Here is a 115343-nt window from a genome sequence, read left to right on the forward strand (position 1 = left end):
AGAAAGAAGCGTTAGATGAGAAAACATGGTTGCAGCGGTTCACTCCGCGCGGAGCCAAGAGTATCTGGTCCAAAGTCAATAAAGAAAAAGCGGGACAGCTGATCACAAACGGGCGAATGAAGACTTCCGGATATAAGGCAATTGAAGAGGCCCAAAAGAACGGGAACTGGGATAAAGCCTACGAATCGCAAAGTATCGCCTCGCTGCCTGAGGACTTCACGATCGAGTTGGAGCGCAATGCCCAAGCTAAGGCGTTCTACGATACGCTTGATAGACAAAATAAATACGCAATCATATTTCGAATTCACAACGCCAAAAAAACAAGAAACCCGAGATAAGCGGATCCGGCAGTTCATCCAGATGCTTGAGAAAGGCGAAAAAATTTATCCTTCATCTCCTTAACATACCCAGCTCATCTAAGGAAGGAATGGCGAACGATGTCCAAAGCAGACCATATGCTGTCCATTCTGTGGCTACTCCGGTCGGGTAGACGAATAACCGCTAAGCAGCTCGCGAACGAGCTGGAGATCCATATTCGCACGGTATACCGATATATCGATTCGTTGTGCGCCAGCGGGGTCCCGATTATAGCCGACTCAGGGCCGAACGGAGGCTATCGGATACTCAATCAGTTCACGGAATCCCCCCTGATGTTCGATATGGAAGAGCAGAAGGCGCTAGTTCACGCTTCAACTTTCGCCCACGAGGCGGGTTACCCGTTCAAAGAAGAACTCAATCGGGCGATTAATAAGCTGAAGCGCTACACGAATGAAGAACAACTCGATCAAATCGAGCGCCATATGGAAGGCATCTCCATCATTAATCCGCCGATCGAAGAGAAGCAAAGGGATTGGCTTCGGATTTTGGAAGAGGCAGCTGCTTGGGGCAGATCAGTAGAGATGGTGTACGACAACGGCAAGCGGGAGACCCCCAGCATTCGTGAAGTCGACCCCTACGGCATTGTACATTGGAAAGGGAGTTGGTATGCCGTCGGGTATTGCAACCTTCGGAAGGCGATACGCAGCTTCAGGGTGGATCGCATTTCCCGAATCGCACCAGGCGATCGTTATTTTGAGCGGCCTTCCGAGTTCTCTGCAAAAGATTTTCTGCTGCTCAACTTACTTCCCGGCGCTTCGGATTCGGAATCTCTTATAACAGTAAAGATCCTGGGCTATGGGCAGGCGCTGGATCTCTTATGCCAGCATTGGCTATTCAGCCATACGCTTGTCGAACGTAATGAGGGACAGGCCTTATTCAGGCTTAGCCTGCCTTCATTGAAGTCCTATGTTCCTTACTTTCTTCTCCCTTACGGGAAATCGCTGGTCATTCTCGAACCGGACATGCTAATTGAAAGGCTTGTGGAAGTAAGCCGCGATATTGCGGCACATTACGAATCGACGCTATCGGTACGAATCCCAGAAAGCAAAGGATGAACGATATGAACAAATTCGCCATGTATGGAAAATTGATCACCCACCCGGGCCAGCGAGATGCGCTCGTGCAGACGATGCTGGAAGCGGCCGATCAGTTTGATTCTATGGAAGGCTACGAATTGTATATCATCAATGTGACGGAAAACGATCCGGACGTCGGTTGGATCACGGAACTTTGGAGAGACGCCAAAGCACATGCCGCTTCTCTTCAAAATGAGAATTTATTGGCATTGATCCAGAAATGCATGCCGTTGATTGTCGGCGCAGAACCGATAAAGCTGCGGCCGGTCGGCGGCAAAGGGATCTAAAGTCAGGTTCATGCAAAGAAGGGGTAGTTCCTGTCGAGGAGCGGCCCCTTCTTTTTTTCTTATTGCGGCCGAAAGAAAACCTGTACAGAAATACTGACCGTAACTGTCAGCGATTGCGAGATATGATTAGCGAGAAAGGAAAATCATGAACTTGGAGGGAAACAGGAATGTTTACCAAAATCGATGATTTCATAAAGGAGTTCGAAATGGAGTCCGCAATAACGGAACGGGTGCTAAATACGCTGACAGATGAATCGCTCACCCAAATTGTCTCGGACAATCAGAGGACCCTTGGAGAGATTGCTTGGCATCTCGTAAGCTCTATTCATTTTCTCACCTATCTGGGCTTATCCTTCGACGAGCCGTTGGCAGAGGAGGCCGCGCCTCTATCCGCGGCAAAGATTGCAAGTGAATATCGACGTATTGGAAAAGCTATGCTGCGTGCTATAGGAAGCCAATGGACGGATGAATCGCTTGGCCAGGTCGTTAACGTGGCCGGTGAAGATTGGCGGAATGGAGCTTCACTGCGGTTTACATTGCGACACGAAATTCACCACCGCGGCCAATTGACGGTATTGATGCGGCAAGCTGGTTTACGAGTCCCCCCTGTGTTGGGGCCCACTCGCGAAGACTGGATTGACAAAGGGATGAAACCGTATGCCTGAGCAAAATACTAAAATTCAATCAAGAAAGAAGGATCGTTCCATGTCTGCACGGTTTGATATTTATCAGGTGATGAAATTAGTGCCGCAAGGATTTAAGCTTCTAGGCGAGCTGGATGCGTATACTAAGTCGACTGATCTTGATCCAAAGCTTCGCGAACTGGTCAAATTCAGGGCATCGCAAATCAACGGCTGCGTATATTGCCTTTCTTATCACGCAGCCGATGCGCGAAAATTAGGGGAATCCGAAATGAGGCTTTATTGTCTCAGTGCATGGGAAGAAAGCCATCTTTACTCGGAAATGGAGAAGGCGGCATTAGAACTTACAGAGCATGTAACATTATTGCCCTCGCTTAAAGTGCCGGATCATGTGTATCAAAAGGTTAGGAAGTACTTTTCGGAAACTCAGTACATCAATCTAACGATGTTAATCATGATGATCAATAGTTGGAACCGGCTTTCGATTGCGATGGGATTCACTCCAGAAGCAGAATGAGTTAACCGGTATCCGGTTAGAGAAACGGAGAGGATTTCATTGACGAGAGAAGAAATGGAACAGGTCATTTATCGAATGTACGAAGCGTTCAATAGCAGAGATATAAACTCAGTAGATGATATTTTTACACAAGACTTTTACAGTCATCCCTTACAAGCTGGGCTTGAAGCCGTTAAAAAGACATGGGTTTCGATGTTCGAACGATTCCCGGATATTCGAGTGGTTGTCGAAGACCTGCTTGTTGAAGGCGAAAAAGCCGCAAGCCGCACTAGTATACGGGGAATAACCGCAGCAGATGCTGAAAAACAACCAATGATTCTTGAACTTATTCGAGTGGAAAGCCAACGGATTGCCGAAGTGTGGGGGCTTACGAATTTAGGAGAGGTTGTCGGGTCAAAGCGTAAGGATTAAACTAACGAATACGATAGCACAATAAACTATACCACGAGGCTGCCGCGTTTTGAACGGCGGCCTCGTTGCGCTAACGGGCAGTATAGTTGAAAAAGGAACTTAAATTTAAATCTCGAATATCTAATGTAATCGGATAGCTAAAAATTTGATGACAGACAGGAGTTAGATACAATGATAAAAGGTTTCGGAGGAATATTTTGGAGAACTAAGAATCTTGAAGTTATAAAAAAATGGTACAGTGAAGTGTTGAAGATTGAAATAGAAAATTGGAATGGGACTGTGATAAAACCCCAATTAGGAAATGAGACTATCTTTTCTTTCTTTACCGAGAATGACAGTTATTTTCCAACAGAACAACAAGTGATGTTAAATTTCCAAGTACATAATCTAAACGAGACTATTAAGCATCTTGAACATATTGGTGTACCTCTTGCAAAGAAAAAAGAGATTAGTGAATTTGGAAAGTTTATTTGGATTGAAGATCCTGAAGGTCGACTGGTCGAGCTTTGGGAGAAATAACGAGTTGTAATTCATTTGCTATTGAGCTAACTGCAGAACTACAATGAACATCATGAGAAGGCTGTCGATGCTATAGATCGGCAGCCTTCTCAGCTAACGGGCAGTCTTGCAAAATCAAAAAAGGATATTTTCAAGAGGAATGCGAAATATTTTATTTCATAATATTTTAAGAGAGGGAACAAAGAAATGATTACATTAGATTTAATGAATTCGACTGAATTCCAGGAGTATCTATATTCTGCAATTAAAAGCTATGCAGAAAGCAACGTCCAATCTGGTAACTGGAGCGAACAGGAATCTATCAGTAAGGCAACAGAACAATACGCACAACTTTTGCCGGATGGTGAGAAAACCGCTAATAATAAATTATTAACAATTCGTTCTGATGGCCAAGAGGTTGGGATGATTTGGCTGGCATTGAAACCAAACAATAAAGGGTATATCTACGATATAAAAATTAGGGAAGATTACCGAGGACGTGGATTTGGCAAGCAAGCTATGGAAGATATAGAAAAGATGGCAAGAGAATTTGGCATAAAGAGTATGGGACTTCACGTCTTTGCTCATAACAAAATAGCGCGTGGTTTATATGAAAAGTTAGGCTATAAAGAAACGAGCATCGTAATGGCAAAAGAATTATAAACTCATTTCATGTTCCACTAACGAGGAACGATACTTAAAAAGGGATCACGGCAACCGCTCAAGCCGTGATCCCTTTTTCTACTGAAGTAACCATTAAAATTGAAGGTATAGTTTATGCATTTTATTCTTTTAAAGAACAGATATGTATTTCTATAAATTACCAATATACATTACCTTCTTTGTTTTGCTATGTTTACATCAATACAAGGTAATTTGTAAATATGAGAGCAGGTTAGTTCATGAAAAAAAAGATATTATTTGTTATTGGATCCTTTTTACTGGGTGCTTGTATTTTGTACGTTTCAACAAATCAATCATTATCAGCAGAAGACCCTGTAAAAGCATTGCTAAACGATGATCAAAAGAAATTATTTGATTTTGAAAAGCAATATGATGTTGCTATGGAAAGCGAGATCAGCAGGATTTTCCCAAATAGAGAGTTCGAAACCTATGGGTACTATTATTTGAGTTCCGAAAATGCCGATAAAATCGAATACGTTTTTGTGTTGGAAATAGAAGATAACAAAACAAAAGAACTAATGACAACACTTCAAATATTATTTGGGGACAAAGGTGTTAGCTTCAAGAAAGCGAAGTACAAGATGAAGGACTTGAAACAGCTACAAATAAACCTTGCTGAAAAACTTAAGAATATTGATGGTTTTTCGTCGCACATTGATTTGAAGAGTGGAAAAGTAGTTGTTGAAGCTTATATGGAAGATTCTCAAAAAGTAGAGTTAATAACCACTTTTGGTGCAGATATGCTGGATGTCATAAACGAAGATCCCCAATCAAGTTATCACTTCCCGTCAGGCAGCAATACAAGGAGAGAAAATGGGGGTGACTTAGTGCAGAATCAAAAGAAAATGGAACAGATAAACTTCTATGAGTTTCTACCTCAATCAGGTAAGTGGACTTATAAACAACAGGTAGAAATTTACAACGAGTTTGCATTAGTTAAAAAACCCGGCGAGGAAGTAACAATGGCTGTTGGTCTAAGTGAAGAGAATAAAGTGAAACTTGATTCAAACATCATCCGATTTAAGTTAACCGAAAGAAATGCAGATGGAACATTCGTTAAACTCGTGGATGAACAACACGTACCTATAGTAAAAACGGGCTGGGACCCGAGGGTTACTGTAAAACTTCCGGAAAAAGAGGGAGCCCATTATTTCATTACAGGTGAGGTTATCGTTGGAGGCAATGTAGAGGATGTTGTCCTTAATTCATATGAAGTACCCATTCAACAAGTAAATGCTGAGATCAATTTAGATAAAGTCGCTTATCCGAGCAGTGGATCATTGACGTTTACAATGGTTAATTCAGGTCCAACTTCACTTTTTTACGGCTTAAACTATAAGATGGAACGAAACGAAAATAAAACTTGGGTTGAAGTTCCATTAAAAAGGAATCAAGCTATTTCTGCAATCGGATTGAATTTGCACGTTAGGGAAATTTGGGAACAAACAGTTACTTATAAAAATCTAAAGCCAGGCACTTACAGGATCAGTAAAGAAGTAGAAGGGAACGGAACTTCAATAGAGAAAGTGATTTACGCCGAGTTCAAAATTAAGGAATGAGTATTACCCAAAATTGAAACTTGAGCAACCATGTTTGTAATTTGGTTAGAACCATGGTTAAGTTATTTTGGAAAACGATAGGTCTGCAACGTATGTCAGCCGGTTAGAATAGGCTGCCTTTTTCAGCTAACGGGCAGAGTACATCAACAATAGGGGCTGGAAAAAAGAGGATTATTAGTGCTTTTCTCGAATAATAAAAGCCATTGACTCGAACTATAAAGAGGGCGATAGCATGAACTTACAGTCACTTTTCCTAGAACAGATCCTTGCACAGTCTTCCTTAGGTGGGCCATGCAAGCGATGTATGGCTTGTAGATACAATTTCCGGTGAATACGTTGTAAGATCATCGGGAGTGGATGAAAGTGTGGACGCTCCGTTTCTGTGGGTGTGTAGGAACTTATTCGGAATTGAATTAAGTCGCACATATGATATTGAAAGAATCAACCTTTTCTTACAGCAAACAACAACTAAAATCTGTGTACCTAAAGTACTTTCAAAGGGATTAATTGACGGAAGACAATTTGTAATTGTAGAAAAAGTGAAGGGCTCACCGCTCGACTTCTTAAATAAGCCGGCAGAGATGATGAAAGAATTTGGTAGATCCATTGGTGAAATTCATGCACGTGAATTTTATGAATGCGGTGCCCCGAACGGGAGCTTTCGATATTCCTTAAGGGATTTCCCTCAAAAACTTACAAACGCTATACGTAACCTGTCCTCACGATATTACTTGTCCAATGAAGCTGTTACCAAAATGACAGAGTATTACTGTTCATTAGCCTCTAAATTGCCCGTCCCCAAAAGTGCCTCATATATAATGTTGGATATGGATCCACGACAGTTTCTTGCAGACGAGGAGCTAGTGAGAGCAATAGTTGATACTGAAGCCTATGTACTAGGACCGCGAGAGTTCGAACTCTCGGCTTTGGAATGTTCCCTAGATCAATTCGGTGCGGATAACTTTATAACGGGATACAGTTCGGTACTACCTTTCCCTGACTTAGCACCCGTCCGTGATGTCTATCGGTTCATGTTCTACTTAATGGAAATAAAGGGCCCTTCTGTTGATTATGATAATTGGTCTTCATTCCCACATTACTTCAGCAAACTTGGTACGATAGCTGAATAAGAAAACGACAAGGCTGCCGAGGAAACGTTCGGCAGCCTTCATTACGCTATTGGGCAGGATAACGGAATGTAGCATGGAATAATTTGTATTAAGGGAGTATTCTATAAAGGGGGATTAACTTGAACCGACCAATACTAAGAGCAGAAGCAATAGTAATCCGTAAAGATGGATTAGCTGTATTAGTTCAATGTGATAAACAAGAATCATTTTATCGCTTTCCTGGTGGAGATGTTGAATTCGGAGAAACTGCTGCAGAAGCTATTAAAAGAGAATTAATTGAGGAGTTTGATTTACAATCGGATATTGGCTCACTTGCGTGTCTTAATGAAAGCATTGTTGAGTATGACGGCAAAAAGAGACATGATTGCACTATCTTACATTGGGGTTCAATTAATGATGCTCAAATTCATGAAAATTTAAATCATAACGAGCGAGAAGAAATAAAATTAACTTGGCGTACCTTCGAGCAATTGAAACAAAAACCGTTGTATCCAGAAGGTATATTGGATTTTCTTTTAGATAGAGTGGTAACAGTATCCCATTTAGTTATAAGAAAAAGCTATGATGAATAAAAGTGAGTCCTATCCTGGTTCAACTAACGGATAACGATAGTTGAATCAGAATATCGAAAGGGCTGCCGTGTGGCGGCCCTTTGCTACGATCGGTCATATAATTTGGGGGATTAACGCCATTGCACAAATGATATAATATGGAATTAATATTATTTTAAAGTTGGGGATGGAACAATGGACGGTATCATTAGGGAAGTTTATTCCCCAAGCAGAAACTATAAAGCGGTGATTATAAAAAGAGAAAAAGATGGATTGTATGAAAGTAAAATATATATGTGGTTTACTCATGACCAAGACATTCGAAAAATGTTGGATGAAGAAGGTTATTGGGGAATTGTATCTCATTATAAATCCTTATTTGATACAGAAACTAATGCTCTAAAAGTAGCAATAGAAGACCTACATTCGACTTCATGCGAGAAAATACCGAACTACGAATAAAATATCTGCTCTTATTCATTTGTTACTTACGGAAATACTTTCCGCTCAACTAACGGAAACGTTAGTTTAATGAAACAAGGAGCAGTATGCCGTGGCAGAACAGGCCATCATTCACATTGAGACCAGTTTTTCTTTTTTAAAATTATAAAAACCTTACGGGAATTCCGTAAGGCTTTCGAATGATAAAACAATTATAAGTTCAGCAAAAGATGCAACAGGGATAGGAGATAGGGGGTTACATGCACACTGGATTGCCAAGAAGATGGAATCAAACCATACTGGTGCCTTACTGGATAAACAATCCTAATAGAATGAGCCACAGCAAATGTCGAGTCACGTAATGGCTCACCTCATTTCACTTCCGGAACTTCGACGACGAACACTTCACGAATGCGGTTAAACGAGGCCTTCGGCTTCACCATAACCTTATAAGTGATACCGAATTCCCCTGGACGGATGGATGAGATGGTCCCCACTTCAATACCTTTGGGAAATACTTGTCCCAAGCTCGATGTAATGATGGTATCTCCGACTTTCATGTCACCCTCATGTTCCACCTTATTCATCACAAGCTCGCCGGTTTTGGAATCAAAGGATTCGATCATTCCGAAGGGCTGATTCTCATTGCCCTTCACTGTCACGGCGATCGCCTTGGAGTTGTTGTCGTTGTCCGTGATTTTGGTCAGCAATTGCACATTGGAATGGAAGCCGAACACTTTGCTCACTCGGCCAACCAACCCGTCAACGGTCATGACCGCCATATTCTCTTTGATGCCGGCTTTATCGCCTAAATTGATGGTAACCGTGCTGTTGTACGGATCTGGGTCGATGGTAACGACCTTGGCAATCCGGTACGTGTACACATTAGCCTGACGCTGACGCTCTGTGAAGCCAAGGTCTTCCATCAGCTGCCTGTTCTGCGATTCCAGCTCATTCAGGCGCTGCGTATCTCGCGCATACTGCGTCAAGGTCAGCTTCAGCTTCTTGTTTTCTTCATAAATGACACTGAGCTGCCGGATATCCTCAAAGAAACCCGCCACTTGCGCAGCGGGCTTATAGAAGAGTCCTTGCGTCCACGATACCGAGTCTTTGACAAACTTCTCCGGCCATGTCATCGGTACGCGTGGCCCCAGCGTTAATCCCATCAATATAAAGAAGCAGACTAGTCCGAACATCAGAAGAATCAGCCTCTTATTTCCCATGAATTTAAACAAAGTAAGCACCTTCTAACGAATTATCGTGTACTTCAACCCGACTTGTTCTTAAATAAATGAATGTTTTCGAGCGCGCGGCCTGTACCGATCGCCACGCAATCTAGCGGATTCTCGGCGACCAGAACCGGCAAGCCGGTTTCTCTGGCCAGCAAGCGATCCAGATTGCGAAGCAGACCGCCGCCTCCGGTCAACACAATGCCGCGATCCATAATATCAGCCTACAATTTAGGCGGACACTTCTCGAGCGTCCCCTTCACAACGTCAACGATCGCATTCACCGTATCCGTGAGGGATTCGGTAATTTCATCGGATGTGACACTCATCGTTTTGGGCAAACCGGAAACGAGGACGCGTCCGCGGATTTCCAGTGTTAGGGCTTGTCCATCGGAAAGGCCGAGCCGATTTCCATATTGAGCGTTTCAAACGTGCGTTCCCCTGAATATGAATAACATGGTTCAAGATGCTATTACATATTTCATAAATTTATTTTTCGTATAACGTAAAAATTATATTGTTAAAGCACGCTCACTGCAAAAGAAAACATGCTTTAATAGTCGTTGTTATGAAACTTTAGAGCGTTTTACCGAAGACTAAAATAATGAAATAAGATACTTTATTATGAAAATTATTGCTGTGATTCCAACTAGATGCAAGAGAAACTAGTTAAATGAGAATTTTTCTTTTCTCAAATTCATCTTAAACAACAGAAAGACAGTACACCAATTATTATTGTCAGCAATTCCTCTAACATTGTGATCTCCTCAAACTTAAGGATAAGGCTGAACACTTACTTGTGTCCAGTGGTATTTAATTGTCGGGTGAACAAGAACAGTATCTCATTCCCGACGGATTGCAGGAAAGTGGAGACATTAAAAGCTAACGGGCAGGACAATGCGGTAATAGTTGGTAATTTATGGTACAATAAAAGGAGATATATGGGGAAAGAGTTTATGTATTTGCGTGCCAATGTCTTAGGTATTGTTACTCGAAATTGTTCTGAAGGAAACTGCCACGCCAACTGAAACGGCAACCGCTAACCCACCCACAAAAGTATATCCATTAAAGAAGAAGGTGTTTGTATACTGGTTCAATAATGGAAAGCGGTACAGTTTAGATTCTGGATTATCCCAATCACCTAGAAGAATCATTTTTCCATTAATAAAAAGAATTTCACCATAAATCGCTGCAACAACGATGCAACAGCTACACAGAAGAATAGCCCACCTAACAGCAACTCTGCACTTGCTTGCCCAAGCATGTGTAATAGCGATTGTCAGCAAAAGTAAAGGTATATAGACAGATGCAGACAGTGTAACCGGAATGAGACCAAGATTTCCGTTACCAGAATGATGTCTTGTTGCCTCATTAGTAAAGATATCCACTCCATAGAAAAACGCTACACTTTTTGCTAGCAATAAGACCTCAGCGATATTTTTTCGTCTCATCAACTATATCCTCTATTCGTCGTAGTTTTCACTTATTTATTTAGACTAAGGAAACTGGAAAAAGGTTGCAAATGACAATAAGCATTGAACTATCGGCGAACGATAGCTCAATCATGACACGACGGCAGCCGGCCACCGATCGGCTGCCGTTGTCCGAGGGAAGTAACGGGCAGGTTATTTGAATAAATTTATGAAACATATTCCAATATGGCGCGTAGTCAGTGCAGCTGGGTTACAAGATAATAGGTCGCTTGAAGAGAAAACGAGCAGACCAATACAGGAGGTGCAACAACAAAATCTTGAAGAATCTGCTAAGGGCATCGTTACAGATTATTTTAATGCCATTATTAAGGAAGGTGACGCTGGTGGAGTAACCCCGTTAGTAGCTTTTTCATTGGGAAAAGTGGACATTTCAGATTCAGCAAATATCAAAGTATCGGTGGATTTGAAGTATAAAGATGATAATATGGAATTGCCTTCAGTAGATTATTCAGTTGTTCGAGTTGATGATAAGTATCAAGTACAGAAACAAGTTTGTATATTTGATGCAATTCCAGGTTCTCCTACAAAAGGCACAGCGTCTTGCAGCAAGATTTTTATTGAGCATGAAAATGGATTGATGACCGTTCCTGGTAGAAAATAACTAATGACATTCACTTTTAAAAACCACGCACGATAGTTGAAAAATGGCTGCTTCGGCAGCTATTTTATTTGCCCTACTAACGGGGCAGATTATTGAAATAGCTTGTGTATAAGAAAGTTATAAATGGAAACTTTTTACTTGTTCCCTTCGTCTTATTCTTTAGAACTGAATGTTGGGAGTGATGAGTATGAAAAAGTTTGTTTTAGGTCTAATTTGCGGCATTGGTTTAACCGCAACAACTGCTGTTTATGCGTCTGACATGATACAAGCGTACTTATTTCCAGTCAAGTACGAACTTAATGGTCAAACTAAACAATTAGATAGCAGTTATACCACATTAAATTATAATGGTCATGCTTATGTACCTGTTCGTTTTGTTGCCGAGAGTCTTGGAGTAGGTATAAGGTATATAGATAAAGATAAGGTTATTTCCATCATGAATGAACCTACAAACATCGACGAATTTGCAAAAAAGGTTTGGCTAATCCATTTTCGTTTGAATATAGGTTATGATCAAAAATATGTTAAAGAACTTATTGGTGAGCCAGTAGTAGAAAGAACAAATGAAGATAATCAGCAAGCAGCATGGAGATATGATTATATGGCAACTCAAGGATATCAATATGGCAATTTAAGTAATATTGATCTTGAGGGTCTCGGACAAGGAAAGATACGGGGACAATTATTGATTAATTGGTCTAACGAAGGCAAATTAGAAAAGATTGAATTCTGGTACACTAGTTCGGTTACTGATGTAGATAGGAAAACTTATTCATACCATCTTAATCAAGATGGTTCGACATCTGAATTCATGTATGAATAATCAACAGTATTGGAGCTGGAGGACCTTTAAATTTAAATGAAATCATTGATATTTTTAAAAACTGGGCTTGTTCAACTAACGGTGAACTATAAAAGGCAGTAGAGCGTGGTGGAAACTTGAGTTTAAGCTACCACTTTTTTCAACTGTATGTGAGTTTAACGCAACTATCAATGTATTTGCATCGTCTAAACATTTGGAATTATTTGTTATTTAAGCAGGAAGGAGTGATGATTTATGCTCATTGAAGAAGAGAACATTTTTTTTCCCGATGGTTACTTTTTGCTTTTTACTAAGTGAGGATGCTGAGAAGATCAGATATAGACATAGTGATATGGGGAGGGAAGTTCAATTGAAGCATAGGTGGTTTTTGCTCACAATAATAATTTTTTTAATGGTGGTAGGTTGCGACGTAAAGAATAATGATACGGCTACACAAGACGCATCTATAATAAAAGAGTCAAATCCAAATTTATTGGCTTCTACTGAACCCAATAATTCGGTTCAAATTGGTGAGACAAAAGAACAAGTTAGTGATATCTCAGCAATTATCAATAAACTCCTGGATGTGAATCATAAATACTCAGCTTTAGAAGGAAAGATCATAATAACATTTGAGGCTACTGGAGAAAAGGAACTAGTTGAACTTGTTATCGAACAGCCAAGCCGATTCTACGTGAAGCACATATTAGATTCGAAAACACCGGATCGATTTGAAGAGTCAATAAATGACGGAACAAATGTTCAAATTAAAGGATCTGATGGTGAAATAAGTCAATTATCTCCAGCAAATAATAGAGTACTTCTACCAATCGGTGGTGTAAACGAATTACTGAATCCAGGAATGTTTATTTACGATGCCATTAGTAATGGTCAAACCACGTTAAAGGGCGGAGAAAAGCTCCTTGATCGTGATTCTACAGTTATAGTTATAAACCGTAAAGTGGGGAAAGAGAAAGGGAATAAGCTAACTATTTGGTTTGATAACCAAGCTGGAATTATCCTGAAGATTGTTTCTTCAGATGGTGATAATCCTTTACAAACTATTGCTTTTGATCAGATAAAATTTACTGACAAAGCTAATGAAGAAAAATTTAAGAACATAAAGTAAAGAAACGTTGAGCTAACGAGGAACGATAGCACAATAATAATACAGGCTGCCGGCATATTTAGCAGCCTGTTCAAGTAACGGGCAGAATACTTACAATAAATTCCCACACGGATAAACAAAGGATTTTCTATTTTCCAGTCGAATAAAATTGCAACTAAGAAGAGGGCATGATTGCATGAAAGTAAAATTTGTAATACTTTTTTTTGTAATTCTAATTACTCTATAATCTATCGACAGCTTAGAGAGGAAACAATATGAATAAACTAATAAAATGGATTTTACCGATAGTTTTTGTATTTTTAACTGCTGGTTGTGGTGAGAAAGCGGTAGTTAATGAACAATTAGCTGAAAAGGTAAGTGAAAAACCAGTTAATCTTTTGAGATTGGACGACTTTAAACAAGTAATGCAAGAAGAAGGTACGCTTCTTTCATCAAAAGGAGAGGGGACTCACGAGATGTTTATTCTCTCGGGGGTAAAGCCTTCAATATTTACAACATCATTAATGTTCCATGAAGAAGTGAACCCAAAGAAAAACCTCTACGTTTATGAATTTAAATCAGATGAGGAACGGAAAATAGGACTCGAGGCTTTTGATCAAATTAAGGATATAGTCAAGTTCTCTGCTCAACCTCAGGTCACTTTTCAAAAGAATTTGGCGGTTATATATTGGAGCGATGCACAAGACTTAGAGCCTAATGATAATGTTGTAACCGATCCTGTTGGGGAAAGTGTCCTCTATGCAATGGATCGGTTGGGTGAACCTGTAATTGAAGGTTATATTGTTGATAAGAAAGCAGGAGAAATACTTGTTGTAAGTAGTTAAGCTGTTGATTACAGTCACGGCAAGGGTCAAGAGTTTTACAATGCAATCTGGTTCTCAAATGTTTCAGATACACTAGTCATTGGCGATAAAGTTAAAGTATGGGCTGAGCGTGGAAATTACACACTGCCTTACCCAGGCAGGGAAATTGCCCACAAAGTGATAGAACAAACTACGATTCGTCCTAAAGGAGCCGATCGTACAGAGGAATATATGCTACAAAGGGCACTTCAAGATGAAAAATTAAAGACGGACATGCACAAGATTATTGCAGTGAAATCTGTTAATTATAATGCGAAGGAAGACACGTGGTATTTACATTTTAAAGATACGATAATGCTAGAAGACTTTTACTTTAAGTTAGATGATAAATAAGAGTTTATGTTATCTCATTAAACTAACGAAGGAACGATAGCTCAAGGACACCAAGGCTGCCAGTAAGAACGGGCAGCCTGTTCAACTATCGGGCAGAAGAGCGTGGTGAAATATTCAAAAAAAAGGAGCTGCAAAAGCAGCTCGTAATTAAAGTATTTGTTTGGCTGATGAAATCTTTCGACCAGTCTCTGCATCAAAAACAGCATATTGAGAAAAAAGTTTTTAATTTACGTATTTGGCAGAAAAAAAGACGTACACTTGTCTTTTGGGATTATATCCAACACCGTCACCTACTCCAGATGTTGTATTCAATTGTTTAGGGACATTGGAGAACACTTTGTTAATATCCTTGTACAAAACCTTCTCCCTGAGTTTAAATACGGAATCTGGATATTCAGTATATTCACTACGATTCACTTGATGATAATAATCGTAAGCTCCAAGGAAATTTTTTTCCGCATTACTAGGATACTTTTCAAGTTCGTTCGCCTGAGCAAATGGCATCGTAAACGCTAGTATTAGAAAGCTCATTATTATTACTTTTTTTACCTTTCCACCTCCTGCCAATTATTATATCCAATGTTAGTTTCAGCATTCATGGGTAAGGTGTTTAAAATGTGCCCAAAAGTTTTTGGTATTTAACGGCAGCCGCGTTAAGCTAAGGGCAGAAGAACGCAATCAGTCAAAACTTTATTGAGGATGATTTTTAGAATGTCTACGAGTGACATTGATACTATCTTGGATACGCCAATCTTCACCAAATGCTTCAACTACAAAATGGTCGTGTATTGTATCGTCTTTATCATATTTCCAAACACAAATCCAATCAGTTTTGAAGCCTGATTCTTCACAAATGAGTTTTCGATTTACCCATTGTTGCGTTCCAGTTGGAACTCTCCACACTTTTATTTTCTTTGCATAAGAGGTTGTAACATGAATTTTCATTTCCCCGCTACCATCTGGAATATATGTCCAGTTACCTTCAGGAACAGGTGTGGTTTCAATTCTCATTAATGGTGACGCTTGTGCAAATGTTGTAAAAAAACAAAACAGGATAAGTAAGCTGAGTATCTTTCCAAACATGTAATTTTCACCCCCAAATAATATGCCCCATGACGATGTTTTTCTTCACAGCATTTTGCCTTGTCCAAAAGTTGAAAAAGGTATTACGCTAACGGTCAGACTAGTTTAACAATTTCCCGAAAAAGCTTTTGTAACTTTTGGCTAATAGATTTCGTTCATATATTAATACAGGAGGTGGGATTTAATGGGTAGATCGATTTTAATTTTGATCTTTTCAATGATGCTTATATGTGTAGGCTGCCAAAGCAAACAGCAGATAAACAATGACAAGTTGGTAGTTCTCAAACGCTCCGGAACAGAAAACAAACACGAAAAACACAAAGAGGTTACAGATAAGAATACAGTTCTAGCCATCAAATCGGTGTTAAAAAAAGGGGATTGGAAAAAATCGAAGATTAGCATGACTATACCGCCCGATTATAAAATTTATTTCGAACCTACTGATGGTAGTGAAGCATTATCTGTTTGGTATGATGTTTGGTTTACCAATGAATTCGCGGAAGTTTATATTGAGGCTCAAAATTTGTACAGAAAGCTTTCAGTAGAAGATTCTCTTGCACTCCGTGACGTAATTCAATAACAGGAGGAATTAAGCTAACGAGAAACGATAGTCAAACATCTAAAGGGCAGGTTAGTGGGAATTAATTTTGGAAAAAAGAGGATAAAATTAATACTCTGTGAATATTAAAAAATATCGCGTGTTCATGAGGGTTGCTAATGTTATTTTTTGCTTATTAAAATATCGTTGCAATATTTGGATAATCGAATCCTTGAGGAAAGGGTGAAAAATAATTTATAAGTTAAAACCAATTTTGATATTATTTCTTGTGTTGTCGGCTCTAACTGGATGTATAAGTTATAATTCATTAGAAAAAGCCATTCAAAGCAAGTGGAAATATCCAATAAAGATTCTATATGCCGATGAAAATAAACGCACGGTTATATTTTTGGACCAAAGTAAAGATAAAGATCCAGATCGTGATCAATATATATTTAATACTTTTAAAATGAAGAATAGCCAATATAGATACTCTACTGATAGAGAAGAATGTTGGACATTTACTGCTGATAATGGACTTACTCCTTTCTTATGTAGGTCGGTAAATACTGAAGAAGCAGGTAATGTTATTTGGGGAGCAATAAAGACAGATAAACATGTACAAAAAGTATTAGTTACTTATGCTGATAGAAGTAACCCTGATAATCAGATTGAAGTTGAGATACCTGTCGTAAATAACGTGTTTATCGGATATCCTAAGGATAACTTTTTCAATTCTGAAACGTCTCTATATAGAGAATGGAAAATAAAAGCTTCGGCAATCGATGATAAAGGTAATATTATTGCTACTTCTGGTAATTAAAAAAACACCAGTAAACTTATATGTCTAACCCTTTGTTCCGCTATCGGAAACAATAGTTCAATCACGACATGACGGCAGCTGACACACGATCGGCTGCCGTTGTCCGTTGAAGTAACGGGCAGGATATTTCCAATATGTGTTAATATAGATATGTTAGACTTCTGCTTTGAAAGAGGTAATCCTGATTGAAATATATCGAGGTAGGTATAGGAAATACATGGATTGTTAGAACGGAAACCGAGTTGGAGGATGGGTCTGAGGTTGAGCAAAAGGGTATTATAAAGCCTATTATTTTTTACTCCATCTATCTAAGATTATGGATTGGAAAATCGGTTTTCATTTGGGACTCCAAACAAGGATTCAAAAAAACGGCCAAACCACGAAAGGCATTTAAACTTATACTGGGGTTAACAAGTTTTCTACCCGATGATGAGGTCACGCCTGGTGGTTAACCTAACGGATAACGATAACATGGCTTAGTAAATTTGGTCGTAAAGATTAAGTTTTCTTGGGGGAGTTTGAATGCGTAAAGAGGGTATGGTTTCTTTGTGGGTCGGAAAAATGCCTGAACAAAAAAGGTTAGAAGAATATATAGAGATACCGTATCTTGAAGACGGCGAGAGCGATGAAATCATGCCATCCAAATTCGGCAAGGATTTTGATATTAACTACTACGATGAAGATTTTATTGAATGTACATTTTTTGATATTGAAACTTTGGATCTTCAGAACTTACTTAGCCAAAACTCATACTCAGAAGTAATCTCTTCAAGATTCATTGAGATTAATGGAGATGAAGTTAAGCATGAGGTAAATGTAGCAATTCTTCTTTATAATTTTGAGTATAGTGGTAGTGTGTCTGAGATTAAATATATGGACTATAGTCTTAAGTACTTAGGATCGACTAGTTACGATGAAAAAACTTCTTGAGATAATCAGTTACATCATTACGCTAACTGGGAACGCTAGTTGAGTAAATGTAACAAGAATGAAATCTTATTTTCATATGGCTTTAATGAATCAAGCCTATAATAAAACTCGACCCCCTTTAAAATATATATAATTAAGACCCACAGCCCGTTGCTGTGGGTCACTTTTTTGGTTATTGAAGTAAAGGGCAGGATTGCGTAGTCACTTCGCGAATACCTTAGATATATGGCGAATTTACGAAGCTCACGAAAAAGACGTTATGTGTAATACCCGTAAAAACTGAAAGGGTGAAATCAATGACGTTAGAAGAAAAATTATACAATGAATTAACTGCACAGAACAATTCTTTCTTAATTGGAATTAGAGGGGATATTACGTGGGAACATCAAAAATTCATAGATTTAATAGAATTAATGCGAGACTATATCTTAAAGACAGAAAATAATTCTATTATTGAACGTGAATTTTTAAAGGGTTATAGGTATTTATCTCGGTTCATACCCCAGTGGACAAGTCATGATAACTTCAGAAGGAATAATAATAATTTTTCTACTGATTACTATGAAACAGCGTATAAATTAATTAGTTTATTATATAACTGGTTTGTTAATGGAAGTGTATTTGAGACTATTCAACGGAACAAAAATGACTATGAAGAACACCTGAACAAACTAACTAGCTTAATCAAAGAAGACGGGTACAACTCATAACACCGTATTTTGCCCAGGCAATTCGAGGAAGTAGTGCCATTACGCTAACGGATACGATAGCAGCACAACAAATAACAGACTATCGGCAACTATAGAGCAGGCTGGGTGTAGACAAATCAGAAACGGGAGAGATAAGGAATATTGAAAAAAAGATTTTCAGTTGGCAAAGCGGAGTGGTCAGATACAAGAGAAGAACAGTATAGAAAAGATAGCCTAGAAATCGCTTTTGGATTTGGCGATACTTTGAAAACTAGTGATGGTACAGTTGTTTATATAATTAAAAAAGATGTTGAGATAGTGATTTCGAAACCCAATAAAGTGAAGACCTTTTGGTACGAGACATGGCTAAAGTTAAAAGAATTCTATGGAGTCTAACACGATTCAACTACCCTGAAAGTAGCCGATCACTATGCGAATTTTCATTAATCCGTGGTGCGCCGTGAGGGGCATGGATGGCTAACGGATAACGTTAGTTCAATAAAACTGCGAACCAGCGGTCAGTCTAGGACTTTATTTTTCAGTCCATGACTGTCGTTGGTTTTCTTTTGTAAATAGTCTGATAATTATTATCCGGATTCTGACGGTTGCAATTAAGAAATCCCGCATTGGATCAACAAATCCAGTCTAAAACTTTATTACGGACACTTATTTGTAGTTAAGCTTATGGGGCCGATTTATGTCCAAACAGTCTGATTCAAAGGTCTTTGAAGTGTGATTACCTACGCATTCATTCATGAAATTTAAGGAAAATTTTATAAATACCCCACTTTTTATTTAAACAGTTTTCCTTATCCTAATTGGACGAAGAGGTAAGGATGAAACTGAAATGAAGAAGTTTTTTGGGGTTATCCTCATTTTGCTGTAGTCGCATCGGAAGTGAATCTATCTATTTCAGCAGCATACGGAGCTGGTTAAGAATATAACGTTTGAGTGCTGGCTGATAATCGTTCCTATTATAGCCGTAAACCTCGAGCAAGCATAAAACTCAAAAGCGAGGATAAGAAAAATGAAACTAACGAAACTAATGAATCGCATTGTGCTGCCAGTACTGTTTGTCTTGTATATGCTTACTTTATTTAGAATCATTTTATTTAAGTTTGGCTCGATTGATACGGACTTTCTGTGGAAACGACTGCAGAAAAATCTTGAGAACCCTAACCCTGAATATAGTATGCACCGAATGCTGTATGGTAATTTTATTCCGCTTAAAACTATTTCCGTTACCGTTCTAACACCGTCAATACATGAAGTAATCAATTTGATCGGGAATATCTTGGTATTCATGCCGTATGGAATTTTTATTGTATTATTATCTAAAAGCAAAATGACTTCGCTTATTGGAGTATTTATCCAACCACTAGGATTGAGCTTACTTCTGGAATGCTTGCAGGTCTTTTTTTCCATCGGAAATTTTGATGTGGATGATCTGATCTTGAATAGCGTTGGAGGCCTACTAGGGTACGGTATTTTCAGGTTGTATGGCAAGTATGTAGGAATTAAACAATTGTAAGGCTCTTGTCTTAAACTACCATGAAAGAACTGATTTACTTTCATGCTCTGTGGTGCAGTGCAAGAGATGCATGGATGGCTAACGGGGAACGTTAGTTGAATATCAAGTACGCCTTCGAGGGCGGCTTTTTTTATATATCAGGCAGTTCAGCGGAGAATCTTTCCAGAGGTTTTTGAAGGATTTATGTGTTAACTTTAGTAAGTTGTTTAGTACAGAACGGAAAAGGGTGTCTGGTTGGTGTCTGATTATATAATTTTTGTTTTTATTGGTTTAAGTGTAGTGGTTGCACTATTGGAAAAAAAACATATTATCAACAAGGAGTTTTCCGGATTTGTTTATCCAATATTGTTGGGGTTTTATTTTGCTGCCGATGATATTATTTCTAACTCGCAACATTGGTCGAACACTTTTGATATCGTGAAACGAGTGTTTTTATGTTTGTACTTTATAATGCTTTTAATTCTACCACGAATACCAATTTCGAAAAAAATCAAAAGGTTACTTTGGATACTTTTCTGTATTTATCTGATTTGGTCGCTCTTTCATTCGGGGTGAATTGAAGTAACGAGGAACGGTAGTCAAGGAGGTTGCCGCGGGGTAACCTCCTTTTTGGGTTCATTAAAGTAACGGGCAGTAAAGTGGAAAATGATTCATGTATTCAGTCACAATGACTACATTCTAAAGTAAAAAAGTGGAATCGCCTAGCTCCCCCCACCAGAAAGAGGTACAAATGATGTTTACAAAGCGAAACGGGATACTTATTTTGTTTTTAACGAAGCTTTATTGAACAAACTAAGTTCTACTATTAAGGGGAGAGTATTGAATGCCAAGAGATGGAAACTTAAGATGGAGATATAGTAAGAAGTTATTCTTGTTTAATCTGATTGTAATACTCGGGGGCGTTATACTGACTGTAATCGGAAGTTACTTTTACCCCGACCTAAATAATTGGTATTTTAATACGCTTGTACTAGTTGTACCCATAGGTAGCATCGCCTATTGGGTGCATACAGCACGGCAATTTAGTGCTTCTTTTCGTGATAGATTTATTGCTTCCCTAACTGGAAGTAGTGTCTATTGGGCATTAACCGTGGGCTTTTTTATGTATGCTGTGCTTTGCCATAATTTCGCAGGTGCGGCAATCGGAGGTATACTTGGGGTAGTCATGGGGGTTGTTGCCGTACTTTGTATGCTTGTGGTTATCCTCGTAAAAAAGCGCTGTTGAGACCTAACCACTTAGTACATTGAACTACCCTGAAAGTAGCCGATCACTATGCGAATTTTCATTAATCCGTGGTGCGCCGTGAGGGGCATGGATGGCTAATGGGAAACGATAGTTGAACAAAACAAGGAGCAGATCTGCCGTTTGACAGCTGCTCCTTGTTTTTATTGAGCTAACTGGCAGCATAGCCTAATTCCACAAAGCCATCCCGAATTTAGTAATATAGGGTTATAAATTACATAAAACTACTCGTTCATTTTGAGGGGCATATCTCATGAAGAAGAAAAAGGGAATTAGGGATTTGATATATGTAAGTAATGAGCATCAGAATAATTGCTTTTATTCGTATGGAATTGAATTCAATGAATTTATGAATTGTGTTCATAATAGGCCGGAGAACCTTTTATTACTTAAACATAACTTTGATAATCCACAATGGAATCAACATTCTAGATTTGATTATGTTACGAAGGAAGAAATTAATGAACTGATAGAGGATTATGTTTATGGCTATGGAGATTTTTGTTGGGTAGATTTCTCTAACGAGGAAGAATTGGATGCATTAAGCAACATTCAAATTGCAGAGTTATTATTTTTTAGTCATCTTGCTAGGCCATTACATAGTTTGCCAATGTTGCGATTTGCCTATTATGCACATGATGACGGTTGGTTTAACAAGCTCTATGTCACACATCTACCTGATTATGAAATTCTTTTATCTAAAGTTATTGTTTATAAACTTCAAAAGTTAACTGGAAGGAAACTTGAGAATATCCCAAAGGAAATTTCATCAGTGCTTTTAGAATCCACCAGAGATGGATTATTCATTGATTTATCAAAAACTATAAATAATTCAATTGAATTAAAGATACCGATAGCCATTATTGGCCATTTTACGGATATGGACAAAGTTTACGAGTTTAGGGAAGAAGTAAGTGATTATAAGGTTTGTTTAGTATATTCTAAAAAGTTATGGAAGCTAATCAAGGAAGTCTAAATCTATCATAATGCAATCACTGCTGAGCCATGTTACTTTGATTTCCCTCTCATATGTTGAGATTTTCGTTCAGCTAACGGAAAACGATAGTTCAATGACTAAGATTTTGAAGGCTGCCGACAATAATTGGTCGGCAACCTTTTCAGTTAACAGCCCGTGGTGGCAATCAGATCTTACAGGATGGGGTCATCAATTTCATCAATTGGTTATGCTGAGCAAGATTCAGTTTTCGTATCCAGATCCTCTATCTATCATTTGAGAGCAAGGTGAGTTATTTAATAACTTTCATTGACTTCGCAATTTTTATTAATGCATCTTTAGATAAATTATGGGTTTCTAATTCAAGGTAGGTACCTGATTTAAGCCATTTTAAACGGCCACCTGTAGGTTCTTTTCCTACATATACTTCATACCAACCTTCACCTCCATTAATAACTACTTTCTCACCTCGTGGTTCAATTGTGAGTTTCCGTGCTTTTTGTATTTGTTGTACACCAAATACGTACGCCCCATTTGAATCAAAATAATTAATCATTACATCCTGAACTTTAGGCATACTTTTATTAATTTGATCAGGTACTTTTATCTCATAATTAGATGCTTTATCAAAATAGGATGGTATAAATAAATTGAAGGTAACATGTTTTTTTAATTCTTGAATCTTGGTGTCATCATGTATTGAAAATCCAAATATAGCTTGCGACAAAATACTGAAGCTTAAAGCGATTGATTTCAACATCCTAAATTCACCTTTCTAAAGTTTTTTATGAATATTATACCCCCGATGGTGGGGTATTATTGGACTTTATCAATCCAAATGCTCTTTATGTTCTCAACTTTTAGGTGTTCATATAACACTGTTCGGAGTAATTCTTTTATTAGCTTTTGAAGATTCTTCTGGATATGGATTTACTATTGGGTTAATTGGGCTTTTTACAGGCATGTTCAGTTCATTTAGAGAACCGCAAAGGGCTCAAAAAGAGAAAGTTGATTGAGCTAACGGATACTATAGTTGAATAAACATCAATGGACGAAGCTGCCGGCACGATCGGCAGCTTCGTTAAGTTAACGGGCAGATTTGCTCGGTGCCATAACTGCGTCATACCCAGCTCAGGGAAAAGCATCGAAGGTCGCTAATTCCTACATACAAAAACTTGAAAAAGCAACCCTGTCTCAAGATCAAGTAATACGTAAAGCACTACTCATAAATAAGGATATTTCAAGTGTAAACATACTTGGTATCAAAAATGTGATTTATAATGAAAAATCAGCGGTTTGGACTATCCAATACAAAAGTGCAATTATTACGGATGGTTCAATTGAAGAACATAGTGTACAAGTTCCAGATTACATTAAGCTCCCTCTGTGAACGATAGTTCAAATATGAAACTGGCCGCCGCGCAGAGCCTTCTTTCGCTAGACAATCACCACTAAAGAATCACAGAAAGAAAGCTAAACGCCGACGCAGTTAGCTCTTTTTCTGTGATTCTTCCAATTTTTCCGACAATTCACAAAAATGTTCCATTTCATTGATCTCGTATTGTAGGATGGAGGATAAACTAATAACAGGAGGGATCATTATGCGGACATTGTTTATATTATGCTTGATGCTAGTCGCTTTATCAGGCTGCTCAGAAAAAGTTGTTACCGATACTGACACAGTTCCGACTATTCAAAGAGTTCCGGTAAATGCGAATTATAAGATATATTACCATCGTTCCGATAACATGGATCGTGGGCATCATGATTATTATTACGAGGAGCTCGTAGTTGATCCAGCTTATTATATCAATCATGATGTAAAACGGGGAGACGTTGTATATTTAGAGAGCGTAAGAGAAAACAGTAAGCTCCCTGAGTTTGATATTTTAAGAGTTGTAGCGCTTCCAGGTGAACAGGTAAGCATTAATGCCGGTCAGTTATATATTAATGGCAAAAGACTTGATACGTTCTATGGAAAAGCACATCGTTTAGGTAACGATACCGAGGAATTAAAACAATTCATGAATAATGAACCAAACAACAGCAATGTGAAAAATGCCTTAGATTTCTTACAAAGCATAAATATAGATGAGATTAAGGTACCCAAAGACCACATATATCTAATTGGTGATGATTGGTTTCGAAGTGTAGACAGTCGGATGTTCGGTTCCACTGAAACGAATAAAATCAAGGGTAAAGTTCTCGGATATATAGAGAAACATAAATGGGAAGCTAGTCCCACCTTTGAAATGGCTTCAGAAGGGCAAAAGGAATCCAATAGACTTCGCGGGGAAATAGGTAAGTTAGCTATTGTTGATATTTCATTAACTGCAGGCAAACCTTATCAAAACTTTTGGTTCTTTTGGGGGAAGTCCGATGATTTACGGGGCGAATTCAAAGTGATCGCTGTAAAAAAGGGTGAAGAACAACGCAGGACTGTTTTTTTTGCGGGTGGCTTAAGCGGTACATTTAGATCCGCCGATGCATCTGTTCCGCCTTCGAATATGACCATTCCTACCCCAGGTTTATGGAGGTTGGAGGCATACATTGGGGATAGGTATTTTGGTAGTATTGTAGTTGATGTAAATTAAGCTTATACATTAACAAGTAGATATTTTTTTAATCCATCAACAAGCAGGAAGCTAAGGACGCTTACTCATTTTATTTCAAGTAACGGGAGCAGCAGCCCTTCACTCAACGGGCAGAATAGTTAAGTAAGGGACTTCCTTTATTTGTAAACGTATATGTATTATGATCACTTCGATTTAATCCAAAAATCAGAAAACTTAGAAATACACATCTAATTAGAGGAGGTGTGGTTATGAGGAAGATGCTAGGTATTGCAATTGCAGTCTCAGTAGTCGTCTGTCTTATAATAGGGACAATAATTGTTTTCAACAAACCGGATAATCCAACACATAAATTTCTACTCCCTAAAGAATATACGGGGTGGGTAGAAGTTATATTTGATCAACCTGAAAATCCTGCGTTGAAACAGGAAGGGAATTACATTGTTTATGAAGTCCCACCCTCTGGAAAAATTAAGACCTCAAGCAGAAACAATACAGGCTCTATGGTTTTATATTATATTGATAACAATGGAAAAAAAACAAAACTTCCTGAGACTGTGATAATGATACATGGTTTAGGAACTAGTTCTGGGGAAATAGGGAACGCGGATGGAACAACAACTAAAATACCAGAGAAACTTAGTTTTTTTGTTGGGACAGAAGAGCAATGGGAGCAAAGCCAACCTCATTAATTCTTTACGACCCACGGCACTTAGGCCCATACTTTCTAAGTGAATTTAAATAAAGTTAATCTTAATTGTCCATTTTTATACTAATGTAAATAAAAGAAGTAAATACGGTCGCTCGATAAAACGTCTGAATCATCTGGAATTTAAAGATAAGAAAAATATCATTTTCAAATTAAGCCTAACTTAAACATCGACCGAATATTCCTATAAAACAAACACTGCCCAACGAAAAAATGGCAGTGTTTGTTTTTTATTTTGAATGAAAAGCAGTCAGCTGGGGGCGGGAATGAGATAAAGTTCTAGTCACCCACATAACTAAAAATGTCCGGCGACACAAACATATGCGCATAATCGCTAATGAACTTGGTCCGTATAACGTGCTCGCTGCGCTAACGGGCAGTATAACGCGACGATAATGAGCAGCAAAACAAGCGACAATATAGCTCTACCCACCCCATATACTGTATAATCTTACAAATAGCTCAAGAAACGATATCTTTTTGGGGAGTTGATAATTATGGAGAAAATAATTTCACAAGCTCGTACATTTTTTTATGATCGAGGGTTTGATTGGTCAATATGCGGTGGTGGGGCAATTGATTTATTTCTTGGTAAAGAAACTCGAATTCATAAAGATCTAGATGTTGCTGCATTTTGGGAGGATAGAAATATAATCATTGAGTTAATGTTAAAATCGGGCTGGAAGGTATTCGAGGCATGTGGTGGAGGAATAGTTCACGAGTTGTTTGGAAAGCAAGAAATACCTTTTGAAAAACGTAATTTATTTTGCTTCACTGGAAATGAGAGCCGAGTTAAATTAGATCCTATTGGAGACGATAGGTATCGATTCGGTCTTGAAAAGCAGGAGCAAAATGGTTTTACATACGTAGAATTCCTTTTCAATAATCGTGATGATGGATATTTTTATTTACCTGGGAAAGCGAATGTTAGACGCCTACTAAATAAGGCCTTACTAGCATCAGATGATGTACCGTATTTAGCCCCCGAAGTAGTCCTTTTTTATAAATCAAGTTACTTAGATGGTTTTGATGTAACTGATCATATTCAGGACTTTAATCTGTCCTTAGCATTTTTAGATCTTGAGCAAAAACAATGGCTAAGGGAATCTCTTGAAAAGGAATACCCAAGTGGCCACGCTTGGTTACAAAGACTAGAACGATAGTTCAATCACAACACAACGGCAGTCGGCCCACGATCGGCTACCGTTATCCGTTGAAGTAACGGGCAGGATAGTTGGGAATTAATACCGAATAAACATATAAATATGGACATTAATGGGGGAGAAAAGGTTGCCAGAGAGCTCTTGTTTGGGGTGTCAATTAGCAAATAAAGAAATTGAAACAAATACAATTTATGAAAATGATTTATTGACTTGTATTCTAGATATCGCACCACTAAATGAAGGACATATACTAATACTGCCTAAACTACATTACCATGATGTTGATGACTTAGATGAAATTACTGCAAATGAAATTATGAAGACATCCAGATTGCTCGCAAGGTTATTAAAATCCCACTTCCAACCCGATGGGGTAACCATTCTTCAAAACAATGGGAAATTTAACGATTTAACGCACTATCATATGCATATCTTCCCGCGCTATGATTCCGATGGTTTTGCTTTGGTAGAACCATTAGACTCCACAAATGCAAAGGGACGTATAAAAGAAACCACTGCGAAGTTGGTTGAATTGATTAATAGGAGTATCTACGCTAACGGGAAACGATAGTTAAGGAGCTTGCCTCGCTACAGCTCTTTTTGTTTATTCAAGTAACAGGTAGCATAGTTGATTAGCTTACTTCCTCTTGACCATAACACTGAGGTAAGGGTTTATAATGAGATTATCTTGAGCAGAAATCTACTGGAAAGGAAATAAGATACGTTATGGATATTACTCCACAAGAAGAAAACATGATTAAGGCTCTACGTGAGGCTGCATTACCCCCTTTATTTGTGCTCATACGAATTAGAAATGATATTTCAAATGACACTGCAAATGTCGAAGAGAGCCGAAGAGATGACGTCGTTAAAACATTAGAAAAATACATCGGCCCACTATGGGAAGACTATCATGAGGGGAAGAATTCACAAGCCAAAGAAAGATCTTAACGAATTAATCTTAACTATGCAATGGCTGCAAACCCCAAACTCGCACCACTTAGATTGATATCATTACGAAGAACTATAGTTCAATAACGAAAGGGCTGCCATGTGGTAGCCCTTCATTACGCTAACAGGCAGTAATGTTGAATAAGGTAGTGTTTCTGATGGAATAATATTGGGAAAACATGGGCGGGCGGTAAGGTTATGCGAATACAATTTCTTTTAGCTGTTGCACTTCTTGTTTCGTTATTACAAGGTAACATCGCAAATGCAGCAACGTCGACTGACATAAAGATACAGGGGGCTCCTACCGAAAAGGTTCTTAAGGATTCACTATTTGCTTTGTTATACCCTTATGTGTCTGAAGCAGTTAATAACTACTATGGAAAAAGAAAACAATTTTGGAATGAAAAAATTATAGATATAAAGGAACAAGGAAGGTATCGCATCTTAGTTAAGGTACAGTTGGAAACATTTGAGCATTCCCATGGTCCCCCTTATGGTGAAGACCTAATTACCTTCAGGGTTGAACTAGGGAAGGCAACGGTTACAGATTACAACCATAAGGGAGACGAGTGGGAAACTAAAATCAGTACATTTAATAATTCAATGATTCAAGACGTTCAAAACACATTCGGTATAGATTTTGCTCCGTATAAGAAATATGAGTACGGACAGTTGCTCTTCACTTCGGAGAAACAAAAAGAACTCCAACCACTTGTGGATATTAATATAAAAATTGTTGAGCAGGTTCTCCAACAACCAGGAACAATTATAGGGGGATCTAAAAATGTAGTAAACCCATTTACATTTATCAAAGATGATTTTGGATACATAATGTACAAAAAGAGAGACGGAACAAACGTTTTACTAACAGTAAAGAAAGTAGATGGAACTTGGACATTTATCAAGCAAGTCAGTAAGCAAGGTAAGCCTATGAAGTCAGAACTTCTATGGTACATGTAACGAAGAGGTTCTTGTGTGGAGGGTGTGTAGATGGTTTCGTTCCTCAACTACCGGGCAGGATTACGTAATAAACGATACGTTAATTGCTCATCAAAATATGATAAAATTTGAAATATGTCAGACTTTAGATTCACGCTAAGGGGGCAGTATTGTGAATGTACCTGTTGTTTTGGACGGTGCGAATGTGTTAAAGTACGCTGTCAATGGCTCCAAAACGCCATTATCAATAATGATATTTGAAGTAGAGGACGGATCTCAAAAGGAAGTAGCCATAACTGCATTAGCAATAGCAAAATATGAAACTGGAGATAAATACTATCTATTTATGTGTGATAAGAATTGGGTAGTTTTAAATGATTTTGACCTTGATACCGTGGATGAGGCAATGCAATGTGCTTCAACAAGCTTTTCAATATAAAAAAGTGATTGGATTCAAATTAAAACGATAGTTCACACAACAAAAGAGAAGGTAGCTGACCAATAAAAGGTCGACTGCCTTCATTACGCTAACTGGGCAGTTATGCTCAATAAAAAACTGGAGAAGTTATGGAATGAGATGAAGTGCCAAACATTAGCAATGTACTTTATTAATGCTTGAATGATAAAGTAATATTGCTTTTGTGTTTTTATTTGCAACGATCCTTATTCTTTACTTTACTAGATGAGCAACTTAGAAGGGAATTCCTAAATGAAAACTTGTTCAAAAATTATGGCAACAGTTCTGTTGTCTGCCGCACTATTCTTCACTAACTTGAATACAACACAAGCATCCGCTATAACTTTTAACGATGTGTCCCCTAGCTTTTGGGGAAATTCAAATATCCAATGGGCTATTGAAAATAACATTGTAGATGGATACCCTGATAATTCATTTAAGCCGAATCAAAATGTTGAACAGGCAGAATTTATAGCTATGCTTATCCGCGCATACCAACCAAGCGATTATGATCCTACGTCAGAAACGGGAGAATGGTCAGCACCTTATATTAGATATGCCAATAAAATGGGATGGAAAGTTGTTACTCCTTCATCTTCAGGTGGGCATACGAGTCCTGTATATTTAAATAGGGGGATGGTGGCACAATATCTTGCAAACGCTACTGGTAAAAATTACAGTACATTTGCTTCCGTACAATACTTGCTTGATCTTGGACTATCAGAAGGCAAGACAGATAAGAGCATAAACGGATTCCAAAAAGGTGATGAGGTAACACGAACAGAAGCACTTACGTTTATTGAACGATTGAAAAAGCAATTGAACACATTGCAAGCAAGTCCTATGACCGAAGAAAATTATGACTGGATGAGAGACTTAGATGCCGAAGATATTAGTATTCAGGTAATGAACAAACAGTTACCAACAGACAGCGCGCCTGTTATCGTTCAGGGCACGGTGATGGTTCCGATTAGCACCGTCTCAGAATCACTCGGCGCGTCAGTCGAGTGGAATCAGCAGCAAACAACGGCTATCGTTTCGAAGTGGTCAAGGCATGTTACGATGACTATCGGGAAAGAAACAGCTTTTTTTGAGAATAATGCTGCGGGTGAGGCGTTCGACGTTTTATTTGTTGTTCCGATCAGAACGATCAATAACCGCGTATATGTACCTTTGCGGTTAGTTGCAGAGATGCTTGGCTACAACGTGGATTATCAAAACAATACGGTCTCGATCCAGTCGCCGTATGCAGGTCGGTACAATGAGAATTATTTCGCTCAGATCCTCTCAGGTGACTTGGAAAGAAGTAGATCCATCTTGACAGCTAATATGGGCGCATACGGTTTACGCAATTATGAGCACCCGCCGTTGAAAACGAACTACCCTGTTTCCAGCGAGGCATTCCTGTTTCCAGAGGGAGAGGCGCTGCGGTTTTTCATGATCGAAAACAATGAAACCATCACTTTTTTTGAATATAAGGATGATTTTTTTGTGGCAACTTGGCAGGCTCATGTCGAACAGGTGGAAGGTAACGTAATTCAACAATTGTTTGCGGATAAGCTTAAGGACCGCACAGGATCGACACCACAAATCAACAAGCCATTGCTCTATTTCTACATTGAACCTTACGGGTTTACGCTCCAGCGATCAGGCCGCGTGGATGTCGATGGAACGTATACAGAAACTGGATACCGAAATCAGCGCGATGATGTGGCGAATTCATTTGGAACGATTTCGCTCGTACTTCCGAATGAGGTGCGAAAGGAAATCGTAACAATACCACAAAGTTGATATCCCGCGGATTGGTTTTAATAGATGGCATGACTGAGTTTCATTTTAATGAAAAACGATAGTTGAATATGAATACCACAACAGGCTACCGCTGACTTATTTCGGTAGCCTGTTCCACTAACGGGCAGGATAGTTAGAAAAAGAAACGGATGTTTTCGATGTAAAAAAAAGGGTGGTATCATATACATAAATATACAATAAAAGGAGGAAGGTGTTTTAGTGGTGCCTTTTAATGAATCTTCAATGTTCGCTATGTTACCTACGGTCTTGTTAATTTTTTATGGGTTATTCAGTTTATTTGGAATATATAGTCTTTATTTATTCATCAAACTGGCTATTCGAGGAATTGCGGCACTAGATATTTATCTAGATGAAAAGAGAAATAAGCGTTTGTAACTATGTTAACGCAGAACTATAGTTGAACAAATGTAAAAAGGCTGCCGCGTGCAGCCTATTGTGCTAACGGGCAGTTTAGCGTGGTGGCAGCATGTGCTATTAGACAGTAGTTTATTTTAACGACTATCCATTAATAATGTGTGGGGAATAGTTTTGGGTTACGAGAAGAAATAGTAATTAATTTGAGGTATTCGTTTCTTGCCTAATAAGGGTAGCTTTGGTATCTGTTTTTATTTGTTCAGTTTAATGACAGACATTGGAATATATTGTAAGATGATTTGTGTAAACAGAAATTAGTAAATTATTTTTAAAGGAGGATGTAATGCGATTAATAGCGAGTGTTTTGTTTATATTGCTATTTTTAACTGGATGCACAATAGAGAAGCCCGATCCTGAAAACAAGGAATGGGAAATTAGTCCTTTGTTTAAATCAGGTACATATACCATGATTGGACAAGAAGGAAGATTGGGTTTTATCTATGATCACAGTGAAGTGACCCGTTTCTACCCGAACAAAAAACAAAAATATATGTGGCACTTTTGGGGGAAGGCTGAAGAACTTCAAGGTCCATTAAAAGTAACGGGCACAAGTAAAGATACAGGAGAACAAATCACAGTTCTTTCAGCAGCAACAATAGGTGAACCTAACAATGGGGCTGATGCACACATTCCATCAATAATGTCACTACCTTCTCCTGGTCTTTGGAGATTAGATGCTTATATTGGAGAAAAAATCTTTGGTAGTATTATTGTTCAAGTTCAGGAGCAGAAGAAAGAAGTAAACTCATAAATTTAAGATACTCGTTATTACGCTAGACATAAACAAGTTGTAAAACTGGCGGTGGCGTTGAACTAACGGGCAGTATAGCGCGGAAACACTCTTCACTTCGACATCCAAAATAAGGTAATATTGTAGAGTGATGAACAAACATATTTGACGACTTCACTGACAGTATGGACCAGAAGCACAGGCCGTTTCGTTAACACAATAGTTCAATTTGCAGACTAAGACATTATTACCATCTGAAGGGGAGTTTATTATGCTAAAGGGAATCCTTTCACTATTTGCCAATAAACATGTGTCTCATAAAAGTATGTCAAAAGTTTACTCAGTTGCAGTTTATAAAAGTCAGGTGGAAGAAAGGTTGTTATTTAACCCTTTGGCACAGCACACTTCAGGAGGAAGTGTTGCAACAAACAAAACGATTATCTTAACAAATGATTTTGAGCCTGGTATTTTAGGGGAAACTTTGAAACATGCATTGAAAATATCGGAAACTTTAGATAAATGGGATGGATCATTGAAAGATGATTTGATTCAGGGAGGGAAAGTTAAAAATCGTAGTCAATTTGTTAGAAAGTTTTCTCTAGTAAGTGTTACATATTTTGCCGATAAAGGCATTATTAAATTAACAGTAAATAAAAAATATAAATCATCTGGTTTCATAGCAGAGAGGAATGATCCTGTGTTTGAGCTTTCAGTAGAATCTACAGATGCAGATTTAGGTAATATGTTATTACAAGCTTTCGATTTGTGTATATGAAAAAATGTACAAAAGACCACGTTCAAATAACGGCGAACTATAACTTCAGTGTTAAATGCAAAAAGCAATAATTGTTAGTTACTTGACCGATAAAAGGAATAATTTGGAAGAATTAAATGAATTGTTATCTCAGGGATGGAAAGTAGTTAGTCAAAGTTCTATGGGTGGTGGAGGAGTGAATACGGTCCATTCCCTCGTAATACTAGAAAAATAGCTATTCAGCTCCCTCAGAGATGACGTTAGTCAACATGAACATTAACAGGCCGCCGCATATCAATAAGAAGGAGTGTGGAAAGTATGTTTCATGTAAAAGATATTTTATCCGATCAGTTATTAGCAAATGCTAATGACCCTAGTTGGTACCCACCATTTTCAGATGCAGTTGAAAATTTGTCAGAGGAAGTTGCGTTTTGGAAACCTAGTGAAGATAGTAATAGTATCGCTGAAATTGTGCAGCATTTACTTTATTGGAATGAAACTTGGCAAACCAGGTACCAAAAATCTCATGTCAATGCTGTGCCTTCCATAGGAAATAATAATAAAAGTTTTATAATCCCGAAAGATCAAAAATTCACTGACTTAAAAGAACGATTATTAGAGGTGCTTTTACAATGGCAAGATCTACTTACTGAAGAAAAAGTCGAAAGTGATGTAAATGGTTTCCCAGAGACTGCCAAGTGGTGGGAGATACTCGGAAATGTGTCAACTCATAATGCATATCACATTGGTCAAATCTGTTATATTCGGAAACTACAAAAGAGCTGGAAAGTAGATACAAACTAAGAAAAATTACCTAGCATAAATAGTGAAGGGGCTTGCAACGCGGCAGTTCCTCTTTTGTTCATTCAAGTAACGGGCAGAATAACGGAACTTACAATACTTGGAAGCGTATAATTATTAACACCATCGGTGGAGGTGGGGCATGACTAAACCAAAAATGGGACTAAGAATGGCATGGATTATTCCAAATATATTAATGTACATTTTTTTCTTGGGCCTTTCTTTGTTTGTATTTGCGAATTCAGAATTGCTAAATGATATCAATCGACTTGGAATATGGTTTGTTATCCTTATTTTATTGTTGTTAATTGCACTTTTCGGGTCTTACCGAATTTGGTATTGGATACAACAGGGGAAGTTGTAGATTCGATAAACACAACAATTTAGTTCTAGGGAGGAAACAACAACGATGTAAATAATTACAGGAGGAGATTTTTATGCTATGGATAGCGTTGGGAGGTTTAGGTTTGTTAATAAGTTTCGTTATCTCATGGAAACGCGAAGGAATTACACAAGCGATTCTAAATCTCATTAGCCTACTTAGCTTCCTTTTCGCATTTATTGACCCTTTTAATAACATTATTCGCGTTACTATATATCTTCCTGCCCTTATCTGTGCATTAGCATCTATTACTATTTCAATTATTTTATGGCGGAGATCCAGTACGCGAAGATAAATGACTTGAAGTTTATTTCTAACGAGAACGATAACAAATCATTTGAAGGGTTGCGGCGTGGCGCTCTTCATTCCGAGGGACGAACGATAGCTGAATAAAAGCACTGCGGCAGCCGGCCATGATGATCGGCTGCCGTTTCCACGCTAACGGGCAGTAGAGTTACAAAAATGTTGACAATTAGCACAAAAATGGTACTATATACCAGCTAGTGTTGACATATGAATCTGGGAGGTATGTGTATGCAAGAAGAACTGGTAATTGCGAACAAGCTTGCGTGGGAAACGAAAGCGTATCAGGCTTGGGTTCAAAAGTATGGAACACCAGAAGAACTTGCGGTAGAACTGAAGCTGAAACATAGGCATCACTTGCGTTACTGGCTAAAGTACATTGGTGATCCAGCAGGCAAGCGAGTTATTAATCTCCTTGGCTCACACGGTCGAAAGGCAATTTCTTTAGCATTGCTAGGTGCTGATGTTACGGTGGTGGACATATCTGAAGAAAATCGGTTGTACGCGATGCAGGCTGCTACTGCCACGGGTGTGGAAATCGACTATATCTGTTCTGACGTCTTGAATATCCCGAACGAAGAGACACTAGGCGAATTTGACATCGTGTTGATGGAGTTTGGAGTTTTGCATTATTTCACAGATCTCAGCTCTATTTTCTCTGTGGTTCGTCGCAGACTAGGGAAAAATGGTCGGTTTATCTTGACTGACTTCCACCCTTTCGCACGTGCATGGATGAACACATACAATTTAAAACAGCCAACTGGTAATTACTTTGACGATAGCATTAAGGAAGGAGAAGTTGCCTTTGCTAAGCTGCTACCTGAGGAGGAACGCTCTGGATTAGGTAAGACTTTAGTACGAAGTTGGACAGTCGGTGAGATTTTAACTGCAATTGGGACTATGGGGTTATTTATACGGACATTTGAAGAAATACCAAGTTCCACAGATCCGAGGTTTCCAGAGTTTTACACTCTAATTACAGATAAAATTGATATGGAATTATCCCCACTACATCCCTGAATATGGAAGACATCCATTGTTAAACTCCCTCGGTATGATTTGATTTTCTCACGCAAGCTCGTGTATTCGCAGGATTTCATCCTCTTTGATATCGGACGATAAAGGAAAGAGAGTTGAATTGATAGGGCCTAATCGTTAGAAGGCATGCGGGAACAGAGGTGGGGGTAACATCACCTAATTTTTACCATCTGTTGCACGTATTCTCCATATGGCCCTTAGCGATTTTCGCTCCCATGTCTCAACGGGTCTAAGCCCTCTCATTCCTTCGTCACATCTATCTAAGTGGTGGAGGTCGGTTTTTCTAACGGAACGGGTCAGTGCCCTTTTGCGTAACGTATCCCGATACTCCGTGCTTTCTTTGTCATCCTGCGAATACGCCAACTTGCGTTAGTAATGCATAGTTTTTAAGCTGCCAATGCAAAGACTTTCACTGGGTTGTATGCTTCTTCACTGCGTGCCAGGCCTACTAAAAGTCGAGCCAACTTTCCACATAACTTCATGATGGATTTCATTTTTTTTAGCTTTTTTACCTGAACATTATGTTGATGCAAAGCCTTGAATTCTTTGTTATTCATAACCATACACATCGTGATTAGGTAGAGGAAGTGTCGCAGGCGTGGTCGTCCTCGTTTACTGAGGGTCATCTGGCCCTTCCATTTCCCAGAGCTTGCCTCGGTCAGATTAAGGCCTGCGTGACGCAGCAATGTGTTTCCGTGGATATAACCGCTGAGATCACCTGACTCCCCTAAAACACCCGCTAAAGCAATCGCACTTATGCCAGTAATGGCTAGGATTTTGACCGCATAGGGGATTCGTTCAAGTACGGCTTTGGCCTCAGTTTCGATTCTCTGCAGCTGTGTGTTTGCTAAGTCATACTCCTCAAGAAGATGCTCAAGATGGAGTTTGTAAGCATATGTTGCCTGGGTAGACCCAACGCTCATTTTGGCAAGATCGATGAGCAACTTAGCTCTACGGACACCAGAGTGTCGTTTCATGGACTTTTTCCATCCCGCAATCACATCGTTAGGTTCTAGTCTAGATAGATCGGCGGGGAGAGGAAACAACCTAAGAGTCTCCAATGCACCTTTGCAAGTTAAGAGTTTAAAGACTTGTCTAAGCTCAGGAAACACAATGTCGACCCAGCGGTGAATTTGATTAACTGCACTTACAAGCCGCTTAATAACAGTCTCCCGATTTGCCATAAGGACTCGCAGCTCTTCGTATTCTGTGGAATGAAAACGGACAGGGGAATAGTAGCCGTTTTTCACCATGTCAGCAATGACAAGCGCATCCTTTTTGTCACTTTTAGATCGTGTATTGTCGCGGTTTTCTTTATTCCTTTTGACTAGGTGAGGATTTACGAGTACAGCCTCGATCTCGGTATCTTTAAACCAATGTGCAAGGGCAAGCCAGTAATGTCCTGTTGGCTCCATACCGACGATTACTTGGCTTAGCTTGTACGAAGCTAGCAAGTCTCGGATCCAGCGATCAAGTGATCGGAAGCCGACTTCATCATTACTAAATTCCAGTGGATTACCCAAAGCAATACCACGGAAATTAACAGCTCTAGCAACGTGGATCTCCTGAGCGATATCTACACCGACAACAAGGTGATTAGCGGTAATGTTTTCAATGAGTTGATTTTGTTTATCTTGTGCTTTAAACTTCATAGTAGAGCGACCTCCTGATGTGGGATTTTAAGGGCTGTAGACCCGTTACGTACTCCCATCGTACAGAGGCGCTCTTTTTTATGCAAACTCCAGATAATTCGTTCCACAGGAATTCTAACGGCGAACGTTAGCTCATAAAGACATGAAAGCAGCCGTCTAGAAGTGAAGTGTACCCCAATAGTTAGACACCATCTAACTATTGGAGGTGCAGTTCAGGATCGGCTGCCTTTTCTCAACTAAGGGCAGTTTAATTCAAGGGTTTATTCTAAAATATGGATAAAGATATAAAGGTTGGTGATCTTATGGAATTTCCTAATATTATTTACTTTTTGAATGAATACCGCGATATGATGCAAATGCCGTTTACTGAAAATATAAAGTTGTACAATAAGACTGAGGCTCAATCTACAAAGTTAGAACTAAAAAATGAAATACAAATACTCGAGGAGAAATTATTACTCGATGATTGGGAGATGGACAGATCTGTAGCCTTACTATGTGATAAATATAATAAGAAAAGCCTTATTAAAATAGTTCATTCACTAAAGAATGAAATTAAGTATTTAACTCACGAGAAACTATAGTTAAGGGGCTAGCTTAGACGCTGCTCCAGGCGATCTCAATAATCTCATTGAAACATTTGCTAACATATGGTATAAATTCCTAGTTGAATTTGAAGGGGGCTTACAAAATGAAAATTGGGATTGTTGGTGACTTTCGTCCAGAATATCCATCACAGATTGCTACTAACGATGCACTTATACATTCATCTAGGAAATTAGGAATTTTTATCGAATATGAGTGGATTCCTACAGCTACCAAAATTAAACAACTTTAATACCATCAATGAAACCTATCATGGTTTTTGGATAGGCCTCGAGTTCCCAGATTCCGTTGATGGGGTACTTAGCATTATTCAATTTGCATTTATTTATGAGACATTCACAGTTTTTTTGTTGTTATTCTTCATAAATAACTGTAAATGTTTCATAATTTGTTGTAGTTTTTGTTTCAAAAATAAAGATATGCAAGTAAATGCATGAATATACATCGATTAACTCTATGCTGAGTATCTGGGACTTCACCAGAGAAATGTTAAAGAGAGAAACAGGCATAACTATGGTGCTACCCTTAAACCAGTCAAAAGTGCAAAGCGACTAGAGGTTGTAGAGGAGTACATACCGCTTTATTAACAAACCTTTCCGTTAGAATTAAAGGGCATCAAATGATCAGTATCGAGCTTGAGTAATTGATGAAATGTCATAATAGAAAATGAAACGCCACTCATTCATAGAAAATGAGAAGTGGCGTTTCGTTTTTCCATTTACGGTGGGTATAGCAAATTCCAGGTTGAGTTAGACGCAATAAATAGAAATAATAATTTTTTATATAAATTAATAAGAAACATTGTTTTCTATTGATTTTATATGTGGGTGATGGGATTGTTATGAATTTACCCTTACATCAGTTTCATATTCTGTATAAAATCTACAAAAGCATTAATTAGTGATATTTGCAAAGATTCCTTTCGATAAATCATCCATGATTTACGCAAGATAGGCTCCCCGTAATTAGTCCTTAGTTGTATACGATGCAAGTGTTCATTATCTCCTAAGACGATGTTGGGAAGTATCGCGTAACCAAATCCGCTGGATACCATCTCTTTGCATGTTTCCATATGATCTACTTCCATTGTGACTGTCGGTGGTACTGAATACGTCTCCTTCCACCAATTATCAAATACATTTTCTAAGGACAAGTCCGTTTTATAACTGATTCTCGGTAATTTTGGCAGATCGTTTAATGAGATCTCTCTGTTCGATACAATCCAAATATTCTCTGTCATAATTAGATGTTTTTCTTCAGGCCAATTATAATTTCCTCGAATAAATCCGATATGGACATCCTGCTTATATACCGAATTTATTAATTCTGAGCTGCGGTTTGAAGTTACTTTAAACTCAACATCGGGGTATTCAGTATGGAAATTTTTTAACATTCCTGGGAGTTTGTAACGTCCTAGACTGCTTGCAGTACCGATTTTTAATGTGCCAGAGATTTTATTATCCATACTTAATAAATGCTCTTTTGTTTTTTGTAATTGCTGTAGAAGATCCTTTGCATATCTTACCAAATATTCACCTTGAGGCGTAAATTCTATACCTCTTCTTCCCCGGTGCATGATTTTGATCCCAAATTGCTTTTCTAATTGTTGAATGCGGTAACTTAAAGAAGGTTGAGATACGTATAAAAGCTCAGCAGTTTTTGTTAAATTTTGGTGTTCGAAAAGTGTTTGTAATAACATGCAGTCTCTTTCTTCCATAATAAAATCACTCATTTCATGAAATTAGGTTAGTTTAATTGTAAGCACAACTAGAGTTAGAAATCAAATAATTTTATCGATTATTATAAATTTAAACACTTTGTTTTATTCCATGGAACATGGTAATTTTATTTTACAGAGCCACAAATGGCTTTTAGCAAGCATCATCTTATTATAGCAATCCTAATTCAAGCGAGAAGAAAGTAGGGGGAGCAATGGCCTTAATACAGTTTTCTAATGTATCCAAACGGTTCGAACGTAATGGAGAGCAGTTTTGGGCATCACGCAACATTAATTTGACAGTTGACGAAGGCGAATTTCTTACCGTAATCGGTCCAAGCGGTTGTGGGAAGTCAACGGTTTTAAACATGTGTGCGGGAGTTATGAAGGCCGACGGCGGAACGATCACGTATCGTGGCAAGCAAGTAGATAGAATCAACACAAAAGTTGGCTACATGACTCAAAAAGATAATCTTCTTCCTTGGCGCAACGTTAAAAATAATATTGGGATCGGTTTAGAAATAAAGGGCATAAGTAAAAAAGAACGAGAGAAAATATGTGACCATTATATCGAAATGGTAGGTTTGAAAGGATTTGAAAAGCATTACCCCCAAGAACTTTCAGGAGGAATGCGGAAGAGGGCAAGTTTAGCGAAATTATTAGCATACAATCCAGAGACCCTATTGATGGATGAGCCATTTGGGGCATTGGACGCTCAGATGCGCTTGATTTTGCAAGATAAATTGTTGGAAATTTGGAAAGAAACCCAAAAAACAGTCATCTTTGTTACACACGATCTCGATGAAGCGGTGACTTTGGGTGATAGAGTAGCGGTATTTAGCAAACGTCCCGGAACCATTAAATTTGTTGAGAATATCAACATATCCAGGCCCAGAGATGTTGTGAATACACGCTTTTCAGACGAGTTTACGAAAGCGCATTCAAAGCTTTGGACTGCATTGAAAGATGAATTTGAAATGGAGGTGCTGAGATGAATGCTGGAAGAGTGTCAGATAGCCGAATTGGAGTTGAAATTCCACTTAGCAAATCATTAAAGCATAACAAACGTGTTGAATTTTTTAAGTTATCATTAATCCGCCTGGTACTATTAATTATATTTTTGGGAAGTTGGCAGTACGCATCTGGGAGATTCATTGATAAATTTTGGATTAGTACGCCACTCGATATCATGAAAGCGCTGCAAAAATGGATTGTCAATGGGGAGTTATTTTTCCATTTGGGAATAACTGCTGAGGAGACCCTGCTAGGTTTTTTCATCGGCGCTTTAAGCGGCGGTATCGTTGGTTTTTTTCTGGGGCGATGGACGTTTGGTGCCAAAATCTTCGAGCCATTCATTATGGCGTTATATAGTTTACCTAAAGTAGCCTTGGCCCCTTTATTTATTCTCTGGTTTGGCATCGGGATAGAGATGAAAATTATGTTGTCAGCAGTCACGGTATTCTTCTTAGTATTCATTAACACATTCGCAGGTGTGAGGGATGTAGATAACGATCAGTTAGAAAGCATCCGAATTATGGGAGCAACAGAAAGACAAATATTGTCCAAAGTCGTATTTCCTTCCGCATTGAACTGGATCATAGTCGGACTCAAATTATCTGTGCCCTATGCTTTACTTGGTGCAATTGTCGGAGAGATTACGGCTTCCAATAGGGGGATAGGCTACTTGATTCAGTATTCGGCAGGACAATTTAATACGGCAGGCACATTTGCAGCCTTGATCACTCTTATCATAGTTTCCAGCTTTTTAAATTATATTCTATCTTTATTTGAAAAGCGCTTTCTTCATTGGAAAACCCCGAGTCCGAATTAAAAAATCGAGTTCAAAGAAAGCAGGGATTAGAAATGAAAATAACGAAAAAGTTTGCATTTATGTTGATGTCTGGCATCTTATTGCTATCAGCTTGTGGAAATGCACCTTCCAAAACAAATTCGTTACCTAACAATACTCCAGTTTCCTCTTCTAGTCTTTCAACAAAAAAAGAAAAAGTGACATTAGTTCAATCCACCGCTGGCTTTTTATTCTCAGCTATTTATGTGGCTAAAGGAAAAGGCTTTTTCGAAGAAGAAGGACTTGATGTAGAGGTTACTATTGCAGGGGGGTCCCCTAAGGTCATTTCAGCGGTAGCGGGCGGGGGAGCGCAGATTGGTGCAACTGGACTCTCGGTAGTTATGGATGTTAACGGAAAAGGACAAAATATCCAGGCATTCGCTTCCCTAATCAATCAATACGCGTCCAATATCGTCATTCGCAAAGATGTAGCTGCAAAATTGGGTATTAATGAAAATTCACCCATCGATCAGAAGATCAAGGCTCTGAAAGGGCTTAGTATAGGAATTAATACGCCAGGAAGTGGTAATGACAAATTAGTGCGTTATTTACTAAAATCCCAGAATATAAATCCGGATAAAGATGTCAATCTGGTTCCACTCGGGAATGCAGAGGCTTTCTTTCCTGCATTTGCCAATAATCAAATTCAAGCGTTTTGTTTTTCATCTCCCACATCTGATACGGCTGCCTCTTCTGATATTGGGATGATGCTAATTAATTTGTCGAAGGGTGAAGTTAAAGAACTAGATGGATTTTCTCATAGTGTTCTCTTAGCTAAGCAAGACTTTATTGCTAAGAATCCTGAATTGGTACAAAAAATAACGAATGCGATTGGGAAGGCTTAGAAGTACATTGCTGAGGATAAAATGGGGGCTAAAGAAATTCTAAGGAAATCATTTAGCGACCTTGATGCAAAAGTATTTGATGTTGCGTTTGAAAACAACTATGGTGCCTTTGCAAAAAAAACTGCGATTACAAAAAAAGGATATGAGATGAATGTTACATTTGAAGGTATTGATATCCCCTTTGATAAAGTTGTAGTTAATAAATTTGCTGATGCAGTTAAATAAAACAGCCAAGGCTACCTAACTTAGCTTTTCCATGACCGATCACAGTTCAACAGAGTTCGGGTGATCGTATCCCGATTATCGGGCATCCTTAAAAGACCGCGTAGTAGGCGGTCTTTTAACTTTTGTAAATAAGAATTGAACTCATAAAGAATTTCTATTTTCAGGCACTGGCTTTATTGCCGGTATCTGTTGCTGGAATCTTTTATCTTTAAATGCGGCAATTCAAATGGTAAGAGCAGGTGCAAGGAAAAGGTTTTGCAGTGGTTGCCATTGAAGTAAGGAAGCTAGCATTGTAAATCCCAAAGTACTTCCGGGCAAATTCAGGAGATTATCCTTAAAATGACAGGTTTAGTCCGAAGTGTATCTGATGTTATGAGAAACAAAGTAAGTATAGAAGTAGAAAAGGGGATCCTGGTTACTGAGGAAGCGCGAGAAGCCTTTACCGAGATTAAATTAGGATCGATGGACTCCTTCCAACACGTGACAGCTGCATCCCAGGAGCAGATTGCCTCAATGGAGGAAATGAATTCTACTTCAATTGTTTTATTCAAAATGGCTGAGAATATGCATCATGTAGTAGAACGTTTTAAGTTAAAGTGATTCAATCTGCATTCTTTTTAGATTTCATAAATTTGGAATATTAGAGATTTAAAATTTCTATTAAATATGATAAAAAATACATATTTTTTTTATAACAATTCTGATGGTAAAGTTAAGTTGTTGCTCCGGGGTGAATGCTGAAGGCTTAGACTACAAATTATATGACACGATGGAGGAAAGAAAATTGAATATCATCCAAAATGAAAGCGGAAACAATATTTCAAGCCGTCTAGATCATCTACCGATTACAAGTATTCATAAAAAAGTTATAGCGGCACTGGCTATTGTTTATTTCTTTGAGTTTGCTGACCTAAATACATTTTCTTACGTTGCACCTGCATTAAAAAAACATTGGGGAATGTCCGTAAGCACGATTGGCATTGTTACATCTTGTTCTTTTTTGGGAATGTTTCTTGGTTCTGCATTCGGCGGATGGGTAGCCGATAGATTTGGGAGAAGAAATGCCATTATTACAAACACTGTCTTTTTCTCTATTCTTTCTTTACTAACAGCTTTTGCTTGGGATCCGGTTTCGCTAGGCGTCTTGCGGTTTTTAACAGGTATGGGAGCCTCAGCCGCTCTTGTAAACGCAAATACGTATATCAGTGAATTTTTCCCTTCTGCTTCCCGCGGCAAATACCAAGGCATAACGATTGCGGTGGGGTTACTCGGAATTCCTTTAACTGCTTGGGCTTCGAGTTATTTCGTTACTTTAGGACCGGATGGATGGAGGTACGTGTTCGCGTGGGGTGCGTTAGGGCTATTCTCAATTTTCTTTCTTCGTAAGCTTGTAGAAATACCCCGGTGGCACTTTGCCCGCGGAGATTTTACAAAAGCAGAAGCCATTATGCAGAGAATCGAGGATACTGTTCGCCTGGAAAAGGGGGAATTGCCTCCTATTACTGAAGTTATCCTTAAGCCAAAGGCACAATTGAAAACAGGTTCTCTTATCGAATTGTTTAAAGGGAAATACCTTGGCAGAACGTTGATTCTGACTTTAACGTGGATTTTCCAAACTATCGGTTTCTACGGATTTTCCTCCTGGGTCCCAACACTACTCGTACAGCACGGTATCGAATTGAACAAATCATTAGTTTACAGTTCATTAATTACGATTGGTGCACCGTTAGGCGCTTTAGTAGGCGCTTTTATTTCAGACCGTTTCGAACGAAAGTGGAATTTGGCTGTATCGTCCATAGTAATTGCAATTTGCGTCCTTTTATACGGAATGACTTTTAACCCTGTGTTTCTAATATCATTTGGATTTTTAGTTAATCTAGTGGAGAGAGTATTCTCTTCGAATTTATACACGTATACCTCCGAATTATACCCTACTGAGATAAGAGCTACAGGATATGGTTTTACTTATGGTATCGGCCGAGTTTCAAATGTTTTGGGACCAATCGTTATAAGTTATTTTATCATTCACTTAGGGAATATGAGTGTCTTTTCTTTAATCGCCGCCACTTGGATCGGTTCAGCCGTGGCACTTAGTTTCGGTCCTAAGACCAATAAACGTAATCTGGACGAGATCAACAGTGATGATCCGATAAAGGTTCAACAATCGTCAGTAACTGTGAAATAATTATAAAGACGATATAAAAGCGCTGCAGCAAGGTAGAGCTTTATATCGTCTTTTTTTGGGTCAGCCTAGCTCCAATTCGTTATTACTTTTATTTCCACATCAGGGTTTCTAAGATGAAATTACTTGAGAATACCGAGCAGCACATATTAAGTAATGTTTCCTTAAACTTAGAAATCAATATTTTTTATTGAATATTATAAAAAAACATTATTTTATTTATTTCTACTGTTCTAATACATTTAATTCTGTAAGTCAAAAGAATTATCAAACAGAAATGTTTTATTAAGGAGTGGTACGTGATGAACGATTTCGGACAAATGATAAAAATCCCGACAACCATCATGAGGGGAGGTACAAGCAAAGGTCTGATCTTACGAAAATACGATCTCCCTTCCAATCCGGACCAAAGGGATAAATTGATTTTGAGAATGTTCGGTAGTCCGGACAGCAGTCAAATCGATGGGTTGGGCGGGGGAACAAGTTTGACGAGTAAGCTAGCGATCGTAGGTCCGCCTTCGCGGCCCGGAGCACATATCGATTATACCTTTGGTCAAGTCAGTGTCGAAAACCATGTCATCGATTATAGAGTGACCTGTGGAAATTTAGTTACGGCAGTTGGACTTTATGCTGCTGAAGAAGGATTTGTCCCATTAACGGAACCTGTTACAGCGGTCCATATTTATAATACGAATATCGATAAAATCATTGTAGCCGAAATACCAGTAGCTAATGGACAAATCATCTATGATGGGGATTTCTCCATTGATGGTGTACCTGGCGTATCCTCGAAGATCATGCTGAACTTTTTGAATTCGGGAGGTACCTTTACAGGAAATACTTTACCAACAGGCAATGTTAAGGATACGGTTCAAATTGACGACGGCAGGAGATTTGAAGTTAGTATTGTTGATTGCGCCAATACGATTGTCATTGTCAGGGCTGAGGATGTAGGAGCCAAGGGGACGGAGTTGCAGCAAGAGGTTAATCAAAACACGGAACTGCTGAATACGTTAGAAAAAATAAGAGTGCAGGGCGGCATCCTCGCTGGGCTCATTAAACCGGGAGAGGTCGTTAAACCATCTACTCACGCCTTACCGAAGATCATCATGGTTACTGCTGCTACAGATTATGTAACCCTGACGAATAGAGAAATTAAACAGGGGGAAGTCGACATTATTTCTCGGTATATGACTATGGGTGCTTTGCATAAAGCACATGCAGTGAGCGGAGCTATGGCATTAGCAACTGCGTGTAAAATTCCGGGAACTCTTCCTTTCGAGATTGCACCCCCGAGATCCGGCGTAAGGATAGGACACCCATCAGGTACAATGTACGTCGAGACCAAAGTGGAGTACGAGGACTTAGAGTGGAATGTGGTCCGCGCCGCTTGTGGTAGGACCGCAAGAAGGCTAATGGACGGATACTCGTATGTACCTGCCTCTGTGTTAGGTGCTTAGAAGTAAAGGTGAACGATATGGTATTAAGAGTTGTCATCATCATCACAATAGGATTTCAAGTCATGTTGAATATCACCAGACCTGTTGTCACCTTATTTGCTTCCCATTTGGGCGCTAATACATTTGAAATTGGTATGGTAACAGCTTTTTACGCATTCTTTCCGCTATTTTTCGCCATTTATGCAGGTAAAATCTCCGATTATGTAGGCGATCGGTTACCAATTATTCTGGGCACAGTCGGTATGACGGTAGGGATGGCTTTCCCTTTTTGTTATCCGTCCATGTGGTCACTATACACATCCCAAGCCATAATAGGCGTTTCGCAGCTTTTTATAAATATTTCACTCCAAAACGTGCTAGGCAACGCTGCAACCCCCAAGAATCGAGATCAATATTTCAGCATATTTAGCATGGCGATGTCATTGGGTAGCGTCATAGGTCCGGTCGTTGGAGGATATCTGGTTGAACATTTTTCTTATACGTTTGCTTTTCTTGTTTCTATGTTCACTGGATTGATACCGATTGCGATTTCATTCTTTATACCTGTCATTATTAGAAAGAACGAACAATCGGATCATGCCTTTTCCGGTTCTATGAGTTTATTGAAAATACCAATTTTAAGGAAAGCTTTGGTTTCAAGTGCACTTGTTTTGTATTCTCGAGATATTTTCGTAGCATATTTTCCGTTGTTTGCTAAGCAACAGAATATTTTACCGAGTGTTATTGGATGGATTATAGCCATTCAGGGGATAAGTATGGTCGCAGTCCGGTTTTTCTTGCCTAAACTTATTATCATCTTTGGTCGGAACCGAATCTTATTAGCCTCCATCTTTACTGCAGGAATTTCATTTTTCCTGGTCCCATTTACAAGTCATTTTTATTTTTTCTGTGTGTTGAGCGCATTGATGGGTGCGGGTCTGGGGTGCGGTCAACCGCTTTCGATGACTACGACCTACAATGCTTCTCCAAAAATGAGAACAGGCGAAGTTCTAGGGCTCCGATTAGCGTCGAACCGGCTATCACAATTGATAGCCCCACTCTTTTTCGGTTTAGTAGGTTCGTCGGTTGGGCTTGTCTCAGTGTTTTATGTCAGCAGTGCACTGCTAATCGGTGGAGCGTATCTGACCAGATCCAACGCAGATGAACAGTGAGAGCAATTATCGGACTGAATTTGAAAGTTAATTTTTTGAGGGTAGGTAATTGGGATGAATAACTTTGGCGGTAAAAGTATTATTTTAAGATTGGAACTCTATACAGAGCAAATTAATTTCGGACAAGTCATAACAGTAATAAACGAAAATGGTGGAGATGTAATAGCTATTGATGTTATCCAAATGGGAGAAGATTCAACCATTCGTGATATCACAGTTACAGTCTCAGATCAAAAGCATATCGAACAAATTGTTATTGCTATCAAAAATTTAGTTGGCGTCCGACTAATTCATGTTTCTGATAGGACATTTCTTCTTCATTTGGGCGGGAAAATAGAAACAAAATTGAAAGTACCTATTCAAAATCGGGAAGATTTATCGCGTGTGTATACGCCTGACGTTGCACGGGTTTGCATGGCTATTCATGAAAAGCAAGAAAATGCTTATAACCTTACTATAAAAAGAAACACTGTTGCTGTTGTATCGGATGGAAGTGCTGTCCTGGGATTAGGTAACATTGGCCCATATTCGGCTATGCCTGTTATGGAAGGGAAATCTATGTTGTTTAAGCAGTTTGCCGATGTGGATTCTTTTCCAATTTGTTTAAATACACAGAATGTTGAAGAAATCATAGCTACTATTAAACATATATCGCCTGCATTCGGCGGCATTAACTTAGAGGACATATCCTCGCCCAGATGTTTTGAAATTGAAGAGAGGCTTCGAAACGAACTCGATATTCCTGTTTTTCACGACGATCAGCATGGAACAGCAGTTGTTTTATTTGCAGGACTTATCAATGCTCTAAAGATAGTTGGTAAATCAATAAGTGATGTGAAGGTCGTTGTTTGCGGTATTGGAGCTGCCGGAATAGCTTGCACCAAAATACTATTGGCAGCAGGCGTAAAGGAAATCATAGGCGTTGATCGGGAAGGCGCCCTTGTTGAAGGCGGTAAATTTGAAAATCCAATGTGGGAGTGGTATGCCAAACATACAAACCGCAATCTAAGTTTGGGTTCATTACATGATGTGATTGAAGGCGCTGATGTATTTATAGGGTTATCTCGCGGCGGAGTTTTAAAGAGAGAAGATGTACAAAAAATGGCGCTGCAACCCATTGTTTTTTGTATGGCTAATCCTACACCGGAAATTCTTCCCGAAGAAATAGAGGATATTGCCGCAGTAATTGCAACCGGTAGATCCGATTATCCAAATCAAATAAATAATGTATTATGTTTTCCTGGTATATTTCGAGGGGCGCTTGATTGCCGGGCAACAACGATTAACGAGGAAATGAAGCTTGCTGCCGCCCAGGCTATTGCATCAGTAATTCCCGATAAAGCTCTTAATAAGCTATATATTATTCCAAGTGTGTTTAACCAGGATGTAGTAAAACTCATAAGGGACAGCGTAATTAAAGCAGCTATTCAGACCGGAGTTGCCCGTAGAATTCCGAAAGAGTATGGAAAAGCATAACTGAAGGATGTGAATTCATTTGAATCAGAATTTATTATGTCTCCTTTGCAATCTTGCGGAAAAGCAAATCTCAGAAAAAATTTGTGATTGCTGCGCAGATGTATTGGAATTTGGGTATCCTTCTTTTCCGGCTTATGTACTTCAGGAGACCGGTGAATTGCATGAAGCTGAAAGAAACAAAAGTTTATTGATAATAAGTAATTATTAGTAATTAGACTCAAAGCTCATTTACTTTTTTCTTTTGGAAAAAATGGATATACATGAATATGTAAATGGTCTGTTGAAGCCTCAACAGGCTTTTTTTGTAGGCTTTTTGAACTTTCGTGAGTAGTAAAATTAAGTCGTTTGTTGTTCACTGCGTCAAGATGTTTTGAACAACAAACGATACACTGTAACTTTTGTCGAAAAAGTGTATGAATATTTATGCAAATACTGCATAAAAGCAGTATTTTCTATTGCAAATAATTTTGAAACAGAAGCGTAATCGGAATACGCCAAAAGGCAAATTCCAATTAATTATGAAACAAAAACAACGGAGCCACGCGGATTGCGAGCTCCGTATTATATGCGAAAACAATATACCTTTGTTAGGGATATGCGGTGGATTTCAATACATCATTATGGAATATGCAAGAAACAAAATGATGCTGGATAATGCTGGGCACGAAGAACGCGATCCACACGCAAATCAAATAGTTATTAGTAAACTGGCTTGCTCATTAGTCGGCCAAAAAGGTGAATTCATAGTAAAGAAAACCTCGAGAATCTTTGATATTTATCAAGTTGAAAATGTAATTGAACAGTTCAGATGTAACTATGGACTTAGTTCGGAATATGAAAAACAAATTCATGAAGCCGGATTAAGAATAGTCGGAACGGATTACATTGGCAACCCAAGAATTATTGAACTACCTGAGCATAAGTTCTTCATAGGCACGTTATTTGTTCCCCAATTAAGTTCCACTTCTAATTCAACACACTGCATCGTTGACCCTTTTATTACTAACTGTCTTATGTCAGCCAGAGAATTAAGCTAACGGAAACGATAGTGTAATAATCGCCTCATGTGTGGCAGTAGCAATAACGGCTGAGACGACTCCCTAAATCAAAAACGGAGCCCGCCGGCTAGGCTGTAAGCTCCGTTCCTGTATTATCCCGTTGAGGGGCAAGTGCCAAACGCGCTATCGTATAAAAAAATCGGCCCGATTCATAAATATTTCCTCAATCTTCTCCACTATGGGCCCGCTTTCCTCGGATTTGCGTTTCACCTCGATCCATTCCGGGTCTTGTCGAAACGCACCCCACAGCCGTTGCCGTTCCTCCATATCCTTATATTCCATCACGTAATACAACTTCGGAAGCCCCGTCTGATCGATCCAGAAATCGTACACCTTTATTTCCAACCGCTCGAAAATACTAAGTGTATGCTGGCTGAAACGTTGCAGAATCGCTTCCATTCTCCCCTCATGCATGGTATAAATGCGCAACTCGTAAAGCATGCCCATTCCCTCGCTTTCTGTAAATCGTAGAGTTTTTTCGTTGATCGTTGCCTACTCTCAGTTATTTTACCAGTAATCTTCGACCCTGGGCAATAAATGTTATAAATAATAACCCGACTAATGCATTTCATGTTAGATTGGGTGATGGTAGGTGGTTTGTGTTTGATCCTGAACATTATTTCTTTTCACATTTAAGGAATAACATTTTAAAATCATACGATTTAATCAATAACAAGGAATATGACCATACTGGCAAGTATATTGAAAAGAATAAGTTTAAAGCAGGTCATTTCGTAATTTATGAAAATTCAAAGGATTCTTCTATTTGTGATATGATAACTGATGATGTTATACATTTTTTAAAATACGAAGTATAGCCTCTTTGGAAAAATAAATGAACGTGGAAAGAAACATGTCTCTTACTTTTGAAATCTTTAGATATAGCATGAGCATGAATAGTATATTGTTACGCTAACGGAAACTATAGTTAAGGAGCCTGCTTCGCGGCAACTCCTCTTTTTGTTTATTGATTAAAACCGAGGGACGGGCAGTTTTGTTAAATAAGTTGCAAATTTAACATTTTAAAGTAAGAGCATTTCTTTGTAATGAGAAATGCTTTTTATTTTTGTCAAAATTAAAAGGATATTTCAATAACAATAATATAATAAAAAAACAATATAAATTTATTGTAAAACGATAAATCGTATGCTAAAATCATGTTGTCATTAAATAAGTGAGGTGTTTTAAATGAATGTTAAACGAGGTTCAACCACTTTCTTAAAGGTAATTATTTTTCTGTCTGGAATTGCAGTGCTTGCTTTGTGTATCTGGTTGCCTGAGATAGCCGTTAGAGATGCAAGGGTACATCCAGATACGGCTTACTTCCTAATCCCCTTTTTAGTATGTGCATACGGATTCTGTATTGCGTTTTCTGTTGCGTTGTATCAAGCATATAAACTTTTAACCTACATCGAAAAGAACAATGCTTTCTCTGAATTATCCCTTAAATCCTTACAGATTATAAAGAAATGTGCTTTTACAGTCATTTTTCTCATTTTGATAGGAATAGTAAGTTTAAGGGTGCTTGCTACAGTTACAGATAGTGATGATGCAGCGGGTCCTACATCATTATGTCTAATGGGTATTTTAGCAACAAGTATCATCGCAGCCATTGTGGACGCACTTCAGAAGCCATTAAAAAATGCCCCTGATATAAAGTCGAAAAATGAATGATTAACGGATGTGTAAGACTTTTGATTGTCAGCCAAGTGATTTTGGAGTACAAAAGCGACGAAGAACACTCAATAAAAACAGACAACTAATTTATTTAACTAACGGGACACGATAGTGAAATGCAAGTTCAGAAACAGGTGAGGTGTTTTAATGGAAGCAACGGGATATGTCCCTTTAATAAACATAAGCAATGATGAGAAAATTTGGGCTGGTACGAAGGTAAGACTCTTCAATGTTGGGTTAAATGTGGCAGATAAAGAGCATGACTTCTATGATTATCTTGTATCATATATCTTCGATAATGATGACCTTCTACAGCTAACTAATCTCTCCCAAGGAAAAGCCGGAAATATTCTTTGTGTTATTCCAAAAGACAAACCTAATCACTATTCGAGCGGTAAATCATTAAAAGATATGGTCGGTTTGGATAATACTTACGTATTGTTTGAGTAGAAGTGAGCAATGTAGGATTCAACTAACGAGGAACGTTAGTTCAATAGTAGAGTACAGCGGCAGTCTAAGACTTTATTTTTCGAGTCCTAGTCCGCCGCTGTTTCATTTTCAGGGCCAGTCTAATACTTAATTTTATTAATCTGACGATAATTAAATTGATAAATCCCGTAACATTAAGGGGTTCAGTCTAACACTATATTTTCTCAAGACACATACAATACTCGGAAGATTAGCCTTTTATTGTGAATTGAATTTTTTTGGATATCAAATTAGGATGGGCCCTATTTTTAAAATAAATGGGGTAAAATAATGAATACTATTGGTGAAAAGGTGCTTTCGCTGATGCAATAGGGATATCATAAGGGACGCTGAGTGAGATCGATCAAGGTAAGACAAAACCTTCAGCTGTTACATTGCAGCAATTGAGGAAAAAATTTAATGTAGATCTTAATTGGCTATTGGACGCATAACATTTGTTCGCAGCACTCATGGCAAACGTGCTTTTAAAGTGGTTATATGATTATTAAAAACCATACATAATCGCTTGTAAATCAATACCTATCATTCGATTTAAGGAACAAATTGTCTATTTGTATAACCTTCTAAATCTAGTATCTGGCTAATCAACAGGCGTGATCATTTTATTCTAAGTTGTATTTTTCGATTTAACGAACAACTTTAATGTGAATTGATTGAAGTTGGTTGTAACAAGTGTTATTCTAACAACGGTAAACTCGAAATCTATGCTCTTCAATACATCTAATAATAGTCACTATTTTAGTTATAAAGAAAGGTAATACTATGATAAAAGTTGAAAACTTATCCTTCTCATTTCCGCAAAAAGAACTATATAAAAACATTTCATTTACGCTTGAAGAGGGACAACATTGCGCTTTTATAGGAACAAGTGGCAGTGGGAAAAGTACATTGATAGATATACTGATGGATCCAGAAAGATATATGTTAGAGGGCATGTTAGAAATAGACCCGACTTGCAAAATTGGGCATGTAAGTCAATTCTCACAACTAGACAAAACTAAAGAAACAACAGTTTTTGAATATATAGGGGAAGAATTTATTAAGATACAAAATGAAATAACATCTATTTGTACTGAAATGGAAACATCATCGGATATTGATTCGTTATTAGAAAAGTATCAATTAGCTTTAGACGCATTTGATTCAATCGGTGGGGATGATTTTGAAAGCAACATTAATAAGAAACTAAATCTAGCAAACCTCATGAAGCTAAAAGATCTTAGGGTATCCGACCTGAGCGGTGGGGAATTCAAACTTATTCAAGTGATGAAGGAAATGCTTAGTAGTCCAGATTTAATGATTATGGATGAACCAGATGTATTTTTAGACTTTGAAAACCTAAATGCGCTTAAAAATCTGATTAATTCTCACAAAGGAATACTGCTAGTTGTTACGCACAACCGATATCTATTGAATCATTGTTTCAACAAAATACTACACCTTGAAAACATGGAGATCCAAGAGTTTGATGGGCGATATATTGAATACAACTTCTCATTACTTCAGACAAAAATTGAGTTGCAAGAAATCGCAGTCGCTGAACAAGAAGAAATTGAGAGATACGATAACATTATTGATAATCTTAGAGCTATCGCAACGTATAATTCAGAAGCATCTAGAGGGAGAGCATTAAAAGCTAGAGTTAGGTTTCAAGAAAGATTGGAAGCGCGTAGAATTAAAGCGCCATTTGTTGATATTAAGCAACCGAATATTAGTTTTGGTATTGAAAATGAGATTGAAGACACCATTGTTGTAAATGTCAATAATTATCGTGTTACGTTTGATGAATTGCTTTTAGACAATGTTAACTTTGAGATAAAATCTACAGATAAAGTAGCCATTATAGGTCCAAACGGTACCGGGAAAACGACTTTACTCCGAGATATCTTTACAAATAATCATGCTTCAATTGAAATAAATGCTGATGTTAAAGTGGCTTATCTATCTCAGAATCAAGGAGAAATGCTAAAGGATTCTAATACAATACTAGAAGAATTCATCGATGCTGGGTTTAAAACGTATGATGAGGTTAGATCGTATATTTCAAACTATGGCTTTGAAAGAGAAATCGTTAATCAAAAGATAGAATCTTTATCTGGTGGAGAAAAAAATATGCTACAATTGGCTAAAGTTTCTGCCAGTAAAGCAAACGTATTGCTTCTTGACGAACCGACAAGCCATTTAGACACCTATACACAAATAGCACTGGAGAAAGCCATTGAAGACTATAAAGGTGCGATTCTCATGATTTCTCATGATTTCTATTCTGTTGTAAATGGTATGGATTATGTTTTAATCATTGACGATAAGACGATTAGAAAAATGAGTATGCGAAAATTTAGACAGATGATTTATGCTAGTCATTTTAATAGAGACTATCTAGAAACTGAACAAAATAAAAAATCAGTTGAAATGAAAATAGAATTGGCTTTAAAAGATACTGATTTTGAACTTGCAAAAGTATTGGTTGATGAGCTAGAAGAGCTGATTAAGTTGCTTTAAATCATAACGCTCTGATTGAAATGATTACAAGAATCAATTTATTGTACTGGGAATTTACGGCTACTCCGGATCGAATGGATGGTAAGCAAGCTTAAATCTTGGGGTGAATGGCAACCATCCAACAAGAACGTGAAGTCAGTTACAGCTAATAGAGCTAAAGTGAATTAGTCTGAGTTCAACGATGAAATAGATGTTGGAGGAAAAGTATCAACAAAAAAGACACTGATGAATAGGATGAGGCCACTGACAAACTCTCTGTTTTTAGAATTTCTAAATCCACTAAATAAAAAAAAGACGAATCATTTCCATTTTTTCATGGACATGAGCCGTCTTTTTTTATTCTCTTACATCTTTATTGCTGAATTTTAATCAGTCAATTTCATTATTCGCTTCAAATTTACAGTGAATATTGCTAGCGCGCCTTGTATCTCCATGCCAATTAGACCCGAGGATTCCGCTACATCCAACCCGTGCCTATGTTTTAATTCACTATTTTTGGCTTCTATTTTGTAGCGTTGCTTCGACTTTTCTCTAAAATCATCGCTTTCTTGAAAAGATGCTTGTTCAGCGTGTTCGATCGATTTAATACTTACATTGTATGTTTTTGTCGCAGCACCTTCTATATAGCAGCCTTCCTTTAATGGGCATCTTTTGCATTTTTCAATGTCGAAATAGTAAGTAGTCTTTTGGTTCCTATCCTTGTCCTTTTTGCCTGTCCGAGCTTTTCTAACCGCCATATGTCCTGCCTTGCATACAAACATACCTGCATCTTTATTAAACTCAAATTCATCTTCTTTGCTTCGCTTTCCTTGTGCCACCAAGGGGTGTAGCTTCGATACGAGCTGTATTTCATTCTTCTTGCTATAAATAATATTATCTTTTTCTGAATACGCAGTATCCCCAATTACGGTATCGATCTTCATGCCAGCGGCCATACTTTTTTCAATCAATGTTTTCAATTGCTTCCCGTCAGTTTTTTCTCCAGTTGTTATGGTTGCTGCGGTAATTATTCGTTCCTCGCTCATAGCCAAGTGCGTCTTGTAGCCGAAAAACGAGGAATCCGCACTTTTATGGCCTACTCTTGCGTCTTGATCTTGTGAAATCCGCAATTGCTCAATGTCATCCCTAATGGTCTCTTTTAAAAAGTTCAACTGTTCTTTTACTTTGGGGAATCTCGAGATGCTATCATCCTTCTCAATTACTGAGATAAGTTTTTGGCAATAATCAATTTCATCTTCTAACGCTTCTGTTGTGGTCTTAGCTGGAAACTTATTTTTCATGGATTCATCAATCTTGTAGACAGCTTTCCGAAGCTTCTTGGAACGATCCATCAATATTTCTTTCGGAGCTTTTTGATTGTAACGGGATTTGGTGTGCGTGGCATCGACGATGATAGCTTTGCTTTTAATAATTTCTTTTTCAATTGCAATTTTTACTGTTTGTTGGATCAGTAGATCTAATAGGTTTAGGTCTTTTAACCGCAATTTCCGAAACTTGGTCAAGGAACTCGGTTCAATCACTGCTTCTTCGGGCGCCATTTGAAGAAAATATTTAAAGGACATATCGTATTTCGAGCGTTCTACGACGTCTACGTCTGATAAATCGAAGATGGATTTTAGTAATAAATACTTAAACATACGAATGGGGTCGATAGCATATCGACCGTTATCCAGACAATAATTACTCTTCAGTTCATCGTATACAAAAGAGAAGTCAACGAGTTCTTCAATTTGTCGCAGTAAATTATCCTTGGGAACAACTAAGTTGTAAATCTCCATATATGGACTTAAAATCATCGACTGTTGGTTTTTAATCATCGTAATCACCCGCCAAGTATAATACCTTAATTATACAGAAAAAAAAGTACAGCATCCTCAAAAAATTGAGGGAATCTGTACCTTTGCTTTCATTAAAGGGAACTTTTTCAGTGGCCTCGAATAGGATCTCAGTGTCTTTTTACTGCTCGAATATTAAACTAAGTGCTAACAGTCCTATTTGTCAGTGAATGTTCATTGAAAATAAAGTGATAAATTGAGAAAATAAAGTTGTAGACTGACCGCGAGCATTAAGCTCCCTCAGAGAATAAGGATTTTCTCACGAATGCTCGCTCATTCGCAGGATTTCAAAATGCATGTTAAATAGGAGTTCCGGTGTTTAGGTAGTGTGTGGCAGGCAGTTCCGTTAGAGCGCATGCGGGAACAGAAGGTGTTGATGTATTTACAACATCTTCCATAATAAAGTTATGATGCACGCTTCTCTCCACAATATCCTTGGGGATTCACTCTCCCAAATCTCGACGGGTCTTTGCCCTCACATTCCTTCGTCCTATCTTTCCAAGGTGTGGAGTCCGATCAACGTTAACGGAACGGGTCTATGCCCTAAAGCTTAAAAATATCGGTACTCCGTGCTTTCTTTGTGAGTTCCTGCGAATGAGCCAATTTACGTGTCAGGGTTAAAATTTACTTTTTATGCAGCTAATGGTAGCTGGGCCTTATCCATGGAGAATGATTGTCCTTCTCTTGCCATGGCTACAAGCATACGGGCTAGTTTCCCAATCAGCTTCATCATGGACTGCATTTTCGTCATTCGTTTCACTTCGGTATTATGCGCATGCATGGCTTGGAACGCTTCATTGAAAGATAACAGGTGAAACACAGTGAAGTAGAGATGCTTGCGCAGTAGCGAGTTGCCTCGTTTGGTGAGCTTGATTTGCCCCTTATACTTGCCTGAACTTCGTTCTGCTAAGTTCAATCCTGCCTTGCGCAATAATTGATTTCCGTGAGACAGCTTACGTAAGTCCCCGCCAAATGCCAATATGGCAGCCGTTGCAGGAACGGAAGTACCGACAGATCGAACGAGATCAGAACAAGGAATTTCAGGCAGTATCTTTTCAATCATCTCGTCCGCTTCGTCAATAATTCGGCGGATCCTTTCATACTCTTCGATGAGGTGCCTCAGCTCCCATTTATCTTCTTCAAGGGCAGTAGTGTCTCCCACGCTATGTCTAGCGAGTGATTGAAGTTCCAAAGCCTTGTTCGTACCTCGCACCCCGCCAGGTCTGGCCATATACTCACCCCAGATCTGTACCATTTGCTCCGGAGTTAGCTGTAATAGGTCAGAAGGGGCTGGAAACCGACGCAAAGAGGCCAACGAACGATCGCTAAAAATATCATCAAATGCTTGTCTGTATTCTGGAAACCGGATATCGAGCCAGCGGTGGATTCTATTCTTAATCCGTCCTGATTTAACAACCCAGTGCTCTCTGTTTGTAACCATAACCCGTATGCGGCGGAATGCTTCATCCTTTGGAGAGAAGGGCGTGTAGAACCCACGACTCACTGCATCGGCGATGACCAGAGCATCTTTTGGGTCGTTCTTGGAAGGTGAGTTATCTCTGTTTTCCTTATTGCGTTTGGTTGTCATTGGATTGACAAGAGCCACATCAATGCCTTGATCCACCAACCAGTTGGCAAGATTGAACCAGTAGTGACCGGTGCTCTCCATTCCCACAACGAAGTCATTCATGCCGTGCATCTTCTGTAAATTCCGAATACTGTGTTCTAAAAGCTCAAAGCCGGCTAGGTCATTCGAAAATAGAATAGGGCGCTTGGTGAGGACAATACCTCGAAAATTAATGGCTTGCGCAGCATGCTTCTCCTTGGCAATGTCGATGCCTATGACCAGAGTGGTAGTGGAGATTCGTTCTACACGTTGATTTTGAGAATTAATTGGATTAGACTTCATAATAACGCCTCCTAAGGTGAGTTCTGAGGGCTGCAACCCAGGTACATACTCATCCTAGCGAGGCGTCCTTTTTTCTGCAAGTTCCATCTATTAACACCTACAGGAATGTTAACGGGCAGTTTAGTTTGAAGAGACAAAAAATAAAGGATAAGTTCTCTACATATTGAATTTAAAAAAATACTCATGGTTTGACTGGTTTTAGTAAGATTTTCCGTCTATATAGTGTATGGGATGTTGAGGTGAGTTATGGAAGATAAAGAGGTGGTTAAATCTGCGAACCAGGGCGATTTAGAAGCGTACTCGGCATTAGTTTCTAAATACTCAAATGCAGTCTATGCAACGGCATTTAGCGTAATAGGTGATTTCCATTATGCCCAAGACATAGCTCAAGAGGCTTTTGTTAGTGCGTGGAGTAGTCTAGGAATGCTTAAGGATTCCGATAAGTTCGGAAGTTGGTTATTTACTATCACCAGAAGTTTGAGTATTGATTGGCTTAGGAAAAGGCGTGCACCTTTAAACACTCTTTCGGAAGCCTACAATATTCCGACCCCAGTTTCAGTAGAAGAAGTAATTGAAATTAATGAAACAAAGGAAAAGGTTTGGGATGCGTTAAAGTCATTAGATGAGAAATACAGACAGGTAACAGTTATGTATTTCATCAGTGGATTTAATTCTAGGGAGAATAGCCAATTCTTAGGTATTTCTTTGAGTGCTGTGGAAAGCCGCATAAGACGCTCAAAGGAACTATTAAAAAAGGAGTTGTTTGAGATGGTTCAAGAGACACTGGCAACACAGAAAGTTGATAAGGATTTTGAGCAAAAGGTAATTAAGCATATAACGGGAGTAGCCTGCATCAATATCCCCGTTAAAAACATTCAGAAATCAGTGGATTTCTACATTAATCATCTAGGTTGTGCATTAGTGCGGGGGATTTTAAAGACAGATGATGGTGGAGGTAACGCTTTTATAAAGCTTGGAAACGGACCCGTCCTTCTCCTGCAGCAAGAAAAGGAAGAATACAAAATTCATTTTATCAGGAATGGCAATCCTGCACCGATGTTCGAATTGTTAACAGAAAACGCAAAGGAGTTTTTCGCGGTTTTAAAAGAAGAAGGTGTGCTAGTAATAGGAGATATTCAGGAAAATTCATGTGGAGACCGTTTTCAAGTAAGTGACCCAGACGGGAACAGAATTACGATTATTCAATGTTAGCTAACTCTTTATTCTACAACATTTATGGAAACAGGAGTATGCCTTGCTGCGTGTCCTTTTTTTCTTGTTAATAATGATTGTGAAGACTCAAGGTCGCATTAAGCTAACGGATAAGTATGACAAGTTCTGCTATAAGCGACTAACTTCGTGAAAAGCAGGAGATTGCAATGAGTAATCTTAACTTTACAACCGAGGATGGGAATGACGGAACCATGTATCCCGAAACCATTCCGCCAATACTCCTGCGCGCGTCATGACTAACAGGTCATGTGGTGTGAAGTACAGGTAGATTCGGCAGAACGAAGGCTAGAGCCATTCGAATAGAAAAGGTATGCTAACGGATATGCCGCGCGGCTGAAAAACTGGATATGGTGAGAATGTTCAAACAGACTGAACTGACGAACTTCCGAATGTACAGGTCTAAAGTTAGAGCATATGGAAACATATGCACCATCAAATGATGGGGTGAGCGGCGTAGAGTAAGAATTTTTCCTATGAAATACGCTATGCCAAACAATGGCGGCATTGGTCTCACAGGCTTAGAGGAAGCACCTAAGTCCAGAAAGAATAGCTAGGATGTAAGGGACTTGGAAAGCAAGGGACGTTGCAACAAGGGCTGTTACCCAAAACGGTTGTTATAAGGCACATGCCGAAATACATTAATCCTTGTGAGGGCAGGGGCGCGACTGGTGAATCTCCTGTAATGGGAGTGGAGGAACAGCCCCAAGTCTAACTGAAAAGAAAAATTGTTTTCCAAGCGTGAATTGCACCGATCAGGTAGGAACGTGGGAACATCAATGGATGCCACAGTGCAAGCTACTAGGATGACAAAACGTCAATATCCTTGAGTAACGAGGAACTTATGATTTAGTAAATTCAGTTAGAGGGAACGCCGGATGCCGGGAAACTGGCACGTCCGGTGTGGAGCAGGGGAAAAGCTGGAGATGACATCAAATGCTTACCTATTGTTACCGATAGTGGGGCTGCTACTTTAAATAGCTCCTCTTTTGTTTATTGAACGGGAAGGATTATACCATCGAAAGGTTAAATTCTAATCCAATAGCACGGAAGCGGAGTGTATTTATGAATTTTAAACTTATTGATATGAACGGAGTAGCTGTACTTTCTTTACCAACAGGTTATGATTTATTAGAAGCTTTTATCGGAACAAATCTTCTAGAAAAAAATGAAAAGGGTATGTGGGTGAGGTTCAATATGATCGAAGTGTTGGATTCAAGGTGTTAGATGGCAAGTTCACTCGTTAAATAGGAGGATTACATGGCCTGGAGCAAATTGAAGCAACTTCTGGAGAGCTTTCTCTGTCCTGCGCTATATGGAAGGTTCGAATACCGCGCAACCAGCTACCGTTATTTACCTGATAAAGCAGGTCTTTGTTATATTGCGGTAGATAAAAAGAACATACTCAATATGAGTGATGTAACTACCTTAATCAGATGGTATCATACGGAGCTGGAAATAAAGAATGATCCAAATATCCAAATTCCTATCAACAATGAAGAAATTGAAGCTGTCAGAAAAGATACCAAGGGGATAGTTCCGGAGGATCGTCTCAAAGTAATTGCAAGAAATAGAAAAATATCAGAATATGCAAAGGAGCTTTTATCAGAACAGTCAGCATTAAGTAAATCCAATTTTATTGTTGTAGCAAATAAGTTTTTATCTATTTCTATAGAGGAAAGCCTAGAGAGCAATGTTATCTTATTGAATATTTTAGCTTTGGTGGACAGAAGAGTTGGAAAAAAGCGAATTTTAAACATGACCGAGAAGATGAAGTTAAAGCATCCAATTGTGCAGTATTTTTATGAGCTACGGCTTAGCACGTTATGAATGTTAATGTTTACTATCAAAATGCCAAAGTTATATGGCTGGAATATAATATTTATAGGACTAGAATATGTTAATACTGAATACTGAATACTGAATACTGAATACTGAATACTGAATACTGAATAGTGAATTATGATATATTTTGTTATTTCCATGTAGTAGCGTTTAGGGGGTGGGGGAAAACCGGCGGGCTGCGGCAAAACGACTCTACTATGTGAATCATACAAGTGAATACACACATGGGGAGAGTGGGTCATTTCAATCTTTTTTTTGAGTTTGACGCGGAAAGGGGTAGTTGTCGGAAGTCAAAATAGAGTTTTGAAAAATATTGCTTTTGCTTCAGCAATTGAAAATAGGAAGATTACTTATGCATCCGCTCTCATTAAATATTGATGAGAAACGGATGCTTTTTTGTAGGCAAGTAAATTTGGACATGATTACCATAATATTACACATTGCTAGTATGAAAGCGCATTCATATACTTGGAAGAGGAAGCTATTTCTATTTCAATTGGAGGAATGTCAAGGGTGATACGTTTATTTAGACGAAATTTGATGATTCTGCTGGCCATTCTGTTAGTACTGCCGTTTCAAACGATGGCCTATGCGAATGTTCCGTCAAGCGGACCGAGTGTTACAGACTCGTCAAACACTGCTGGCGGTTCGGTCGTTCGGATCAAAAAACAAGTGGAAGGGCAATTATCTATACGAAGATTCGTCTGGTGTTGTCCGCTACGGTTATACGAGCGCAGCGGATCAATCAGCGAAATGGCTGCTGGAAGATGCACCAGATGGCACTGGTTTTAAACGAATCAAGAACATGCAGACGGGTCATTACATCACCGTTAACCATGTGACCAAGCGATCTGATGCTTTGACTGGCGATGCAATAGGTAGCAGTTCAGCTAATGACCAATGGCTCATTCAGGATGCTAGCCGGGCTGGCTATGTGACGATTCGCAGCGTGAAGGATCTAACACAAAACCTGTTCATCCACGAGGAAGACCAGCTTGGCTACGGTCAAGTGAGCTCCGATATCGGGGCTACCTGGGAAAGTCCACAGTGGCAATTAGAGACTGCCAGCGATGAGAGTCCTGTTCGAATCGTCAATCAGTATCGCGCAGGACAATACTTGTACGAGGATAAAGACGGTCTTATCGAATTCGGCAAAGTGCCCATGGACGATACGAACTCACACTGGTTCATTGAACAGGTGGCAGCTAATGGCGACGGGTCAACAACAGTGCGTTTAAAGAACCGGGCCACAGGTCACTACATTACACAAGGTACATTCTGGGATAAAATAAAAAGTCTTCCGTTTACCGGTACAACTAAAAATGAATGGACCATGGCAGTAGGTATAGCCGATGGATGGGTAACCTTTACAAACGTATTCGCAAAAGGAACCGACCGGCTTCCAGGAGATACTGATGATATTGAAGCCGGAAGCCAGACCTATGTGCTGAACAGCCAATTCGATGATACGTTCGCCCGTTCCAACAATTGGTCGATACCCACGCGAGATAATGCTCAGTGGAAAATCGAGATGGCGGCAGATGTAAAGCCTGTCCGTATCGCCAATTTCACTTCTCAGCAGGTGAGTGACAAATATTTGTATGAGGATCAAGACACGGTGAAATATGGGCCGATTCCATCTGGAACCGTGACAGGGAATGTGTATCAGTGGATTGTTGAAGATTATAACGGCAAGAAACGAATTCGCAATCTCGACACCGGCAACTATATCAGTATGGAAAATATTTTACAACCCGGTGATCCGCTGCAAAGCCTGCACCAGCCGAATGGCTCTGGAGACGATCAGTGGCAGATCAGCAATTCATTGATGTACGACGATTATGTAACGGTGCAAAGCGCTGTATATGCGGGGACTTATATCCATGTAACGAATGGTCTTGGTTTTGCCCAATCCAGCGTGGCAAATCCGAATACGGACGAGGTTCAATGGCTTTTTGAAGATCCATCGGTGGTAGCCGGCGTGAATCAGTACGTGCAAATCGTGAATACATGGACCTCTTTGGCCTTGTATGAAGATACCGATAGCAATGTGAAATATGGCAATGTGAAATCGGACAATCAACGCGGGCAATGGCTAATTGAGAAGTTCGCTGGTCGCAAACGGATCAAAAACCGCGCCACAGGCCATTACATCAATATTCAAAATCCTGTGGACGGACACTTGAAGGTGACAACTGTCGAAGATTCGTGGACCAGCGCGATTTGGGTTATTGAAACTACCGGAGATACGAAGCAAATCCATAGTGTAAATGATCCGAATCAGCAACCTAATCAACAGAAGTTCATCAATGTGCAAAATCTGAATAAATACGCGGAATACAGTGAAATTCTTGCTACATGGGGAAGCAAAAACTGGAGGTTTGTTCCGGTTTCGGACAGCACACTGCCGATGACGGCGCGTTTTAAGAACAAACAAACAGGCCAATACCTTTACGAAGACGCCGATCATAACATGAAATACGGAGATCTCCCGTCATCTGATCTTTCTTCTGTTTGGGTCGTCAGTGTCTCCCAAAATAACTCGACGCAAGTTTATCTCAAGAATGCGAAGAGCGGTTACGGCCTTGCTTTGGAAAATGTCGTACCTGACATTGAAAAGGACAATCCGCCTGAGAACCTGATGTTGTACGAAACGATTTACTCTACGTGGGGCAGCGCTAACTGGGTGCTACTAGACTCAAATACACCTGGTTATGTTATTCTAAAAAGCGGTTGGAGCAACGCGCATTTCATTTACGATGAAGTCGGAACAAACGGCGTCAAAATTAGTAAATTAAAAGCAAACGATGATAGCGCACTATTCGCTGTAGAACCTGTACGAATAACAGCAGAGCTTCCGACTGGCCCAGTGCGTATCAAAAGTTCAGATAAAAGCCAGTATTTGTACGAAAATAGCAGAGGAGCTATCCTTTACGGAACGCCAGACGCGGACAACGCCTATTCGTATTGGACCATCGAATTCGCGGGCGGCATTCAGCGCATCAAAAATGCAGCTACCGGCGGTTATATGACAATGAACGATACGTACGCTTACATGCAGGACACGGCTGCATCCATCGATAACCAAGCGTCGCAGTGGGTAATCGAGGACGTTACTGGAACAGGTAAATTCCGTATACGCAGCAATAATGGTTCATTTAACGATGAATACCTGAATACGGTGAATGGAGCTGGTTATCCAGAACGAGGTCTTTATGTCCTGCAAGGAGATTCGGAGAAAAAGCTGGAATGGACCTTTGAGTCTGCAACGGGTACGCTTAAGACTCCAAATAATTCCGAAACTAGAAATGTATACACGACAACGCCGGTTATTGACGATACCAACTATGTTCGTATTGGTAATAAACAATCGGGTCAATATGTATATGAACAATCGGGATTAGTTTTACTTGGCAGTCAAAATGAATTGCAAGCAAGCAGCGAATGGCTGGTCCAGCAAGTGAATGGACATCAAGCACTGAAAAATCGCGCGACCGGACATATGCTCGAATCTCTTGTAGACAATCAAGTGGCCAGCTCCAATAGCGATAGCAGTATGCGATCAGCGCAGTGGAATATCAATGACGTGTTGGGCTATAAACAAATTGTCAGTTCCGTCACTGGACAGCGTCTTTTTGCTCAAGATGGGGCCGTTAAGCAAGGAACAACTGTTCAATCGAAAGATTCAGCGCTTTGGTCTTTAGAACCTGTTCTTGGAGATGCCGTGTACGAACTGGAAAACGCATTCCTTAGCGGCGGCGTTCAGTCTGGCTCAAATCTGGCGGGTTATTCCGGCAGCAGGTACGCAGATCATTTCGTGGCTGCAGGTGCAAGAGCGATTGTCGCTGTGAACGCGCAAGAAGCTAAAACGTATGCAGCGACAATTCAGTACGCGAATACATCGGCTGCCGATCAAACGTTAAGCTTACTTGTTAATGGCATCCAAACGCAGCAACTGACTTTTGCCAAAGGAAACGGCTGGCAAGCCGTTCAAGTGAATCTTCCGCTTCGCGCAGGATTCAACTCTGTATCCTTCGAATTCGCAGCTGGGGATAGCGGCCATGTTGCAATTGATTCTTTGATCGTTCATCAAGCAGTAAACAAAGCTTACAGAGGCGCTATTGAAAGCTATACAACTTATGAAGCCGAACAGGGAGAAACGAACGGCATAATCGTTGGTCCATCGCGCACGTACCATGAGTTGGCTAATGAAGCATCAGGTAAGCAAGCGGTGAAGATGGATCAAGTCGGTCAGTTTGTGCAATTCCAGGCCGCACATAAAGCCAACTCACTCGTATTGCGTTACTCCATTCCTGACAATGCGGACGGAACCGGCATGAACGCGAAGATAGGACTTTATGTGAACGGTACGAAAGTTAAAGATCTGGATTTGACTTCTAAATATGCTTGGGAATATGGCAACTATCCTTGGTCGAATGATCACAAGCAGGGCAGCGCACACCGCTTCTTTGACGAAATTCATACACGGATCAGCAATGTGGATGCGGGAGCGACGATCAAGTTGCAAGTGGATGCAAATAGCACCGCGTCTTCGTATTTCATTGATTTTGCTGAAATGGAGCAAGCTCCTGACACTGCTTATACAATGCCAGCCGGATTCGTTTCAGTCACGGATTTCGGAGCGGTTCCGAACGATGGTCAGGACGATTCACAAGCATTCAAGGATGCTTTGGCAGCAGCAAGCTTGCAGCATAAGGGAGTTTGGTTCCCTGTGGGAGATTTTGAATTATCCAATGGCAGCGGATCGGATCCTGGGGTAAATGTCAGTCAGGAAACGATGCAGCATGTGTTCCTTCTTAACGACGTAACCATTCGCGGCGCTGGCATGTGGTACACGAATCTGAAAGGAGCTAAATTTTTCGGAAACGGAAATAACATTCGCGTGTATGACTTGGCTATTGACGGCGAGTTGAACATCCGTAATGACGACGCACATACGAATGGGTTTGAAGGCGCATTTGGAACAGGCTCCACGATCCAGAGCGTTTGGATTGAGCATACGAAAACGGGAATGTGGATTGCGCGTCCGAGAGGTGATTTTGGCGTCAGCAAGGATCAATACACAGATGGTTTCTATGTCGGCGGTCTGCGAATCCGCAACTTGATGGCGGACGGTATGAACTTCAGCACGAACACGAAAAACAGTATGGTCGAAGAGACGAACGTCCGCTACGCCGGGGACGACGGTCTAGCCATGTGGTCGACTTTGAACGAAGGTTATCCAGGCGATTACACGGACAAAAATACGTTCCGCTTCGACACTGTCCAACTGCCATGGCTGTCCAACAATATGGTTGTTTTCGGCGGTAAGGATAACAAGATGACAGATAACGTGCTCAAAGATACAATCGGTCTCGGCGGGGGAATCACTGTCTCCACAAGGTTCAGTCCGGTTACGCCTCTTGACGGAACGACGCTTGTTCAGCGCAACACACTGGTTCGAACAGGAAGCCGGGATGCTGGCCTTAATCTGAATATTGGCGCAATCTGGGTTTATGCCGATACGAAACCGATTGCAAGCCCTGTCCTAATTAGCGATAACATTGCGCTCGACAGTATGTACCAAGGCATTTCCATCCAAGGAACATCACCTGTAAACCAAGTTACATTTAAGAATAATGTGATCGATGGTGCAGGTACAACCGGTTTGGAAGTCGCAAATACCGTTGCAGGTTCTGCAAGCTTTGATAATGTAATTATCCGCAACGCCAAAATCCAAGATGTAGCCAATAATGCCGGTGCGGGTTTTGTTGTTAACGAAACAGGCAAAGGTTTTGCGAGCACGAAAGTCGAACCAAGCATGCCAACTGTAAATCCTACAAGTGGACCATCTGGCACGACAAGCAATAGCTTGGATGTGCCAATCGTTCAGATCACTGATCAGCAGATTGCGGATTTTATCAAAAATAATCAACCCGTGATCCGCATTCAAAGCGAATTAATAGATAACGCAGCTGAGTTCCAACTGCCAGTATCCTCATTGGTGAAACTCGTGACTGCGATGCCAGATGCGCAACTTATCATTCAACATTTGAATGCAAGCTTTGCACTTCCTGCCGATATTGGGAAGTTGCTTACTGCGCAAGGCATAAGCGGTGTAGATCTTTCAAAAGCTACGCTGAAAGTGAGCATCGTGAAGCAGGATGGCGATCAAAGGAGCAAGGTCGAAACGCAGGCTGCCCAGCTCGGCGGGAAACTGCTGGATTCACCAGTTAGCTTTGAGGTTACATTGATCGCTGGTGACCAGACCCTAGTACTTAATCATTTTGGTCACATCTATGTTACCAGAACGTTGACCGTTGAAGGTGCGGTAGACGCCTCATCGGCAACAGCTCTTGTCTATCATCCGGAAACTGACGAGTTCCAATATGTTCCTGCTTTGTTCTCCATCGTGGACGGTAAAACAGTTGTAACGATCAAAAGCACGACGAATAGTATCTATACCGTCGTACTCCTTAACAAAACGTTTGCTGATCTTACCGGACACTGGGCGGAATCGGAGGTCGAATTGCTGGCCTCAAAGCTGATCGTAAACGGAAAATCGGACTCCTCCTTTGCACCGGACGATCAGGTGACTAGAGCAGAGTTCGCGGCTATGCTGGTGCGTGCGCTGGGGCTTGCTGCAAGCGTATCACAGCCGAAGCCATCTGCTTTCCACGACATCAACACTCACGATTGGTTTGCTTATGCCACTTCTACAGCGGCTGAGTATAGACTTATCGAAGGCGATGATACTGGCAATTTCCATCCTGATCGGGCCATTACGCGTGAAGAAATTGCCGTTATGATCGAGCGGGCACTGAAGCTTGCGGATACGAATCCAGTTGTAACACATGCAGATGTGTTGCGTGTATTCGCAGATCGTGTATGGATAAGCGAATGGGCCAAAGACGCTATGCAAGATATCGTCGCTCGTGGCTTGATGCAAGGCCAAAGTGATTCGTCACTCGCGCCACAGGCGCTGGCAACGCGTGCGGAAGCGGCGGTTCTGCTGCATCGACTGCTGCAAGACGCGAATTTAATGAATAAATAAGTAGGCTCAGACGAAAGAAAAGAAGACCTCTCACTTGCTGAGAGGTCTTCTCGTTATACCATTCATGAAATAATTATTGCAATGAAATAATTCTTCCTGAAATTGTATGAAATGCGTAATTTCACACACAAACCCAGTAAGGATGCACATAGTACGCTCATTCACATGTTTGTTATGATTAAGATAGCGGCCGTCGCTAGGATAGGAGGTGGAGGTTAGTAATTAAGCGGCCTCAATCTAATCGCTGAAGGAGTGGGGAGCGCTTTCATTTTTTGTGACAGGTACCTGCAAATTTTACATGTTTACTAAATTAGGAGGTTTAATTTTAATGAAGTTGCAGTTCAATCGAGTTCATAATTCAAGAATTATGCTTGTCGCTCTTATTTTGGCGGTATTGTTCGCTCAGTTAGGAATAGCAGTGCCAGCTGCTCTTGCAGCCACGAATCTATCGGCAGGCAAACCAGTCACCGCTACTGGCTATAACGATGTCTATGTGGCGACTAACGTCAACGACGGCAATCAAGCCACATACTGGGAAAGCACGAATAATGCATTTCCCCAATCGATTCGCGTAGACTTGGGAAGCACGTATTCCGTCAATCAGGTCGTGCTGAAGCTTCCTGTCGGCTGGGGAACGCGGACCCAAACGCTTTCCGTACTCGGTAGCTTGAATGATTCTACATATACCAATCTCACAGGCTCAGCTAGCTATACATTTAATCCTACAAGCAACAACAATGTGACCATTAATTTCACGGCAGCTTCTGCCCGATATGTCAAATTGACAGTCACCGCCAATACAGGCTGGCCTGCTGCGCAGCTTTCCGAATTTGAAGTATACGGAGCCGCGACTGGGGATACACAGGCGCCGACTGCACCAGCAAATTTGGCGTATACGACGCCTGCTTCTGGTCAAGTCAAACTGACATGGAATGCTTCAACGGACAACGTCGGCGTAACCGGCTACGACATCTATGCAAATGGCAGTCTGCGCGGAAGTGTAGCTGGAAATGTGCTGACTTACACCGATAACCAACCGGATACGGCCACGGTCAGTTACTACGTTATAGCGAAGGATGCAGCAGGCAATGTCTCTGCCGCAAGCAATACAGTAACGCGTAACGGCAGTGTCGCAAGCGGCACCAACCTCGCTGTGGGCAAAACGATCACAGCATCGTCAAGCACGCAAACATTTATCGCAACAAATGCGAATGACGGCAGTGCCACTACATACTGGGAGAGTGGTTCCGGTGCTTATCCGGCTACGCTTGCCGTTAGCTTGGGCGCAAATGCTTCCATCTCGTCTGTTGCTGTCAAGCTGAACCCAGACCCGGTGTGGGCAACGCGTACGCAAACGATCGAAGTGTTGGGAAAAGCGCAAGGCAGCACGGCATTCACGACGCTTGTTTCTCCCGCTACATACACGTTTAATCCGTCTTCCGGCAACGTCCTTACAATTCCGGTGACAGCGATAGTCAGCGACGTACAATTGAAAATCACGGCGAACTCCGGTGCGCCGGGCGCTCAAGTTGCCGAGTTTGAAGTCATTGGTACCCCAGCTCCGAATCCAGACCTGACGATCACCGGCCTGACTTGGACGCCGAATTCGCCAATTGAAACCGACGCCATTACACTTAACGCTGTTGTGAAAAATATCGGCACCGCCTCCTCAACGGCGACAACCGTTAACTTTTACGTAGGCACGACGAAAGTCGGATATGCCCCAGTAGCAGCTTTAGCTGTAGGTGCAACGGCTACCGTGTCGGTGAACATCGCAGCCCAAACGGCAGGCAGCTACACACCGACAGTGAAAGTGGACGAGGAGAATGCCCTCATCGAGCTGAATGAAAGCAATAACAGCTACACAAGCAGCTCCAACTTGGTTGTTAATACGGTTCCGAGCTCTGATTTGGTAGGTACCGCTTCATCGGCACCAAGTAATCCAGTAGCCGGCAATAATGTATCCTTTACTGTAAATCTGAAAAACCAAGGCAACATCGCTTCTGCGAGCGGCGCTAATGCCCTGACCTTAGTTCTTAAGAACTCTGCTGGTGCAATCATTCAAACATTTACTGGATCCTATAGCGGTGCCATCGCAGCGGGAGCATCCGTCAATGTGAATATGGGAACTTGGATAGCTGTTAATGGCAGCTACACAATAACCACGACGGTTGCGATCGATGCTAACGAAGTAAGCATCAAACAAGCAAACAACACAAGTGTGACAAACCTTTATTCGGGACGTGGCGCTAATATGCCTTTTACCGTTATTGAAGCGGAATTGCCTTCCAATGCCACAAACGGAACGAGATTGGTTCCGAACTTTACACCTGGCGACTTTGCCGGTGAAGCCTCCGGACGATCGGCGGTTTATCTGGACACAAATGGCGAATATGTCGAGTTTACGCTGACCTCACCGGCCAACGCTTTTGTTCTGCGTAATGCCGTTGCTGAAAATACGACGGGAACCGTCAGTATTTATGCCGATGGTGTAAGTAAAGGCAAATTCAGCGTATCCTCTAAGTTCTCTTACTTGTATGCTACGCCTACTACGCTTGGTCGACTCGGTTATGATAATTCGGGTACGAAAGCTTACTGGCTCTATGAAGATTCCCAACTGATGCTTGACCAAGTCTATCCGGCAGGAACGAAGATCAAAATCCAGAAGGATGCCGGTGACGTTTCTTGGATCTACGTAGACATGATCGAAACGGAAAACGTCGCTCCGGCTGCTTCCAACCCCGATCCGAGTAAATACGTCCAGGTTACGGCATCGAAATCGATCGATCAAGCATTGAATGAATTTAGACAAGATACAACAAAGAAAGGGATCTTCATACCAGCTGGCTTTTGGACAATCAATAGCAAAATCTTCATTTACGGACGCGCAACTGAAATCATCGGCGCGGGCCCATGGTATACAAAGCTGACGGCACCACAGGATCAATCCAACACAGATGTTGGCTTTAATATTGCTGCGACCGCGAATGGCTCAACCATCAGAGACTTATCCGCTTGGGGTAACTATCAGTACAGAGTGGATGGACCTGGTAAATTCATCGATGGTAATGGCATGCAAAACGTAACGATTCAAAACATCTGGGCGGAGCACTTCGTCTGCTTGTATTGGGGAGTTGGCGCTTCTAACAATACGTTCAAAAACAACCGGATTAAAAACACATTTGCAGACGGAATCAACATGACCAACAGTTCCAACAACAACATAGTCGACAACAACTACGCGAGGGCAACCGGCGACGATTCCTTCGCAGAGTTCAGTGCGGTTGATGCCGGTGGATCGTATAATGTAGGCAACAAGTTCACTAACCTTACCGCGGTTACTGTAAGACGTGCGGCTGCTTTTGCGGCGTACGGCGGTTCGGATAACTTGTTCCAGAACCTCTACGGCGCAGATACGTTGACGTATCCGGGTCTAACGATCAGCAGCTTGAGCTTTGGTTACAATACCTTGGGCTTTGGTGACGTGGATACCGTATTCGACGGCATCACTCTGGACCGTACAGGCGGAGATTTCTGGACCAGTGTAGGAGCAGACGACAAGATCAACGATTACCAGAACTTCGGAGCAATCTGGTTCTATGTCGGTGATCGTGCATTCAAGAATATCGTGGTCAAAAATGTCGACATCAACAACTCAGTGTATTTCGGGCTGATGTTCCAGAATATGTATCCGAATGCGCTTGCAATGCAAAACGTTCGCATAGAGAACGTCAACATCAATAATCCGACCCGCTACGGCATCAAGCTTGTTGCTAGAGCGGAGCAAGGCCAAGGACCGGTTGTCGGTGCGGCAAGCTTTACTAATGTAAAAATCAATAATCCTGGTGTTACAGCTATCTATGGTGAATCATTGAGCCCGAACTTTACGGTCAATAGAGTTGCCGGCAACAACTGGTGATGTGGCTTAATTAATCGAAAAACAGCTTACTCGGATAACCGAGTAAGCTGTTTTTGTTCAGCCATCGCGCCCCGTTCAAGATGTGCACCAATGTGTGAACGAAACAGCCTGCTTGGTTAAGCGTTAGTGATCGTTATTGACGTGTTACAATATAAAGAAATCTTCCTTAAATTGTATGAATTTCGTAATTTTGCACACGAACTAAGTAAGGAAGCACATCGTGCTCTCGTTCACTTGTTTGTTATGATTAAGATATCAGCCGTCGCTAGGATAGGAGGTGGAGGTTAGTAATTAAGCGGCCTCAATCTAATCGCTGAAGGAGTGGGAAGCGCTTTCATTTTTTTGTAACAGGTACCTGCAAATTTTACATGTTTACTAATTAGGAGGTTTAATTTTAATGAAGTTGCAGTTCAATCGAGTTCATAATTCAAGAATTATGCTTTTCGCTCTTATTTTGGCGGTATTGTTCGCTCAGTTAGGAATAGCAGTGCCAGCTGCTCTTGCAGCCACGAATCTATCGGCAGGCAAACCAGTCACCGCTACTGGCTATAACGATGTCTATGTGGCGACTAACGTCAATGACGGCAATCAAGCCACATACTGGGAAAGCACGAATAATGCATTTCCCCAATCGATTCGCGTAGACTTGGGAAGCACGTATTCCGTCAATCAGGTCGTGCTGAAGCTTCCTGTAGGCTGGGGAACGCGGACCCAAACGCTTTCCGTACTCGGTAGCTTGAATGATTCTACATATACCAATCTCACAGGCTCAGCTAGCTATACATTTAATCCTACAAGCAACAACATTGTGACCATTAATTTCACGGCAGCTTCTGCCCGATATGTCAAATTGACAGTCACCGCCAATACAGGCTGGCCTGCTGCGCAGCTTTCCGAATTTGAAGTATACGGAGCTGCGACTGGGGATACACAGGCGCCGACTGCACCAGCAAATTTGGCGTATACGACGCCTGCTTCTGGTCAAATTAAATTGACGTGGAACGCTTCAACGGATAACGTCGGCGTAACCGGCTACGACATCTACGCGAATGGCAGTCTGCGCGGAAGTGTAGCTGGCAATGTACTGACTTACACGGATAACCAACCGGATACAGCCACGGTTAGCTACTACGTTATAGCGATGGATGCAGCAGGTAATGTTTCTGCCGCAAGCAATACAGTAACGCGTAATGGCGTAGTCAACTCCGATACACAGGCGCCGACTGCACCAACAAATTTGGCGTACACGACGCCTGCTTCTGGTCAAATTAAATTGACGTGGAACGCTTCAACGGATAACGTCGGCGTAACCGGCTACGACATCTACGCGAATGGCAGTCTCCGCACTACTGTAGCTGCAAATGTGCTGACTTACACCGATAACCAACCGGATACGGCCACGGTCAGTTACTACGTTATAGCGAAGGATGCAGCAGGCAATGTCTCTGCCGCAAGCAATACAGTAACGCGTAACGGCAGTGTCGCAAGCGGCACCAACCTCGCTGTGGGCAAAACGATCACAGCATCGTCAAGCACGCAAACATTTATCGCAACAAATGCGAATGACGGCAGTGCCACTACATACTGGGAGAGTGGTTCCGGTGCTTATCCGGCTACGCTTGCCGTTAGCTTGGGCGCAAATGCTTCCATCTCGTCTGTTGCTGTCAAGCTGAACCCAGACCCGGTGTGGGCAACGCGTACGCAAACGATCGAAGTGTTGGGAAAAGCGCAAGGCAGCACGGCATTCACGACGCTTGTTTCTCCCGCTACATACACGTTTAATCCGTCTTCCGGCAACGTCCTTACAATTCCGGTGACAGCGATAGTCAGCGACGTACAATTGAAAATCACGGCGAACTCCGGTGCGCCGGGCGCTCAAGTTGCCGAGTTTGAAGTCATTGGTACCCCAGCTCCGAATCCAGACCTGACGATCACTGGCCTGACTTGGACGCCGAATTCGCCAATTGAAACCGACGCCATTACACTTAACGCTGTTGTGAAAAATATCGGCACCGCCTCCTCAACGGCGACAACCGTTAACTTTTACGTAGGCACGACGAAAGTCGGATATGCCCCAGTAGCAGCTTTAGCAGCAGGTGCAACGGCTAACGTGTTAGTAAACATCGCAGCCCAAGTGGCAGGCAGCTACACACCGACAGCGAAAGTGGACGAGGAGAATGCCGTTTTTGAGCTGAATGAAAGCAATAACAGCTACACAAGCAGCTCCAATTTGGTTGTAAATGCGGTTCCAAGCTCCGATTTAGTAGGTACCGCTTCATCGGCACCAAGTAATCCAGTAGCCGGCAATATCGTATCCTTTACTGTAAATCTGAAAAACCAAGGCAACATAGCTTCAGCAAACGGGGCTCATAACGTCACCGTAGCTCTTCAAAATTCTTCTGGTTCAGCCATTCAAACATTTACTGGCTCTTATAGCGGTGCCATCGCAGCGGGAGCATCCGTTAATGTAGCCCTTACTGGTACATGGACCGCAGTAAATGGCAGTTTCACGGTAGTTGCAACGGTTGCAGCCGATGCGAATGAAGTAAGTATGAAACAAGCAAACAACACTAGCACTACAAGCCTTGTTGTCTATGCTGCACGTGGTGCGAGCATGCCATATACCCGATATGATACGCAGGATGCATCCATCGGTGGTGGTGCCAATGTAAAGTCCGCACCTACATTTGATCAATCGCTTACCGCATCTGAAGCTTCTGGTCAAAGCTATGTAGCTCTTCCTTCGAACGGCTCCTATGCGCAATGGGTAATCAGACAGGGGGAAGGCGGAGCAGGTGTAACCATGAGATTTACGATGCCAGATTCGAGTAACGGCATGGGATTGAACGGTTCGCTTGACGTTTATGTAAACGGCGTTAAAACCAAAACCGTTTCGTTGACATCCTACTATAGCTGGCAATATTTCTCCAGTGACCAGCCTGCAGATGCGCCTGGCGGTGGACGTCCGCTTTTCCGTTTTGATGAAGTGCACTTTAAACTGGATACAGCCCTCCACCAAGGAGATACGATCCGTATACAGAAGAACAATGGAGACAGCTTAGAATATGGCGTTGACTTCCTCGAAATTGAGGCAATTCCTACCGCTATTGCACGTCCGGCTAACTCGGTCTCTGTAACCGATTACGGTGCCGTTCCGAACGATGGACTAGATGATCTTGCAGCTTTTAACTCTGCTGTCAGTGCAGCTGTTTCATCTGGAAAAACGTTGTACATTCCAGAAGGAACGTTCCATCTTAGCAGCATGTGGCAGATCGGTACTGCCAGCAACATGATTAATAACCTAACGATTACGGGTGCAGGCATTTGGTTTACAAACATCCTATTTACGAATTCAAATGCGGCTGGCGGCGGCATCTCGTTCCGTATCAGCGGTCAACTTGATTTCAGTAACGTATATATGAACTCGAATCTCCGTTCGCGTTATAACCAAAATGCCATATACAAAGCATTTATGGATAACTTCGGGACAAACTCCAGAATTCACGACATCTGGGAAGAACACTTTGAGTGTGGTTTCTGGGTAGCCGATTATGCTCACACGCCAGCTATTCATGCCGATGGTCTGCTGATTGAAAACAGCCGTGTCAGAAACAATCTTGCCGACGGCATTAACTTCTGTCAAGGAACGAGCAACTCAACAGTACGCAATTCAAGCTTGCGCAATAACGGCGATGATGCTCTCGCTGTTTGGACAGATAACACCAATGGCGCTGTAATGGGTGTAAATGATACCTTCACCTTCAACACAATTGAGAATAACTGGCGCGCAGGTGCTATTGCATTCTTCGGAGGAAGCGGACACAAAGCTACTAACAACTTAATTGTAGATACTGTTGGTGGTTCCGGTTTCCGAATGAACACTGTATTCCCGGGTTACCATTTCCAAAACAACACCGGTATCGTGTTCTCGGATAATACCCTAATTAACACGGGTACTAGTCAAGATCTTTACAATGGGGAACGTGGTGCGATCGATCTAGAAGCTTCCTCGGATCCTATACAAAATCTGACTGTCTCCAACGTTACTATTCTTAATACGCAACGTGATGCAGTTCAATTTGGTTATAGTGGTGGATTCCAGAATATCAACTTTAATAACGTTACTATTGACGGTACTGGTCTCGATGGGGTGACAACTTCACGCTTTGCAGGACAACATAAAGGTGCTGCTATCTATACGTACACGAATAATGGTTCTGCAACGTTTACTGGATTGACGACCAAGAATATTGCTTATCCTAGTCTCTACTTCATTCAGACCGGTTTTAATTTAACAATTAAATAAGTCAAATTCATGTTTGTCGGCGGCGAGGAGGTCATTAAAACTCCTCGCCTTTGTAATCCACTTAAGTCCGAGCCAGCTTAATGGACAAGTAGGGGAGATAGGCTGTTTAAATTGTTTATCCTCACAATTCGGAACATAAGACACAATAACCGTAATAAAACACATGTTAATTGCCATTTGTTGTACAATAAAATGGTATTGATGCATAAAAGGATAGTGAGGTGGCCGCATGGTTAATATTTTGGTTGTAGATGACGAGCCGATGATTTGTAAAGGCGTGGCTACCATATTGAAACAGTCGAATCTGGACATCGCTGAGGTGTTTATCGCATATAACGGTTTTGAAGCGTTGGATTTTATACATTTGGAGAAAATCGATCTTGTTTTTACGGATATACAGATGGAAAAGATGAACGGTATTGAATTAATTGAAAATATATTCATGAAAGATCCTACGATTCCAATCGTCATTTTATCCGCCCATGGCGAGTTTGAGTACGCACAGAAGGCGATCCGTTTCGGAGCCAAGGAATATTTGGTCAAGCCGATAACGTCGCCTCATCTCATTTCGGTAGCAGCTAAGTTGCTGGGGGAGAAGAAAGAGAAGCAGCGGCATTTCTCGAATTGGGAGAGCAGCCGAACCCTGTCAGAGCATACGTCGCTCGAGATGAATTATTACTTGAATGAGCTTGTCACCGGAACGGTCCATGAATCCGAGGTACCTGCCATTATGGAGAAGCTTGGAACCCGAATGAGGGGTACGCATTACAGCATGTTAGTGATCAAATTATCCCTAGATCGAGGCGGCATTCATGATCAGGAAATATCGACGCTGAAGGACCGTAGTCTTCTGAAGTACGCCGCTTTGAATATTATTGAGGAGACCGTGAATCAGTGGTGTCATCTTGTTTTTAATACGCATAATTCTACTTTCTCCTTGCTGCTGCAAATTCCTGAAGAGGAGATTAGGGGTTCTCAGAGCATTAATCAATTGTTGATGGTCGCCCAGATGAGTCACACGAATTTGCAGAAATACGTCAATGTCAAATGTCAGATTGGGATCAGCCGCATTCGGGAGGGTATCACACAGCTGCCTGTTATCTATCAAGAAGCTCTGGAAAGCTTGGCTTGGAGCGAAACACACAAAGGGCATCATATGTTCTACATTGAGGATATTGGCAAAACGACGAACGAGCAGAATTTAACAAACACGCAGGTTGACGAGGCTAATAACCGAATTGTTTATGAGACAAAAACCTATATTGAAGGACACTTCTGTGATAAAGGCCTGAAGCTTCAAGATATCGCCGATGCTGTGCATTTAAGCCCTAATTATTTGAGTTATTTGTTTAAAAAAGTGATGGGAGTCAACATTTGGGACTATGTGACCAAGCTTCGTATGGAAAAAGGGAAGCAATTGATTCTGACCACGGACAAACGCAGGTACGAAATTTCGGAGGAAATCGGTTACGAATCACCAGAGCATTTCAGTAAAATTTTTAAAAAACATTTCGGGTTGAATATTTCGGAGTTAAAACATACGGGTCCGTAAGATGCGACATGATTAGCGTAACAGGACACATCGTCGCTCTTGGCGGTTCCCTTTATAATCGAAAGTGTAGGAACTAACATTTGATGAAACGATTCGAAAGGGGAACCAAACATGAAAGCTAAAAAGGCTTCAGCCATCAGTGCGATTGCATTGACCGTTTTACTCGCAGGATGTGGTACGAACAGTACCACGACTAGCACAACAAGCAGTCCCGCCTCAGCAAAGGAAACAGCAGCAGCAACAGCAACGCCTGCAGCCAAAAAAGTGACAATTACAGCCCAAGGCTTCAAGCCTGACCAGAAGGAAAAGAATGACCAGCTTGACCAGCGGATCAGCCGCTTTAAGGCGAAAACCCCGAATGTTGATTTCAAGAAAGACGACTGGCAGTACAACCCGTTGGAAATTGGGATCAAAATGGCTTCGAATAGCGCGCCAACCGAATATACGACGTATGCAACAGAAGGTAAAGTGCTCGTCGACAAGAAATGGGTCGCTGATATTACCGATTCGATCAATGCCTGGGAACATGCTAAGGACATGAATGATCTTCTTTCCAAACCGTTTGTGGTGAATGGTAAAACGTATGGAGTTCCCATCGACGGTTACGTGATGACCATTACGCTAAACAAGAAGCTTTTCAAAGATAAAGGTGTCGAGCTGCCTCCAATGGATTGGACGTGGGACGATCTGTTAACGGCAGCGAGAAAGATTAATGATCCGGCCAAAGGCATCGCGGGCTTTATTCCTATGGGTAAAGGACCGGAAGCAGGCTGGAACTGGACGAATTTCCTTTACGCAGCTGGCGGCGATGTACAGAAGCTCGATAACGGTAAAGTAGTAAGCGTGTTCAATTCGGATGCTGGTGTGAAAGCGCTTGAATTTTATAAAAAGCTAAAAGACGAGAACTTAATTCCTCAGAACTGGGCCTTAGGTTATGGCGACGCATTGAGCGCTTTCTCTCAAGGACGCGGTGCGATGGTGATGTGCGGAAGCGGCAACGCGGCAGATGCTGCGATCAATGAAGGCGGTATTAGCAAAGAGGATATGGTCGTATATCCAATGCCTTCGATCACGAAAGGCGGCAAGCATACGGGCGTTCTTGGCGGTAACTATCGTGTTATCAATCCGAAGAGTGACAAGGAACAACAGCAAGTTGCTTTCAAATGGATTACGGATGAGTACTTCACAGACGATTTCTTAAATTCCACGAAAAAAGAAATCGAAGACCGTAAAGGGAAAAACCGTGTCTACATTCCACAACCGATTAACTACTGGAAGGATTCCTCTGATTTCGGCAAAAAGTATACCGATTTACTGGCCAAATATGACAACGTATTTAAATACGATCCACAATTGCTGAGCCTATGGGATGGTAAGCCTGAAGCACAGTATGAAGCACAGAAATATTATACCGAGATGGCTAATGTGATCCAAAAAGTGTTCACAACCAAAGATGTTGATTTGAAAAAGACGTTGGTTGATGCATCGAATAAAGTGCAAACGGAAGTATTTGACAAAGTGAAAGTCGAATAGCACCGGAACATCGGATCTAAGCCGTTTAACGGTTTAGGTCTGATTTTATAAAAATATAGAATTTATATGTTTCACACGATAAGTCGACTATATTTCTGGATAAACGCACTGGTCCTAAGAGGACGGCGTAGCCGTTTATTTTGGCGTATGCTTTCGAAGTAAGTTTTCTAACGAAAACTTTAAGGAGTGTTCAACATGGATGCAGAATTGAGTGTTCGACCTGTCGTAGCGAGTAGTACGGTGAAGAAGAAAATCAACTGGTATTTGTGGGGGACGCTGTTTGTCCTTCCAGAAATCGTGTTATTTATAGTATTTTTATGGGTGCCGATTTTTAAAGGGATTTTCTACAGCTTTTACAATATTGATTTTGTTGATGGCAATCATTTCATTGGCTTGGCTAACTATTTAAGTATTTTTCAAGATGGACTGCTGCTCACCTCGATTAAAAATACGTTGTACTATATGGGCTTAGGCGTCCTAGTCGGTTTCTGGGTACCGCCGCTTATCGCAATCGTCGTCTCCGAATTGAAATGGTTTCAGGGGGCAGCCCGCATTATTGGCTATTTGCCAAGTGCCGTTCCGGCTATCGTTCTCTATGGGATGTGGCAGTGGTTTTTTGATGCCGTGGGCCCAATTAACAGCCTTTTACAAACGCTCGGTATTCCAAAAGTGGAGTTCTTCAGTCCAAAGATGGCCATGGGTTCTATTGTTCTGCTAGAAACGTGGCAAAGCTTTGGCGCGGCCACTCTCATCTATATCGCTGCTGTCGTAGGTATTCCTAGGGACATTTACGAAGCGGCTGAGATTGATGGCGCCAGTGTCTGGCAGCGTATCCGCCATATCACCTTGCCAAGTATCAAGACATTGATGCTGCTTCTGCTTCTCTTGCAGTTGATCACGACTTCACAGGGCTTTCAAGCACAATTATCGATGACCGACGGGGGACCAAATAATGCGACGCTAACGTACCTGCTGTGGATGAATCATACGGCGTTCCGTGATCTTGATTTTGGGAAAGCGAGTGCAATGGGCAGCTTAATGTTTTTCGTTTTAATCTTACTGTCTGTGCTTTACAATCTGCTGCAGCGTAGAGGTGAGAAGGCATGAAGCGAGATGAACGTGGCATTATTTCGCCATATGATATGAAAAAAGGCGCTGTGAAAGCCGGTTACACCCTCATGGTGCTGCTGATGATCGTCATTGGCATTACGACGTTATACCCGTTTTTCAATACCTTTTTTGGTTCACTCAAAACACGTGAGGAATTCTTTGCCTTTCCGCCGACCTTTTTTCCGAAAAGCTGGATTTGGACCAATTACAATGATGCGTGGAACGGGTTCGATTTGCCATTACTGACTTTCTTGAAGAATACGATATTCATCTACATGGGAAATGTCGTATGCTCGCTGCTCCTAATTGGTTTAGCTGCCTACGCGTTGTCACATTTGAGGGTACCGTTCAAGAGATGGGTGACGCTCTTTTTCTTAGCGACTCTGTTGATACCGCCAGCCACCTATATCGTTCCTAACTTTATGAACCTGAAAAGCTTGGGCATGATCAATACGTACTGGGCCTTCTGGCTGCCGGCTGCAGCGAATGCTTATTTCATGCTTCTGCTCAAAAACTTCTTCGATGGCATTCACAAAGAAATTCTGGAGGCAGCGAGAATCGATGGGGCGAGTGAATTCAATTCATTCATTAAAATTGCTGTCCCACTTTCAACTCCCATTATTGGGACTCTGCTGATTCTGTCCTTTTCGACAACATGGAACGAGTTCTACTGGCCTAGTATTGTGATGACAGAAAAGGAGATGTACCCGCTTGCCACAGGGATTTATCGGTATGTGGTGTACTCAACCTCGGTTATTCCGTGGAGTGTACGGTTTGCTATCTTGACATTGGCGATGCTGCCGCCGGTTGCTTTTTTTCTCATTTTCCAAAAATTTATCATACGTGGGTTAACCGTTTCCAGTGTCAAAGGTTAGGTCAAAGAACGCCCCTCAGAATGCTTATTCTGAAGGCGTTTTCTTTTGCTTAAAGGAGATTGCGACCGTTATAGCGAAGCTAAGTGTGCAATGAGACGGCTAGGAGTAATAATCTCCGAGGATACGGCTTGAAAGGAAGGAATGTCGGCATGCGAAAAATGCTGCGTAATATGAATTTGATGAAAAAGTTGATCGTATTGCTCATCTTATTCGTCGTCATCCCGATATTGGTATTGGATTTGTTTGTAGCCAAGAAGCTGGAGTCCATTACAGAAGAGCAAGTAGGGAACGCGCTGCTCCAGTTAGTGCGAGGAAGTCATTTGACACTAGACAGAGAGAGCAGTGATTTCGAGGAAAAGACAGAGAAAATCATGATATCTCAGGAAATCCAACAGCTTGCAAGCATCCCGTCCTCATCGGAGTATGAACGATTTGAAATCTTTAAAGCTCTTGATAAATATTTGAACAACTATTCGACGAGTGCGGTGCGATATTCGATGTTTTTTTCGGATACAGATAAGCAGTATTCGTTCGTCCCCAATCCGGATCTTCTGAACAATGGTATTTTTTATTCAACAGACTTGAATGCGCTCTCTTGGTATAAGGAAGTAAGTCAGGCCAAGGGGGAGGGGGTTATTCGTGTTATTGATAAATTCGGATACAACCCTAATAATTTACAAACCGTTGCCTATATGCGCCAATTAAATAGCATTTATAACGGGGAAAGTGTGATTGGTTATTTAGTTGTATCTGGCATTGAGACACCTCTACAGTTGGATTTTTCACCTTTTGACAAGTATGCGGATGCGGAATTGATGTTGTTAAACCAAGACAATATGGTGCTCGCGACGAATACAACCAATTTTGAGATCGGATCCTCGGTACATGTTCCGGCTAATCAAGTAGAAGGGGTTTATAAGCTGAAACAGGCTGATCTTGAGTTCATGTGCGTTCTTCATACAAGTGAATATTCGAAAACGAAATTGCTCATGCGAGTTCCTGTTCAGTCGATTATTATCGATCATATTAGTGTGCAGCGATTGGTTGATTGGATCATGGTTATTTATTTCTTTATTTTGATTTTGGCGAGTATATACTTTATCCAGTCGATCTTGAAACCGATCTCTCGATTAGCCCGCATCACGAATTCTTATCATCCAGGTAGACCCTTAGCTATTTCCTTACACTCGGATAGCAAAAATGAGATTGTTTTACTCAATAATCATTTTATACGCATGACTGATCGCTTGAATCAAACGATTTATGACCAATATGAACTCGAACTGAGGCATAAGGAGATTGAATTATCTATTCTTCATACACAAATTAATCCGCACTTGCTCTACAACACCTTGGAATCTGTATATTGGCATACGCTAATGGAAGGGGCAGCAGAGTCTGCTGAAATGATCAAGGATTTATCGCTAATTATGCGAATTGGGCTTAGCAAAGGGAAGCTTTTAATTCCGGTTATGGAGGAAATCAATCACGCGGAAGCTTATGTTCGCTTGCAGCTATTCCGCTATGAATATGCCTTTCAAGTCCATTGGGATATTGAAGAGGGAGCGAAGCGATTTGTCATGCCGAAGGTCGTTCTTCAGCCGATTATTGAGAATGCGATTCTGCACGGGATTAAGAACATGAGCCAGGATGGGGAATTATGGATTTCGGTAAAAAGCGCGGATGATAATGTCATCATCAGTGTAGAAGATAACGGTTATCGCCAGGTGGATATCGAGATGATGAATGGTATCCTGCAGGGGAAGGAAAATAATCGAGGCTTCGGAATTATTAATGTTCAGAAGCGGATTCAACTGCATTTCGGCGAAAACTACGGTTTACATTACAGCCTTAGAAAAGATCAAGGTGTACGAGCTTGGATCGAGCTCCCGGCTGTACTTGACGAGAATGAATTGAAATAGCTCCATTATCTGGGGCGCTGCCATTTCTTCCGATAAGCTAGAGGCGTAACTAAGTGTTCAAACTGTACTTTGTGCTTAGATACATTATGGTGACCCGTAACAAAAATAAAAGTCAGTTCATTGAGCTAACGGAAACGATAGCTAAGTATGCGAAGGAATGTCCAAATTAGGATATTCCTTATTTTTGTTGAGGAGTAGGAGTGGCTTCTACCTTACTTATTTATATTGATCTAATGGCTGGGGCAAACTAGCTTCCTTCGTTGTGAATGGATCAGGTGAAATAATATTATTTTAAACAAATTACTAATATTTTCCTAATATTTTTGAGTTAAAATATTAATTAGAGGTATCAACTTACGAAATATAACATAGAATGGAGAATGATACGATGGAATCAATTCTTCAAGAAAAAATTGAATCATTACGCTTTGAAATGATTTAATCAAGCATTTATAAATGGAAGTCTAACACATGAAAAAGTCATATCAGTTAGTCAGCTCTTGGATAGATACATTTTACTTTATCAAAAGCTTATACTGATAAAAGTCCAACTGAAGTTAATTAGTTAGTGTTGAGAACTAGCTACATATAGTATTGATGGTAAAATGAATAAGGAAAGCTATCCGTAAAAGGGTAGCTTTTTTCATTATTATAGATGATATAATAAGGTGAATTACAAAAAAATGGAATTTCAATTGGATTAAATTTAAAGGACAGACATTTTAATCAATGAATATACACTGGTATTGAATTGATTTTGTTAAAAACAACTATACCGAATCGAAAATATACGACAGAGCTTCTTTAATGTTTTGAACTACGCTAACGAAGAACGATAGCTTCATAACAAGATCTAGCAGGTCTGCCGGTAATAAATTCGGTGGCCTATTCCGCTAACGGGCAGAAATTTACGTAGCTAACCAATACTATCATGTTGGCTTAAAGTTGGAATAAGATGGAATACTAAATACGGTTCACTTTTAGCGACTTGGAGGTTTTTCTAAATGGTACATATTGTACTGATGGTCATTTTGATTGCTATCGTTATTTTGCCACCCCTCATTTTTTTTAGTTATATGTATGCTTTATCCAAAAAACCAAAGCATTCTATCATCCGATCCCACCCGTTCCTTGGTTGGTTGCGCTACTTGCTTGAAAAGCTCGGGCCCGAGTTCCGCCAATACTGGTTTGACAACGATACGGAAGGGAAGCCTTTCTCGCGAGCCGATTTTGTCGGTATTGTGTATGCAGCGAAATACAGAACAGATCTCATCTCATTCGGCGGTAGGCGCGATTATGAGAAGCCCGGTTTCTATTTGTCAAATGCCATGTTTCCGAAATTAACTAGTGAGCTTAGGGTGGATAATAATAGGATGATACCCGGAAAAAAATATGTAATTACCGACGAGGGGCTTTTTACTCGGAAGGAAAAATTCGTAGAAGAACAAGTAAAACCTTGGTTGCTGGATGATGATGATGTCATTGTAGTAGGCGGAAACCGCAAAAACCCTTGGAGGCTCAAGGGAATGTTCGGCGCTTCGGCCACATCCTACGGAGCAGTCGGCGAGCATTATATTCAGTCCACAGGGAGCGGCGCATGTATGGCTGGCGGCTCATGGATCAATACAGGTGAAGGCGGGGTTGCGGATGTACATCTTGCCTCGGGGGTCGATGTCATTTCGCAAATTGGGCCTGGCATGTTTGGCTTCCGAGATGGTAGTGGCCAGTTCTCAATAGAAGAATACAAGCACAGAGCTAAGGTCCAAAATATAAAGGCTTTTGAATTGAAGTTCCATCAGGGCGCCAAAATACGTGGCGGTCACCTCGAAGGTTCAAAGGTAACCGAGAAAGTCGCAGCAGCTCGCTTAGTGCCTGTTGGTAAAACGGTGAATTCACCGAATCGGTTTGAATTTCTAACCAATCCGATGGAAGCGCTCCGTTTCATAAGCACCCTCCAAGAAGAGGGAGGTAAACCGGTGGGCATCAAAATCGTCGTTGGCGATCCGAAGCGACTAGAACCGTTTTTCCATTCTATGATCGAATTGGATATCTATCCGGATTTCATTACCGTAGACGGTTCTGAGGGTGGTTCTGGAGCGACTTTTAAAGCGATGGCGGATGGCATGGGATTACCGCTCTTTTCCGCTTTGCTCATCCTCGACGATATAGCTAGAAAATTCGGCGTGCGCGACCGTTTCAAAATTTTCGCTTCCGGTAAACTCATAACGCCTGATAAAGTTGCAATTGCACTAGCATTGGGCGCCGACTGTGTCAACTCTGCTCGCGGCTTTATGATGGCTAATGGCTGCATCATGGCAATGCAGTGCCATACCGGAAAGTGCCCGACCGGCATTACAACTACTGATTCCAAGTATCAGGCTGCTCTGGCGCCAGAGGAAAAGCAATGGCGGGTAATGAACTACATTCTTCAACTGAGGGAAGGCTTATTCTCTCTTGCTGCGGCCTGTGGCTTGGAAAGCCCACGTGGATTTAGGCGAGAACATGTAGTGTTTACAAACGAAAGCGGTCAATCCGTGCGAATCGTTGATTTGTTTCCTTATCCAGAATCCTGATTAGCTGCTGCATTGCAGCACTGCTTACGGGTAGGATTGGATAGATAGATCGAAATGATTTCATGACCTTAAGGTATTCAACTAACGGAAACAATAGGACAATAAATTAAGTCAGGCTGCCGGTCACGTCGACAGCCTTGCTGTATTAACGAGTATAATAGTATTTGAACAAAATGAAAGCTGCCTTACCGATCGACAATCGGATTGTTGAAGGTAGTTTCCCATTTTCATTTGGATAGAAAATTATTCTCAGATAACGCCTGTTGTTTGTCGTTGATGCTCGAGCATCAGAGAGATCGTTTTACTTCTGAGTAAGGAAGCGATCCACTCTTTTTGTTTCAACTTTAAAGCGGAAAACTTTTTGTTGGTTTGAAGCAATTTTCCATTTATGCGTATATGATTTTTCAACACTTCAAACCCCCATTTTTTTGACATTCATGGTCTCAATAAACGATACCATGCCATTTTCTATTATAACTGATATTTCAGTTATAATAGCTGTTAGTAAGAGTACCAAGGGGAACCTCGGAAACATAATGTTTTTCCCTTTACTGTTTACACTAAGCTTAAAGGTACGTGGCTAGCCCCATTTAAAAAACCTCTTATACATCACCATATTTCCTTGAAGGGGGACATCTGTTTTGGATGCGCAGTTTCTAGATTTATTGGCCCAGAAATATGATACGGAAGAAAAAGTTGTAACAGAAATCATCAACCTTGAAGCGATCTCCAATCTTCCCAAGGGAACTGAGCATTTTGTCAGTGATTTGCATGGGGAGTTCCAGGCTTTTCAGCATGTACTAAGAAACGGTTCGGGTACCGTAAAAGAGAAAATCAAAGCTTTGTTCCGTGAGGTTTGGACGGATCATGAAATCAATGATTTTACGGCGTTAGTTTATTATCCGGAAGAAAAAATACAGCTTGTTAAAGGAGACCTGTGCAATAAACAAGCCTTGAACCGATGGTACAGACAAACGATTGAACAAATGCTTAAGCTCATTTCTTATGCCTCTTCCAAATATACGCGCTCGAAATTGCGTAAAGCTCTACCGGAGGAGTTTGTATATATTGTAGAAGAGCTTCTATACAATACGGATTCGACCAACAATAAGGACCCTTATTACGAGGAAATATACCGGCAAATTATTTCCTTGGGCCAGGCGGACAAGCTCATTATCGGCCTTGCTTATACGACCCAGCGCCTGGTGGTTGACCATCTTCATGTGGTCGGAGATATCTATGACCGCGGGCCGGACCCCGATAAAATTATGGACACGCTGATCAACTACCATTCTGTAGATATTCAGTGGGGGAACCATGATGTCCTGTGGATAGGCGCCTATGCGGGTTCCCTGGTCTGCCTTGCGAATATTATCCGGATCTGCGCCAGATACGACAATCTGGACATCATCGAAGACGTATATGGAATCAATCTTCGCCCACTGCTGAACTTGGCGGAGAAATACTATGATGACAATCCGGCCTTTAGACCGAAGCTGCAGACCGACCATAAAGGTTCGGAGCAGGAAATCCTGCAGATTACAAAAATTCATCAAGCCATTGCCATGATCCAGTTTAAGCTTGAAATCCCTATTATCAAGAGACGCCCATACTTTAATATGTCTGAAAGGGTTTTGCTTGAGCAAATCGATTACGACAAAACTGAAATCAAGATCGGCGGAAAAACTTACCCGCTGGAAAACACCTGTTTCTCAACCGTAAATCCGCAGCAGCCTGAAAAATTGCTGGAGGAAGAACAGCAGGTGATGGAAAAGCTGCTGTTCTCCGTTCAGCATTCCGAAAAGCTGGCCAGACATATGAATTTTTTTATGAAAAAGGGCAGCCTTTATCTAAAATACAACGGGAATTTGTTATTTCACGGCTGTATTCCTTTGGATGAAGAAGGAAACATGGAAGAAATGCAGATTGAAGACAAGACGTATTCGGGCCGTAAGCTGCTCGATGTTTTTGAATATTATTTACGTTACGCCTTTGCGCATCCGGAAGAGACGGATGATCTGGCTACGGATATGGTATGGTACATCTGGACAGGGGAATGTTCCTCGCTATTTGGAAAGAGAGAAATGACCACATTTGAACGGTACTTTATCCAAGATAAAGAAACCTATAAGGAGAGAAAGAACCCTTATTACCATTTGCGTGAAAATGAGGATATCTGCCGGAAAATCCTGCTGGAATTTGATATGAATCCGGATCATGGACATATCATTAACGGCCACACGCCAGTTAAAGAAATTCGTGGAGAGAACCCCGTTAAAGCAAACGGGAAAATGGTTGTCATTGACGGCGGTTTTTCCAAAGCCTATCAATCCACAACGGGCATCGCCGGATATACCTTGTTGTATAATTCCTTTGGCATGCAGCTCGTTGCCCATCAGAAATTTATTTCAAAAGAAGATGTGCTATGTAACGGAACGGACGTATTGTCGGTAAAAAGGCTGGTGGACAAAGAACTGGAGCGGAAGCTGGTGAGGGAAACCAATGTCGGGGAGAAGCTGCTGCAGAAAATCTCAAATTTGAAGAATCTCCTAGAATATCGCTACATGAAATGAAATAACTGCTAAATGAAACAACTGTTACAGCCGCGTTACGATCCCTCGAAATGATCCAGTTTCCTCACTCAGACTCATGAATTGGCAGGATTTCATCCTGTAGATAGTATGAAGAAGTGGATGGAGGAGGAGCCGGTAGCTTAGGGATGGGGAACTGGGCATGCATCTATTAACAAAATTGGAAAGTAGTAAGTAGGGGGTGAATAGTCTAGCTTACGACTGCTGTCTAGTGACAAGAATATAGACCGATAAGCATCCGCAGAAATTGCGGATTTTTTTACTTTGTCGGAATAAATTCTTGTCATTTCTCAAAGACAAGAATTTGTTCCGATTGCCGATCGAGACCAAGAATATGTACTGGTTACCGGTACCGGTTGACAAGAACATTATCTCATTCACGAAGGATTGTAGGAAGTTGGAAGCCCATCGATTAAAATAACGGAGATTAGTGGAATAAGATGATCCTTTTAGTCCATCCTTTTTTTGTAATTAAAGGATATTATTTAATGATAAAGACAAAGAGGAAAGTGAGGAAATTTATATATTAACGAACATAATCCGGCTCACCGCCATAATGTTACCGTTATTGCTTAGCATTCTCGCTTGTAATAACGATCAGGTTCATCAAAACGGTATGCCAACAGCAAACTCTCGACATAGTGACCATCAACTGGTCTATAGACCTGACTTGTTTCCTGAGAATACAGTTATTCCCTTCGGCAAAAGTTGGGGACAACTATTAGAGTCAGGTACTCCTCCTTCTGAGGCGAAGCTTTTCAAAAGCTTCGCTCTATCTCACTCTGAGGCGGAAGTTCAAATTTATAAAACTGGTGGTGATATCACCCCAAGATATACTGGGTTTCTCAAGGGGAGGAACACTGAATGGAAGTTGGGTGACATGTCCGGTTTTAATGAAAAACAATCTTCGATCAATCCGTTGAATTTCCTAAACGGGGGTGTATCTGGCGCGGCTATTGAAATCCCGATCGGCACGATAGGTGCAAAGAATGTGTTACTGATTTATCACCACAATACCGATTCATGGAACGTAGTCGATTTTCAAGGACATCCCGTCATTCCGATGGATCTCGACAGTGATGGTGTCCCTGAATGGGTCGGAAACCAGACGGATTGGGTGCCGCCTGCTCTGGAGATCGATCGTTGGGTCGCAGAATATGATCGTTTCGAAACGACAGTTCTCCAATGGGATAGTAGCCTATTCCCTGATACGGCTAACGAAGAAGCTTCTTACTCATCCCTCTTTGTGGAGGAGGGGAAGCATTTCATTGAAATCGGCAATAACGATGCTTATGCATTTTTCACTTATAACAACGGGTTCTTAAAACAATACAGACCCGCCGACACCAGAAGCCGCGTCTTGGAAATGCAAATGGCTCGACAGCATCATTAATTTTGAATATCTTGATGCTCGTTGCACTAACGAAGAACGAGAGCGCAATAATCCAGGCGAAAAGGCAACAAACTTAATACCGGATGCCTTTTTCCCGAACAGGCAGGATAACGTGGAGAAGAAATTGAACTGAGTCTTTTCTTTTTTGGATGGATCGCAGTTTTAGTAATCTTGCTGATTAAAATATTCATAATGTACTTATATTACTCATTAACCTAACGAGATACTGATAGTGGAGGAGCCTGCTTTGTCAGTCGGCAGCTAATCCTTTATTTTCGTTACACTAAAGGACAGCAGAGCGTGGAACGCATTTTCTGCTTTTAAGGAAGAAAAAAATGGCAATGCTCTCCTTAATACACGCAACCTTTCAGTTCAGTTTAGCGTTATTAAGCAAAATGAACAGTCTTTCAGGTGAAGGGAGATGTGAGCCTGATCATGAAAAAGAAGTTGGTACTTGTAATAACTCTGGCTTTATGCGTAGGGACTTTGGGTTGGGAGAAGTACTCAGCCTTTGCCATGTCAACCGAGACGAACACGCCGAAAGAAAACACTATTACCTTGTTTGAAAACACAACCCTACTCAGCGATAACGGGACTACGATCGGGATACTGGCTCCCCAAAAGGTTACAATACTTAATACAAGCCAAAGAAGAGTAGGGCATGGGGAAGGGTATTTAGTGCCTATCTACCAGATCTCTACTTGGGTCGGCAAGGCGTGGATTATGCCATTCAATGCAGCGCTTGGAGAGCAAGTTCCGTCCCAAGCGAATCTTGAATTATTCGGTGTTGAGCCGATATACTTCGATCCGGGCCTTACTAAGCCGACTTGGATTCAATTAGCCCCACAAACCGTCAAAATCAAGTCGAAATGGGGAGACCGTTATCTGATCGAAATGCAGAACGGCGATAGGTGGATCGCTCCACGCTACGAATCGTTGTACGGTATGGAGGAGGTAAGGCGTGAGGTTCAACTCCAAAGTGAGACAAAGTTGCTTCGTTCCCCCTCTGGCTTGGAAACAGGTGCAGCGTTGAGCCCCAAAAAAGTAAAAGTGAATGAGGTGTGGCGCGATTGGTGCCGCACCGAATCGTGGCTCGGGCCAGTCTGGTTCAAACTTCCTGAGATGGATACAGCTGTCGGGCAGTCAAAATAACGAACGAGTTTTTGAATGGATAATTTTTGACCTCTAAGATAACGAGGAAAAATAGTGAAGGATCTTACCTCGCGGTAGCTCCTCTTTTTGTTCATTCAAGTAACGGGTAGTTTTGCACAACGGTTTGAACCCCAGATGGGCTGTACATATTGTTGATTTTGCTTTCGGTTGCTATAGGTTCAACGATAATCACGTAAGCGGACGAATACGGCATATGATGGGTATAAACCTACTTAAAGAGGAGTTGCGTTTCCATGCCGATTTCATCAGGGACCCACTTGTTGTATACTGTTCATCTGGGTGACACCTTGTATACGATTGCTGAACAATTGGGCACCAACGTACCGTCGCTAGTGCAGATTAATGCGTTATATCCATCTGTTACAGACCCCGACCGAATCTTTCCAGGTCAAGTACTGGTAGCGAGATTGCCAGGTATGGCGGAGCAAAGCTCTGTTTTATATCAGGTTCAGCAGGGAGATACATTATTTAGGATCGCTGAACGTTTCTCTGTAAGCGTTGATATGTTGGCCGGACTCAACCAAATACAACATCCGGACATTCTCCGAGTGGCTCAGCTGTTGTTTATTGCCGCCTTCGTATACGTAGTAGAGCAGGGAGACTCTCTGTACAGGATCTCCCGCCGTTTCGGAACATCGATGAGCGAATTGATTCGAGCCAACCGAAACCGCCAGGGTTTATCACCTGATGTCATTTATCCCGGTTTCCGTTTGGTCGTCCCGCTTCCGTCCTCGACGAATATCGTAGTGTTAGAGCCTTTGCCCGGAACGAGGATTGCTCCCGGACAGCATTTGACGGGTAGCGCCCGAGCGTTCGAAGCGACGATAAATTACCAAATTCGCGACGCGATGGGGCGTTTCATTACGGAAGAACGAGCTGTAACGGCCGCACAAGGCGCTCCAGCCTTTGGATTATTCGACGTACAGCTCCAGTTTGATCAATCTCCCACTACACAAAACGGTACATTGATGGTGTACATACGCAGCGCCCGCGACGGCAGCATTCAAGATTTGGTGGAGGTTCCCGTCACTTTTTAATATATCAAAAAACTACGCGGCTGCCGGCATGAATCGGCAGCCGCGTTGAGGTAACTGACAGCATAGTGAAATAGAGTGAATAAATTTTATTTAGGAATTAAATAAACAAAGTGGTACATACTTACCAATTTTAAGCGGTGCTTTGTTACTTATTCTCGCTATAATCGTTTTTACTATTACCTTTTATTTTTGGATTAAGAATACATCAAAATAAAGTTAGTATGTTTATGGAAGACACCGGAAGATCTTAGGGCGTCTATTGGGTGCACGAAAATGTATTATAGCTGCTGCTGTAGTAAAGGTGCGATTAATTGGCGGAACACATCTGCAGGGTACTGTTCTTTTTTTCGTTTATCATTGGTTAGAACAACAACGGTCTTAAGACTAGGGACTATATGAATATATTGTCCTCCATATCCACGGGCGTAATAGTACTCCACAGAATGCGAGGACGAATCGTTTGGATCAACAGGGTATGAATCAGTCCACCAATGCCAGCCATAGTAGCCATGGCGAGGAGCTTCCACGAGTATTGCGGATTGTACCGAACGTGCGACCAGTTCCTGTGAAATGAGCTGTTTGTTATCCCATTTTCCTTGCTGTAAATATAGCTGCCCGAACTTCAGCATATCTGAGGGGCGAAGCCAAAGTCCAAATCCACCTGTATGAATGCCTTGAGGGTCAATTTCCCACTTATAGGATTCAATTTCAAGAAGCCCAAACAAATATAACTCAGCAAAGCGGGCAGTTGTCATACCCGTTGCTTGTACCAAGATGGCAGACAATAATTGTGAAACCCCTGAATTGTATTCCATTCTAGCTCCAGGAGAATCCGATAAGGGCTGTTCCAAAACAAAATTCACCCAATTGGGTGATCTAGTCATACGCGGGAAGGAATTCTGTCCACCAAACTCTGTCCAGTCAAATCCGGCAGACATCGTCAACAGATGCTGCAGTGTAATTTCCTGCTTGCGGGAATCACGGTACAAAGCAAGCTGTGGGAAAAATACGGATATGGGTGTCATTAGTGGCGGCAGCAATCCCTTATCAATTGCGATACAAATCAGCGAAGCTAGGACACTTTTGGTGCAGGAGTTGATCCTTGCTATTGCTGTTGCCGTTTGAGGATCTCTATAGTGTTTAAAGGCAAGCTGGCCTTGCTGAATTATTAAACAGCTTCTCAAATCCAGTGGTGCAATAGCAGTAAATAATGATGACAAATTCATAATAGCCTTCCTTTTACTGTCATAGATGTAATCCATTCAGATTCACCATGTATCATACCATTTGCGATATCTGTATGAAAAAACGGCGGAAAGCGTAAACATGCACCGATGGTCAATAAATGAGATTCATATAAAACACTGAAGGATAAAGTAATGCGCGTCGCGTTGCCAGGTTGTATAGCATGTTTTCTTGCAGCTATCCCGATTATACTCCTTTGGGGATATCTTAAATATTTTAAGTAAAAGATCGATTGAGCTAACGGAAACTTTAGTTAAATACCGACAACAACGAGGCAGCCAACATAAAAGGGCTGCCTTTTCCCCGAGGGACGGGCAGTAGAACGTTGTAGGAGTTTGTGTTCCATCGACGGACTAGCATTAGCTTTAGGAATTGAGCTTGATAGACTCAATATTAGCATCCTTTCTGTTGAAGGGGTTGGGTTTCATAAATACATCGAGCTATTTGATAATTTGGGTATTCCTTGGGTAATTAGAACTGACAATGATTATCAATTAGTTTCAGCAAAAATACAAGGGAATTATTATCGGCTATCTGGTATGCAACGTACAGCCATCGTGATAGGTACTAAGGGCAAAGAATCATGGTTATATTCGTTATATTCTGGATTTGACAATTATATTTGCACATTTTCGAGGGATTTTCTTGTCGCGCTTTTGGTAATAATTGCACGCATTTGAGGTATCTTCGTCGTGGAAATTTACGATTTTGATGATTGTAGGGATTTTCTTGTCGCTAATGAGGGTATTTTCTTGTCGTTGGACTATTTTGATGTTTGTGGGGATTTTCTTGTCGTAATGGGGGGACTTTCTTGTCGTTAGACTCATGATTAATTACTTTTAGTAAGTGCCACATATTGATTATAAAAAATGTTACTATTGTCTTAGATAAAGGAGGAGTTTAGGACCCCTCCTTATTGAATTGAAGAACTTATTAAAAACTTATTTAGTCACTGCTTTCTGACCTGCTCCATACGCTTCTTGATAGCTCTCAATAAGCAAACCATAGTTAGGAACCCGCTCTGCATAAATAGCAGCGAACTTGCCCGCATCCGAACGATTCCATGTTCTCTGTACTTCAGCTACTAAAGAAACAGTATCAACGGGAACCGCCCCGGCTTGTACGATTCGAGTTAATGTAATATCCGATGACATCTTACTGTATGTTCCGGATGCGTCTATGACACTATATACTTTATAGCCGGCTTTCAGTGCGCTTAATGTAGGAAAAGTCATACAAACACTGGACCATGTACCCGCGATGATGAGTGTTTTCTTACCGGTAGCTTCTACTGCCTTTACAAAGTCAGGATCGTCCCATGCATTGATTTCTCCGTGACGCGGTACAAATGTTGCATTAGGTAGATCTTTGACTTCAGGAATTAGAGGCCCATTCGGACCATCCGGAACAGAAGCGGTTGTGATTACAGGGATGTTTGCCAGTTCAGCCATTTTGGCAAGAGCTCTAACGTTTCCTCGAACTGTAGGAACATCAAGATCCTTGACGGTTTGCAACAAGCCGCTTTGAGGATCTACAAGAAGCAAAGCTGTATCATTTGGATCAATGAGTGCTAATTGCTGTTGATTTTGTGTGTTCGCTTTATTATCATTTGACTTTGCATTGACTGTCGACACTGCGCTAGATCCGAGAACAATACCAACTCCGATAGTTAAAACAAGAGCTGTCGCCATCAATTTTTTCATGTGGTTCATAAATAACCTCTCCTTAAGTTGTAATTTATAAGTTCTAATAAATGACTACTAAAAAGATAAAAACTTCGGAACTTACCGCACTTATGAAATTGAAACTATATAGAATTCACTTGCCTCATTAAATTATCATCATGGTCACCTCTTGTTGATTATTTTTAGTAAGTGGCTATATTTAAATTATATACTTTATCTCGTTTCTGTAAAGAGCGCACATTAATGTGCCATAGTAATCAAAATGTTACTGTAGGATGGATTTTAGTAAGTTACTATAATATAATAAGTTTATTGTATAACAAGTTAATATGGGAGGTTTAACGGTATGCAAGTTAATCCGATAGATTGCAAAATGTCCGTTGCCTTGGATATGATCGTAGGTAAATGGAAGCCAATTATTATTCAGCATCTTATTCATAGAGAAACACTCCGGTTTAATGAAATTAAAAATTTGATACCTGATATTTCCCACAGGATTCTTACGTTGCAATTACGCGAATTAGAAGAGCAAGACATCATTCAACGAGTGATCTATCCTCAAGTTCCACCAAAAGTAGAATATTCACTTACAGCGCACGGTAAAAAACTGGAGGCGTTAATGGATAGCTTACATTATTGGGGGCTTTCTCATTTAAAGCACATGGAAGAAAAAGAGAAGAACGATATAATAGGTAACCAAGCATAATTAGAAATGAAAGAAAAAGGCAATGAAAAGCTGCTGAATTCATAAATATATTATTTGGTTTAGCAGCATTATCAATCTTCCCGAACTCGGTAGATTGACACTGTATTGGAACAAGAAATATAAACGAAAACATCTGCATCCTAGGAAAGTAGCAGAGGTTCTCGGACGTATAGGACTGAAACGAGTTAGTACTTGGAGGAGCTATATGCTCAAGTTAAAGAACATCGGAAAGACGTATGCGGGAATACCGCTCGTCAGACTGTCTAACAATTATTAATAAATCTTTGTTGTTGGCATGGAAATGAATGGTCTTTGTCGAATCTCTATATAAAAGGAGATGAGCGTTTATACCTTTTATCAAAGGTGAAGATAGAAATCAAATTCATTTACTTCCAAATACATTGGATGACTTTGTCGAAGAAGAAAGTCCTGTACGAGTCATCGACGCTTACGTCGATTGTTTGGCTCTAGAAGAATTGGGGTTTCAGGTGTTTTCGGGAGCCAGAGCGGGCCAAAAACCTTATCGTCGGGAAGATCTTCTGAAGCTCTATCTTTACTGTTATATGAATGGTATTCGTTCTTCTCGTAAAATGGAAACCGAAACGAAAAGAAATATTGAACTGATGTGGTTAATTAGCAAGCTCCAGCCAGACCACGGCACTTTATCTGCTTTCATGAGGAATAACCAAGCAGCCATAAAAAAGCTGTTTAGAGAGTTCACATTAATGTTAAAAGGTTTCGGATTGATTGATGGTCAACTTGTCGCGATTGACGGCACAAAAATAAAGGCAAATTGCTCTAAAAAACAACACTTTAATGCCAATATTGTCAGTAAGAAACTAGAGCATATCGATGAAAAAATAGATGCATATTTGCGTGACTTTTTAACGGAGGATAATCGCCAAAAAAAGCAGGAAATCACTGAAAAGTTAGAGGTCTATCAGAAGAGAATGCATGAGTTGCAGATAATTAAAGAAGAACTTAAGGAAACAGGTGAAAACCAGCTTTGTGTTACCGACCCGGATGCCAAATCAATGAAAAACAACGGAAAGCATGAAGTTTGTTTCAATGTTCAAACTGCAGTGGACAGCAAATATAGACTAATCGTGGACTGCGATACGGTCAATGATGTCAACGACCAAGGGCAGTTGTCTAATATGGCGCATAAAACAAAGCAGGTTTTTCGTGATCAAAAAACTACAATTGTCGCCGATACAGGCTATTATAATTACCTTGAAATCATCGACGTTGTCGACGAAAGCACAGAACTCTTAATTAAGCCGCAAAAGGGAAAGCAAAACAAAGTGGCAAGTGGATTTGATAAAGCGAACTTTAAATATGATTCCATAAACGATAGATATATTTGCCCGTTGGGTTATGAATTACCTTTCAAATGGAATGGAAAACAAGATGGGAAAGAGTATAGGCGTTACACTTGCGAAGCCTTCGATTTTTGCGGACATAAAGAGTCCTGTACTTCTGCCAAAGGCGGAAGGGCGGTAACCAGGCTTAGTGACGAAGAAGTGATCGAACAGATTACCGAAAATACGCATAGACAAAGTAATATTTAAGCAAAGAGGGCAAATTGTTGAGCACCCTTTCGGGACGATAAAACGTCACTGGGGCTATACATACTTTTTAACACGAGGGTTGGCATCAGTAGGTACTGAGACCAATTTGATTTGTCTTGCCTATAATTTAAAGAGAATGATCAAAATAATAGGCGTGAAGGAGCTCATACGTCTCTTAAGAGACCGTGCTCCTTTGATATTAAATATGTATAACGTTTATTTGAGCAAAATAGCATGAATCCACGTTTTAAAGAGTACTTAGCAATCAGTTGTTAGACAGTCTGTCGTACGGTTTGATGAAGGGACTGGGGAACCAGCCCTCCACTCTACAATACCCTAGGACAAGGTTGCTGGTATGATCGGAAGCCTCGTTACGCGATTGGGCAGAAGAGCGGAATAAATCAAATTTATTTAAACTCGGCCTTAAATCAGTTGATTTATTACCCTTATACAGGAATAATGGCGAGTGGGAAATCAACGGTGGCACAGTTGCTTTCCGAACGGTTCGAGAAATCGGTTCATTAGCGGGGAGAAGCCGCCCTTTTTATGTTTTGTACAAACTCCTCAGTTGTCACACTAAGGGAGTCTGCCCGTATTAAAAAAGGATATGGGGTTTGGACCGTTGAAGGATTGGATAGTCTCTTGCGAAATGAAACACCTCGAGTCGGAATGTGGTTGGACTCATCTGAATTGACCCCAGAAGAAACTGTTAATGAAATTATAACGAGATTGCAAGATGAGGCACTCCTAAGTTAAGAGATTGAACTACCCTGAAAATCACACATAGCAGAGAACTAAAAATGGCAATACGAAACAAAGCGCAGCTATGACGTTTTTTTCAAAAGGCTGCGTCTCATATTTTAATATGAGCGATGTATTATGAGGCGTCGGGAGCAGCGATTGTTACTGTAAAGCCAAGACTCTCTAGCTTACGAACGGATTGTTTGACGATGACATCTTGCTGTCGTTTTTCAAAATAATCAGCACCTAAATCTCGGTAATCTTCGTTGCGAGTTGAGGAAACAACCGAAGATTCAGCAATGCACCTTTGCAAGTTAAGATTTTAAAGACTTGTCTAAGTTCAGGAAACACAATGTCGACCCAACGGTGAATTTGATTCACTGCACTTACAAGCCGCTTCACAATGGTCTCACGGTTATCCATAAGGACTCGCAGCACTTCGTATTCTGCGGAATGGAAGCGACTGAGGAATAGTAGCCGTTTTTCACCATGTCTGCAATGACAAGGGCATCCTTTTTGTCACTTTTAGATCGTGTATTGTCACGGTTTTCTTTATTCTTTTTGACTAGGTGCGGATTTACGAGAACGGCTTCAATCTCGGTGTCTTTAAGCCAATGCGCAAGGTTAAGCCAGTAATGACCTGTTGGCTCCATGCCCACGATTATTTTGGTTAGCTTGAACGAAACAAGCAAGTCTTTGATCCAGCGATCAAGAGATCGGAAGCCAACTTCATCATTACTAAATTCCAATGGATTACCTAAAGCAATTCCGCGAAAATTAACAGCTCTAGCAACGTGGTTTTCTTGAGCGATATCTACACCGACAACAAGGTGATTAACGGTAATGTTTTCAATGAGTTGATTTTGCTTATCTTGTGCTTTAAACTTCATAGTAGAGTGACCTCCTGATGTGGGATTTTAAGGGCTATAGACCCGTTACGTACTTCCATCGTACAGAGGCGCTCTTTTTTATTCAAACTCCAAATTTTACGTTCCACAGGAATCTAACGGATAACGATAGCAATAAAAGACTAGGACGAGGCTGCCGGCATGGGTCGCGATCCTATTTGTGCTAACGGACAGGAAGGTAGCTCGCACTTTTTTTTCATTGTTGACCGATTTGATGTACAATGAAAGAAAAACAGCATTTTAGGGAGGAACTCCGTACATGAACAAGAAGCAGATGGAACGAATTCGCACTGGTCAAGGGTTCATTGCAGCGCTGGACCAAAGCGGAGGGAGTACGCCGAAGGCACTGCAGCAGTACGGCATCGAGCCGAGCCGCTATTCTGGCGACGAGGAGATGTTTGCGCTGGTGCATGAAATGAGGACGCGCATCATCAAGAGTCCTGCGTTTGACGCGGAATACATCCTGGGGGCCATTCTGTTCGAGAACACCATGGACCGGAAGATCGATGGGCTGTTTACGGCCGACTACTTGTGGGAGAAGAAAGGTATCGTGCCTTTTTTGAAGGTTGACAAGGGGCTGGCAGAGTCAGACGGCGGCGTTCAGGTACTAAAGCCGATTCCCGATCTGGACGGCTTGCTCCGGCGGGCGGTCGAGCGCAACGTCTTCGGAACGAAGATGCGTTCGGTCATTCATGAGGCGAATCTGCAAGGGATTCGCAAGGTAGTGGAGCAGCAGTTTGAGCTCGGCAAGCAAATTTGGTCCGCAGGACTTATCCCCATCATCGAGCCCGAAGTCGATATTAACAGCTTCGACAAGCGGGAATCGGAACGGATCTTGAAGGACGAAATCTTCAAGCAGCTGTCCGCTCTTGCGCCCGATGTGACCGTTATGCTGAAGCTCTCGATCCCAACCGAGGACGATTTCTACCGTGATCTGATGGACGTGCCGCACGTCGCTCGGGTCGTCGCACTGTCCGGCGGGTACGAGCGGGAAGAAGCAAACGAGCGGCTGGCCCGCAGTCACGGCTTGATTGCCAGCTTCTCTCGCGCCTTGGCGGAAGGCTTATCTGATCAACAGTCGGATGAGCAGTTCAACGAGATGCTGACCCGTTCCATTCGGTCCATATACGAGGCGTCGATCTCCTAACGGAGGCGATAGCGGAGCCCGTGCTTGCAAGCGCGGGCTTTTTTTTGCTCCTAAGCGCATTCTTCCGCGACAGCTCCATTCGCAATTTTTGCCGTTATGACCGTTACGGTGAACCCTATCATATTGGAAAAGGTCGATCGTTCTAACGGAGAACATTAGTTGAAAACAATACAAGGAGCACATGAAATCGGAAAAAGTAAGTGTGGTTCAACAGTCGATTCTGATCGGAAGTGGTTGAACGTGTTGCGGAAATAGCTGCAAAACGTGGTATACCGATGCCTCAATTCGCACTTGCATTGTTGGTAGAGCCATTTTTGCCGTATCCAGTGTTTGGTATGACGTTCTAATTGTTTGGAAAGGCACTGTCCGACATCTTCAGCAATTACAACAACTTAGCCACATTCGTCTTCAAGGATGTTCTGCGCAATAAGATCAGCGGGATGCCGATCCAGTTCTCCACGGCTAAGAAATAGTGACGGTTGGGGTAAAAAAGTGTCCGAGCCAGGGTTTTGCACCTTGGTTCGGACACATTGCTGTGTGAAGGACCGCATTTCTGGCCCCACACGCTGCGAACACTTCATGAATGCCGATAAAAATCGGCATCCAGAGCCAAGCTCACCCCTGCGCGGCCCCGCGAGCAAGCTCCTTATGGACGATCGGCGCGACCCTCGTGCCGAGTAGTTCGATGGTGCGCAGCAATTCGTGGTGCGGCATCGTGCTAACGTCAACGTGCAGAAGGAAACGCGTTAGGCCCAGGTTCTTGCGCAGCAGCACGATCTTCTCCGCAACATATTCGGGATCGCCGACGTAGAGTGCTCCGCGAAGGCTGCGGGCGGCGTCGAACGATTCGCGGGTGTATGGCGGCCAGCCGCGCTCGCGCCCAATGGTGTTCATCTGGGCTGCCGTCGACGGGTAGAACAAATCGGCGGCCTTCTCGGTCGTATCCGAGATGAAACCGTGTGAATGCGTCGCGATCTGCAGCTTGCTTACATCGTGTCCGGCCTTCGCGGCTGCTTCCTTATAGAGGTTAACTAGAGGAGCGAACCTCTCCGGCATGCCGCCGATGATCGCAAAGACTACCGGCAATCCTAGCATGCCGGCACGAATCGCGGACTCCGGATTTCCGCCGGTTCCAATCCATACGGGCAACGGCTCCTGTACGGATCGCGGATAGACGCCCAGGTTGTCGATGGCGGGGCGGTGGCCACCGCGCCAGCTTACTTTCTCCGATTCGCGGATCCCGAGGAGAAGCTCCAGCTTCTCCTCGAAAAGTCCGTCGTAGTGGTTCAAGTCGTATCCGAACAACGGGAAAGATTCGATAAACGAGCCGCGGCCCGCCATAATTTCCGCCCGTCCATTGGACAGGCCGTCCAAGGTGGAGAAAGCTTGGTACACGCGAACGGGATCGTCCGAAGACAACACGGTCACGGCGCTCGAGAGCCGGATTCGTTTGGTCGTGGACGCGGCAGCGGCCAGAATAACAGCTGGCGCCGAGCTCGCGTAATCCGCGCGATGATGTTCGCCGATCGCATAGACGTCCAGACCGACTTGCTCGGCCAGATTAATCTCCTCTACAGCTTGTCGGAGACGTTCGGCGTGCGTGACGCCGCCGGCTCTCGGAGCAGCCTCGAGGAATGTGCTTAGTCCTATTTCGATTGAATTCGTAAGATCGGACATAATGATTCACTCCCTTCTAGATACGCTTATTATACTTTATATTTTAATGTAACTCAACAAAAGTAAGTTAATATAACTAGTTGTGAAAGATCCAGGTACCCGCGCCTCGGTTATCAGATGGCGTAACGTACATAATATCGGCACCGAGCCACCCTATTAACAAAGATTAAGCAGGCTGCCGATGATAAGTTCGGTGGCCTGCTGTGCTAACGGGTCAGTATAACGAAGAAAACAATTCTATTATGGGGGATTGAATATGGAAATTGTTAATTTTTCTGAACATAGCATTTTTCATAAAAAAGCACAAATATTATTCCAAGAACAAAAAGCATTGATAGAAGTAGTGATACCAAAAGCAGATGTTCAGCATGTGGGGAGTACAGCCATTCCAAATAGTCTGACTAAAGGTGACTTAGACATTCAAGTTCGGGTAAAGCCAGAGGAGTTTCTGTCTGCTGTTCATGCACTTTCGAAATTGTATTCTCTTAACGACGGTAGTATAAGAACGGATTCTTTTAGGGCATTAAAGGATGATACAACTGATCCCCCATTGGGAGTTCAATTGACTGTCATTAACTATGAGTTTGATTTTTTTTGGAAATTCCGAGATGTGTTATTAATAAACGATAATTACAGGGTAAAATACGATGAATTAAAAAATGACTTTGATGGGAAAGAAATGGATGATTATCGTGAAGGTAAAAATGCATTTTTCGAATGGTTAATGCAAACACCCGAATTCAAATCATTACGCTAACTGGGAATGATAGTTAAAATAGCAACATAACGGGGTGATTTCCAACTTTGAAAATAAATCCTTACGAAGTAAAGACAAAAGAGAATTTGATTGAGTTTTTAATTTCATTAAGAAGCGATTTCAAGATAAACGAAAAGGATTGGGAAAACCCTACGTTGGATATGTTTCTTGAGGGAATGGAGGCTTGGCTTACAGATACGGAGAGTTGGACAGACGCTTCGATTTGGGGTACTTTTGCGATTATTCTCTCCGCAGGTAAATCCTATGAGTAACACCAGGACCGCGGCTTTCTAAAGGATTAAACTAACGGAAACGATAGTTCAATCACGACATGACGGCAGCCGGCACACGATCGGCTGCCTTTGTCTGTTGAAGTAACGGGCAGATTTGCGCAACTTCCGTATCAAAGACTTCGTCTATATTAAGAGCTAAAAACTTACAGTATATGGATTTATTCTAAATGGAGGGTGTATTGATCATCAATGAAAATCTTTTATAAACATTTTAAAGTAATGAAAGTTGCTCTCATAATGGTTTTTCTGGTTTATTTGCTAGTGCTTTGTAAAGTTGTACTATTCAAATTCTCATCTCCCCTGACCGTTACCAACTCGCGCAAACAATTGGACTAGTTCAAGCACTAAACTCATTAAAAAAGAAAGAATTATAATTCTAACGTAATTTAACTTCCTCCCGACAAACATAGGCAATAAGAAACCGAACGGTAAAAAGAGCACGAGATTACCTAGTACGTTCCTGATGACAATATTTTTATTTGATTCATAAAAAACATAGCTTAATATTGTTTTAAAAGGAAAAAAGTTACTATTCAATTTAACGTGCCTTTTAAAATCATCATCCAAATTTAAATTGAGAATAGAATCAATAAACAGGGAGATGATTGCCTCGGCAACTGCTCCCTGTTTTCATTCAAGTAACGGGCAGGATAGCATGGAAAAAGACGCTACTCGAGCGTCTATTATCTTTTTCGTTCTTTTGCTTTTAGTTTTTGTTTTAACCAAAAATCTGGTGGTTCGTAAGCAATGATTGAATAATCAAGTTCATGACCTAAAGCAGTTGCTAATTGAATAAGCAACGATTTCCTTAAATCAGTAGGATGTATATCACCTGTTTTAACGGTCAAGACTTGAACACCATTTCTATTGGGAGTGCCAGCGACAACCACTTGGTTTCCTTTTGTATAAACATCGGTGACTGTCGTTTGAAAAACAACAATATATAAATCAAGAGCAGTGTCATTCTGAAACATAGGAAAATTAATACCTACGTTTTGTTTGAAGTTTAACTCACCTGAAATTCCAATGTCGTAAGTGGTAAATAACCGATGGAGTGCGTATTGTATTCGCATTGGGATGTAACTCCATCTGCCCCCCCAATATGTACTGTGCCAATGTTCTTCATAAACAGGTCTTTTATAGTTAGGGTCATTCATTATTATGTTGAATGGAATTTTTGTTCCTTTATCTATTACTTCAGAAATAGGAATCGTGTCGGTGGGATAGTATTTTTTGGCTTCTGCTTCTTCTTGTGGTTCAACAATTGTAATTGGTTTAGGTGGCTCAAGCTGTTCTAAACGTCTTTCTAACTCTTCAACTTGCTGATCGGAGTTACCTATTTGGGGACTTGGTAATTCTTGCGCATAACAGGTTGTATAGGAAACGGAGAAAGCAAATAACATGAAGAGAGTTATACTTATTTTTGACATATCCAACACCTCATGGATATGTTGCTTCTTTACAAGCAAATTTATGTAAAAAATTCCCTTGAACTTACGGGAAACGATAGTGAAAGAGCTTGCCTCTTGGCAGCTCCTTTTTTTGTTCATTCAAGTAACGGGCAGGATTGCTTAGTATTTAGTTTCCGATTTATGGTAAAATAACGAGGTATAAATTTTCTCGAATAACACTTAAGGTGATAACAAATGCTCGATGTAATACGGGAAACAGTAGATGAATGTATTTTAAAAATAGACGGAGTTGTTATTGATAGTTTTGTTAAGTATGGAGATAAAAAGATTGAATATGCACTGTCATTTAAAGAATTTATGGCATCAGTATCAATCTTACCTGTTTTTACATATGACTTTTACGCGATTGAAATTGATTCGGAACGAACATTTATGTTTAATACAAAACAGTTCCAAAATCATGATGATGTCGTTTCAGAACTAAAAAAAGACCTTCTTGCTTTATCAAGCTTAGGGAAAAAATGAAATCACAATTTCTAAGGAAAACAAGAACTCAATAAATACCATGAACCGTTTCCAGTTGATTTGCTAACATAATGAATGAACATAGATATTAGGAAGTGTAACTATGAAAATCAACTATTTAATTACATTTGACTCTGAAGAATCAGATGCAACTTTAGATGAACTTGAATATGGTGGAAGTGTTTCAGGTTACTTTGAGTTGGTGTGTAATGAAGAATGTAGTTATGGGTGTATACCATATTTACCAATCCCCGCTGATTTACAAGGTTTGGATTTGCTATCAACATGGTTCGAGCAAATATCGGAAGCAGCAATGATAATTTCCAAAACTTCTGACTTTGTAATAATCAATGATATTGATTCTTTTAATTCGTGGATAGAAATTCAAAAATGTGGTGAACAAGTATTTATTAGTCATATAATATCAGAAAAGAAAGCAGGGCAAGGTGCTTTATTGCTTAAACCATTAAGTGACTATATTAACGGTCCCTGGGTGAAACAACCTGTCGAAGTAAAAGTTTTTTTAAATGAGATCATTGGTAAAACACGAGCATTTATGGATGAACTACTTGCACATAATAAAAATTTCCTAAACGTCAGTTGGGTTGAAAAAATAATGCATAATATAAATAACATAGAGATTTAGACGAGATTCAACGGGCAGTTTAGTTGAGTAACACCTTAGCAGAACTAACAACTTATGGTAATGTAAAACTAAGTTAGCAAAAGCTGAGGAAGGTGTTTCAGTTATGGATAACATTAAGTTACTTCAAGTGGCAGTAAAGCAATATGGATATAATCCTGAAGATTTGGTTGTCGAAAAAGAGCTTCAATTGAATACTTGGCATGGGGATTTACATTTTAAAATTCATTTAAAAGAAAAGTCGTTCTCAGCAAGATTTACTAGCCATGAGCGATATGAAATTAGCGTATTTGTTAAATTAACGGATGAAGTTCTTACAGAACAAATTAAATATTGCAATTATCTGCGTGAATCTGGAATTCCTTTTATGAAACATCGGTCAACTGTTTATAATGAACCATTTACTTTGGTTAATGATGGGGAAAAGGAATGGAGATTCGTATTGTTTGAGTGGATTGAAGGTGAACATATTACTCATTGTACTGAGTCCGTATCAGAAAAATTTAGTAAACTGGCACGAAAGATTCACGACATATCAGTAAAATTTGAAAGTGAGGTCTTTACAAAAGAATCCCATGTTTATGGTTCAGAACAATTTCTTGAAATGATTCGTAGAGAATTAGGCTCAATCAAGTTTACGGCAAGAACAGACGAATTGTTACAAAACTACATATCTCTTGTAGAATATAATATAGAAAAAGCCAAATCTGAATCATTGGAGTTCATAGTTCAAAGTGACTTAAACAATCTAAATATACTGTGGGATAGTAACGGTGAAATCATTGGAATCGTTGATTTTGAGTCAATCACTTACACGGATAGAGTAGAGGGCTTAGCATGGCTAATAAAATGGTATTCACGACCTCATGGAATAGGCTCCCATGAAATGTCTCCTGCTCTTGGAAAGGCTGTCTTACGCGGTTATGAGGCAAAAGAAATTCTTAATCAAAGTGATTTTAGCAGACTCCCTTCATTGCTATGGTTATCAGGTTGTTTAAATTGGAATTATACTGCTCAAACAATAAATTTAATAAAGAATAATGAAGATATACTCCTAAAAGAACATCTAACTAAGTATTTAAAACGTGGGGAAAAACTTGTATCTCTTATTTAATGAAATATACTCAAAATGCTAAACCATATGTTATTGAACTAACGGGAACAGTAGGTTCAAGTAATCGATGAGACGAAGAGGGGAAACCGAAATGAAGACGATCAAGTGCATGATGGACCATCTGTACTGGGCGGACGGACGCATCTTGGACACGCTCGAGGAGAGTGAGACGAAAAACAAGGACCTTCTGAAGCTGGTTCGGCACGTCGCGGTCGCGGAACGAGTCTGGCTGTCCCGATTGCAGGGCAAGGGCAGCGCGCAATATTCGTTGTGGGAGGAAGCGGAAGACCTGACGGCGATCCGGACGATGTTCGAAGAAAACGCCGAGCAATATCGCGTCTATATCGAAGGGCTCGAGGAATCCGAGTTGGACGAGATGATCGACTATGCGAACCAGAGCGGGGTTCCGTTCCGAACGTCCGTCCGGGTCATCCTGTTGCAGGTCCTCTTACATGGGCAATATCACCGGGGACAGATCAACCGGGCACTTCGGATCGAATCGGCAGAGCCAGTCCAAGTCGATTACATCACGTTCGCGAGGCTCTAACAGGGCCTAATAATCACCATTACTCGGAATGGGATTGTCATTGAACTAACGAAAACGAGAGTACAATACCAACATATGAAGGCAGCGGACCCATTCGGATCTGCTGCCTTTTCTGAACGGGCAGTGTAGGTAGCCGTTTGATGGACAGTTTTCTTAAGTTTTGTGAAAGAGTAGGTATTATAGAAGTTATCGGTTTATTTACAAATTCTGGAACTGAATAGAGATGGCTTTAATGTTCCGTGAACGGATAACTATAGTTTGTTAGTAAGTGCTGCCGCGAGGTAGCCCTTTCTCAACTAAAGGGCAGTTATACGCAAATTTTCATTGCTAGGTGACGCGCTCCTTATCTGTCATGATATACTGACCATATATTGATTTGGAGGTTGTTTCATGGTAGTAGAAGAGCTATTCGAAGGCAGCGGCAGATCGCGTAATAAATACTTTCGCATTCACGGGCCAAAGGGATCCATTAAAGTTGCTATTACATATGCATATAAGTATGGTGAGATTGAATATCAAGTCGATAGGTACGATGCAGGGAATGGATGGATAGCAAACGTGCGCGGCTTGCAAGAAGTGATGCGCGACGCTATCGGTTGGACGTTTACCCATCGGGGGAAATGGGCGGAAGAGCTCTATAATAAAGAGGGAAATCCTCCCCCAAAAGTGACCATTGAAGAAGACGAACACGGGAAAACGGTAACGTTCGATGGTCCCACCGATCGGGTAACGTTTTCTAAACGGACTACTCGAGCAGAGCAACAGCAACTCCGAGATCTCCTGTTTAGGGGAAAGGAGAGCGTCGCCTGCGCGATCTGCGCTCGATCCTTTCCCCCTGAGATGATGATCACCGCTCACATCAAAAAGCGAAGCCTTGCAAGCGAATCGGAGCGGCTTGACGATAACATCGTAGTGCCCATGTGCAAAGCTGGCTGTGACGCACTTTTTGAACTCGGTTGGATTGGGGTGGAGGATGGGAATGTGATAAGTCTACGTACACAACCATCCACAAGCTCAGTTGAAGAGTTGATTACAGGCGTTAAAGGTCGCGCTTGCGCTTATTATCGTGGCAGTGCCATTGTGTACTTTCAGTGGCATGCAGCACACCACAAGTCATAGCACTTGGATTTGGTGGAGAAGGCTGAAAGAATCGCAAAGAATGCGCATCGTTACATCCTAGGTGCGTGCGGCCAGCATCTCCACAGTCGTGGTGCGTACTCCTCTGCTACTACGATTGCGCTAACGAGGAACTATATCGTAATAACTCAGGGAGCAGATCGCCTCGCGGCAGATGCTCCCTGGATTCGTTGAATAACATGCAGTTATCTTCAGTGAATTGGTGTGGTAACATATGGATAAAGTATCTGAAAGGGGGTTGCCTAATGAGGTCGGGGGATTCCAAGTTAGAATTTAATTTCAAGAAGGCTCTAATAATTTACCCGTTGATTTTTCTATTTTTTTTAGTAATTGTTCATTTTATGATTGGAATTAACAAACCCATATTAATCCTCTTCGTGGTGTTCTTTATTATTAGCATGCTTTACATGAAGGGGTATTACTGGAAACTACATGGTGGACTGCTAACGAAATATATTTTTTTCTGCAAGAGCAGTGAAATCAATGTTGATAAAATAAAACAAATTACATCGGTCAAGATAGAAAAAATCGGAACGGTTACTTTCCGTTTAGGGAAAGGACCGGCTGAAGATGAATATATTTTTTTATTACGGGATGGAAATGAAATTAAATCATATGCGCATTGTTTAAACAGAGATGGTAAATCAATAGGAAGATATCTAAAAGAAAAATACAAGATAAGGCTAGTAGAGAAAACGAAATATAAATTAAATAATATATAATATTAAAGAATAATTGTTAACGTAACTCGGTCATCCATTAAGCTATCGACGAACGTTAGTTCAGAATCATCCAGGAGCAGTTTGCCGCCGCGGCAGCTGCTCCATTGCTCGTTGAAGTAACGGGCAGCATAGCTTAACAAGGATTACAAATGATTTTCCATCGAATACTAAATACTTGAATAATAGTTATTGAAGGGGTTGAGTATTTGAAAATTATTGCATCAAAAAATTCGATGATTAATCGGAAAAATTCGCCCGTTTGTAGTATATTGTTTACATTGGCAGTTTAAGATTACAACGGTTTTGGTATCATAAATTGGAATAATAACGCCGAGTAACACAGTAATATCCCCATCGGTAGGGCCTTTCAACCATGAAACCAGTACGGCTGCACGATTTATTCGGATGAAATAAAAGTGATATCAATATATTTGTTCACATAAACGATCCAAGCTTTTGGTGATATTTCCTTGGAAATCGCTTCTCATACGCGAATATCCTTTTCTTATAAAGTTTTCTTTATCTGCCGAATGTCAGTCTAGCTTGATATTTAATTTATCTGCGCAGGCGCATGGTAGAAGAGGTTAAGTATCATATCCTTATAGCTGCCCGACTCTAATGAGCTGAAAATGTGGGCGAGATTAAAAAAGAATGGTAGAAGAACTGATTTACTGATTTACATATATTCAGACATAAGGATAGGGGAAACGACCATATGATAACGTTATTGATTTTAGCTATATCTGGAAGTGTATTATGTTCTGCAATTTCTGTAATTTACACCGCTTTTGGGGCAATAAGGAAAGATGGAACATTTAAGTCTGGCATGCTTTTTTCCTTTGTATCCATCTCCATGTTTGGGGTCATCTCATTTATTGCGCTGAATAAAGAAAATTTTGAACCTAAGAGCACTGAATCAAGTGTAGTTGTTACCACGCCTAAAGAAAATTCTAATGATATAAAGGTGGGTAGCAGGAGTGAAGTGCAATATACAATAGGAAAAAGACCATCAGAATTCCTAAAGAGATTTAATGAATTGACAGAAAATCGTTATAAACATTTGATAATAAAAAACTTTGATGTGGTCAGTGATACTAACCAAGATTTTGCTAAATACATATACAATGACTCACTTGGCATATTTAGTATTGTAAATAAATCGGATGGATCCATGAGAGATGTGACACTTATATTTAAAGATAATGGTGTCGATTCTCGAATGAATTTTATAAGAGCAGCTGGAATGATGATTGAAATAGTAGAGCCTGGGTTATCAATAGACGAGTTTAACCCGATAATTGGTAAAACAGGTATTAGTGAAATGTTCGCTAATTCTCCTGACTTCAATAAATTAAACAGCCAGTTCAAACGAAATGGTTTCACATACACTACCTCTTATTCACCAGAAATGGGCGTTATGTTCAATATCTCTTCAGCGAAAGATGAATCACAAACATATCAATTCACGAATAAAGTTAATCTATCAGCGGCACCCGATGTGATCAGTATACCACCAACCCAGGCAGTTAAGCCGGTACCAACACCAACATCAACACCGTTTCAAACATCAAAACCAACATCTAACCCGAAACTAACATCTACATCTAAGCCAAGCATAAATGATAATCCAGGGGACAATGATGTGTGGACTAATGAGTTTGCTGTTTGGCAAGGTGACAAATTGTTAGGGACGTATAAAACGAAAGATGAAGCTGTCACTTTTGCAAGACAATACAAGAATGTCCGAGTCTTAACAGATACAATGGGAGTTTGGGATAACGTTTCTTGTAAATTAGTTTATGATGAAAAGTTTGAGACATTTAGTGGTACTGTTACAAAGAGCTTCCAGTCAATTTCTGAAGCAGAAAGCTATGCATCCCAAAAAGGTATTAAGGAATACCAATTAATTTACTAGCGCGTTAGGAAATAAACTGTCCAATGACCCTTCATAATCTAGAGTAAAGGGCTTAGAAATTTCAACCCTCCTCATCAAAACGTACGTGAGGTTTTCCCTCATACAGCTTTCCGATGTTCGTCTTTTATGTGCATGCGATTTAAGCGCCCTAAGCTAACGAGACGATAGCTGAATATAAGTGCTACAGAAGTTCAAAGAATCGATACTACATAAACTCGGGGGTTAAGCGAATGGACAAGGAAGCACTAGAACTTTATAAAACATTCATTGATGATTTAGTCTACGCCCAGGTGTGCTCCCTCGCTGGATAATGGGAGATGGTTGGCCTAAAACGGTTGAGAATGAAAAGGTCAACAAAGTCTTAGGCGAGCTAACTACTGAGCAAAAAGAGGCATTTGCAATAATTGCTCAATCTGCTCGCGATGGTGGAATCCATGATGTCCTTGTTTATTTAACCGATCAGATTAACCTTGAAGACTTTGAAATTACAAAGAATGGAGTAAAGATGGCAACATAACCATTTGGCTCCGAAATGTATTTTGATTGGGTTTGCAGAAGAAAAGGAGATGAATGGCCGGATTCAAGTAAGTGAAATAGTATAAAGCCAAGCCATAGAACTAACGAAAGAACAAGAGTTAAGTAATTGTTACACGATTGAAATCTTATTTTCATCTGGTATTAATCAATAAAGGTTATAATAAAAACCGACCCCCTTTTAAAATATAAACTTAGACTCGCAGCCCGTTGCTGTGGGTCTCTTTTTGTTATTAACCTAGCGGGATAATTCAATAACTTCAACGAATGTGAAGAGGCGGAGGAGGTGACCAACGTTGAAAATCGGAAACATTAACATTTGCTTTTTTCTGTTACTGATTTAGATAAATCAATTAAGTTCTACAAGGATGTATTTGATGCAAGGTTATTAGTTAAAGGTAGAAATTTGGCTTATTTTGATTTGAATGGATTATGGCTAGCACTAAATGTGGAGTGTGACATTCCACGTAATGAAATCCAGTATTCTTATACACATATAGCTTTTACCGTGCAAAGCGAAGATTTTGATGCCGTGGTAAAAAAACTTGAAGATTTAGGCGTAAATATTCTCCCTGGTCGTAAACGTGATGAGAGGGATAACAGGTCAATTTATTTTACTGACCCTGATGGGCATAAATTTGAATTCCATGCTGGTACGTTACAGGATAGGCTTTCATATTACAAAGGCGATAAATCATACATGTCTTTTTATGAAAAATAAATCCAAACATTATTCAACTAACGAAGGAACGCTAGTTCAATATAAACACATTAAAACCTCCCATTAGAAGAAACCCTAGATTTAATAGGACTAATGGGAGGTTTTATTATGAATATAAGTCAATTGTGGAAATTGTATGAGGCCGATATTTTGTGCTAAAACGTGCCCACGGTGAACCTTCACAAATGAGGAAAATTCTTTTGGATTACCACCTTTTACAATGTATAATACATAGAAAGTAGATTATATTTCTATTATTTGGGGGCACATATGAGTGTAGAAGTGTTTTTCACCAGGCCAGGGAGTAATTCTGAGACCCTGGAAAGAATAAAACTGGATGTAAAATATGCAAAAAAGAGATTATTTATCTCTCAATATTTTCTTACTGAGGCGGAGATCAACGGGTTAGTAGAAAGTTGCAATGTTAATAAACGCATTATCTTGAACGACGACGGTTACAAATTTCATCACGACCCTACTGTTGTAATATTAGGGTCGAAGTACTTTCAAAGTTATATGCACCATAAGTTTCTTATCATCGATGATATTTTGTGGACTGGAACCCTCAATCTGTCTGAAAATGCAAGTAGATCAAATTGGGAAAATATGATGAGAATACGCGATGAGTCGATTATAGAGTCATTTGCAAGTGAGTTTAAAAAAATGTTTATTTTAGGAAAAGCGCTTGCTAAATCTGCTATTAACCCTAAAACATGTAGATGCGGCGAAGAGTACACTGACCCGTTTCAACACTATAATATTAGCTTTGAAAAGGAAATATATGCCCATAAAGTAGAGACACCTAATTCAAAGTTTCCTTACTTCTATATCAATGATGAAGAAAAGCATATTTCATCCGTGAGCTGTAAAATTAAAGGTTATATTCCTCCAATACTTTATTGTGAAGGTTGCGGAAAACGTGTTGATAAAGAGAAAGAATTATCATGTACTTATAACCGCGTTCCTTGTGACTTTGAATCTAGGGATTTTCTTAAAGAAGATGATAATATTCTGGAGACACATTTTCCTGAATTCTCTTCCTTGTATAAACGATTCTGTCATTCATGTATGTTTGATTACTTTGATAATGAAGGAATGCTTGATTCATTTTTTGTACATAAATATTTTGAAGAAATAACAATCAGTCAATCATCGGACTATATCGGACGATGGACTAGATTTTCTGCAGTAACTATAACTAGCAGTATAACTTTTCCTGGGGATTTTATTTTCAATATCACGTCAGGATCAAACTCGATAGGGGTATATGTTAATCTGAAATCTGGTCTTGAATATACCAATTTTAATGAAAAATTCAAGCCAGGTAGTGTAGTAAATCTTAAAGCTATTCCTTATGTTTATGAAAAAAAATCGGGGGATAAAGTTCCGCAACTTCAGCTAATATGGCCTTGTGATATAGAATTTGCATAATAAGTAAGAATCTAATCAGCAGCTTTACGTAGCTGAGATTTAAAGTAGATTATTATCTCATGGAAAAATATCCATCTATCTCTGAGACATAGTAGTAATCAGCAGAATGACAATATGACATTACAGGACTGTCGTTAAAAGAGATTATCAAGCAAATTAGTTAAAGGGACAATCGATAAGTTTGCCGTTATTGGAGTTAAGGAGTGCGTTTCTAATATGACTGAAAACAAAATGGAAAACACTAAGAAAATAGAAAAAAAAATAAGGAAAAAATTTATTGAGGAGCAAATAGACAAAAATTCTATTATGGGCTGGGTCAATCAATTTGATGTGAGCAAAGATATGTTTGATGAATGTACAAAGTCTTACGTAAAAGGCTTGTATATCGCTTCCGTTCTATTAGCTCACGCATTTATCGAACAGAGTATAAGTGCATGCTTAGTAGAAGAAATTCTAGAATATGAGAAAGAAAAAAAGAAAAAGGACACTAATTATAGTGCTACATTTGCTGAGAAGATAAATATAGCTAAGAAAAAAGATTTTTTAACTAAAGATGAAGCAAAAGAGATAATTAACATCTATAGAAAAGTAAGAAATCCTTATGCTCATCATTCATCAACAGCTACAGAAGATTTATCGAATGAACAAGTGCGAAAAGAAAAGGCAGAAATTTCAATAAGAATTCTGTGTAAACTCGCTGACAAATGGCATGTTCTTGTTCGTGTTGGAAAACTGAAAACTCCAAACTGACAAAGTCCTTTTTAATTTTAAATTACGTTGAATTATACTAAGGGAATGGGGGAGGCACCTGTCGGGTGACAAAAACATTATCTCATTAAAGGCCGCGAAAATCGCGGTTTTTTGTTTTGTGGGATAAAGTTCTTGTCAAAGTCAAATGACAAGAACTTTATCCCATTCCTACGGATGGTATTAATATGGGAGGTCGGTAAAGCTTAATTTGAAATCTGGACTTACCGATACGACTGGGAACGATGGTTAAACAGTGAAAGGCTGCCGTGTGGCACATCATGTAGTATTTACATCGTTTGCTATCATTTGTAAAAACCGCATCCTAATTTTATCGACATTTGGATAAACCTGTAATATTATGAATGTGATTGGATTGATAAATAACTCGTGAACGGAGCTTTAATATGTATCTAAAAGAATTGAAAATATGGAATTTTAGAAAATATGGTAATTCAGGAGATGCAGGTAACCTCCCAGGTCTTATCGTAGAATTTCATAAGAACTTTAATTTAATCATTGGGGAGAATGATGCTGGAAAAACGGCAATCATAGATGCAATAAAAATAACTTTAGGAACATCAAGTGAAGATAATTATAGGATTAGTGAAGATGATTTTTATGTTTCATCAGGAGGAAGTACATCACAGGAAATTGTAATAGAATGTATCTTTACAGCATTAAGCGAACAAGAAGCTGGTTTATTCTTGGAATGGCTTTCATTTGACAAAAATAAAAAATATGAACTGCAAGTTAGGTTTATCGCTAAAAAGTTAAGTGATGTATTTTCAGGTGAAAGAATAGAAAGAGTATATCAGGCAGGTCCTCCGAATAGCGCTACTCGTCTGGAGGGTGTAGCTCGTGAGTTAATAAGAGCAACTTATCTTAAGCCTCTTCGTGACGCAGAAAATGAGTTGAAGCCTGGAGTTCGTTCTAGACTTGCCCAAGTACTCAAAAACCATCAGGCTTTTCAGAAAC

General features: G+C 40.6%; 104 protein-coding genes and 3 pseudogenes (2 of these 107 only partly in view). 89 read left to right on the forward strand and 18 right to left on the reverse strand.

From position 1 onward, the window contains the following. The 13 genes from QFZ77_RS23160 to QFZ77_RS23220 form a co-directional block, all read left to right on the forward strand. Positions 1–338: the 3' portion of a YdeI/OmpD-associated family protein gene (locus tag QFZ77_RS23160; RefSeq protein ID WP_307442992.1), read on the forward strand. 193 nt of this gene lie to the left of the window's left edge; only the last 338 of its 531 coding nucleotides appear in the window; its start codon lies off the left edge, out of view; the stop codon is at positions 336–338. After that, positions 280–402 carry a YdeI/OmpD-associated family protein gene (locus QFZ77_RS23165; RefSeq protein WP_307449771.1) on the forward strand — a complete coding sequence of 41 codons (123 nt, stop codon included), beginning with the start codon at positions 280–282 and terminating at the stop codon, positions 400–402. The genes QFZ77_RS23160 and QFZ77_RS23165 overlap by 59 nt, the downstream gene beginning before the upstream one ends. A 35-nt stretch (positions 403–437) precedes the next feature. Further along, positions 438–1433 carry a helix-turn-helix transcriptional regulator gene (locus QFZ77_RS23170; protein ID WP_307442993.1) on the forward strand — a complete coding sequence of 332 codons (996 nt, stop codon included), beginning with the start codon at positions 438–440 and terminating at the stop codon, positions 1431–1433. Between the two features lie 5 nt (positions 1434–1438). Then, positions 1439–1741 carry a putative quinol monooxygenase gene (locus QFZ77_RS23175; protein WP_307442995.1) on the forward strand — a complete coding sequence of 101 codons (303 nt, stop codon included), beginning with the start codon at positions 1439–1441 and terminating at the stop codon, positions 1739–1741. Positions 1742–1908: 167 nt separating this feature from the next. Continuing rightward, complete coding sequence (locus QFZ77_RS23180) at positions 1909–2406, forward strand: DinB family protein (RefSeq protein WP_307442996.1); 498 nt, start codon at positions 1909–1911, stop codon at positions 2404–2406. Between the two features lie 40 nt (positions 2407–2446). Further along, entirely contained in the window at positions 2447–2899 is a 453-nt protein-coding gene (locus QFZ77_RS23185; RefSeq protein ID WP_307449777.1) for a carboxymuconolactone decarboxylase family protein, read from the forward strand. A 39-nt stretch (positions 2900–2938) separates the two neighbouring features. Then, entirely contained in the window at positions 2939–3310 is a 372-nt protein-coding gene (locus QFZ77_RS23190; protein WP_307442998.1) for an ester cyclase, read from the forward strand. A 171-nt stretch (positions 3311–3481) separates the two neighbouring features. Further along, entirely contained in the window at positions 3482–3829 is a 348-nt protein-coding gene (locus QFZ77_RS23195) for a VOC family protein (protein WP_047685110.1), read from the forward strand. A 186-nt stretch (positions 3830–4015) separates the two neighbouring features. Next, the gene (locus QFZ77_RS23200) at positions 4016–4471 is read left to right on the forward strand and encodes a GNAT family N-acetyltransferase (protein ID WP_307442999.1); all 456 of its coding nucleotides are present in this window, start codon (positions 4016–4018) and stop codon (positions 4469–4471) included. Positions 4472–4710: 239 nt separating this feature from the next. Then, positions 4711–6051, forward strand: coding sequence for an immunoglobulin-like domain-containing protein (locus tag QFZ77_RS23205; RefSeq protein WP_307443001.1), 1341 nt, complete (start codon positions 4711–4713; stop codon positions 6049–6051). A 365-nt stretch (positions 6052–6416) separates the two neighbouring features. Then, positions 6417–7181 carry a hypothetical protein gene (locus QFZ77_RS23210; protein WP_307443003.1) on the forward strand — a complete coding sequence of 255 codons (765 nt, stop codon included), beginning with the start codon at positions 6417–6419 and terminating at the stop codon, positions 7179–7181. A 119-nt stretch (positions 7182–7300) separates the two neighbouring features. After that, positions 7301–7753 (forward strand): NUDIX domain-containing protein, encoded by a 453-nt coding sequence (locus tag QFZ77_RS23215; protein ID WP_307443004.1) that lies wholly within the window; start codon positions 7301–7303, stop codon positions 7751–7753. A gap of 174 nt (positions 7754–7927) precedes the next feature. Continuing rightward, the gene (locus QFZ77_RS23220; protein ID WP_307443005.1) at positions 7928–8194 is read left to right on the forward strand and encodes a hypothetical protein; all 267 of its coding nucleotides are present in this window, start codon (positions 7928–7930) and stop codon (positions 8192–8194) included. A gap of 350 nt (positions 8195–8544) precedes the next feature. Here QFZ77_RS23220 and mreC read toward each other — a convergent pair whose 3' ends face one another. The 3 genes and pseudogenes from mreC to QFZ77_RS23235 form a co-directional block, all read right to left on the reverse strand. Continuing rightward, positions 8545–9417, reverse strand: a complete 873-nt coding sequence (mreC, locus tag QFZ77_RS23225; protein ID WP_307443006.1) for a rod shape-determining protein MreC — start codon at positions 9415–9417, stop codon at positions 8545–8547. Positions 9418–9440: 23 nt separating this feature from the next. Further along, positions 9441–9844, reverse strand: a pseudogene (locus tag QFZ77_RS23230) (rod shape-determining protein); the annotation flags it as partial. A gap of 535 nt (positions 9845–10379) precedes the next feature. Next, positions 10380–10853 (reverse strand): hypothetical protein, encoded by a 474-nt coding sequence (locus QFZ77_RS23235; RefSeq protein ID WP_307443009.1) that lies wholly within the window; start codon positions 10851–10853, stop codon positions 10380–10382. A gap of 178 nt (positions 10854–11031) precedes the next feature. Between QFZ77_RS23235 and QFZ77_RS23240 the strand changes: the two genes are divergently transcribed. The 4 genes from QFZ77_RS23240 (at position 11032) to QFZ77_RS23255 (ending at position 14251) form a co-directional block, all read left to right on the forward strand. Further along, positions 11032–11496: a hypothetical protein gene (locus QFZ77_RS23240; protein ID WP_307443010.1), complete on the forward strand. Its 465-nt coding sequence runs from the start codon at positions 11032–11034 to the stop codon at positions 11494–11496. A 187-nt stretch (positions 11497–11683) separates the two neighbouring features. Beyond that, positions 11684–12319: a stalk domain-containing protein gene (locus tag QFZ77_RS23245; RefSeq protein WP_307443013.1), complete on the forward strand. Its 636-nt coding sequence runs from the start codon at positions 11684–11686 to the stop codon at positions 12317–12319. A 349-nt stretch (positions 12320–12668) separates the two neighbouring features. After that, positions 12669–13427: a hypothetical protein gene (locus QFZ77_RS23250; RefSeq protein ID WP_307443016.1), complete on the forward strand. Its 759-nt coding sequence runs from the start codon at positions 12669–12671 to the stop codon at positions 13425–13427. 254 nt (positions 13428–13681) lie between these two features. Then, positions 13682–14251, forward strand: coding sequence for a hypothetical protein (locus QFZ77_RS23255; protein WP_307443017.1), 570 nt, complete (start codon positions 13682–13684; stop codon positions 14249–14251). Between the two features lie 594 nt (positions 14252–14845). On the opposite strand, the gene QFZ77_RS23260 is transcribed toward QFZ77_RS23255, so the two are convergent. Both QFZ77_RS23260 and QFZ77_RS23265 read right to left on the reverse strand, forming a co-directional pair. Then, positions 14846–15190 carry a hypothetical protein gene (locus tag QFZ77_RS23260; RefSeq protein ID WP_307443018.1) on the reverse strand — a complete coding sequence of 115 codons (345 nt, stop codon included), beginning with the start codon at positions 15188–15190 and terminating at the stop codon, positions 14846–14848. Between the two features lie 123 nt (positions 15191–15313). Beyond that, positions 15314–15706: a hypothetical protein gene (locus tag QFZ77_RS23265; RefSeq protein WP_307443019.1), complete on the reverse strand. Its 393-nt coding sequence runs from the start codon at positions 15704–15706 to the stop codon at positions 15314–15316. 184 nt (positions 15707–15890) lie between these two features. Between QFZ77_RS23265 and QFZ77_RS23270 the strand changes: the two genes are divergently transcribed. The 9 genes from QFZ77_RS23270 (at position 15891) to QFZ77_RS23310 (ending at position 22436) form a co-directional block, all read left to right on the forward strand. Continuing rightward, the gene (locus QFZ77_RS23270) at positions 15891–16286 is read left to right on the forward strand and encodes a hypothetical protein (RefSeq protein WP_307443021.1); all 396 of its coding nucleotides are present in this window, start codon (positions 15891–15893) and stop codon (positions 16284–16286) included. Positions 16287–16518: 232 nt separating this feature from the next. Further along, entirely contained in the window at positions 16519–17067 is a 549-nt protein-coding gene (locus QFZ77_RS23275; RefSeq protein ID WP_307443023.1) for a hypothetical protein, read from the forward strand. A 185-nt stretch (positions 17068–17252) separates the two neighbouring features. Then, the gene (locus QFZ77_RS23280; RefSeq protein ID WP_307443025.1) at positions 17253–17519 is read left to right on the forward strand and encodes a DUF3977 family protein; all 267 of its coding nucleotides are present in this window, start codon (positions 17253–17255) and stop codon (positions 17517–17519) included. Positions 17520–17589: 70 nt separating this feature from the next. Further along, the gene (locus QFZ77_RS23285) at positions 17590–17997 is read left to right on the forward strand and encodes an immunity 22 family protein (protein WP_307443026.1); all 408 of its coding nucleotides are present in this window, start codon (positions 17590–17592) and stop codon (positions 17995–17997) included. 296 nt (positions 17998–18293) lie between these two features. Next, a complete protein-coding gene (locus QFZ77_RS23290; protein ID WP_307443028.1) occupies positions 18294–18707 on the forward strand; it encodes a hypothetical protein in 414 nt (137 codons plus the stop codon). Between the two features lie 141 nt (positions 18708–18848). Then, the gene (locus QFZ77_RS23295) at positions 18849–19082 is read left to right on the forward strand and encodes a hypothetical protein (RefSeq protein WP_307443030.1); all 234 of its coding nucleotides are present in this window, start codon (positions 18849–18851) and stop codon (positions 19080–19082) included. A 631-nt stretch (positions 19083–19713) separates the two neighbouring features. After that, entirely contained in the window at positions 19714–20217 is a 504-nt protein-coding gene (locus QFZ77_RS23300; protein WP_307443031.1) for a VanZ family protein, read from the forward strand. Positions 20218–21040: 823 nt separating this feature from the next. Next, positions 21041–21442, forward strand: coding sequence for a hypothetical protein (locus QFZ77_RS23305; protein WP_307443033.1), 402 nt, complete (start codon positions 21041–21043; stop codon positions 21440–21442). Between the two features lie 271 nt (positions 21443–21713). Beyond that, entirely contained in the window at positions 21714–22436 is a 723-nt protein-coding gene (locus QFZ77_RS23310) for a hypothetical protein (protein ID WP_307443035.1), read from the forward strand. A gap of 271 nt (positions 22437–22707) precedes the next feature. On the opposite strand, the gene QFZ77_RS23315 is transcribed toward QFZ77_RS23310, so the two are convergent. Continuing rightward, positions 22708–23175, reverse strand: coding sequence for a DUF4367 domain-containing protein (locus tag QFZ77_RS23315; protein WP_307443037.1), 468 nt, complete (start codon positions 23173–23175; stop codon positions 22708–22710). Between the two features lie 841 nt (positions 23176–24016). Here QFZ77_RS23315 and lepB point away from each other — a divergent pair. From lepB to QFZ77_RS23375, 12 genes are all read left to right on the forward strand, one after another. Next, positions 24017–25009: a signal peptidase I gene (gene lepB / locus QFZ77_RS23320; protein WP_307443039.1), complete on the forward strand. Its 993-nt coding sequence runs from the start codon at positions 24017–24019 to the stop codon at positions 25007–25009. 230 nt (positions 25010–25239) lie between these two features. Continuing rightward, positions 25240–25680, forward strand: coding sequence for a DUF6843 domain-containing protein (locus QFZ77_RS23325; RefSeq protein WP_307443041.1), 441 nt, complete (start codon positions 25240–25242; stop codon positions 25678–25680). A gap of 514 nt (positions 25681–26194) precedes the next feature. Continuing rightward, entirely contained in the window at positions 26195–26860 is a 666-nt protein-coding gene (locus tag QFZ77_RS23330) for a nucleotidyltransferase domain-containing protein (RefSeq protein ID WP_307443044.1), read from the forward strand. Positions 26861–26987: 127 nt separating this feature from the next. Continuing rightward, complete coding sequence (locus QFZ77_RS23335) at positions 26988–27431, forward strand: HIT family protein (protein WP_307443046.1); 444 nt, start codon at positions 26988–26990, stop codon at positions 27429–27431. A 155-nt stretch (positions 27432–27586) separates the two neighbouring features. Continuing rightward, on the forward strand, positions 27587–27811 hold the full coding sequence (locus QFZ77_RS23340; RefSeq protein WP_171647391.1) for a hypothetical protein: 225 nt from the start codon (positions 27587–27589) through the stop codon (positions 27809–27811). A 198-nt stretch (positions 27812–28009) separates the two neighbouring features. Then, positions 28010–28771 (forward strand): DUF3888 domain-containing protein, encoded by a 762-nt coding sequence (locus QFZ77_RS23345; protein WP_307443049.1) that lies wholly within the window; start codon positions 28010–28012, stop codon positions 28769–28771. A gap of 151 nt (positions 28772–28922) precedes the next feature. Continuing rightward, on the forward strand, positions 28923–29189 hold the full coding sequence (locus QFZ77_RS23350; RefSeq protein WP_307443051.1) for a hypothetical protein: 267 nt from the start codon (positions 28923–28925) through the stop codon (positions 29187–29189). 270 nt (positions 29190–29459) lie between these two features. Further along, entirely contained in the window at positions 29460–30998 is a 1539-nt protein-coding gene (locus QFZ77_RS23355; RefSeq protein WP_307443052.1) for a stalk domain-containing protein, read from the forward strand. Between the two features lie 718 nt (positions 30999–31716). Further along, positions 31717–32184 (forward strand): hypothetical protein, encoded by a 468-nt coding sequence (locus tag QFZ77_RS23360; protein WP_173227744.1) that lies wholly within the window; start codon positions 31717–31719, stop codon positions 32182–32184. Positions 32185–32434: 250 nt separating this feature from the next. Continuing rightward, positions 32435–32938 carry a hypothetical protein gene (locus QFZ77_RS23365; protein ID WP_307443053.1) on the forward strand — a complete coding sequence of 168 codons (504 nt, stop codon included), beginning with the start codon at positions 32435–32437 and terminating at the stop codon, positions 32936–32938. Between the two features lie 297 nt (positions 32939–33235). Then, on the forward strand, positions 33236–33721 hold the full coding sequence (locus QFZ77_RS23370) for a DinB family protein (protein WP_307443054.1): 486 nt from the start codon (positions 33236–33238) through the stop codon (positions 33719–33721). Positions 33722–34634: 913 nt separating this feature from the next. Next, positions 34635–35423: a class I SAM-dependent methyltransferase gene (locus tag QFZ77_RS23375; RefSeq protein ID WP_307443055.1), complete on the forward strand. Its 789-nt coding sequence runs from the start codon at positions 34635–34637 to the stop codon at positions 35421–35423. A 404-nt stretch (positions 35424–35827) separates the two neighbouring features. Here QFZ77_RS23375 and QFZ77_RS23380 read toward each other — a convergent pair whose 3' ends face one another. Next, positions 35828–37093: an IS110 family RNA-guided transposase gene (locus tag QFZ77_RS23380; RefSeq protein ID WP_307443056.1), complete on the reverse strand. Its 1266-nt coding sequence runs from the start codon at positions 37091–37093 to the stop codon at positions 35828–35830. Between the two features lie 272 nt (positions 37094–37365). On the opposite strand from QFZ77_RS23380, the gene QFZ77_RS23385 reads away from it, so the two are divergent. Beyond that, the gene (locus tag QFZ77_RS23385; protein WP_307443058.1) at positions 37366–37677 is read left to right on the forward strand and encodes a hypothetical protein; all 312 of its coding nucleotides are present in this window, start codon (positions 37366–37368) and stop codon (positions 37675–37677) included. Between the two features lie 107 nt (positions 37678–37784). Next, a complete protein-coding gene (locus QFZ77_RS23390) occupies positions 37785–37931 on the forward strand; it encodes a hypothetical protein (RefSeq protein ID WP_307443059.1) in 147 nt (48 codons plus the stop codon). A gap of 621 nt (positions 37932–38552) precedes the next feature. Here QFZ77_RS23390 and QFZ77_RS23395 read toward each other — a convergent pair. Further along, positions 38553–39416: a LysR family transcriptional regulator gene (locus tag QFZ77_RS23395; protein WP_307443060.1), complete on the reverse strand. Its 864-nt coding sequence runs from the start codon at positions 39414–39416 to the stop codon at positions 38553–38555. A 215-nt stretch (positions 39417–39631) separates the two neighbouring features. On the opposite strand from QFZ77_RS23395, the gene QFZ77_RS23400 reads away from it, so the two are divergent. The 10 genes from QFZ77_RS23400 (at position 39632) to QFZ77_RS23445 (ending at position 49641) form a co-directional block, all read left to right on the forward strand. Continuing rightward, complete coding sequence (locus QFZ77_RS23400) at positions 39632–40411, forward strand: ABC transporter ATP-binding protein (protein WP_307443061.1); 780 nt, start codon at positions 39632–39634, stop codon at positions 40409–40411. Continuing rightward, positions 40408–41247, forward strand: coding sequence for an ABC transporter permease (locus tag QFZ77_RS23405; RefSeq protein WP_307443064.1), 840 nt, complete (start codon positions 40408–40410; stop codon positions 41245–41247). The genes QFZ77_RS23400 and QFZ77_RS23405 overlap by 4 nt, the downstream gene beginning before the upstream one ends. 32 nt (positions 41248–41279) lie before the next feature. After that, positions 41280–42110, forward strand: a complete 831-nt coding sequence (locus QFZ77_RS23410) for an ABC transporter substrate-binding protein (RefSeq protein WP_307443066.1) — start codon at positions 41280–41282, stop codon at positions 42108–42110. 21 nt (positions 42111–42131) lie between these two features. Beyond that, on the forward strand, positions 42132–42335 hold the full coding sequence (locus tag QFZ77_RS23415; RefSeq protein WP_307443067.1) for a hypothetical protein: 204 nt from the start codon (positions 42132–42134) through the stop codon (positions 42333–42335). Positions 42336–42674: 339 nt separating this feature from the next. Beyond that, positions 42675–42935, forward strand: coding sequence for a hypothetical protein (locus tag QFZ77_RS23420; RefSeq protein WP_307443068.1), 261 nt, complete (start codon positions 42675–42677; stop codon positions 42933–42935). A 193-nt stretch (positions 42936–43128) separates the two neighbouring features. Further along, complete coding sequence (locus tag QFZ77_RS23425) at positions 43129–44520, forward strand: MFS transporter (protein WP_307449780.1); 1392 nt, start codon at positions 43129–43131, stop codon at positions 44518–44520. 299 nt (positions 44521–44819) lie between these two features. Beyond that, positions 44820–45977, forward strand: a complete 1158-nt coding sequence (locus tag QFZ77_RS23430) for a 2-methylaconitate cis-trans isomerase PrpF family protein (RefSeq protein ID WP_307443069.1) — start codon at positions 44820–44822, stop codon at positions 45975–45977. Positions 45978–45994: 17 nt separating this feature from the next. Continuing rightward, positions 45995–47128, forward strand: a complete 1134-nt coding sequence (locus tag QFZ77_RS23435; protein ID WP_307443070.1) for an MFS transporter — start codon at positions 45995–45997, stop codon at positions 47126–47128. Positions 47129–47182: 54 nt separating this feature from the next. Further along, positions 47183–48604, forward strand: a complete 1422-nt coding sequence (locus QFZ77_RS23440) for an NAD-dependent malic enzyme (protein WP_307443071.1) — start codon at positions 47183–47185, stop codon at positions 48602–48604. 455 nt (positions 48605–49059) lie between these two features. Then, positions 49060–49641, forward strand: a complete 582-nt coding sequence (locus QFZ77_RS23445; RefSeq protein WP_307443073.1) for a glutamine amidotransferase-related protein — start codon at positions 49060–49062, stop codon at positions 49639–49641. A gap of 144 nt (positions 49642–49785) precedes the next feature. Here QFZ77_RS23445 and QFZ77_RS23450 read toward each other — a convergent pair whose 3' ends face one another. Further along, positions 49786–50103 (reverse strand): NIPSNAP family protein, encoded by a 318-nt coding sequence (locus QFZ77_RS23450; RefSeq protein ID WP_056837730.1) that lies wholly within the window; start codon positions 50101–50103, stop codon positions 49786–49788. Positions 50104–50850: 747 nt separating this feature from the next. Between QFZ77_RS23450 and QFZ77_RS23455 the strand changes: the two genes are divergently transcribed. The 3 genes from QFZ77_RS23455 to QFZ77_RS23465 all read left to right on the forward strand — a co-directional run bounded on the left by QFZ77_RS23455 (position 50851) and on the right by QFZ77_RS23465 (position 54330). Next, the gene (locus tag QFZ77_RS23455; RefSeq protein ID WP_307443074.1) at positions 50851–51336 is read left to right on the forward strand and encodes a DUF2975 domain-containing protein; all 486 of its coding nucleotides are present in this window, start codon (positions 50851–50853) and stop codon (positions 51334–51336) included. A gap of 150 nt (positions 51337–51486) precedes the next feature. Then, positions 51487–51789 (forward strand): hypothetical protein, encoded by a 303-nt coding sequence (locus QFZ77_RS23460; protein WP_307443075.1) that lies wholly within the window; start codon positions 51487–51489, stop codon positions 51787–51789. A gap of 801 nt (positions 51790–52590) precedes the next feature. Further along, a complete protein-coding gene (locus QFZ77_RS23465) occupies positions 52591–54330 on the forward strand; it encodes an ABC-F family ATP-binding cassette domain-containing protein (protein ID WP_307443076.1) in 1740 nt (579 codons plus the stop codon). Between the two features lie 365 nt (positions 54331–54695). Here QFZ77_RS23465 and QFZ77_RS23470 read toward each other — a convergent pair whose 3' ends face one another. Together QFZ77_RS23470 and QFZ77_RS23475 are read right to left on the reverse strand one after the other, a co-directional pair. Beyond that, positions 54696–56147 carry an IS1182 family transposase gene (locus QFZ77_RS23470; RefSeq protein WP_307443077.1) on the reverse strand — a complete coding sequence of 484 codons (1452 nt, stop codon included), beginning with the start codon at positions 56145–56147 and terminating at the stop codon, positions 54696–54698. Positions 56148–56796: 649 nt separating this feature from the next. Then, complete coding sequence (locus tag QFZ77_RS23475) at positions 56797–58074, reverse strand: IS110 family RNA-guided transposase (RefSeq protein WP_307443079.1); 1278 nt, start codon at positions 58072–58074, stop codon at positions 56797–56799. Between the two features lie 246 nt (positions 58075–58320). On the opposite strand from QFZ77_RS23475, the gene QFZ77_RS23480 reads away from it, so the two are divergent. The 13 genes from QFZ77_RS23480 to QFZ77_RS23535 all read left to right on the forward strand — a co-directional run bounded on the left by QFZ77_RS23480 (position 58321) and on the right by QFZ77_RS23535 (position 85993). Then, entirely contained in the window at positions 58321–59286 is a 966-nt protein-coding gene (locus tag QFZ77_RS23480) for a sigma-70 family RNA polymerase sigma factor (protein WP_307443081.1), read from the forward strand. A 1083-nt stretch (positions 59287–60369) separates the two neighbouring features. Continuing rightward, a complete protein-coding gene (locus QFZ77_RS23485) occupies positions 60370–60531 on the forward strand; it encodes a hypothetical protein (RefSeq protein WP_307443082.1) in 162 nt (53 codons plus the stop codon). A 33-nt stretch (positions 60532–60564) separates the two neighbouring features. Further along, the gene (locus QFZ77_RS23490) at positions 60565–61134 is read left to right on the forward strand and encodes an SF0329 family protein (protein ID WP_307443083.1); all 570 of its coding nucleotides are present in this window, start codon (positions 60565–60567) and stop codon (positions 61132–61134) included. A gap of 610 nt (positions 61135–61744) precedes the next feature. Continuing rightward, complete coding sequence (locus tag QFZ77_RS23495) at positions 61745–68203, forward strand: S-layer homology domain-containing protein (RefSeq protein ID WP_307443084.1); 6459 nt, start codon at positions 61745–61747, stop codon at positions 68201–68203. Positions 68204–68531: 328 nt separating this feature from the next. Next, complete coding sequence (locus QFZ77_RS23500; RefSeq protein ID WP_307443086.1) at positions 68532–72122, forward strand: galactose-binding domain-containing protein; 3591 nt, start codon at positions 68532–68534, stop codon at positions 72120–72122. Between the two features lie 397 nt (positions 72123–72519). Next, positions 72520–76428 (forward strand): discoidin domain-containing protein, encoded by a 3909-nt coding sequence (locus tag QFZ77_RS23505; RefSeq protein WP_307443088.1) that lies wholly within the window; start codon positions 72520–72522, stop codon positions 76426–76428. 229 nt (positions 76429–76657) lie between these two features. Beyond that, positions 76658–77980, forward strand: coding sequence for a response regulator (locus QFZ77_RS23510; RefSeq protein ID WP_307443090.1), 1323 nt, complete (start codon positions 76658–76660; stop codon positions 77978–77980). Between the two features lie 111 nt (positions 77981–78091). Next, on the forward strand, positions 78092–79513 hold the full coding sequence (locus QFZ77_RS23515; RefSeq protein ID WP_307443091.1) for an ABC transporter substrate-binding protein: 1422 nt from the start codon (positions 78092–78094) through the stop codon (positions 79511–79513). 195 nt (positions 79514–79708) lie between these two features. After that, on the forward strand, positions 79709–80620 hold the full coding sequence (locus tag QFZ77_RS23520; protein WP_307443092.1) for a carbohydrate ABC transporter permease: 912 nt from the start codon (positions 79709–79711) through the stop codon (positions 80618–80620). Continuing rightward, entirely contained in the window at positions 80617–81498 is an 882-nt protein-coding gene (locus QFZ77_RS23525; protein ID WP_307443093.1) for a carbohydrate ABC transporter permease, read from the forward strand. Before QFZ77_RS23520 ends, QFZ77_RS23525 begins: the two co-directional genes overlap by 4 nt. Positions 81499–81647: 149 nt before the next feature. Next, positions 81648–83420 carry a sensor histidine kinase gene (locus QFZ77_RS23530; RefSeq protein ID WP_307443095.1) on the forward strand — a complete coding sequence of 591 codons (1773 nt, stop codon included), beginning with the start codon at positions 81648–81650 and terminating at the stop codon, positions 83418–83420. Positions 83421–83872: 452 nt separating this feature from the next. Continuing rightward, entirely contained in the window at positions 83873–83989 is a 117-nt protein-coding gene (locus QFZ77_RS37955) for a Spo0E family sporulation regulatory protein-aspartic acid phosphatase (protein ID WP_373462762.1), read from the forward strand. 435 nt (positions 83990–84424) lie between these two features. Continuing rightward, positions 84425–85993 (forward strand): FMN-binding glutamate synthase family protein, encoded by a 1569-nt coding sequence (locus QFZ77_RS23535; protein ID WP_307443096.1) that lies wholly within the window; start codon positions 84425–84427, stop codon positions 85991–85993. A gap of 249 nt (positions 85994–86242) precedes the next feature. Here QFZ77_RS23535 and QFZ77_RS23540 read toward each other — a convergent pair whose 3' ends face one another. Next, complete coding sequence (locus tag QFZ77_RS23540; protein WP_307443098.1) at positions 86243–86401, reverse strand: hypothetical protein; 159 nt, start codon at positions 86399–86401, stop codon at positions 86243–86245. Between the two features lie 233 nt (positions 86402–86634). On the opposite strand from QFZ77_RS23540, the gene QFZ77_RS23545 reads away from it, so the two are divergent. The 4 genes from QFZ77_RS23545 (at position 86635) to QFZ77_RS23560 (ending at position 92187) form a co-directional block, all read left to right on the forward strand. Then, on the forward strand, positions 86635–88566 hold the full coding sequence (locus QFZ77_RS23545) for a fructose-1,6-bisphosphatase (protein ID WP_307443100.1): 1932 nt from the start codon (positions 86635–86637) through the stop codon (positions 88564–88566). A gap of 898 nt (positions 88567–89464) precedes the next feature. Next, entirely contained in the window at positions 89465–89977 is a 513-nt protein-coding gene (locus QFZ77_RS23550) for a hypothetical protein (RefSeq protein WP_307443102.1), read from the forward strand. Positions 89978–90412: 435 nt separating this feature from the next. Then, positions 90413–91129 carry a hypothetical protein gene (locus QFZ77_RS23555; protein WP_307443103.1) on the forward strand — a complete coding sequence of 239 codons (717 nt, stop codon included), beginning with the start codon at positions 90413–90415 and terminating at the stop codon, positions 91127–91129. 254 nt (positions 91130–91383) lie between these two features. Next, positions 91384–92187, forward strand: a complete 804-nt coding sequence (locus QFZ77_RS23560) for a LysM peptidoglycan-binding domain-containing protein (RefSeq protein ID WP_307443105.1) — start codon at positions 91384–91386, stop codon at positions 92185–92187. A 278-nt stretch (positions 92188–92465) separates the two neighbouring features. Here the strand turns inward: QFZ77_RS23560 and QFZ77_RS23565 are convergent, their stop codons facing one another. Next, on the reverse strand, positions 92466–93413 hold the full coding sequence (locus QFZ77_RS23565) for a serine hydrolase domain-containing protein (protein WP_057303396.1): 948 nt from the start codon (positions 93411–93413) through the stop codon (positions 92466–92468). A gap of 354 nt (positions 93414–93767) precedes the next feature. Between QFZ77_RS23565 and QFZ77_RS23570 the strand changes: the two genes are divergently transcribed. Further along, positions 93768–94112 carry an ATP-dependent endonuclease gene (locus tag QFZ77_RS23570; protein WP_307443107.1) on the forward strand — a complete coding sequence of 115 codons (345 nt, stop codon included), beginning with the start codon at positions 93768–93770 and terminating at the stop codon, positions 94110–94112. A gap of 261 nt (positions 94113–94373) precedes the next feature. Here QFZ77_RS23570 and QFZ77_RS23575 read toward each other — a convergent pair whose 3' ends face one another. Next, a complete protein-coding gene (locus tag QFZ77_RS23575; RefSeq protein WP_307443109.1) occupies positions 94374–95144 on the reverse strand; it encodes an isochorismatase family protein in 771 nt (256 codons plus the stop codon). Positions 95145–95463: 319 nt separating this feature from the next. On the opposite strand from QFZ77_RS23575, the gene QFZ77_RS23580 reads away from it, so the two are divergent. The 3 genes from QFZ77_RS23580 to QFZ77_RS37960 all read left to right on the forward strand — a co-directional run bounded on the left by QFZ77_RS23580 (position 95464) and on the right by QFZ77_RS37960 (position 97632). Then, the gene (locus QFZ77_RS23580) at positions 95464–95823 is read left to right on the forward strand and encodes a winged helix-turn-helix transcriptional regulator (protein ID WP_307443110.1); all 360 of its coding nucleotides are present in this window, start codon (positions 95464–95466) and stop codon (positions 95821–95823) included. Positions 95824–96179: 356 nt separating this feature from the next. Further along, positions 96180–97394 carry an IS1182 family transposase gene (locus tag QFZ77_RS23585; protein ID WP_307449783.1) on the forward strand — a complete coding sequence of 405 codons (1215 nt, stop codon included), beginning with the start codon at positions 96180–96182 and terminating at the stop codon, positions 97392–97394. Next, on the forward strand, positions 97387–97632 hold the full coding sequence (locus tag QFZ77_RS37960) for a transposase (protein WP_483874776.1): 246 nt from the start codon (positions 97387–97389) through the stop codon (positions 97630–97632). The genes QFZ77_RS23585 and QFZ77_RS37960 overlap by 8 nt, the downstream gene beginning before the upstream one ends. Before the next feature lie 779 nt (positions 97633–98411). Here the strand turns inward: QFZ77_RS37960 and QFZ77_RS23595 are convergent. Continuing rightward, positions 98412–99025 (reverse strand): annotated as a pseudogene (locus tag QFZ77_RS23595) (IS110 family transposase); the annotation flags it as partial. A gap of 277 nt (positions 99026–99302) precedes the next feature. Here QFZ77_RS23595 and QFZ77_RS23600 point away from each other — a divergent pair. After that, the gene (locus QFZ77_RS23600; RefSeq protein WP_307443112.1) at positions 99303–100190 is read left to right on the forward strand and encodes a fructose bisphosphate aldolase; all 888 of its coding nucleotides are present in this window, start codon (positions 99303–99305) and stop codon (positions 100188–100190) included. Positions 100191–100805: 615 nt separating this feature from the next. Here QFZ77_RS23600 and QFZ77_RS23605 read toward each other — a convergent pair. Beyond that, entirely contained in the window at positions 100806–101867 is a 1062-nt protein-coding gene (locus QFZ77_RS23605; RefSeq protein WP_307443114.1) for an LLM class flavin-dependent oxidoreductase, read from the reverse strand. Between the two features lie 256 nt (positions 101868–102123). Between QFZ77_RS23605 and QFZ77_RS23610 the strand changes: the two genes are divergently transcribed. After that, positions 102124–102624: a GrpB family protein gene (locus QFZ77_RS23610; RefSeq protein WP_307443116.1), complete on the forward strand. Its 501-nt coding sequence runs from the start codon at positions 102124–102126 to the stop codon at positions 102622–102624. A gap of 47 nt (positions 102625–102671) precedes the next feature. Further along, positions 102672–102896, forward strand: a complete 225-nt coding sequence (locus tag QFZ77_RS23615) for a DUF7660 family protein (RefSeq protein WP_307443118.1) — start codon at positions 102672–102674, stop codon at positions 102894–102896. 312 nt (positions 102897–103208) lie between these two features. Here the strand turns inward: QFZ77_RS23615 and QFZ77_RS37965 are convergent, their stop codons facing one another. Both QFZ77_RS37965 and QFZ77_RS23620 read right to left on the reverse strand, forming a co-directional pair. Continuing rightward, positions 103209–103484 carry a VanZ family protein gene (locus QFZ77_RS37965; protein WP_373462642.1) on the reverse strand — a complete coding sequence of 92 codons (276 nt, stop codon included), beginning with the start codon at positions 103482–103484 and terminating at the stop codon, positions 103209–103211. A gap of 116 nt (positions 103485–103600) precedes the next feature. Beyond that, positions 103601–104347, reverse strand: a complete 747-nt coding sequence (locus tag QFZ77_RS23620; RefSeq protein ID WP_307443121.1) for a hypothetical protein — start codon at positions 104345–104347, stop codon at positions 103601–103603. Between the two features lie 216 nt (positions 104348–104563). Here QFZ77_RS23620 and QFZ77_RS23625 point away from each other — a divergent pair, with 216 nt between their 5' ends. The 12 genes and pseudogenes from QFZ77_RS23625 to QFZ77_RS23680 form a co-directional block, all read left to right on the forward strand. Beyond that, a complete protein-coding gene (locus QFZ77_RS23625) occupies positions 104564–104854 on the forward strand; it encodes a hypothetical protein (RefSeq protein ID WP_307443122.1) in 291 nt (96 codons plus the stop codon). Between the two features lie 103 nt (positions 104855–104957). Beyond that, the gene (locus QFZ77_RS23630) at positions 104958–105500 is read left to right on the forward strand and encodes a hypothetical protein (protein WP_307443123.1); all 543 of its coding nucleotides are present in this window, start codon (positions 104958–104960) and stop codon (positions 105498–105500) included. A gap of 103 nt (positions 105501–105603) precedes the next feature. Beyond that, positions 105604–106611: a phosphotransferase enzyme family protein gene (locus tag QFZ77_RS23635; protein ID WP_307443125.1), complete on the forward strand. Its 1008-nt coding sequence runs from the start codon at positions 105604–105606 to the stop codon at positions 106609–106611. A gap of 91 nt (positions 106612–106702) precedes the next feature. After that, the gene (locus QFZ77_RS23640) at positions 106703–107158 is read left to right on the forward strand and encodes a DinB family protein (protein WP_307443127.1); all 456 of its coding nucleotides are present in this window, start codon (positions 106703–106705) and stop codon (positions 107156–107158) included. A gap of 390 nt (positions 107159–107548) precedes the next feature. Further along, entirely contained in the window at positions 107549–108277 is a 729-nt protein-coding gene (locus tag QFZ77_RS23645) for a hypothetical protein (protein ID WP_307443128.1), read from the forward strand. Positions 108278–108702: 425 nt separating this feature from the next. Continuing rightward, positions 108703–109017 carry a hypothetical protein gene (locus QFZ77_RS23650; RefSeq protein WP_307443129.1) on the forward strand — a complete coding sequence of 105 codons (315 nt, stop codon included), beginning with the start codon at positions 108703–108705 and terminating at the stop codon, positions 109015–109017. 715 nt (positions 109018–109732) lie between these two features. Then, a complete protein-coding gene (locus tag QFZ77_RS23655; RefSeq protein ID WP_307443131.1) occupies positions 109733–110932 on the forward strand; it encodes a hypothetical protein in 1200 nt (399 codons plus the stop codon). 310 nt (positions 110933–111242) lie between these two features. Next, a pseudogene (locus tag QFZ77_RS23660) lies at positions 111243–111524 on the forward strand (DUF6547 family protein). Positions 111525–111785: 261 nt separating this feature from the next. Further along, the gene (gene fosB / locus QFZ77_RS23665; protein WP_373462644.1) at positions 111786–112187 is read left to right on the forward strand and encodes a metallothiol transferase FosB; all 402 of its coding nucleotides are present in this window, start codon (positions 111786–111788) and stop codon (positions 112185–112187) included. Positions 112188–112457: 270 nt separating this feature from the next. Continuing rightward, the gene (locus QFZ77_RS23670; RefSeq protein ID WP_307443132.1) at positions 112458–113618 is read left to right on the forward strand and encodes a phospholipase D-like domain-containing protein; all 1161 of its coding nucleotides are present in this window, start codon (positions 112458–112460) and stop codon (positions 113616–113618) included. Positions 113619–113834: 216 nt separating this feature from the next. Continuing rightward, the gene (locus QFZ77_RS23675) at positions 113835–114368 is read left to right on the forward strand and encodes a hypothetical protein (protein WP_307443134.1); all 534 of its coding nucleotides are present in this window, start codon (positions 113835–113837) and stop codon (positions 114366–114368) included. 404 nt (positions 114369–114772) lie between these two features. Then, positions 114773–115343, forward strand: the beginning of a protein-coding gene (locus tag QFZ77_RS23680) for an ATP-dependent nuclease (protein ID WP_307443136.1). It continues 1316 nt past the right edge of the window; only the first 571 of its 1887 coding nucleotides appear in the window; the start codon lies at positions 114773–114775; its stop codon lies off the right edge, out of view.

Source organism: Paenibacillus sp. V4I3 (assembly GCF_030817215.1).
Taxonomy (GTDB): Bacteria; Bacillota; Bacilli; order Paenibacillales; family NBRC-103111; genus Paenibacillus_E.

Bases quoted from the DNA above. Each gene is read 5' to 3' on its own strand.
- QFZ77_RS23170 (WP_307442993.1), top strand. From the start codon at position 438: ATGTCCAAAGCAGACCATATGCTGTCCATTCTGTGGCTACTCCGGTCG.
- QFZ77_RS23175 (WP_307442995.1), top strand. From the start codon at position 1,439: ATGAACAAATTCGCCATGTATGGAAAATTGATCACCCACCCGGGCCAG.
- QFZ77_RS23180 (WP_307442996.1), top strand. From the start codon at position 1,909: ATGTTTACCAAAATCGATGATTTCATAAAGGAGTTCGAAATGGAGTCC.
- QFZ77_RS23185 (WP_307449777.1), top strand. From the start codon at position 2,447: ATGTCTGCACGGTTTGATATTTATCAGGTGATGAAATTAGTGCCGCAA.
- QFZ77_RS23195 (WP_047685110.1), top strand. From the start codon at position 3,482: ATGATAAAAGGTTTCGGAGGAATATTTTGGAGAACTAAGAATCTTGAA.
- QFZ77_RS23200 (WP_307442999.1), top strand. From the start codon at position 4,016: ATGATTACATTAGATTTAATGAATTCGACTGAATTCCAGGAGTATCTA.
- QFZ77_RS23205 (WP_307443001.1), top strand. From the start codon at position 4,711: ATGAAAAAAAAGATATTATTTGTTATTGGATCCTTTTTACTGGGTGCT.
- QFZ77_RS23220 (WP_307443005.1), top strand. From the start codon at position 7,928: ATGGACGGTATCATTAGGGAAGTTTATTCCCCAAGCAGAAACTATAAA.
- QFZ77_RS23235 (WP_307443009.1), bottom strand. From the start codon at position 10,853: ATGAGACGAAAAAATATCGCTGAGGTCTTATTGCTAGCAAAAAGTGTA.
- QFZ77_RS23245 (WP_307443013.1), top strand. From the start codon at position 11,684: ATGAAAAAGTTTGTTTTAGGTCTAATTTGCGGCATTGGTTTAACCGCA.
- QFZ77_RS23255 (WP_307443017.1), top strand. From the start codon at position 13,682: ATGAATAAACTAATAAAATGGATTTTACCGATAGTTTTTGTATTTTTA.
- QFZ77_RS23265 (WP_307443019.1), bottom strand. From the start codon at position 15,706: ATGTTTGGAAAGATACTCAGCTTACTTATCCTGTTTTGTTTTTTTACA.
- QFZ77_RS23270 (WP_307443021.1), top strand. From the start codon at position 15,891: ATGGGTAGATCGATTTTAATTTTGATCTTTTCAATGATGCTTATATGT.
- QFZ77_RS23285 (WP_307443026.1), top strand. From the start codon at position 17,590: ATGCGTAAAGAGGGTATGGTTTCTTTGTGGGTCGGAAAAATGCCTGAA.
- QFZ77_RS23290 (WP_307443028.1), top strand. From the start codon at position 18,294: ATGACGTTAGAAGAAAAATTATACAATGAATTAACTGCACAGAACAAT.
- QFZ77_RS23300 (WP_307443031.1), top strand. From the start codon at position 19,714: ATGAAACTAACGAAACTAATGAATCGCATTGTGCTGCCAGTACTGTTT.
- QFZ77_RS23305 (WP_307443033.1), top strand. From the start codon at position 21,041: ATGCCAAGAGATGGAAACTTAAGATGGAGATATAGTAAGAAGTTATTC.
- QFZ77_RS23310 (WP_307443035.1), top strand. From the start codon at position 21,714: ATGAAGAAGAAAAAGGGAATTAGGGATTTGATATATGTAAGTAATGAG.
- QFZ77_RS23315 (WP_307443037.1), bottom strand. From the start codon at position 23,175: ATGTTGAAATCAATCGCTTTAAGCTTCAGTATTTTGTCGCAAGCTATA.
- lepB (WP_307443039.1), top strand. From the start codon at position 24,017: ATGCGGACATTGTTTATATTATGCTTGATGCTAGTCGCTTTATCAGGC.
- QFZ77_RS23325 (WP_307443041.1), top strand. From the start codon at position 25,240: ATGAGGAAGATGCTAGGTATTGCAATTGCAGTCTCAGTAGTCGTCTGT.
- QFZ77_RS23330 (WP_307443044.1), top strand. From the start codon at position 26,195: ATGGAGAAAATAATTTCACAAGCTCGTACATTTTTTTATGATCGAGGG.
- QFZ77_RS23340 (WP_171647391.1), top strand. From the start codon at position 27,587: ATGGATATTACTCCACAAGAAGAAAACATGATTAAGGCTCTACGTGAG.
- QFZ77_RS23345 (WP_307443049.1), top strand. From the start codon at position 28,010: ATGCGAATACAATTTCTTTTAGCTGTTGCACTTCTTGTTTCGTTATTA.
- QFZ77_RS23355 (WP_307443052.1), top strand. From the start codon at position 29,460: ATGAAAACTTGTTCAAAAATTATGGCAACAGTTCTGTTGTCTGCCGCA.
- QFZ77_RS23360 (WP_173227744.1), top strand. From the start codon at position 31,717: ATGCGATTAATAGCGAGTGTTTTGTTTATATTGCTATTTTTAACTGGA.
- QFZ77_RS23365 (WP_307443053.1), top strand. From the start codon at position 32,435: ATGCTAAAGGGAATCCTTTCACTATTTGCCAATAAACATGTGTCTCAT.
- QFZ77_RS23370 (WP_307443054.1), top strand. From the start codon at position 33,236: ATGTTTCATGTAAAAGATATTTTATCCGATCAGTTATTAGCAAATGCT.
- QFZ77_RS23375 (WP_307443055.1), top strand. From the start codon at position 34,635: ATGCAAGAAGAACTGGTAATTGCGAACAAGCTTGCGTGGGAAACGAAA.
- QFZ77_RS23380 (WP_307443056.1), bottom strand. From the start codon at position 37,093: ATGAAGTTTAAAGCACAAGATAAACAAAATCAACTCATTGAAAACATT.
- QFZ77_RS23385 (WP_307443058.1), top strand. From the start codon at position 37,366: ATGGATAAAGATATAAAGGTTGGTGATCTTATGGAATTTCCTAATATT.
- QFZ77_RS23390 (WP_307443059.1), top strand. From the start codon at position 37,785: ATGAAAATTGGGATTGTTGGTGACTTTCGTCCAGAATATCCATCACAG.
- QFZ77_RS23395 (WP_307443060.1), bottom strand. From the start codon at position 39,416: ATGGAAGAAAGAGACTGCATGTTATTACAAACACTTTTCGAACACCAA.
- QFZ77_RS23400 (WP_307443061.1), top strand. From the start codon at position 39,632: ATGGCCTTAATACAGTTTTCTAATGTATCCAAACGGTTCGAACGTAAT.
- QFZ77_RS23405 (WP_307443064.1), top strand. From the start codon at position 40,408: ATGAATGCTGGAAGAGTGTCAGATAGCCGAATTGGAGTTGAAATTCCA.
- QFZ77_RS23410 (WP_307443066.1), top strand. From the start codon at position 41,280: ATGAAAATAACGAAAAAGTTTGCATTTATGTTGATGTCTGGCATCTTA.
- QFZ77_RS23415 (WP_307443067.1), top strand. From the start codon at position 42,132: ATGGGGGCTAAAGAAATTCTAAGGAAATCATTTAGCGACCTTGATGCA.
- QFZ77_RS23420 (WP_307443068.1), top strand. From the start codon at position 42,675: ATGACAGGTTTAGTCCGAAGTGTATCTGATGTTATGAGAAACAAAGTA.
- QFZ77_RS23430 (WP_307443069.1), top strand. From the start codon at position 44,820: ATGAACGATTTCGGACAAATGATAAAAATCCCGACAACCATCATGAGG.
- QFZ77_RS23435 (WP_307443070.1), top strand. From the start codon at position 45,995: ATGGTATTAAGAGTTGTCATCATCATCACAATAGGATTTCAAGTCATG.
- QFZ77_RS23440 (WP_307443071.1), top strand. From the start codon at position 47,183: ATGAATAACTTTGGCGGTAAAAGTATTATTTTAAGATTGGAACTCTAT.
- QFZ77_RS23450 (WP_056837730.1), bottom strand. From the start codon at position 50,103: ATGCTTTACGAGTTGCGCATTTATACCATGCATGAGGGGAGAATGGAA.
- QFZ77_RS23455 (WP_307443074.1), top strand. From the start codon at position 50,851: ATGAATGTTAAACGAGGTTCAACCACTTTCTTAAAGGTAATTATTTTT.
- QFZ77_RS23460 (WP_307443075.1), top strand. From the start codon at position 51,487: ATGGAAGCAACGGGATATGTCCCTTTAATAAACATAAGCAATGATGAG.
- QFZ77_RS23465 (WP_307443076.1), top strand. From the start codon at position 52,591: ATGATAAAAGTTGAAAACTTATCCTTCTCATTTCCGCAAAAAGAACTA.
- QFZ77_RS23470 (WP_307443077.1), bottom strand. From the start codon at position 56,147: ATGATTAAAAACCAACAGTCGATGATTTTAAGTCCATATATGGAGATT.
- QFZ77_RS23475 (WP_307443079.1), bottom strand. From the start codon at position 58,074: ATGAAGTCTAATCCAATTAATTCTCAAAATCAACGTGTAGAACGAATC.
- QFZ77_RS23480 (WP_307443081.1), top strand. From the start codon at position 58,321: ATGGAAGATAAAGAGGTGGTTAAATCTGCGAACCAGGGCGATTTAGAA.
- QFZ77_RS23485 (WP_307443082.1), top strand. From the start codon at position 60,370: ATGAATTTTAAACTTATTGATATGAACGGAGTAGCTGTACTTTCTTTA.
- QFZ77_RS23490 (WP_307443083.1), top strand. From the start codon at position 60,565: ATGGCCTGGAGCAAATTGAAGCAACTTCTGGAGAGCTTTCTCTGTCCT.
- QFZ77_RS23495 (WP_307443084.1), top strand. From the start codon at position 61,745: ATGTTCCGTCAAGCGGACCGAGTGTTACAGACTCGTCAAACACTGCTG.
- QFZ77_RS23500 (WP_307443086.1), top strand. From the start codon at position 68,532: ATGAAGTTGCAGTTCAATCGAGTTCATAATTCAAGAATTATGCTTGTC.
- QFZ77_RS23505 (WP_307443088.1), top strand. From the start codon at position 72,520: ATGAAGTTGCAGTTCAATCGAGTTCATAATTCAAGAATTATGCTTTTC.
- QFZ77_RS23510 (WP_307443090.1), top strand. From the start codon at position 76,658: ATGGTTAATATTTTGGTTGTAGATGACGAGCCGATGATTTGTAAAGGC.
- QFZ77_RS23515 (WP_307443091.1), top strand. From the start codon at position 78,092: ATGAAAGCTAAAAAGGCTTCAGCCATCAGTGCGATTGCATTGACCGTT.
- QFZ77_RS23520 (WP_307443092.1), top strand. From the start codon at position 79,709: ATGGATGCAGAATTGAGTGTTCGACCTGTCGTAGCGAGTAGTACGGTG.
- QFZ77_RS23525 (WP_307443093.1), top strand. From the start codon at position 80,617: ATGAAGCGAGATGAACGTGGCATTATTTCGCCATATGATATGAAAAAA.
- QFZ77_RS23530 (WP_307443095.1), top strand. From the start codon at position 81,648: ATGCGAAAAATGCTGCGTAATATGAATTTGATGAAAAAGTTGATCGTA.
- QFZ77_RS23535 (WP_307443096.1), top strand. From the start codon at position 84,425: ATGGTACATATTGTACTGATGGTCATTTTGATTGCTATCGTTATTTTG.
- QFZ77_RS23550 (WP_307443102.1), top strand. From the start codon at position 89,465: ATGTCCGGTTTTAATGAAAAACAATCTTCGATCAATCCGTTGAATTTC.
- QFZ77_RS23555 (WP_307443103.1), top strand. From the start codon at position 90,413: ATGAAAAAGAAGTTGGTACTTGTAATAACTCTGGCTTTATGCGTAGGG.
- QFZ77_RS23560 (WP_307443105.1), top strand. From the start codon at position 91,384: ATGCCGATTTCATCAGGGACCCACTTGTTGTATACTGTTCATCTGGGT.
- QFZ77_RS23565 (WP_057303396.1), bottom strand. From the start codon at position 93,413: ATGAATTTGTCATCATTATTTACTGCTATTGCACCACTGGATTTGAGA.
- QFZ77_RS23575 (WP_307443109.1), bottom strand. From the start codon at position 95,144: ATGAACCACATGAAAAAATTGATGGCGACAGCTCTTGTTTTAACTATC.
- QFZ77_RS23580 (WP_307443110.1), top strand. From the start codon at position 95,464: ATGCAAGTTAATCCGATAGATTGCAAAATGTCCGTTGCCTTGGATATG.
- QFZ77_RS23600 (WP_307443112.1), top strand. From the start codon at position 99,303: ATGAACAAGAAGCAGATGGAACGAATTCGCACTGGTCAAGGGTTCATT.
- QFZ77_RS23605 (WP_307443114.1), bottom strand. From the start codon at position 101,867: ATGTCCGATCTTACGAATTCAATCGAAATAGGACTAAGCACATTCCTC.
- QFZ77_RS23610 (WP_307443116.1), top strand. From the start codon at position 102,124: ATGGAAATTGTTAATTTTTCTGAACATAGCATTTTTCATAAAAAAGCA.
- QFZ77_RS23620 (WP_307443121.1), bottom strand. From the start codon at position 104,347: ATGTCAAAAATAAGTATAACTCTCTTCATGTTATTTGCTTTCTCCGTT.
- QFZ77_RS23625 (WP_307443122.1), top strand. From the start codon at position 104,564: ATGCTCGATGTAATACGGGAAACAGTAGATGAATGTATTTTAAAAATA.
- QFZ77_RS23630 (WP_307443123.1), top strand. From the start codon at position 104,958: ATGAAAATCAACTATTTAATTACATTTGACTCTGAAGAATCAGATGCA.
- QFZ77_RS23635 (WP_307443125.1), top strand. From the start codon at position 105,604: ATGGATAACATTAAGTTACTTCAAGTGGCAGTAAAGCAATATGGATAT.
- QFZ77_RS23640 (WP_307443127.1), top strand. From the start codon at position 106,703: ATGAAGACGATCAAGTGCATGATGGACCATCTGTACTGGGCGGACGGA.
- QFZ77_RS23645 (WP_307443128.1), top strand. From the start codon at position 107,549: ATGGTAGTAGAAGAGCTATTCGAAGGCAGCGGCAGATCGCGTAATAAA.
- QFZ77_RS23650 (WP_307443129.1), top strand. From the start codon at position 108,703: ATGAAGGGGTATTACTGGAAACTACATGGTGGACTGCTAACGAAATAT.
- QFZ77_RS23655 (WP_307443131.1), top strand. From the start codon at position 109,733: ATGATAACGTTATTGATTTTAGCTATATCTGGAAGTGTATTATGTTCT.
- QFZ77_RS23670 (WP_307443132.1), top strand. From the start codon at position 112,458: ATGAGTGTAGAAGTGTTTTTCACCAGGCCAGGGAGTAATTCTGAGACC.
- QFZ77_RS23675 (WP_307443134.1), top strand. From the start codon at position 113,835: ATGACTGAAAACAAAATGGAAAACACTAAGAAAATAGAAAAAAAAATA.